Here is a 96279-nt window from a genome sequence, read left to right as displayed (position 1 = left end):
GATCAACGTGCTCTTCGCGATGCTCCGCGACGGCACCTTCTACGAACCCAGAACCCCACACCTCGCTTGACGAAACACATAGAGGCACCCCCCGGCGACCGACCCCCCCCGCCGACCGGTCCCCAGTGACCGGCGCCCCGCCGCGACGACGAAGGCCCGCTCCGAATCGGAGCGGGCCTTTCCGGTCGTACCGGAGCGTCAGCGAACCGGCGCGCCCTGCGGCTGCTGCGGCGAGATGCCCAGCGCCGTCGTGTACTTCGCCAGGGCCAGCTTGCCGATGGCCGGGTACGGGCCGAGCGACTCGGAGGCGGAGCACTCCGCCTCCTTCGCGGCCTCCTCGACCAGCCCCGGCTCGATCTCCGGGCCGATCAGGTACGGCGCGAGGGCCAGCTGCTGCGAGCCCGAGGAGCGCAGTTGCTCGGCGACGGAAGCGATGGAGCCCTCCTGGTCCAGGGCGGCCGCCATCACCGGCACGGCGAGGCGCGCGGCGAGCAGCATGCCGGTGATCCCGGCCGCCTGCACGGCCTCGTCACCGCCCACGGAGGCCAGGATGATGCCGTCGGCGGCGGTCGCCACCGTGAACAGCCGGGCACGGTCCGCGCGGGCCAGACCGGCCTCGGACAGCCGCACGTGCAGCGCCTCGGCGAGCAGCGGGTGCGGGCCGAGGACGTCCGTCAGCTCGGCGGCGACACGGCTCTCCATGAGAGCCTGGCGGACCTGGCGCAGCAGCGCGCTGTCCGGCCCGGCGAGCAGCGGCACGACGACGGCGACGGGGCCGTCGGGCTGCTTGACGTCCATACCGGCGGCGCGGGCCTGCTCGTAACGCGCCGTGCGCTCCTCGGCGGTGTGCACGAGCACGGTCTGCAGCGTGGGGAACTCGGCGTCGTCGCCGTCGAGGTACCCGATCCGGGCGTCGAGGCCGGGGAGCTCGGAGCGGGCGATGCTCACGACCTCCTCGGCGAGGCTGCGCGTGGCGCTACTGGGCGTCCCCGGCACGGCGAGGACGAGCGCGGGCGCACCCTCGGGAGCGACCAGCGGCTCGGGACGGCGGTGCCGTCCGGGCTGGCGGGGGCGCGGCATTCGTACGGGCAGGCCATCCGCGGGCCCAGTGGGGGAACTCATGGCGCCGAATGTTACTGGTTTCCTGGGCTCCCCTGTTCGGGGAGGGTGCAGGTGAGCGGTATCCGTCCCGTTTTGTCGGATGAGTTCCGCACGGTTCGGACGGGATCGGATCAATCACCCGATCCATCACCCGACAGGGTCGTCACGGTCAGCATCGCCGCGTCACCCGGCAGGGTGAGCGGGCCGGTGCTCAGCTCGGCGGCCATGCGCACCGCTCCGTCCAGCGGATCGCCCGCCGCCGGCACGCGCCGCGCCCCCGGGAGCCGCTTCGCCAACTCCTCGTCCAGCGGGCCGAGGAGCGGCTCACCCATCCTGAACAGGCCGCCGGTGACGGCCAGCCGCGCCGCACCGCCCGCCGGGCACACGGCCGCCGCCGACTCGGCGATGTGCCGGGCGGCCTCGCGCAGGATGCCGGCCGCGACCGGATCCCCGTCCGCGCAGGCCGCCGCGACCTGGGGCGCGAACGAGGCGAGCACGGCGGGCCGGTCGGGCCGCGGATACAGCGCCCCGGGCAGCCCGGTGACCGTTCCGAACTGCTCCTCGGCATCCTCGAGGAGCCGGTCCGAGCCGCCCGCCCGCCCGTCATGGGCGCGCAGCGCGGCCTCCAGACCGGCCCGCCCGATCCAGGCGCCGCCGCCGCAGTCGCCCAGCAGATGCCCCCAGCCGTCCGCACGGCGCCAGCCGGTCAGGTCCGTGCCGATCGCGATCAGCCCCGTGCCACCGGCGACCACCGCGCCCGGCCGGGGTCCGAGGGCCCCCACGTACGCGGTCACTGCGTCGGCCGCCAGCGCGACGGTCCGCACGCCCAGCTCTCCGGCCAGGGCGCCCGGCAGTTCGGCGCGCAGCGCGTCACCGAGGGTCGCGAGCCCGGCCGCGCCGACGACGGCCGCCGACAGCCGCACCGGGCCGGTCTCGGCGGTCAGGGCCCGCACCAGCGGCAGCAGTTGCGCCATGAAGTGACCGGGGTCGATGCCCCGCTCACCCGTGCGCACCGGCTCCCCGGAGGCGCACCGGGCCAGCGGGCCGCGCTCGGCGGTCCCGACGACCACCCGCAGACCGGACCCGCCGGAGTCCACCGCGAGGAACCCGGGAGTCTCCGGCGCCCCCGTCACGGCAGGCGCCAGTCCACCGGTTGGCCGCCCTGGCGGATCAGCAGGTCGTTGGCCCGGCTGAACGGACGGGAGCCGAAGAAACCCCGGTCGGCGGACATGGGCGAGGGGTGGGCGGACTCCACCGAGGGCAGATCACCGAGGAGCGGGCGCAGATTGCGCGCGTCACGCCCCCACAGGATGGACACCAGCGGCTTGCCACGCCCGGCCAGCGCCCGGATCGCCTGCTCGGTGACCTCCTCCCAGCCCTTGCCCCGATGCGCGCCGGGCTTGCGCGGGGCGGTGGTCAGGGCCCTGTTGAGCAGCAGCACCCCCTGTCGCGTCCACGGCGTGAGGTCACCGCTGGACGGCGGGGGCACGCCCAGGTCGGAGTGCAGTTCCCGGAAGATGTTGACGAGGCTGCCGGGCAGCGGCCGCACCTCGGGGGCGACCGAGAACGACAGTCCCACGGCGTGCCCCGGGGTGGGATACGGGTCCTGACCGACGATCAGGACCCGTACGTCGTCGAAGGGCTGCTGGAAGGCCCGCAGGACGTTCGGCCCGGCCGGGAGGTAGGTGCGTCCCGCGGCGATCTCCGCGCGGAGGAAGTCCCCCATCGCGGCGACGCGTTCGGTCACCGGTTCCAGGGCCTTCGCCCAGCCCGCTTCGACGATTTCATGCAAGGGTCGTGGTGCCACGGGCGTCACCCTACTGCCGTAAGGGCAGCGGCGATCAACCGGTGGCCGGCGCCTGCGCGTAACCGCGTCCCCCCGCCTCACGGACGCCTCACCCGAGACGCCTCACCCGACGACCGCCGCCCGGACGCACAGCACGTCCGGCAGATGCGAGGCGAGCTGCTGCCAGCTGTCGCCGTCGTCCGCCGAAGCGAACACCTCGCCGTTGCGGTTGCCGAAGTAGACGCCCGCCGGGTCGGCGTCGTCCGTGCACATCGCGTCGCGCAGCACCGTGCCGTAGTGGTCCTCCTGGGGCAGGCCCGCCGAGAGGGGCTCCCAGCTCTTGCCGGCGTCGGCCGTGCGGTAGACCCGGCAGCGGTGGTCGGCCGGGACGCGGTCGGCGTCGGCGTTGATCGGGAAGACGTACGCCGTGTCGCCCCGGTGCGGATGCGCGGCCGCGGCGAAGCCGAACGTGGACGGCAGGCCCTCGCCGATGTCCGTCCAGGTCGCGCCCGCATCGTCGCTGCGGTACACCCCCCAGTGGTTCTGCAGATACAGCCGGTCCGGGTCGGCGCCGTCCCGCGTGACCTTGTGCACGCACTGGCCGAACTCCGGGTTCGGGTCGGGCAGGAACACCGCCGAGACGCCCGAGTTGGAGGGCGTCCAGCTCGCGCCCCCGTCCAGCGTCCGGAACACGCCGGCCGTCGACACCGCGACCGTCACCGCACGCGGGTCGCGCGCGTCGGTCAGCACCGTGTGCAGCCCCTCACCGCCGCCGCCCGGCACCCACTTCGACCGCGTCGGGTGCTCCCACAGGGGCCGGACGAGCGCGAACGTCTCCCCGCGGTCCTCCGAGCGGTACAGCGCGGCCGGTTCCGTGCCCGCGTACACCACGTCCGGTTCGGCCGCGGCCGGGTGCAGCTGCCACACCCGCTCCAGGGACGCCCCGGTGTCCTTGGGGAACTTGACGGCCGGTTCTGCCGGTTCGGTCCAGGTCCGGCCGAGGTCGTCGGAGTGGAACACCGACGGGCCCCAGTGCGAGCTGTCGCCGCCGGCCAGCAGCCGCGGGGTCGCGGTGCGGGTGTCGATGGCGACCGAGTACACGGCCTGTGCGTTGAAGTAGGGACTCTCGTCGAACTCCCAGGCGCCACCGCCTCGCCGGCGCCCGATGAACAGGCCTTTGCGCGTACCCACGGCGAGCAGTACCTCGGTCATGCCGATCACCTCCGCGGCGTCACCTTTGACGCCTTCTCCTCGGACACCGGCCAGTCTGCACCCCACCACTGACAGTCACCTCCGCACCGCGCTGCGATGCAGGTCAGGGCGGTGTCGCCGGCCTTCGCGGCGGGCCCGGGCGAGGGCGCGCGGCCCGCCGCGGGGGCGGTGTGGTGAGCATCCGGGGGACCGCTTGCGTATGGGTAGAGCGGCGATGGTCGCGCACGCGAGGAGGAACCCTTCGATGGCGTTACGTGGTCCGCAGGTGTGGCTGTGGCGCTGGCGGCCCAACCCGCTCAAGCGCCGCGCCGACCGGATCGAGGCCTGGGTGCTGCTGGGGGTATGGGCACTCGCCGTGCTCATCGGGGTGTCGGTCGGCACGGCGGTGAGCCGGACGGTCGAGGACGCGCTGGCCCGCGAGCGCGCCGCGTGGCGCCCCCTGGTGGGACTGCTCGCCGAGCGGGCACCCGGCACGCCCGCCGAGGGCGGCGCCACGTCCCGCACCGACCGGGTGTGGGCGAGGGCCACCTGGACCGCCGCGGACGGAACCTCCCACTCCGGGCAGCTCCGGGTCCCGGCCGGCAGCCCCGCCGGAACCCCGGTCACCGTGTGGACGGACCCCGAGGGAGGCCAGGTGACCCGGCCCATGACCCCCTCCCAGGCCCACGTACGGGCCGGCCTCCTTGGCGGCGCGGCGGGCCTCGCGGCCGCCGCCGTCCCCCTCGCCGCCGGCCGCGCCCTCCGCAACCGCCTGGAGCGCCACCGCATCGACCAGTGGGCCACCGAATGGTCCCGCTTCGGCCCCATGTGGGGGCGAACAACGGGCTGAGCCACAACACCGTGGCCGCCCCCACCCCCGCCACACGCATGCCGAACCGCACGGGACGGGCAGTTTCACCGATGCCGAGACGGTTCGTCCGGTGGCGCGGGCCACCGTGCGGCCGTGCACGGTGCCCATGACCGTGCGGCCGCGAAGGCGAGCGGTCCGGGCAGTCTGAGCGCCGCGTTCGGGAGTGGTCCTCCGGCTGCCCGGGGGGTGATGCGGTGGGCGGTGCCCGGGCGGGGGCTCTACGGCACGAGGCCCTCCCTGTTCGGTGTCGCTCCGGCCAGGGCCTCCCGGCACACCCGTAGCAGCGCCAGGTCCGCCTGGATGCCCTGTCCGCCCGCGTCGGTCCGGTGGCGTCGTGGGGCGGCGAGTTCGGTGCGCAGCAGGTCGTGCAGAGGGGTGCCCGCCGGGCCCAGGGCCGCCACGCACCCGGCGATCGCCGCCCTCGTGCGGGGCTGCTCCGCCCAGGCCGACCGGAGGACCGGGGAGACCCGCTCACCGTCGCCCGCCACCCGCCACACCGCGCACGCGGCCGACACCCGCTCCCCGGGCTCCGCGGAGCCGGTCAGGCGGAGCAGCTCGGGCAGGGCCGGGGCGGCCGCCGGGCCCAGCCGTGCGAGGGCGTTCGCCGCCGCCGCGCGGTGGTGCCGGCCGCTCCCGGTGTCCGTCAACACCCGCAGCAGCGCGGGCAGTACGGCGTCCGGCTCGCCCGTGACGGACCACAGCGCCTCCGCGGCGGTGACGGCGCAGTCGGTGTCCAGCAGCCCGCGCAGCTCCGGTATCGCCTCCCGCGCGGCCGTGCCGAACGCGGCCAGGGCACGGACCGCCGCCTCCACGACGGGCCGGTCCGGCCTGCCGGGCGTGTCCCGCAGCAGCCGCACCACCGACGGCACGGACGCGGTGTCCCCGAGGGCCGAGAGGGCCGTCAGCAGGGGCGCGGCCCGGACCCGGTCGCCGGGGCCGTCGCGCAGCACCCGCGCGAGGCGCCGCCGCAGCGCCGGGCCCAGCGGGGCGGCGGCCTGCCCCAGGCGGGGTATCACCAGCCCCAGGTCGTCCGGCACGACCGGCCCCGCCAGCACCTCGGCCAGCACCGGGACGGCCCGCGCGTCCCCCGTCCCGGCCAGTGCCCGCAGAGGACCGCCCAGGGCCGGCGTCCCCCGCCGCCCGTAGTGGACGCGCAGCTCGGGCCGCTGGATCACCAGGGCGTGCAGCGGCCCGGCGGCGGGCGCGGCCAGCTCGGTCAGCTCCAGCAGGACGGCGACCGCCGCGTCGTGCAAGCGGCCCTCCTCCGCGCCCACTTGCGCCCCGATCAGGACGACCGGCTCCGGGTGGGCGCCCCGCCACTCGCGGAACAGCCCGGCCGCCATCCACACGGCGTTGCACCGGTCGAGGGGGTCAGGGCTGGTCAACTGCCCGCACAGCAGGCCGACCCGGTCGGCCACCCGGTCGCCCAGCCCGTGGTGCAGGGTCCGCAGCAGCCGGGAGCCCTCCTCGTCCGAGGGCCGCAGCCGCCGCAGCCGCACGGCGAGGGTGTCCGTGCCGGAACAGCCGTGGGCGCGGCCGGCGCGGGTGCGCTGCGTGGACCTGTCCCGGAGCAGCCGGACGACGGTCGGCACGAGATCCTCGGGCAGCTCCCGCGGCGCGCAGGCGGCGAGCTGTCCCACCGCGGCGAGCCGCAGCCCGGGACCGTACGGCGGCCGGCTCAGCTCGGTCAGCACCCGCACCGCCCCGGCGGCACGCGGGTCGCCTGCGGCGCCGTACCACCGCGCGAACAGGCCGAGGGCCTCGGCCAGGCCGACCAGGACCCCGTCGTCCCGCTCCACCGCGATCCGCTCCCGCAGCAGGGCGAGCGCACGGGTCGGCGGGACCACGTACCGCACGAGCGCGGGCAGGACCGCCCGGCGCACCCCCGCGTCCGCGTCACCGGCCAGCCGGACGAACACCTCGGCGCGTGCCCGCAGCGCGGCGCGGACCCGGGCGGCGAGACCGGGGGAGGCGCCGTCGGCACCGCCGATGCTGACCAGCAGCTCCACGACCCCCGCCCGGTCCCGCACCTCCTCGCGGACGGCGAGCGCCAGAAGGAATGGCACACAGGCGAGCGTCGCGTCGTACACGTCCCCCCGGTGGTGCACGGCGCCGTACATCCCGTCGAGGGCCGTCTCCCGCTCGGCCGGGTCGGCGGAGGCCAGCCCCCGCAGTAAGCCGGGCACGTCCTCCGCACTGCCGTCCGCATGGCGCAGCGAGGCCCAGTCGACCTCGTCGATCCCCCTGAACACGTTGTCCTCCCCAGGCGAAGTGCCACTGACGGGGAGTCTGCACCACGGCACCGACAACGAAGCGGAATCGGGCGATGACGGTGCGCGAACCGTACGGGGGTTGGCCGATCGCCGCTCAGTCCCGGCCGGGCAGCGACCGTCGCACGATCGCGTCCAGGTCCGCCGCCTCCGGCAGCGTCCCGAACGCGTGGCCCCAGTCACCCCCGAGCCGGGTCGCGCAGAACGCGTCGGCGACCGCGGGCGGGGCGTGCCGCACGAGGAGCGACGCCTGGAGCGTCAGCGCCATGTCCTCCACGAGACGCCGGGCCGTCGTCTGCGAAGCGCCGGACAGCCGGTCCTTCAGCCGTGCCACGGCCGCGTCCAGCCGCGCGTCGGCGCCCCGGGCCAGCGCGAACTCGCTGAACAGCGCCTCGGCCGTACCGGGTTCGCGGCCGAGCGCCCGCAGCACGTCGAGCGCGTTGACGTTCCCGGAGCCCTCCCAGATCGACAGCAGGGGAGCCTCGCGGTAGTGCCGGGGCATGCCCGAGTCCTCGACGTAGCCGTTGCCGCCGAGGCACTCCAGGGCCTCCGCGGTGAAGGCCGGGCCGCGCTTGGTCACCCAGTACTTGCCGACGGCGGTGGCGATCCGGCGGAACGCGGCCTCGCCCTCGTCACCGCGGATCGCCCGGTCCGCCGCCCCGGCCAGCCGCAGCGTGAGCGTCGTGGCGGCCTCGGACTCCAGCGCGAGATCGGCCAGAACGTTGCGCATCAGCGGCTGGTCCACGAGCCGCGCACCGAACGCGCTGCGGTGCCGCGCGTGGTGCCCGGCCTCGACGAGGGACTTGCGCATCAGCGCGGCCGACATCATCACGCAGTCCAGCCGCGTGCAGTTGACCATCTCGATGATGGTCTTCACGCCCTGCCCCTCGGGGCCGACCAGCCAGGCGACGGTCCCGTCGAACTCCGGCTCGGAGGAGGCGTTGGACCGGTTGCCGAGCTTGTCCTTCAGCCGCTGGATGCGGAAGGTGTTGCGGGTGCCGTCGGGCAGCACGCGCGGCACCAGGAAGCACGACAGCCCGCCCGGGGCCTGCGCCAGCACGAGGAACACGTCGCACATCGGCGCCGAGGTGAACCACTTGTGCCCGCGCAGCGTGTACACACCCGGCTCGGCCGTGGGCGTGGCGGCCGTGGTGTTCGTGCGGACGTCGGATCCGCCCTGCTTCTCGGTCATCCCCATGCCCGCCAGCAGCCCGCGCTTGTCCGTCGGCACGCGCAGGCCCGGGTCGTACTCCCGGCTCGTCAGCAGCGGTTCGTAGACCTTCGCCAGCTCCGGCTGCCGGCGCAGCGCGGGGACGGCCGCGTACGTCATGGACGTCGGGCAGCCGTGCCCGGCCTCGGTGTGCCCCCACACGAGTCCGCCGGCGGTGCGCGCGACATGGGCGCCGGGCCGTGCGTCACCCCAGGGCGACGCCGCCAGCCCCTCGGTGATCGCCGTGCGCATCAGGTGGTGCCAGCTCGGGTGGAACTCGACCTCGTCGACCCGGTTGCCGTACCGGTCGTGCGTGCGCAGCTCCGGCTCGTACCGGTTGGCCAGGTCGGCCCACTCCTGGGCCTGGGCGCTGCCGGCCTGCCGGCCGAGCCGCCGCAGCTCCTCCTCGGCCCAGCCGGCGCCCTCCCGCCTCAGCCCTTCCAGCAGGACGGTGTCGGCGGACGCGTCGTACGGGGTGAGGGGCGGGGCCTGGTTGGTGACGTCGTGGGTGGCGGCTCCGCCGTACGGCCGCTGTTCGTCGGGTGTCGGGACCATGCCCCGAGTGTTGCACTCTCGCTGCGACCGCAGCAATAGTGCAACACATGCGGGAGAGCGGCCGCGTACAGTACGTGACCATGCCGATGAACGACCCGGCGCGGCCCGGCGCGCTCGATCTGCGTCCGCTGTCCGCGCGGTCGGTGGTGCTGAGCCTGCTGCTCGGCACTCATCCCCCCGAACTGCCGGTGAGGGAGCTCGTGCGGCTGGTGGAGGGCTTCGACGTCGGCGCCTCCACGCTCCGGGCGGCGCTCAGCCGGATGGTGGCGGCCGGGGACCTGCGGCGCACGGACGCCGGCTACCGCCTCAGCGACCGGCTGCTGGCACGCCAGCGGCGTCAGGACGACGCCGTGCACCCGCGCACGCGCGCGTGGGACGGCGACTGGGAGATGGTCGTCATCACCGCGACCGGGCGCGGCCCCGCCGAGCGCGCCGAGTTGCGCACCCGGCTGACCGGCCTGCGGCTCGCCGAACTCCGCGAGGGCGTCTGGCTCCGGCCGGCCAATCTCACCCGCGCGCTCCCCGGCGACCTGGACCGGATCGCCGAGCGCTGCACGGCCCGCCCCGGCCGCCCCGCGCCCGAACTGGCCGCTTCCCTGTGGCCGCTGGACGACTGGTCCGCCACGGCCCGGGCGCTGCTCGCGCACATCGCCCGGGCACCCCGCCCGGCCGACCGGCTCACCGCCTACGCGGCCGTCGTGCGGCACCTCCTGGCCGACCCCGTCCTGCCGGAGGCCCTGCTGCCGGCCGACTGGCCCGGACCCGGGCTGCGCGCCGCCTACACCGCCTACCAGGCGGAGCTGGTCGGGGAGGCGCACGCGCGCGTGCGCGGCGCATGACGCGGACGGCCGTGCGCGGCGCCCGCCGGGACGCCGCGCACGGCCGCCTTCACCGTGGGGGGACGTGCGGGACTGCCTGTTCCGGACTACCTGTAGGTGATGTCCGAGGTGGAGTACAGGCAGTTGGTGCTGTCGGGACCCGTCCCGACGGCGGTGTTGTTGTTGTACTTCTGGCAGGGGACGACCTTGCGGCTCGCGTCGTTGCGGATGGTGATGCCGCGCAGCGTCGCCACGTCGTTGCGGTTGACGTTGATGCCGACGAGCCGCGCGGTGCTGCCCGTGCCGGTCACGTCGATGGTGTTGAGGTTGACCTTGCGGGTGTACTGCGTGGAGCAGTCGCCGCAGGAGCGGTACAGCGTCTTGAACTCCTGCACCGCGAAGTTCGAGATGTTGAGCGTGCCGCCGCCGTTGTGCTGGAAGACCTTGTCCGCCGCCTTCTTCGCGCCGCCGCCGATCACGTGGTAGGTGGCGCCGGTGCCGCCGCGGAAGGTGGCGGCGTCCTCGCCGACGTCCTCCCACCAGACGTTCTGCAGCGTGCAGCTGCCCTCGCAGTGGATGCCGTCGGCCGCCGGGGCGCCGAGGATGACGTTCTTCAGCACCGCGCCGTCCGAGAGCCGGAAGATCGGGTCCTGGCCCTCCTCCTGGCCGTCACCGGCCAGGTCGCCGGTGCCGTAGTACCGCTTCATCCCGTAGTCCTTCGTGCCGGACACCGAGATGGTGGCGGAGGTTCCCTGGCTGCCGTTCGGCGTGGGCCAGGTGGCGGCGCTCGCTGTGGGTGCGTTGGTGGTCATGAGCATGCCAACCGACAGGCCGAGAGTGGCCAGCGTGCCGGTCAGCGCGCGCCTGCGGGCGCGCGGACGTGTCGCAGAAGTCATGTCCCGATTCCTTCTGTCCGTTCGAGCGATGGGGGGAAGTCGGTGCTTTCCCGTGCTCGCCCCTCGACGGCTCCGAGGGGCGAACATGGTCATACACATGAACGACGTTCACGTAATTGCTCGTCGCAGGTGAAGATGGTGCCTCTGGGTCACGCTGCTGAACGGAAGGTAGAGGGCAAGCGCTTTCTAGTCAACGCCTCGCGCAGCGCACATTCGATCGGTCCTGGTCGCGGGGGTGAAGGCGTGGGAGCGCATCCATGACAGGGGCGCCGCGTGCGCTCCCACGGAGCTGTCGGGGGTGCCGGATCAGACCGAGCGGTGGTACTGGTCCGGCACGTGCACCTCGCCGCCCAGTTCCCGCGCCGCGTGCCGGGCCCACGAGGGGTTGCGCAGCAGCTCGCGGCCCAGCAGCACCGCGTCCGCCTCGCCGTTGGCCAGGATCTTCTCGGCCTGCTCGGCGTCGGTGATGAGCCCCACCGCGGCGACCGCCAGGTCCGTCTCGTTCTTCACCCGGGCCGCGAAGGGCACCTGGTAGCCCGGCCCGGTCGGGATGCGGACGCCGGAGGCGTTGCCGCCGGTGGAGACGTCCAGCAGGTCCACGCCGTGGGCCCGCAGTTCGCCCGCGAAACGCACGGTGTCGTCGGGGGTCCAGCCGCCCTCGTCGAGCCAGTCGGTCGCGGAGATGCGGAAGAACAGCGGCTTGTCGTCCGGCCACACCTCCCGCACGGCGTCGACGACCTCCAGCGCGAACCGGGTGCGGTTCTCGTGCGAGCCGCCGTAGGCGTCGGTGCGGTGGTTGGAGTGCGGGGAGAGGAACTCGTTGATCAGGTAGCCGTGCGCGCCGTGGATCTCGGCGATATCGAAACCGGCGGCGAGCGCGCGTCGGGCCGCGGCCGCGAACTGGTCCACGATGTCCTTGATCGCCTCCACGCTCAGCTCGGCCGGCGCCGGGTGCTTGTCGTCGAACGCGATCGGGCTCGGCGCGACGGGGTCCCAGCCGTGGGCGTCGGGACCGACCGGCCCGCCGCCCTTCCAGGGGCGGTCCGTCGAGGCCTTGCGCCCGGCGTGGGCCAGCTGGACGGCGGGGACCGTGCCCTGCTCCCGGAGGAAGCTGGTGATCCGGCGGAACGCCTCGACCTGCGTGTCGGTCCAGATGCCCAGGTCGTAGGGGGAGATGCGGCCCTCGGGAGACACCGCGGTCGCCTCGACGACGATCAGCCCCGTGCCGCCGGTCGCGCGGGCGGCGTAGTGGGCGAAGTGCCAGTCCGTGGGGGCGCCGGCCGCCGGACCCTCCGGTGCCGCCGAGTACTGGCACATCGGGGGCATCCACACGCGGTTCGGGATCGTCACATCGCGCAGGGTGTAGGGCTCGAAGAGCGCGGTCACGGCGGACTCCATTCGTCACGGGGCCGATGTCGACTCGTACGATAGGCATCGTAGTACGGGAGATGTCAAACTACGAGGGTTCTCGTACTATGGGGGTCCCGAAGGAAGTGGAGCCCGCCGTGACGTCGCCCGTCGTCAGTAGTCGTGATCTGCCGCATCCCGTGCGGGACGAGATTCGCCTGGAGGGGGTGCTGCACGCGCTCAGTGATCCGATGCGGCTGCGGATCGTGCGGGAACTCGCCGTCGGTAGTGGCGAGTTGTCCTGCTCCGACTTCGAGCTGCCGGTCACCAAGTCGACCACCACGCACCACTTCCGGGTGCTGCGCGAGAGCGGGGTGATCCGGCAGGTGTACCGCGGGACGGCCAAGATGAACGGGCTGCGGCGGGACGATCTGGACGAGCTGTTCCCGGGGTTGCTGGACGCGCTCCTCGACGCGGCGGCGCGGCAGGCCGTCCGGGCGGGTGGCTGAACCGGCCCGGGTCATGACCGGTCGCGGGGCGTCACACGCCTCGCGCACCCCACGCCTCGCGCACCCGCGGCTTCGGCGTCGTGCGGTTCGCGTACTCCGCGGCTTCTCAGGGCCGCGCGGCGTTCAACAGGGACTGCCAGTCGGGGAGTTTGACGACTCCGCGGCCCAGGGACACGCCCAGCTCCGCCTCCGCACGCTCGATCGACTGCCAGCCCGCCCACTCCACCGGGTCGACGCCCTCGGCGCGCAGGGCGGGAAGGGGGTCGCCGGGGACCGTCCGCGTGACGAGGGCGGGGGCGTCCTCCAGGAGGGACGCCGCGGTCTCCTTCGCGCAGGGGCGGTTGGTGCCGATGACCCCGGTGGGACCGCGTTTGATCCACCCCGCCACGTACTCGCCGGGAGTCACCACACCCGCGCGCAGGACGCGCCCGGACAGGTTCGGGACCGTGCCGGTGGCGGCGTCGAAGGGCAGTCCCTCCAGGGGCACGCCCCGGTAGCCCACCGAGCGCAGGACCAGCTGTGCCTCGATGTCCTCGAAGCGGCCCGTGCCCGTGACGCCGCCGCTGCCGTCCGGGGCCGTGCGCTCGAACCGCACCGCGCCCACGTGACCGCCGTCGGCAAGCAGTTCGACCGGGCGGAGGAAGAAGCGCGGGCGGATCCGGCGCGGGGCGTCCTCGGGCGGTGCCTCGGCCCAGCCGCGCAGCACCTCGACGTTGCGGCGCTGCGGGGCGGGCAGCCCGGACGGGTCCCGGTACCCCGGGTCCAGTGCCAGCTCCGCCGGATCGACGGCCACGCCGGTGTCCGGCAGCGTGCCCAGCTCGCGCAGTTCCTTCGTGGTGAAACGGGCCTGCGAGGGGCCGCGCCGGCCGACCATGTGGATCTCGGTCACGCGGCTCGCCGCCAGTGTGGCCAGAGCCGCCTGCGGCATGTCGGTCGGGCTCAGCTCGGCCAGGCCCCGGGCCAGCATCCGCGTGACGTCCACGGCGACGTTCCCCACGCCGATCACCACCGCCGACCGGGCGTCCCGCAGGAACCCGTCGTCCGCGGCGTCCGGGTGGGCGCTGTACCAGGACACGAACCGCGTTGCCGACCAGCTGCCCGGCAGATCCTCGCCGGGGATGCCCAGCCGGCGGTCCGTCGCGGCGCCCACGCAGTACACCACCGCGTGGTACAGCTCCCGCAGCCGGGCGACCGGTACGCCGCCGGGGCCGGCCTGGACGCCGCCGAGGAACCGGACCCGGTCGTGTTCCAGGATCGTGCGCAAGGTGTTCTGCAGGGACTTGATCTTCTCGTGGTCCGGCGCCACGCCGTACCGCACCAGCCCGTACGGGCACGGCAGCCGGTCCAGGACGTCGATGTGCACCTCGGAGTCCTGCTGGACGAGGCTCTGGGCGGTGTAGCACCCGCTCGGTCCGGAGCCTACGACGGCGACTCGCAGCACGGCGGAACTCCTTACCCGGTGGATCCCGAGGGATGGCAGGAGAGCGCTGACGCCTCCAGCATCGCACCGGGCGGGCTCCGCTGACAGGGTGCTGTGCTCCGCCCGGGCGCGTGTCCGATCTGTATGGAATGTGATCATGCGGTTTCGTTCCCTATGTGCTGGAAGCATCCTTTCTTCGTCTTTCTGATCGCTCTCCGGTGGACGGTGCGGTGTCCGTGCGGCCCGCGTGGGAAGTGCGGGAGAACGAGGACGCCACACGGTGGTTCGAGTTCCGGGTGGCCTTCCCGGACGGCGCCCGCGTCGACGCGCTGGCCGTCCTGGCCGGCGGACGCGTCGGCGTGGAGGAGGTGCGCGCTCAGCCCGCGCTCTCCCTCGACGACCTGAGCGTGCTCGCCGACTGGATCGAGGAGGCACTGGCCGAGGCGTGCGGTGCCGGGCCGGCGCCGGAAGGGTGCGTTGGCCGGGGGCGGCGGGCCCGGCCGGCGTGGCCGCGGGGCGCGGAGGGGCGCTTCCGGGTGGCGCAGGAGTACCGCGCTGCCCAGCGGGACGGCGCCGACCCGGTCCTCGCGGTGATGTCCGCGACCGGTCACAGCCGCCGCACCTCCCTGAGGCTGATCGGCCAGGCCCGCGAGGCAGGCCTGCTGATGTCACGCCGGGGCCGGGGGTGAGGGGGCGCGCAGGGCGGGTGCAGGGGTGAGGTGCACTACGTGCCGGGTGGCTGCAGGGGTGACATGCACTACGTGCCGGGTGGTTGCAGGGGGGGCGATACCCGCCGGTCCTCAAGGGCGGGCTTCGGGCTCCCGGCCCGGGGCGGCGGTGTCCTCCGCGCCCGCTCCCGTCGCGAAGAAGCGTGACAGGTCCGAGTCGTCCGTCCCGCTCGGCGTCGCGGTGTCCGGCGGGACGCCCATCTCCCAGGCCAGGCGGTAGCGCTTGAACAGCTCGGCCCGCAGGACCGGCACCGGCATCGGCACCCCCGGCACCAGAGCCGCGTACACCGCGCCCATCAGCAGGGCGCGCAGCATCGGGTAGTCGCTGTCGACGTCCCGCGACCCGTGCCGGGCGACGGTGTCCCGCAGCAGTTCGGCCAGGCGGCGCTGCTCCGGGCAGGGGACGAAGCCCTCGGCCTGCAGCAGCCCGGCCATGTGCTGACGCATCAGCACGGGCCGGTCCCGGGCCAGGCCCAGGATCGCGTCGATGGCCCGGGCCATCCGCTCCCCGCCGTCGTCGGTGCGCGGCTCGCGCTCCAGCGCCTCCTCCAGCGTGCGGTGCATCAGCCGGTGCACGGCGGACTGCACGAGCTGGCGCTTGCCCGGGAAGTAGTAGGAGACCAGACCGCGCGCCGACCCAGCACGGTCGGCGATGTCGCCGAGTGTCGTCGCCTCGAAGCCGCGCTCGCCGACCAGCTCGACCGCCGCCTGCAGAAGCCGCTCCTTCGAACGCCTCCGCAACTCTTCATTGACCGAGGCGCTGCGCGGGCACATGCTGTAACTCCTGCGTTGACTGGCTGCCAGCCAACTATACTCAGGACGTCCGGTCCGGCCCGCGGTGGCCGCTGCCGGTGATGCCGTCTGCCTCGGGCGACGCGGGGGATCGTCCGAGGCGGGCGAGCAGACGATCAGGTGGTCGCCTCGGGCTACTGCCCGCAGCGCGAGCCGGGCCCGAGGGAAGCCGGACACGACGGCGTCCGGACGGCGGCTCTACGACGCCCCCTCGCCGGGCCGGTCGCGCGGCAGCCGGCGCTCGTGCACCCACACCGCAAGGGCCACCACCAGCGCGCCCAGCAGCCAGCCGCCCACCACGTCCGACGGCCAGTGCACGCCCAGCCACACGCGGGTCAGCCCGACGCCGACCACGGAGACGACCGCCACGGCCACGGCCGTACGCCACACGGCGGGGCTGACACCGTGCCGGTGCAGCAGCCACAGCAGGAGGCCGCACACGACCGTGGCGGTCATGGCATGGCCCGACGGGAACGCCGAGTAGTGGGCCGTGTCCACCGGGTCGGGCCACACCGGCCGCGGACGGTCCACCGCCGCCTTGAGGCCCTGCTGCAGCAGTGAGCCCAGGGCGACGGCCAGACCGAGCCACAGGGCCGTCCAGCGCGCCGCGAGCCGCACCACCAGCCACACCACGACGACCGCGCAGAGCAGGCGCATCGTCCAGGGGTCCCACACCCAGTCCGTCAGGATGCGGCACGCCTGGGTGAGACCGGGTTCGTCGACCGCCCAGCGGTGAGTGGTTCTGGAGATGTCCCCGTCCGCGCCGATCAAGGGGTTCCATCTGGCCGCGACGAGGGTCAGCAGCAGGACCGAGCACGCGGCCAGGGCGCCGGCGAGACCGGCGGCGGCGCGATGCTCCGGACGGGACGGGGGTGCGACGGACGGGGAGTGCATAGGGCGATCCTTGCCGAACCGGGGGTAGGGATCCAGTACGGGGCGATCTCCGGCCCGGCCCCCACGGATCCGCCCCCGTCATCCCAGTGCCCGCAGCCCCGGAACGAATGCCACCAGCACCGGCACCACGGGCACCAGCGCGGCCGCCGCCGTCAGCCGCAGCCGCCGGGCCGCGGTCAGCCGGTCCGGGGGAGTGAGCAACCGGTGCACCCGTGCCGGAACATGCGCCTGCGGCGTCGGGCAGGGCCCGAACACGCCCCGGTGCTCGTTGAGTTCCACCAGCGCCAGGGCCGTCGTCAGCCGGCCGAAGCGGCGGGAGGCGGTGTCGTCGGCGGCGAGTTCGACCAGCCGGTGCATCTCGTCGCGGAACGCGGCGAACACCGGCACCTGCGGGAATCCGCCCGCGAGAGCGGAGGAGCAGTTGAGCAGCCAGTCGTGGCGGGCGCGCGCGTGACCCTGCTCGTGCGCCAGTACGGCGTCCAGCTGCCGGCCCTTCAATCGGCGCAACGCGCCGGTGGTCACGACCAGTTGCGGCGGGGTGCCGGGCAGCCACCAGGCGTCGGGCCGCTCGCTCTCCAGGACGACGAGCCGGCCGGACACGGCCACCTCGCCCGGCAGCAGCGGCGCCCGCACCAGCAGGTCGGCGCGCCGGCTGCGGCGCCGGGCGCGGGCCCGCCCGATCTCGCGCACCAGCATCGCCGCGCTCCACAGCGCGCCGCAGGCCAGCGCCACCGCGGTGGTCGCCGCCCAGGGGCCCGCCGTGCCCAGCGCATAGGCCTCGACGACCGCGTTCGGTGCCGTCGCGAAGACGTGCCCGCCGACCGCGTGCCAGGCCGCCGCCGCGCTGAGCGTCATCGACAGGGCGCAGCACACGAGGACGGCGGCCACCACGCACTGCCACATCCACAGCGCCACGACCGGCTCCCGGTCCGGCCAGTCCGCCCGGGCGAGCAGCCGGGGCCCGGCCACCGCGGTCAGGGCGCCGAGCAGCAGCAGCGCGGCGGGGAGCATCATGGGAGGCAGCCTATGAGCGCGGCCCCGCCCACGGATACGTCTCGCGGTGGCAAAGTGACGCAGGCAACGGATTGCGCACCACGTGCCGCACGGCGTCGCTCACAGCGTCAGCAGCATCGCCACCATCGCGATCCCCATGGCCAGCCGGCAGGCCCGCGCCAGCTCCGGACGGTCGCCCCAGCCCGGGGCGTCACCGCCGGTGCGCCCGCCCCCGGCCAGCGCGCCCACCGGCACCAGCCGGACCCCGCTCAGCAGCACGTACCCGGCGAAGTAGAGCAGCAGCGCCCCGGTCAGCAGCGGGATCCCCGAGGCGTCCCGCCCGTGGGCGTGGGCGGGGGAGCCGGCCATGACGACCGACATGTAGACCATCGCGGCGGCGCCCACCAGATGATGCAGATGGTGGGCGCCGGACCGGGCCGCCCACAGCGCGTGCACACCCGCCGCGCCGAACACGGCCGCGTAGACGGGCCAGGCCCACGACGGCGGAGTGAACACCGCCGCGGGCACCGCCATCACGGCCATGCCGAAGCCCATAAGCGCCTCGCCGCCCGCACCGCGCCGCTGCTCCCCGCCACCGCTGCGCATCCGCACCAGGCAGTAGACGCCGGTCACCGCGCAGAGCGCCACCAGCAGCCAGCCGGACGAAGCCGGTCCGTGCACGCGCACCTCCCCGTTCGACAGTCGGTCATTCGATGCCCGGGCCGTGCGGCGCGCACGCGAGCGCAAGGGTGTACACGGGGAGCATCCGGAGGAGCACGCCAGGTGCCGAGGGGAGTTCCGGGATGTGTTTTACGAGTAAAACACCTGTTAAAGTTGTCCGTCATGAGCAGTGTGCACCCCACCCCCGCCTCACCGCCGGCCCGGCGCCTCCCGTTCGCCGGCGTGCTGCGCCTCGGCCGGCCCTCGGACATCTGGTTCAAGCCCGCGCTGAGCGTCGTCGCGGCGATCGCCCCGCCCAACCTCACCCTGCTCGCGCTCGGCCGGCTGGACCTCGCGATGTACGCCATGGCCGGGTCCCTGTGCGCGCTGTACACCCACAACCGGCCCTACGCCGCCCGTGCCGCGGCCCTGCTGTGGGTGGTGCTCGGCATGCTCGGCGGGCTCGCCGTCGCCCTCGTCGCGGCCTCGCTGACCGGCAGCGCCGTCGTCCTGGTCACCGTCGGCGCCCTGCTCGCCGCCGCCCAGAAGGTGCTGTGCGACGCCACCCGGGTCGGCCCGCCCGGGAACGTGGTCCTCACCTTCGTCAGCTCGGCCTCGCTGTTCGTGCCGCAGACCCTCGACCGCGTCCCCGGCCATCTGGCCCTCGCGGCCGCCACCGGCGCCTGGGCCTGGCTGGTCTGCATGGCGCCCGCGCTCCTGCGCCCGCACGGTCCGGAGCGCCGCGCCACCGCGAGTGCCCTGCGGGCCGCCGCCGCGTACGCCGAGACGGGCGGGGCCGGGGAGGGGCACGCGCGGGCCCGGGCCGCGGGCTACGCCGCCGTGCAGGCCGCCTGGCAGTCGCTGCTGTCGACCCGTGCGCCGTCCCGGACCCGGCGCGCCCTCGAACGGCTCGTGGTGCGGGCCGAGGTCGCCCTCGCCGCACCGGCGGACGCCGACGCCGGCCGACTGCGTGCCTGGGCCCGCTCGCTGCGCTCCACCGGGCCCGTCCCGTCGGCCGGGCTGCCGCCGGCGGCGGCGGACGAACTGCTCGGCGTGGAGTCGGCCCGCCCCCTGTGGGCCCGGCTCGGACCGCTGACCCCGCTCGCGGCGCGCACCGCGCTGGGCTGCGCGCTCGCCGGGTACGCCTCCCTCGCGCTCGGCATCGGCCGCCCGTACTGGGCCCTGGTCACGGCCGCCTCGCTCTACCAGGCCAACATCGCCCTGACGTGGAGCCGGGCCGTCCAGCGGGTCGTGGGCAACGTCGTCGGGGTGCTCGTCTTCGCGGCCGTCGTGCCGCTCGCCCACCTGGGCCAGGCCGCCCTCGTGCTGTGCTGCGTGGCGTTCAGTTTCGGCGCGGAGGCGCTGATCAGCCGCAACTACTGGCTAGGCAGCGTGTGCGTGACGCCCATGGCCCTGCTCATCACGGAGTTCGCCGGGCCGCAAGAGCCCGGCGCGCTCATCACCGAGCGGGTCGTGGACACCGTCGTCGGGGCGCTGGTCGGCTTCGCCGCCGCCGTGGTGGTCACCAACCGGCGGGCGGGCGACCGGGTGGAACACGCCCTGACGGCCGCCGACCGGGCCCGCGAGCACGCGGCCCGGCTGCTGGCCGGGCCGCATCCCGGGGCGGCGGCCCTGGAAGCCGCACGCCGGGCACTCGCCGTCGCCCTGGCCGATCTGCGCGCCACCGCCGACGCCGCGGCCGGGGAATGGTGGCAGCGCGCGCTGCCCCAGGAGCGGGTCGTGCTCGCCGAGCAGTCCGGACACCGTACGCTCGCCGCTACGGCACGACGCCAGGGGCTGCTTCCGGACCGCGGTCCGGACACGGAGACGGAGGACGCACGGCCATGACGCCGACGGAAGGACCATCGCCCACGGGTCCCGGCCCGCGCTCGGCGACGGAAGCCGCCCGGGCAGGGCAGGACCGGCGCACGGCCGCGCCGGAAACGGGCCGCCCGGACGAACGGCCGTCCGGCGGACCGCACCCGACGGAAGGCCCCCGCACGCCCCGGACGGGGCCTGGCGAGGCCCCCGCGGCCGGAGGGAACGGCGACGAGGCGCTCTCGGCCGGTGGGGACGGCGGCGAGGCTCCCCTGACCGGAGGGGACCTCGGCGAGACCGGAGGGGACCCCGGCAAGATCCCCCTGGCCGGAGGGGACCCCGGCGAGACCTCCCTGGCCGGAGGGGACGCCGCCGACGCCCCGCTGCCTCCAGGCGACCCCGGCCAGGCCCCGCCGGCCGCAGAACAGAGCCCCGGCTTCGAAGCCGGCCTGTCCGGGGCTCGGCGGGCCGACACCGTTTCCGCTGTCGTACGGCAGTGGCGGGCCGTGCACCCCGGTCTGGACACCGGGCCGATGGAGATCATCGGGCGGATCAACCGCTGTGCCGCCCTGCTGCAGCAGGCCGAGGACGCCCCCCTGCGCCGGGCCGGACTGAGCCGCCCCGAGTTCGATCTGCTCGGCGCGCTGCGCCGTACGGGGCACGAGCTGACACCCGGGGAGCTGGCCCGGGAGACCTTCTCCTCGGGTGCCGCCGTCACCAAGCGGCTCAAGCAGCTGACCGAGCGCGGCCTGGTCGAACGCCGCGGCGACGCGCGGGACCGCAGGGTCGCCCACCTGCGCCTCACCGACGCGGGCCGCGACCTCGTCGACGGCATCCTGCCCGCTCAGCTCGCCTACGAGACCGCCGTCCTGTCCGGTCTGGACGGCCCCGAGCAGGGTGAACTGTCCGCGCTCCTGGGCGAGTTGCTCGCCCAGCTGGAGGGCAGGCTGGGCGCGCTGCGGGCCTGAGCCGCCGGAGCGCCGGCGGATCGGGCGCCCCGCCGGATCAGAACCCGTCCCCGCTGCGGTACACCCCGAACATCGCGCCCTGCGGGTCCCGCAGCACCGCGATGCGGGGCCCGTCGGGCACGGACGTCGGCACCATCAGCACGGTCCCGTGCCGCTGCACGACGGCGGTCGTCGCGTCCACGTCCGCCACGGCGAAGTACGGCAGCCAGTGCGCCGGCACCTCCGGCGGGAACTTGTCGTCCATCGTCACCATGCCGCCGAAGTCCGCCCCGCCGATGCCCCACTGCGTGTAGCGCTCCCCGGCGGCCACGGTCCACCCGAACACCCGCGTGTAGAAGGCCACGGCCTGCTCCGGCTCCCGCGTGAACAGCTCCACCCAGCCCAGCGCGCCCGGCGCGTTGAACAGCCCCGCGCCCGGGAAGGTCCCCGCCTGCCACAGCTGGAACACGGCACCGCCCGGGTCGGCGGCCACCACGAAACGGCCCACGTCGAACACGTCCATGGGGCCGAGCAGCACCGCCCCGCCCGCGTCCGTCACCGCACGGGCGGCGGCGTCCGCGTCGGTCACCGCGAACGACACGTTCCAGGCGACCGGCTGCGACGGCTGGTACAGCGGGGCCAATGCGGCCACCGCGTCCTCACCGAGGTGGGCGACGGTGTACCCGCCCGCCTCCTGACGCGGGTCCGTCTCCGGCCGCCAGCCGAACAGCCGCGTGTAGAACCGCCGCGCGGCCTCCAGGTCGCTGGTGCCCAGTTCCGTCCAGCAGGGCCCGCCGGTCACCGGTGCGTCGAGCTTCATGGCGTTCCTTCCGCAGGGAACCCCCCGAAGCACGCTAAGCCGCCGCGGACGCCCCCTGCCATCCGGGAAAACCCGGTGGGGTGCCGCGACGGCCGGGCGCCGGGCAGTGGGGAGGAGCCGGTCTCAGATGCCCGGGCGGTAACGGATCGGGTGGTCGGCCGGGACCTCCACCAGCACGATCGGCGTGCCGTCGGGGTCCGCGATCCACATCTCGACCAGCCCCCACGGCTCGCGCACCGGCGGCCGCACGATCTCCACGCCCCTGGCCCGCAGTTCGTCCCGCGCCGCCGTCACGTCGTCGACCTGCAGCCACAGCCGCACCGCGGGCGCGGGCGGGGTGTCGGACCGCCCCGAGACCTCCAGGAAGCCGCCGCCCAGGAAGTAGACGGTGCCGCGCTCGGGCCCGGTACCGAACTCCCGGTAGACGGCGAGCCCGAGCCGCTCACCGTAGAAGGCGCGTGACGCTTCGGGGTCGGTGGGGCGGAGCAGGATCCGGCTGCTCAGTACATGCACCATGCAGCGGAGCCTAGTGGCAGGGTTACGCTCGTCCCTGCCCGAGCCGCGCCCGACCAGGGAGACGTACGCCCATGGACACCCTCGCCACCGGACTGACCTTCCGCGACGCCACCGACGCCGACGTGGTGGAGCTGGTCGCCCTGATCGAGTCGGCGTACCGGGGCGAGGCCAGCCGGGCCGGGTGGACCACGGAGGCGGACATCCTGGAGGGGCAGCGGACGGACCCGGAGGGGGTGCGGGCCGTCATCAAGTCGGCGGACAGCCGGCTGCTGACCGTGGAGCGTGAGGGGCGGATCGTCGCCTGCTGCCAGCTGGAGCACCGCGGTGACCACGCCTACTTCGGGATGTTCTCGGTCAGCCCCGCGCTCCAGGGCGCGGGCCTCGGCAAGGTGATCATCGCCGAGGCGGAGCGGCAGGCCCGCGCGGCCTGGGGCGTGACGGAGATGCACATGACCGTGATCTCCGTCCGCGACGACCTCATCGCCTGGTACGAGCGGCGCGGCTACCGCCGTACGGGCCGGATGACCCCCTTCCCGTACGGCGACGAGCGTTTCGGCATCCCGCTCCGCGACGACCTGCAGTTCGAGCTGCTGGTCAAGGAGCTCGGCTAGCCGTCAGGCCGTGAAGCGGCCCGTGCGCTTGATGTCCGGGTGGTCGGTGGTGGCGCCGTCGAGGCCGAACGCCCGGACGAGCCGCAGGTGATCCTGCGTGTTCACCACCCAGCCGATGATCCTCAGATCGGCCTCGCGGGCGCGTTCCACGATCTCCAGGGTGAGCCGGCGGATGTTCAGGCAGACGGTCTCGGCACCGGCCGCGACGGCGCGGTCCACGACGTCCGTGCCGTAGCGGCTGGCGATCAGCGCGGTGCGCACGCCCGGCACCAGGGGCTTGATCTCGGCGATCGCCTCGTCGTGGAACGAGGACACCTCCACCCGCTCGGCCAGCCCTCGCTCGTTCATCACCCGGGCCAGCGCCCGGGCCGCCTGTGCGTCCTTGATCTCGGCCTGGAGGGGTGAACGGACGGCCTCCAGGACCTCCTCGAAGACCGGCACCCGCTCGCCCCGCCCCGCGTCCAGGGCCCGCAGCTCCGCGAGGGTCTTCTCGGCGATCGGCCCGGTGCCGTCGGTCGTGCGGTCCACATCCGTGTCGTGCATGACGACGAGCGCGCCGTCCTTGCTGAGGTGCAGATCGAGTTCGATGGCGTCGAGGCCCGCCTCCTGGGCGGCGACGAAGGACCTGAGGGTGTTCTCGGGCTCCACACCCATGACTCCGCGGTGACCGATGGTGAGGAAGTTCAAAGCGCGACTCTCTTCCGTCGACAGGCGGCAGTGAGGGCCCGCAGGGCCCACCCGACGGTATCGCCTGCACCCACCCCTTGCAGAGAGTGAGGGCATGGTCCGCGCGCGTACGGGCATAAGCGTGACCGACAGGAAAAAGTGCGGTGAAGGCCGGGGTGCGGCAGGATAATTTCCCGAGGTGGCCCTTGCTGGGAGGAACCTCGTGTGTATACGGTCTGCATACGTGAGATTCTCCCGTGGAGGATGGGACATGACGGAAATTCTTGTGCAGGTGGGTTCGGAGGACGGGGTTCCTCCCGTGGCCAGGGTGGTGGAGCACCCGGCATGGCCCGTGCTCAAGGATGCCGTGGAGCGGATCCGGCCATGGCAGTCCAAGGACGGGTCGATCGACTTCGACGCCGAGGGCGCGCCCGACCCGGCCGACGCCGAGCTCGCCGTCCGGCAGGTCGCCGACGCGGTCCTGGAGCTCTCCCCGCTGCTCCCGCACGACCAGGCGTACCACGAGGCGCTGGCCAAGGACCTGACCCGCTGGGCCGACAGCGGCTTCCAGGTGCCCGACTTCCTGGACTCGCTGCTCGCCTTCCAGCCGGCCCGCGACCGCAGGGACGGTCTCGAGCACCTGGTCGTCTTCCCGATGTACACGCAGAACGGCAACCCCGACCGCAACCTCGAAGCGGTCGTGCTGCGCATGGTCTGGCCGGACTGGCTGGCCGAACTGGAGCGCACCCGCTACGACAACCCGCTGTTCTGCGGCATCAAGTTCGAGGACTTCACGTCCGGCTACGACACGAACTCGGCCGTGCTGTTCCCGGAGACCATCGCCGTGCGCGAGGCACCGGAGCGGTTCACCTGGGGCGGCATCTTCTGCGACCGCGAGGCCGCCCGCTTCCGCCGCGTGACCGACGCCGCCGTCGACATCCTGGGCCTGGAGCTGCCCGAGGACGTCGCCGCGATGGTCCACGACCAGAAGCGCTGCGAGGAGGCGTTCGTCCTGTGGGACATGGTCCACGACCGCACCCACAGCCACGGCGACCTGCCCTTCGACCCCTTCATGATCAAGCAGCGCCAGCCGTTCTGGATGTACGGCCTGGAGGAGCTGCGCTGCGACCTCACCGCCTTCAAGGAGGCCGTGAAGCTCGCGGGCGAGGGCATGCCGCAGGCCCGTGACGTCCAGGTCGCGGTCCTGTTCGACCGCATGTTCCGCTTCCCGGTCACCGGCGAGCGCGTGCGCAACTACGACGGTCTCGGCGGCCAGCTCCTCTTCGCCTACCTGCACAAGCACGACGTCGTCCGCTGGACGGACAACCGGCTCTCCATCGACTGGGAGCGCGCCCCGCAGGTCACCAACCAGCTGTGCGGCGAGATCGAGCAGCTGTACCGCGACGGCATCGACCGGCCCAAGCTCGTCCACTGGTTCGCCGGGTACGAGCTCGTCTCCACCTACCTCTCCCCGCATCCCGGCTCCAAGTGGGCCAAGGGCCCCGACGCCCTGGACCTGACGCAGCCGCCGCGCAAGCTCGTCGATGACGTGCTTCCGGACGAGTTTCCGCTGAGCATGTTCTATGAGGCACTGTCCAAGAAGCTGAAGCATGTGATCGCCTCCACCAAGGGCATCACGGCGGACGGCGCCGAGCGGATCGCCGCGTGAGCGATCGGCGTACCGAGAACACTGCTCAGGAGGCGAAGAACATGGCGGGGAACGGGGCGCTCAGCGGTGCGGTGATCGCGGTGGCCGGTGCGGGCGGGCCCGCGGGCCGGGCGGCGCTGCTCAGGCTGGCCGAGGCGGGAGCGACCGTCATCGGCTCGGACAACGACCCGGAGCGGCTGGCGGAGGCGGTGGACGCGGCGAGCTACGCGACCGGCGGCGCCACCGTCACCGGCGACACGGTCGACCTGCTCGATCTGCAGGCCACCCGCGACTGGGCCACCCGCATCGAGAAGGACTTCGGCCGGGTCGACGGCCTGGTCCACCTCGTCGGCGGCTGGCGCGGCAGCGAGACCTTCACCAGGACCAGCCTGGACGACTGGGACTTCCTGGAGATGCTGCTGGTGCGCACCGTGCAGCACACCTCCCTCGCCTTCCACGAGGCGTTGCAGCGCAGCGACCGCGGCCGGTACGTGCTGATCAGCGCGGCCGGTGCCAGCAAGCCCACCGCGGGCAACGCCGCGTACGCCGCCGGCAAGGCGGCCGCCGAGGCGTGGACGCTGGCCATGGCCGACTACTTCCGCAAGGCCGGGGGCCCCGAGGGCGCCACCTCGGCGGCTGCGATCCTGGTGGTGAAGGCACTGGTGCACGACGCGATGCGCGCCGAGCGCCCCAACGCGAAGTTCGCGGGCTTCACCGACGTCAAGGACCTGGCCGAGGCCATCACCGAAGTCTGGGAGAAGCCCGCCGCCGAAGTGAACGGAAAACGTCTGTGGCTCACCGAGAAGCCGTGAACCCGCCGAAGACCGACGCCCGCCGCCACCACGACCCCGACGTCCGCGGTTTCGCCAGCGACAACTACGCCGGCGCCCACCCGGAGGTGCTCGCCGCCCTGGCCCTGGCCAACGGCGGGCACCAGGTCGCCTACGGCGAGGACGCCTACACCGAGAACCTGCAGCACGTCGTCCGCAGCCACTTCGGGGCCACGGCCGAGGCGTTCCCGGTCTTCAACGGCACCGGCGCCAACGTCGTCGCGCTCCAGGCGGTCACCGACCGCTGGGGTGCGGTGATCTGTGCCGAGACCGCGCACATCAACGTCGACGAGTGCGGCGCGCCCGAGCGGGTCGGCGGGCTGAAGCTGCTCACCGTCCCGGCCCCCGACGGCAAGCTCACCCCGGAGCTGATCGACCGGCAGGCCTACGGCTGGGACGACGAGCACCGGGCGATGCCGCAGGTCGTCTCCATCGCCCAGGCCACCGAACTGGGCACGGTCTACACGCCGGACGAGATACGCGCCCTGTGCGAGCACGCCCACGCGCACGGCATGAAGGTGCACCTGGACGGCTCCCGGCTGGCCAACGCCGCCGCCACCCTGAACGTCCCGATGCGCACGCTCACGGACGTCGCCGGCGTCGACATCCTGTCCCTGGGCGGCACGAAGAACGGCGCCCTCTTCGGCGAGGCCGTCGTCGTCCTCAACCAGGACGCCGTCAGCCACATGAAGCATCTGCGCAAGCTGTCCATGCAGCTCGCCTCCAAGATGCGGTTCGTGTCGGTGCAGCTGGAGGCCCTGCTCGCCCGGGACCTGTGGCTGCGCAACGCCCGGCACGCCAACGAGATGGCCCAGCGCCTCGCCGAGGGCGTGCGGTCCGTGCACGGGGTGGAGATCCTCTACCCGGTGCAGGCCAACGCGGTCTTCGCCCGCCTGCCCCACGACGTGAGCGAGCGCCTGCAGAAGCGCTTCCGCTTCTACTTCTGGGACGAGGCCGCGGGCGACGTCCGCTGGATGTGCGCCTACGACACCACCGAGGAGGACGTGGACGCCTTCCTCGCGGCGCTGAAGGAGGAGATGGCCCGCTGAGGCCATCTCCCCTGCGGGCACCGTCAGTTGACGACGATCCGCGCGATGTTGTTGCGCAGGTTCGGGTCGAACTTCCGGATGCTCAGCTCCGAGTCGTCGTTGAGAGTCGCCACGGTGGTGTGCGCCCCGCGCACCACCCGGTCGATCCGCAGCGGGATCTCGAAGGTGTAGGACGCCTTGTCGTGCAGGTGGATCGGCGTCCGGCAGTAGTGGGTGGCGGGGGACGTGCCGTCGTCCTCCGCCGTCCAGCACCGGCCCTCCGGCAGGGTGCCGACCGTGGTCCCCTCCGGCGCCTGGAACCGCACGGTGGCCACGGAGGCCCCCGCGCCCAGTGACGCCACCCAGGCCGGGCCGCGGTTGTGCACGGTGACCTCGGCGGTCACGGTGTCGCCCACGGCTCCGCGCACCCTGCTGCCGGTGAGCTTCAGGTCGGCGGTGTTCCGTGCGTCGAGGATGACGGCCTGGTAGTTGTCCTGCGGGTCGATGTCGGGCTCCGGCGCCGCCGTCGTGCGCGTGGTCACCGGCCGCAGATCCAGCTCGGGGCCCGTGCCCCGGGTCCAGGTCCAGTCACCGCGGGCCTCCGCCAGCGCCTGGTCCGAGTACGGCTCGACGGACTGGTCGAACCGCTCGTACATCGCCTCGCGCCCGACGCCGAGGCGGGTCGCCATCGCGTAGCGCTGTCCGGGCGCCACCGCCTCGTCCAGCACGCACAGGGCTCCCGTACCGGTGGTGTGGTCCCGGTACTCGCAGTTGGCGTGCCGCTCCTTGAAGCGCAGCCCGTACGAGGCACTGATCCACATCAGGGTGCGCTCGGCGGTGCGGTTGCCGCTGTTGGACACCGTCGCCGGCACGCTCGTCTCGGTGCCCGGCCTCAGATCCCGCTGGTAGGGAGCCTGGCTGAGTCCCAGGTCCGGCCCGTTGCCCAGGCCGACCCGGGTCTCGGCGGTGTGGGCGGTGAGCTCACCGGCGGTGGCCGAGTAGCGCACGTACCCGGAGGCGCCGAGATCCGCGCCGGGCAGCGCCCGCAGCCCGATCGTGGCGGCCCGTACGGTGTCCGTCCCGTCCGGCATCCCGGGGAAGGCGCAGACCGCCCTGACCTCCGACTCGGGCGCGCACTGGTCCGGCCAGGACACCCGGGCGAAGGCGGCGACCTCGCTCACGTCGACGGTCAGTTGCCCCGCCGGCACCGGGCCGTGCGCCACATCGCGGCTGACCGTCACCTCCAGGCTCCGCTCGCGGGCGCTGCCGTCCGCCTCCGCGCCGGGCAGCACCGTCTCGTACGGTGCGCCGATCCACAGCTGGTTCTCCACGGCGTGCGCGGGCGTGGCCCCGATGCCCGCGGCCGCGAGGGCGCCGCAGGCGACCGCGGCCCCCACCAGACGTCTTAGCTGCTTCATGTCCCCCTCCTCGTCACCGTTCCGTGGATCCCGAGACCGGCGAGACCGGGGAAGGGTTGCGGCGGGACGGAGGGTTGCGGCGGTGTTCGGCCGTTCTCTGATGGCGTGCATGAGTATGCGTAAGACCGTAAATCGATTGACCGTCCTCCGGTCGCTCCCTACGCTCTGCCCGCATGCAGCTGATCCAGGAAAACCCGGACCTCTCCGCCTACTTGGCCGCTGACGAGGTCATCGACCACCATCACCCGCGGGTACGCGACACGGCCGCGACGCTCGCCCGGGAAGTGGCGGACTCGTATGAATATGCGCGCGCGGCCTTCGAGTTCGTGCGGGACTCCATCGCGCACTCGCAGGACTCGGGTCATCTCCGCGTCACCTGGCGGGCCTCCGACGTCCTGGAACAGCGCACCGGCATCTGTTACGCCAAGGCGCACGCGCTGGCCGCGCTGCTGCGCGCCGAGGACATCCCGACCGCGCTCTGCTACCAGAAGTTCGACGAGGTCCACGGGCTGGTCGCCGTGCGGTTCAACGGCGCCTGGCACCGGCAGGACCCCCGGGGCAACAAGCCGGGCGTCGACGCGCAGTTCTCCCTGGACGGCGAGCGGCTCGCCTTCGTGCCCGACCTCGCGTCCAATGAACTGGACTATTCGGTCCTGTATGCTGCACCGCACCCGGCCGTGCTCGACGCTCTCCGAGCGGCACCCGACCGGCCGCACCTCTGGCAGACACTCCCCACCGCACTCTGAGGCCCGACCATGACGCTCACGCTCACCGTGTCCGACGACGTCCGCGCCCTCGCGCCCGGTTTCACCCATGTCGCGATCGAGGCGCACGGTCTGGTCAACGGGCCGAGCACCGACGCCAGTGCGGAACTGCTGGACGACGCCGCCCGCCGGCTCGCGGCCCGGCTGGACGGACGCGCCCCGCACGAGGACCCGCACATGGCGGCCTGGCGCGCGGCCTACACGGCCTTCGGCTCGAAGCCGTCCCGCACCCGCAACTCCGCGGAGGCCCTGGCCAGACGAGCCCTCACGGACGCCGGGCTGCCCCGCATCAACCTGCTCGTCGACCTCTACAACGCGATCAGCGTCGCCCATCTGATCCCGGTCGGCGGCGAGGACCTCGACCGCATCCAGGGCGGCATGCGCCTGCTGCGGGCCACGGGCACGGAGGACTTCGTCACCGTCGCCGGGGGAGAGGAGACCGTCGAGCACCCCGACGCGGGCGAAGTGGTGTGGTGCGACGACGCGGGCGTGACCTGCCGCCGCTGGAACTGGCGCCAGGGGCCGCGCACCCGGCTCACCGAGCGGACGACCTCGGGCATCTTCCTGCTGGAGAGCATGGCCCCGATGCCGGTCGCCGAGGTGGAGGCGGCCGCCGCGGAACTCGCAGAACTGCTGCGGAAGTTCAGTCCGGGCGCGGAGATCGACGTCCGCGCCCCGTGGTCCGCCGCCTGAGCCGCGGGCGTCCGGGGCGTCAGAGCGCCTCGGCCGCCCGCACCTGCTCCGGCGTCGGCGCCGTACCACCGAGGTGGGCCGGCATCCACCAGGTGTCGTCCGGGCCCTTGGGGCGTACGGGGTAGGCGCGCTGGGCGGCCTCCAGGAGCTCCTGGACGCGCTCGCGCAGCTGACGCGTGATCGCGCCCGCGTACTTGTCACGGGAGGCCTCGATCGCCTCGCCGACCCGGATCGTGATGGGGGTGTGGCTGCGCTTGAAGTTGCGCGGGTGGCCCTTGGTCCACAGTCGCTGCGTGCCCCACACCGCCATCGGGATCAGCGGGACGCCGGCCTCCTGCGCCAGGCGCGCGGCGCCCGACTTGAAGCTCTTGAGCGTGAACGACTGCGAGATCGTGGCCTCCGGGAAGACCCCGACGATCTCGCCCGACCGCAGCGAGTCCAGGGCGTGCGCGTAGGCCGCCTCGCCCTGCTTGCGGTCCACGGGGATGTGCTTCATGCCGCGCATCAGCGGACCGGAGATCCGGTGCCGGAAGACGGACTCCTTCGCCATGAACCGCACGAGACGTTTCTGCGGCAGGGCCGCCAGGCCGTTGAAGACGAAGTCCAGGTAACTGATGTGATTGCTCACCAGCACGGCGCCGCCCGAGCGCGGGATGTTCTCCGAACCCTGACAGTCGATCTTGAGGTCCCACACCTTGAACAGCGTGCGGGCGAAGCCGACGACGGGACGGTAGACGAGCTCTGCCATGGGCGGTTCGGACCCTTCCTGCTCTGCCTGGGAAGGGATTCCCAGCGGACAAGTTACGCAGCCGTAGGTTTACGGCTTGTCGCAGATGGTGCCCCAAGAACGGCCGGGTAGCCAGTCCTCGTGCCCGCGGGGGAGGAGATTCTCGTCACGTCGTCACCGGACTCCCACCTCGTGCTTTTACGTCCGCATTACTCCGCGCGCACCGTCGCGCGCCGCACGAGCAGGTACAACTCGCAGCCCAGGCAGTACCCGAATGCCACGTTCAGGAACGCCGCCGCGAGCGCCGCGCCGGTCGCCGCGAGCCCGAGCCACTCGGGCCCGAGGGTGAAGCCGACGAGTCCGAGCCCCGCGAAGAGCAGGCCCACCGCCTGGGCGAAGCGCGGTGGTTCGGGCGCCTCGAACGCCCTCGGCGGCCCGAGCCGCGGCCGGACGACCCGGGCGAACAGCCACCCGTACGGCGACCGGCGCACCCCGCCCGCCGCGCCCAGCAGGAACGCCAGCGTCTGCCAGGCCAGCAGCCACGCGCTCCCCGTGACCAGCACGACCGCCAGCACGACGGTCGTGACGGCCGCGCCGAACCGCGGCCCTCTCACATCGATGTCCATGGGAACCAAGCATTCCGCAGCCCGGTGCCGTTGCGGGGCCGGGAATCTTTGCGGTCTCGTGAACGCTTGCAGCAGGTGATGACCGGACTGGTGGTGTGCGTGGCGGTGCTCGCGGCGGCGAGCGTCTTCGGAGTGCTGCACAAGCGGCGGAGCGGGAGAGTGCGGGTGCGCGGGCGGGACGACGGCATACGGCTCGGTACGGCGGAACTGGGCGCGGAGCTCGGCGGGCGGGCCACGCTCGTGCAGTTCTCCAGCGCGTTCTGCGCGCCCTGCCGGGCGACCCGGCGGGTGCTCGGGGAGGTCGCCGGCCTGGTCCCGGGCGTGGCCCACGTCGAGATCGACGCCGAGGCGCACCTGGACCTCGTCCGGCGCCTGGACATCCTCAAGACTCCGACCGTGCTGGTCCTGGACGCCGAGGGCCGGGTGGTGCGGCGGGCCGTCGGGCAGCCCCGCAAGGCCGACGTCATCGCCGCGCTGGGGGAGGCGGTGTGAGGGACGCGACCCCGTCAGTGAGTCATCTCCCACATCACGGAACGAACTTGACTGCGACGACCCGTTATCGTCAGCCTGACCGCATGCCTGCGGACCTCCTCACCACGACCGACCTCCTGCGCTCGGTCTTCCGGCGGCACGCGGCGGGCGTCGCGGTCGTCACCGCCCGTGGCGACGCCGGTCCGGTGGGCTTCACCGCCACGTCCCTCACCTCCGTCTCCGCCGAGCCGCCGCTGCTCTCCTTCGGAATCGGCACGGGTGCCTCCAGCTGGCCCGCGATAGCCGAGGCCGACCACGTCGGCGTCCACGTCCTGGGCGAGCACCAGCAGGAGCTGGCCGCCACCTTCGCCCGCAGCGGAGCCGACCGCTTCGGCGCGCCCACCGCCTGGCGGGAGGGTCCCGAGGGCGTCCCCGTGCTGGACGGCGTGCTCGCCTGGCTGGTCGGCCGGGTCGTCGCCCGCGTGCCGGCCGGGGACCACCGCATCGTCATCGCCGAGGTCGTGCACGGCGACCCCACGGGCACCGGCCGTCCCCTCCTCTACCACCAGGGGCGTTTCCAGCGCCTGGGCGACTGAGCCCGCTGTCCCCCCGGGCTGCGGGACCGTCGAGTTCCGGTTACGCTGCGTTGCGAAGGTCACAGTTCAAAGCGCTTGCTTAGCGGGAACGAACTCTGTGTACTGGCGAGTAATATTTCGCTCGGAGCGTGGGTCGCCCCGACCGGGATCGGCCGCTTGAGGCGCCTATGCTGCCTGCAAGAGGCAGCCGAGAAATGACGATGCAGTAGGAGAGCCGGCGTGAGCTTGAGGATCGTTGTCACTGTGAAGTACGTGCCCGACGCCACTGGCGACCGGCACTTCGCCGATGACCTGACCGTCGACCGGGACGACGTGGACGGTCTGCTCTCCGAGCTCGACGAGTACGCGGTCGAGCAGGCGCTGCAGATCTCCGAGAACTCCGACGACGACGTGGAGATCACCGTCCTGACGGTGGGCCCCGAGGACGCCAAGGACGCCCTGCGCAAGGCGCTGTCCATGGGCGCCGACAAGGCCATCCACGTCGAGGACGACGACATCCACGGCACCGACGCCATCGGCACCTCCCTGATCCTGGCCAAGGCGATCGAGAAGGCCGGCTACGACCTGGTCATCTCCGGCATGGCCTCCACCGACGGCACCATGGGCGTCGTCCCCGCGCTGCTCGCCGAGCGCCTGGGCGTCCCGCAGGTCACCCTGCTCTCCGAGGTCTCGGTCGAGGACGGCACGGTCAAGGGCCGCCGCGACGGCGACGCCGCCTCCGAGAACCTTGAGGCCTCCCTGCCGGCGGTCGTCTCCGTGACCGACCAGTCGGGCGAGGCGCGCTACCCGTCCTTCAAGGGCATCATGGCGGCCAAGAAGAAGCCGGTGGAGTCCTGGGACCTGTCCGACCTCGACATCGAGGCGGAGGAGGTCGGCCTGGAGGGCGCCTACACGGTCGTCGACGGCGCGGCCGAGCGCCCGGCCCGCACCGCGGGCACGATCGTCAAGGACGAGGGCGAGGGCGGCAAGCAGCTCGCTGAGTTCCTCGCGGGCCAGAAGTTCATCTGAGCCCGACCGCCGACCGTCCCTCATCTTTCGCAAGCAGGAGAGAAGAAGTCCCATGGCTGAAGTTCTCGTCTACGTCGACCACGTGGACGGTGCCGTCCGCAAGCCCACCCTGGAGCTGCTGACCCTGGCCCGCCGCATCGGCGAGCCGGTCGCCGTCGCGCTGGGCAACGGCGCCGGCGACACCGCCGCCACGCTCGCCGAGCACGGCGCGGTCAAGGTCCTCACGCACGAGGCCGCCGAGTACGCCGACTACCTGGTCGTGCCGAAGGTCGACGCCCTCCAGGCCGCACACGAGGCCGTCTCCCCGGCCGCCGTGCTGGTCCCCTCCTCCGCCGAGGGCAAGGAGATCGCCGCCCGTCTGGCGCTGCGCCTGGGCTCCGGCATCATCACCGACGCCGTCGACCTGGAGGCCGGCGACGAGGGCCCGGTGGCCACCCAGTCGGTGTTCGCCGCGTCCTTCACCACCAAGTCCCGTGTCTCCAAGGGCACCCCGGTCATCACGGTCAAGCCCAACAGCGCCGCCGTGGAGGCCGCCCCGGCCGCGGGCAGCGTCGAGGCGCTGAACGTGTCCTTCTCCGCCCAGGCCACCGGCACCAAGGTCACCGGCCGCACGCCGCGTGAGTCCACGGGCCGCCCGGAGCTGACCGAGGCCGCGATCGTGGTCTCCGGCGGCCGTGGCGTCAACGGCGCGGAGAACTTCGCGATCATCGAGGCGCTCGCCGACTCGCTCGGCGCCGCTGTCGGTGCCTCGCGCGCCGCGGTGGACGCCGGCTGGTACCCGCACACCAACCAGGTCGGCCAGACCGGCAAGTCCGTCTCGCCGCAGCTGTACATCGCCTCCGGCATCTCCGGCGCGATCCAGCACCGCGCCGGCATGCAGACCTCGAAGACGATCGTGGCGATCAACAAGGACGCCGAGGCCCCGATCTTCGACCTCGTCGACTACGGCGTGGTCGGCGACCTCTTCGACGTCGTCCCCGCCCTGACCGAGGAGATCAAGACCCGCAAGGGCTGATCGAACCCGGCCGCAGAAGGCCCCCGTGACCGTGCGAACGGCCGCGGGGGCCTCGCGTCATCCCAGGGTCATCGAGGCCTGCACCGGCAGATGGTCGCTAGGGTACGTCCCGTCCAGGCTGAAGGTGTTCATCCGGGCCCAGTGCGTGGTCATCCCGGGGGTGGTGAGGATCCAGTCGATGCGCCGCCCGCCGGGCCGGGGCTGCCGGTAAGCGTGGTGCGTCCCGTAGGCCGGACCCCGCGAGGCCGCCGCGTCCCAGGCGTCCACCAGCCCGATGTCCAGCATGAGGTCGTACACCCGGTTGTCGTGGGCGGCCGCGTTGAAGTCGCCGGTGACGATCACCGGCAACGACCTGTCCCACCCCCTGATCGTCGCGCCGATGAGCTCCGCCGAGCGTTCCCTGGCGTACTGGCTGACACTGTCCAAGTGGGTGTTGAGAACGTAGAACTCCCGGCCCCCCTGGGCGAGATCGGCGAAACGCACCCAGGTCACCATGCGCAGCCAGTCCGCGCCCCAGGTGTTCGAGGCGATCACGTACGGGGTGTCGGACAGCCAGAAGTGATCGAACTCGATCGGGGCGAGTCTGCGCGTGTCGTAGAAGACCGCCATGAACTCGTCCTTGCTGCCGCCCGCGCGTCCGACACCGATCCAGTCGTAGTGCTCGCCCAGATCCGCCTGGATCGCGCGCACCTGCCGGTAGAGCCCTTCCTGGGTGCCGATGAGGTGCGGTCGCTCGCGGCGCAGCAGTTCCCGCATCACCGGCCGGCGCACGGACCAGCGCGGTGTGTCGTCGACGACGGTCCCGAAGCGCACGTTGAACGTCATGACGTCCAGGGCGCCCGCGTGCTCGGCGGCGGTGGCGGGCCGGCCGGGGCCCGCGGTGGTGAGCAGCGGCCCCGCGACGGCGGCGGCCGCGGCCGCCTTGAGTCCGTGGCGGCGCGTCACTGCGACCTCGTTCGGCACATGATCTCCCTCCCTCTGCACGGCAGGATGAAGCCTGCCTGGTGAATACGGAAGAGGAGGCGGAGTCTGCAGGGACCCTGGCGCAAGGATGGGCAATCCACGGCACGACGGTGTTGACCAGGTCGAAGGTCGACGGATAACTTCGCTCTACGGATTGTTGATTCCGTACAGCGGAAAACAGGAGGGTCTCGGAATGGGTCACGGCCAGCAGGAGAAGGTGGCGACGAGCCTCGCGGGCGCCGTCAGCGAGGAGATCAGCGCCTCCCTCGCCCCGGTCGACGCCGAACTGGAGCGCCGCTACCCCGGAGACCCCGGCACCCGCCAGCCCGTCCACACCGTCTACGTGCCCGGCGACGTCTTCGCCGCCGACACCATCCGCTCCTGGGGCGACCGGGCCCTCGCCGCCCTGGACGAACACGCCCCGGACGCCGGCTCATTCGCCGCCGTCCTCGGCCTCCCCGAGGAGCTCGCCGGGCCCGTCCACGCGCGCGTGCGGGCCAAGCTGGAGCGCGAACCGATCGAGGACCTGCGCGTCGACTTCGAGGACGGCTACGGCAACCGCCCCGACGCCGAGGAGGACGAGGCCGCCGCCCGCGCCGCCCGGATCATCGCCGAGGCCTGCGCGGAGGGCACCGCCGCCCCCTACACGGGCATCCGCATGAAGTGCATGGAAGCGCCCGTCCGCGCCCGGGGCATCCGCACCCTCGACATCTTCCTCACCGGCCTGATGGAGGCCGGCGGCCTGCCCGCGGGGCTGGTCCTCACCCTGCCCAAGGTGACCTACGCCGAGCAGGTCACCGCCATGGCACGGCTGCTGGACGCCTTCGAGAAGGCCCACGGCCTGGAGCCCGGCCGGATCGGCTTCGAGATCCAGATCGAGACCAGCCAGTCCATCCTCGCAGCCGACGGCACCGCCACCGTCGCCCGTATGATCCAGGCCGCCGAGGGCCGCGCCACCGGCCTGCACTACGGCACCTTCGACTACAGCGCCTGCCTCGGCGTCTCCGCCGCCCACCAGGCCAGTGACCACCCCGCGGCCGACCACGCCAAGGCCGTCATGCAGGTCGCCGCGGCCGGCACGGGCGTACGCGTCTCCGACGGCTCCACCAACGTCCTGCCCGTCGGCCCCACCGAGAAGGTCCACGCCGCCTGGCGCCTGCACTACGGCCTGACCCGCCGCGCCCTGGCCCGCGCCTACTACCAGGGCTGGGACATGCACCCCGGCCACATCCCCACCCGCTACGCGGCCGTCTTCGCCTTCTACCGCGAGGGCTTCGAGCAGGCCGCCGCCCGCCTGTCCCGTTACGCCAACCGCACCGCCGGCGACGTCATGGACGAACCCGCCACCGCCAAGGCCCTCGCCGGCTACCTGCTGCGCGGCCTGGACTGCGGAGCCCTCGACATCGGCGAGGTCGCCCGGCTCACCGGCCTGACCCGGGCCGACCTGGAGAGCTTCGCGGCGCCCCGGCGCGGGGACCTGACGGCGTCCGCCTGAGACCCCGCGAGGCGGCGGGTACCGGCCTTGTCACAGCCCTCACCAGGGGCTGTCGCCGTCACCGCCGCCCCGTAGTCTGTCTGCCACGTACGGACGTGTCGGTGGATCCGGTGGGGTCACGGGGAACGGGGCAGCGGTGTCAACGGGGGAGTACGGGCAGGCGGACGGGACCGGCCGGCTGCTGGCGGGCCGGTACCGCGTCACCGCCCGGCTGGGGCGCGGCGGCATGGGCGTCGTCTGGAAGGCCGTCGACGAGGTCCTCGGCCGCGAGGTCGCCGTCAAGGAACTGCGCACCTACACCGACGTGGCCGGACCCGAACTGGCCGGGCTGCACCTGCGGATGCAGCGCGAGGCGCGCGCGGCGGCCCGGGTCCGCCACCCCGGCGTCATCGCCGTGCACGACATCGCCGAGGTCGACGGCCGTCCCCTCATCGTCATGGAGCTGGTCGACGGGCCGTCCCTGGACGACGTCCTGCGCGACCGCGGCACGCTCGACCCGCACGAGGCCGCCCGGATCGGCGCCGAGGTCATGGAGGCGCTGGCCGCCGCGCACCGCGTGGGCGTCCTGCACCGGGACGTGAAGCCCGGCAACATCCTGCTCGACCGCTCCGGCCGGGTCGTCCTCACGGACTTCGGCATCGCCACCATGGACGACCCGGGCGACGGCTCGGCCACACACCTCACCCGCAGCGGCGAACTCGTCGGCTCCCTCGACTACCTGGCCCCCGAGCGGGCCCAGGGTGCCGACCCGGGCCCCGCCTCCGACATCTGGGCCCTGGGCGCCACGCTGTACGCGGCCGTCGAGGGCTCCTCGCCCTTCCGCCGCACCTCCACGTTCTCCACGCTCACCGCTATCGTCACCGAGCCGCTGCCCGAACCCCGCCGCGCCGGTCCGCTCGGCCCGGTCCTGCAACGTCTGATGGACAAGCGCCCCGAGGCCCGCCCCGAAGCGGGCCAGGCCCGCGAACTGCTGCTGGCGGTGGCGGAGTCGGGCGGCACGGACACGCCCACGTCGACCCTGCGCGGCCCTACGGGTCCGGCCCCGCGGGCGGAGACGGAGCGCAGCGTGCCGTCGGTGCCGCCGGGCTTCGGACCGCCGGAGCGGCCCGTGCCCTCGCAGGACGCCGCCGGACGGCACGAACCCCGGGGCGGCGGCGCACCCGGATTCGGCCCGGCCGCGGCCCTCGGAGCGGCCGCCGGCGCGGGCGCGACGGGGCAGGGCGGCGGACCGGCCGCCGGAGTCCCGACGGGGCCGATGACCCCACAGCCCGCCTCCCGCCCCAAGAAGACCCGTGCCCTCCTCGCCGCCGCGGCCGTCACCGTCGTCCTCGCCGCCGCGGGCACCACGGTCGCCCTGCTCGGCAACGACGACGGCTCGGCACCGGACGCACGGACCGATGCCGGCGCGGTGGCCTCCGCACCCGGGCGCACCGACGACGGCTCGAACGCCCCGAGGCCCACGCGGCCAGGGGACGGGAAGGACGACGGCAAGGACGAGAACCCGTCCGCGAAGCCCGGGGACGAGAAGGAGCCCGAGCCCTCCGGCCGGCCCTCCACCTCGGCCCCCGCCAAGTCCTCCGCGGGCGGCACGACCGGCGGCACCGACGGCGGCACGTCCACGGGCACCTCGGGCGGCGGCACCGACGGCGGTACGACGAGCGGCGGTACGACCGGCGGCGGCACGAGCACCCCGGCCCCGGCCTGCCACGCCATCGGCGGCGGCAAGTACAACTGCCAGGTGTGGAAGACCGCCGACTCCTACACGGCCTCCTTCACCAAGGTGGGCATCCTCAACGCGGGCACCAACTACTTCTACTGCCAGCAGAACCTGGGCCGTCGCGAGACGTCCGGCCAGTGGACCAACGTGTGGTGGGCGAAGACCGACGACGACAGCGGCAACAGGGACGTCTGGGTCAGCGTCGTCTACGTCAAGGGCGGTGACAACGACGGGCCCGTCCCGGGGCTCCCGCTCTGCTGACGGCGTGCCGAGGCCGCCGCGTACCGCTCGAGACCGGAGGCCGTCACCAGCTTCTCCTCGACGAACAGCCGCGTGCCCCGCTCGCACAGCCGCCGGTCGGCCCGGGCCCGGGCGCAGAACTCCTCGGGCACGACACCGAACAGCTCCCGCAGACGCGGCAGCGCGACGAGCAGCTCGGTGAGCAGCGCGCGCTGGCCCGGGTGGGTGCGCGGCGCGCCCGTGCCGTCGTGCAGGACGCCGTGCCGGTTGACGTAGGCGTACGCGCCGGGCAGCCGCGTGCCGTCCGCGAGGTCGATCCGTACGTCCGGCGCGGGCAGCCAGGCCCGGTCGAAGTTGCCGCCCGGCACCGGCACGCCCTCGCTCGCGTCGATCACCGCGAGCTGCTCGGCGTCCAGCCAGAGCACGAACAGCGCGCGCACGGTGTCCGGGGCGCCGACCGGAGAGGCCGACACGTACCCCATGCGGCTCACATGCGCGGAGACACCGGCGTCGACACCGGTCACCCGGGCCTTCACCATCGGCAGGGGCGCGCTGATCCCGAACTCGCGCATCTTGTGCCGCAACTGGCCCGGCGAGCCGTTGGAGCCGATGGCGAGGACGGGCGTGCGGTCGGGGTACACCAGCCGCTCGGGCGGCAGGAAGCGGTCCCCGTCGAGGATCCCCGAGTCGGCGGGCCACGCGCCCGGATACAGCAGGGGGTGCTCGCGCGGCGCCTCGGCGAGGCCGAGGGCTCGCAGCGTCCGTTCCACGGAGTGGGTCATGGGCCGCTCAGTCCGCCGGGGGGATCTCGCCCGAGCCGCGGGTGATCAGCCGGGTCGGCAGCTCGATGCGCTCGGGAGTGGCAGGACCGCCGTCCAACTGCCGGAAGAGACGTTCCGCCGCGGTGCGGCCGAGGTCCGCCGCGTCCTGGGCGACGACGGTGACGCCCGGCTGCAGCAGGTCGGCCAGCTCGATGTCGTCGAAACCGACGAGGGCGACGCGCCGCGTCTGCTCGGCGAGCACCCGGATCACGGTGACGGTCACCCGGTTGTTGCCCGTGAAGATCGCGGTGACCGGGTCCGGGCCCGACAGCATCTCCTCGGCGGCCCTGCGCACCCGCTCGGGGTCGGTGACACCGAGGGACATCCAGGAGTCCGCCACCGGTATGCCCGCGTCCTCCATCGCGGCCCGGTAGCCGCGCAGCCGCTCGGCGGCGGTGTGGATGCGGGGCATGTCGCCGATGAAGCCGATCCGGCGGTGCCCGTGCGCGATGAGGTGGGCCACGCCGTCGCGGGCGCCGCCGAAGTTGTCCGACAGCACCACGTCGGCGTCGATGTGCCCGGCCGGCCGGTCCACGAACACCGTGGCGACGCCCGCCTTGAGCTCCGGCTCCAGATACCGGTGGTCGTCCCCGGCCGGGATCACCACCAGACCGTCCACCCGCCGTGCGCACAGGGCCAGCACCAGTTCCTGCTCGCGCTCCGGGTCCTCCGCGCTGGAGCCGTTGATCAGCAGGGCGCCGTGCGCGCGGGCCACCTCCTCGACCGACCGGCTCAGCGGCCCGTAGAACGGGTCCGCGAGGTCCTCCAGGACCAGGCCGATGCTCGCCGTGCGGCCCTTGCGCAGCACCCGCGCGCTGTCGTTGCGGCGGAAACCCAGCGCGTCGATCGCCTCCTGGACCCGCCGCTCCGTCTCCGGCGTGACCCCCGGCTCGCCGTTCACGACCCGGGAGACCGTCTTGAGGCCGACCCCGGCGCGGGCCGCGACGTCCTTCATCGTCGGACGGTTGCCGTAGCGCGTGGCGGATCGGAGGTGGGGCTGGGGCACGGTGCGGTGTCCTGTCCTGTCGTCCACGGGGATGCGTCGGTCCTGGGTTTGTATGAGGATGTGGCGTCGAGCATAGAGCCTGGACAACGTTGTCAGGCTCGGGGGAGACTGTCCACCGCGAACTCCGGACCGGCGCACCTTCGCGGGACCGGTCCGCGGTTTGTCCTGCGCGATGGCTTTTCACGGCGTTTTTCACATGGTTGACGGGGAGATCCGACACTGATGCACACCGACCTCGTGGCCGCGCTCGACATCGGCGGCACCAAGATCGCCGGCGCCCTGGTGGACGGCCGGGGCCGGATCCTGGCCCGCGCCCAGCGGCCGACGCCCGCCCGGGAGGACGGCGACACCGTGATGCGGGCGGTGGAGCAGGTGCTCGGCGAGCTCACCGCCTCGCCGCTGTGGCAGCGCGTCACGGCCGTCGGCATCGGCAGCGCCGGACCCGTGGACGCCTCGGCCGGGACGGTCAGCCCGGTCAACGTGCCCGGCTGGCGCGACTACCCGCTCGTCGCCCGGGTCCGGGCCGCGGCCGGGAACCTGCCCGTGGAGCTCATCGGCGACGGAGTGGCGATCACGGCGGCCGAACACTGGCAGGGCGCCGCCCGGGGCCACGACAACGCCCTGTGCATGGTGGTCTCCACCGGGGTCGGCGGCGGCCTGGTGCTCGGCGGACGGTTGCACCCCGGCCCCACCGGCAACGCCGGGCACATCGGCCACATCAGCGTCGACCTCGACGGCGACCTGTGCCCCTGCGGCTCGCACGGCTGCGTGGAGCGCATCGCCAGCGGCCCCAACATCGCCCGGCGCGCGCTGGAGAACGGCTGGCGGCCCGGCCCGGACGGCGACACCAGTGCCGCCGCGGTGGCCGCGGCGGCCCGGTCCGGCGACCCGGTCGCCGTGGCCTCCTTCGAGCGGGCCGCCCAGGCCCTGGCCGCCGGGATCGCCGCCACCGCGACCCTCGTGGAGATCGACATCGTCGTCATCGGCGGGGGAGTGGGCAAGGCGGGCGACATCCTCTTCACGCCCCTGCGCACGGCCCTGCGCACCTACGCGACCCTGTCCTTCGTCCAGCACCTCACGGTGGCACCGGCCCAGATGGGCACGGACGCGGGGCTGGTGGGGGCCGCGGCGGCGGCCCTGACCCGGCGGACGGACGCGGCGGCCGCGGGGGTCTGAGACCGGGCAGACCGAGCAGGAACGTTCAGGCAGCGGCGGGGTGGGCCCGGTCCGGTGAAGGTCGGCCCGTCCGGAGCGGTCGGGTCGAGCGGGGGTGGGTTCTGTCCGGAGCGGGTGGGGTCCGGCGGGGGTGGTCTCTCTGGAGCGGGTGGGGTCCGGCGGGGGTGGTCTCTCCGGAGCGGGTGGCGTCCGGCGAGGGTGGGCTCTGTCCCGGAAATCGACCGCATGTCCGTCTGATGTGACACGATCGCGCGTGTGAGCAGCAGCAGACCCGCCTCGGCGCAGCGGCTGAGCGATCTCGCCCGGCTGCGCCGGGTCAAGGACCGGATCGACCGGGAGTACGCACAGCCGCTGGACGTGGAGGCGCTGGCACGGGGGGTGCACATGTCGGCCGGACATCTCAGCCGCGCGTTCCGTCAGGCGTACGGCGAGTCGCCGTACAGCTACCTGATGACGCGCCGCATCGAACGCGCGATGGCGCTGCTGCGCCGCGGCGACCTCAGCGTCACCGAGGTGTGCTTCGAGGTCGGATGCTCGTCGCTGGGCACCTTCAGCACCCGCTTCACCGAGCTCGTCGGCATGCCCCCCAGCGCCTACCGGCGGGAGGCGGCGCGCGCGACGGCCGGGATCCCGTCGTGCGTCGCCAAGCAGGTCACCAGACCGGTCAGGAATCGAGAAGCGCCCGCCGCCGGCCGAAACTAGCGTGAGGGCCATGGACCTCACCATTCACGCCAGCTTCCTGCCGCACGACGACCCGGACGCCGCCCTGGCGTTCTACCGCGACACCCTCGGCTTCGAAGCCCGCAACGACGTCGGCTACGAGGGCATGCGCTGGATCACGGTCGGCCCCGCCGGCCAGCCCGGCACCAACATCGTGCTGCACCCGCCGGCCGCCGACCCGGGCGTCACCGACGACGAGCGCCGCACCATCACCGAGATGATGGCCAAGGGCACCTACGCCAGCATCGTCCTGGCGACCACCGACGTCGACGCCGTCTTCGACCGGCTGCAGGCGGGCGACGCCGAAGTGGTGCAGGAGCCGGTGGACCAGCCCTACGGCGTCCGCGACTGCGCCTTCCGCGACCCCGCGGGCAACATGGTCCGCATCCAGCAGCTCAAGGGCCAGTAGACCCACTAGTGCCCACATCCCCCGCGCCGCACCCGAGAGGGTCCGGCGCGGGGACGAGAACCTCCGAGCGCGGCAGCCCCGCCCGACAGATGGAGCCAGCATGAGCAAGGCCACGACGACGGACAGACGGTCGCCCGGGCCGCACCTCGCCGACAGCCATGACGTGATCCGCGTGCACGGCGCGCGCGAGAACAACCTCAAGGACGTCAGCATCGAGATCCCCAAGCGCCGGCTGACGGTCTTCACCGGTGTCTCCGGCTCGGGCAAGAGCTCCCTGGTGTTCGACACGATCGCGGCGGAGTCGCAGCGGCTGATCAACGAGACCTACAGCGCCTTCCTCCAGGGCTTCATGCCCAACCGGGCCCGGCCCGAGGTCGACGTGCTGGACGGCCTGACCACCGCGATCGCCGTCGACCAGCAGCGCATGGGCCGTGATCCCCGCTCCACGGTCGGCACCGCCACCGACGCCAACGCCATGCTGCGCATCCTCTTCAGCCGGCTCGCCGAGCCGCACATCGGCCCGCCCAGCGCGTACTCCTTCAACACCGCCTCCGTCAGCGCGTCCGGCGGCATCCGGGTCGACCGCGGCGCCGAGAAGACCAAGACGGTCAAGGCGACCTTCTCCCGCACCGGCGGCATGTGCACCCGCTGCGAGGGCCGAGGCAAGGTCTCCGACATCGACCTCACCCAGCTCTACGACGACTCCAAGTCGATCGCCGAGGGCGCCTTCACCATCCCCGGCTGGAAGTCCGACAACGTCTGGACCGTCGGCCTCTACGCCCAGTCCGGCTTCCTCGACCCGAACAAGCCGATCCGCCGGTTCACCAAGAAGGAGATGCAGGACTTCCTGTACGGCGAACCGACCAAGGTCAAGGTCAACGGCGTCAACCTCACGTACGAGGGCCTGATCCCCAAGATCCAGAAGTCGTTCCTGTCCAAGGACAAGGAGGCGATGCAGCCGCACATCCGGGCGTTCGTGGAGCGGGCGGTCACCTTCACCACCTGCCCCGAGTGCGACGGCACCCGGCTGGCCGAGGCGGCGCGCACGTCCAGGATCGGCAAGGTCAGCATCGCCGATGCCTGCGCCATGGAGATCAGGGACCTCGCCGAATGGGTGCGGAGCCTGGACGAGCCGTCGGTGGCGCCCCTGCTCACCGCGCTGCAGGGCACCCTAGACTCGTTCGTGGAGATCGGCCTGGGCTACCTCTCCCTGGACCGGCCGGCGGGCACGCTCTCCGGTGGCGAGGCGCAGCGCGTGAAGATGATCCGCCACCTCGGCTCCTCCCTCACGGACGTCACCTACGTCTTCGACGAGCCCACCATCGGCCTGCACCCGCACGACATCCAGCGGATGAACGACCTGCTGCTGCGGCTGCGGGACAAGGGCAACACCGTCCTGGTCGTGGAGCACAAGCCGGAGGCGATCGCGATCGCCGACCACGTCGTCGACCTGGGCCCCGGCGCCGGGACGGCCGGCGGCACCGTCTGCTTCGAGGGCACGGTCGAGGGGCTGCGGGCCGCCGACACCGTCACCGGCCGGCACCTCGACGACCGGGCGAGGCTCAAGGAGACGGTCCGCGAGGCGACCGGCGTGCTGGAGATCCGGGGCGCCTCGGCCAACAACCTGCGCGACGTCGACGTCGACATCCCCCTCGGGGTGCTCACCGTGGTCACCGGCGTGGCCGGCTCGGGCAAGAGCTCGCTCCTGCACGGCTCGATCCCGTCCGACGCGGGCGTGATCTCCGTGGACCAGAGCCCCATCAAGGGCTCGCGGCGCAGCAACCCGGCTACGTACACCGGGCTCCTCGACCCGATCCGCAAGGCCTTCGCCAAGGTCAACGGCGTGAAGCCGGCCCTGTTCAGTGCCAACTCCGAGGGCGCCTGCCCCACCTGCAACGGCGCCGGGGTCATCTACGTGGACCTGGGCATGATGGCCGGCGTCGACACGCCCTGCGAGGACTGCGAGGGCAAGCGGTTCCAGGCCTCCGTGCTGGAGTACCACCTCGGCGGCCGCGACATCAGCGAGGTGCTCGCGATGTCGGTGACCGAGGCCGAGGAGTTCTTCGGCGCCGGCGAGGCCCGTACGCCGGCCGCGCACCGGATCCTGGAGCGGCTCGCCGACGTCGGCCTCGGCTACCTCACCCTCGGCCAGCCGCTCACCACGCTGTCCGGCGGCGAGCGGCAGCGGCTGAAGCTGGCCACGCACATGGCCGACAAGGGCGGCGTCTACGTCCTCGACGAGCCGACGACCGGCCTGCACCTCGCGGACGTGGAGCAGCTGCTCGGTCTGCTCGACCGGCTCGTCGACTCCGGCAAGTCCGTGATCGTGATCGAGCACCACCAGGCGGTCATGGCGCACGCCGACTGGATCATCGACCTCGGCCCCGGAGCCGGCCACGACGGCGGCCGAGTCGTCTTCGAGGGCACCCCGACCGACCTGGTCGCGACCCGCTCAACGCTGACGGGACAGCACCTGGCGACTTACGTGGGCGCCTGACGGGGCGACTACGGCGGCTGCTTCAGGGGGGCGGGGCCGGGGGCGTCCCGCCGGGAGCATCCCGCGGGGGGCATCCGCCGGGGAGCATCCTGCAGGGGGCACCCCGGGGGGATACGCCGCGGGCATCCCGCGGGGGTGTCCCGCCGGGCCGTTCGAAGCCCCGGTCCGGCCGCCCGGACCCCGACTGCCGGGCTCCCGGCCGTCCGGCTCCCGGCCCGGCCATCCGGCTCCCGGCCATCCGGCCGCCCGGCTCTGGGCCACCCGGCCGCCAAGCATCGGGCCACCCGGCCACCCGGCCGCCAAGCCCCGGGCCGCCCGGCCGCCCGACCCTCGACCGCCCGGCCCTGGGCCATCCCGCCACCCGGCCACCCAGCCACCTGGCCCCCGGCCCTGGGCGGCCGTCGTGGCGCGGGTGGCCCGGGGCGTCGGGTCGGTCGAAGGCCGGGAGCGTCGGGTCGGCCGAACGGACGTCTTCGGGGGGCGGCTCGGGTCGCTCACGTTCAGGCTGGTGGCATGGCGTCCGTGAAACCCGTCGTGGTCTACCCGCCCGCCGCGGACGGCGGCCGGCGGGTCCGTGTGGACGACCAGTTCCTCGGCATCGCCTACGGGCTGCTGGACGTCGCCGAGTTCCTGCGGCGCGCGGGGATCGAGGACGCCGACGAGGCGTACGTGGCGGCCTCGGGGCTGATCGAGTGGCGCGGCGGCGGCCCGGACAGCTGGGGCGACGACTCTACGGGCGACCTCGCGTGAACGCGTCGTTCGCCCGGTCGTACGCGCCCGCGTGACCCCGGAGCGGGTCCGGCCGTTGTGCCCGGCATGAAGAAGCGCAGCATGCTCGCCATCGCCTCCCTCGCCACCGGCTTCGTCGTCGCGGCGGTCACCCCGTCCCACGCCCTCACGGAGAACCTGGGCACCCTCAGCGTGGACGACACCCTCAAGACGCTCGACGAGACCGTCGCCAAGGACAGCCTGTCCCTGGACCGGGAGGACGGCAGCGAGAAGAACGAGAAGGGCTGACGAACGGCCCGGCCAGGGCCCACGGCGCCGGCGCTCCCGCACCCGGGGGCGCCGGCGCCGTCGTCATGCGCCCTCAACTGGGGCTGGTTTCCGTGGCAGGGTGGAGCGGGCAAGCCTCAGGGGGCCAACAGAAGAGGGGGACCTGTGACCGTCGTCTGGATCAACGGCGCGTTCGGTGCGGGGAAGACCACCACCGCACAGGAACTGATCGAACTGATCCCGAACAGCACGCTCTTCGACCCCGAGGTCATCGGCGGAGCGCTCCGGCACCTGCTGCCGCCGAAACACCTCGCCGAGGTCGGCGACTTCCAGGACCTGCCGATCTGGCGCCGGCTCGTGATCGACACCGCCGCCGCGATGCTCGCCGAGCTCGGCGGGACCCTCGTGGTCCCCATGACCCTGCTGCGCCAGGAGTACCGCGACGAGATCTTCGGCGGACTGGCCGCGCGCAGGATCGCCGTCAGCCACATCCTGCTGGCTCCGGCCGAAACGATCCTGCGGGAGCGCATAGCGGGCCGTGAGGTGCCGCCCGACCTGCCCGACGGCGAGATGCGAATACGCCGGTGGTCCTTCGACCACATCGAGCCCTACCGCGCCGCCCTCGCCTCCTGGCTCACCGCCGACGCCCACCCCGTAGACACCAGCCACCTCACGCCGTACCAGGCCGCCGCCTGCATCGCCGAGGCCCTGAACAACGGCTCCGTGCCCGTCTGCGACATCGTCCAGACGCCCGAGCCCACCGCCGAGACACTCGCCGCCGGTGTGCTCCTCTTCGACGAACAGGACCGCGTGCTCCTCGTCGACCCCACCTACAAGGCCGGCTGGGAATTCCCCGGCGGCGTGGTCGAGCCCGGTGAGGCACCCGCCCGCGCCGGGATGCGCGAGGTCGCCGAGGAGACCGGCATCCGCCTCGACGAGGTGCCCGCCCTGCTCGTCGTCGACTGGGAACGCCCCGTGCCCCCCGCCTTCGGCGGACTGCGCCTGCTCTTCGACGGCGGCCGGCTCGACTCCGCCGAGGCCGGAGAGCTGCTGCTGCCCGGCCCGGAGCTGCGCGGCTGGCGGTTCGTCACCGAGGAGGAGGCCGCCGACCTGCTGCCGCCCGTGCGCTACGAGCGGCTGCGCTGGGCCCTGCGGGCACGCGAACGCGGAGCGGCTTTCTACCTGGAGGCCGGAGTCCCGGTCGGCTGACCCTCGTGTCCCGCGCCCTTTACCCGGCCCGGGGGATTCCGAGGGAAAAGCAAGAGAAAACGCCGCAGGAGCCACTCCTAAGCAATTCCCAAGGAATTCCCCGTACTTCCTCACGCGACGGGTAATCACCGTCCCCGCTCACGCCAACACTCCTCCAGGACCGCAAACAATCCCTTTTCCGGCCCCTGCGCGGCTTGACCGGACTCGCGCCGCATTGCGAAAGTCCGCAGAGTCTCACGGCGGAAGTTTCCACCGCCACCCCAATTTCCTTGCCCCAGGGGCAGATCCGGGATGTCCGTACGATGACCACGCAACACCAGCCGGTCGACAGCGGTGGCACCACCGCGCTGCCGACCGCGCCGTCGACGCCAGACCCCAGAGCCGGCGGCCCGCTCGTCGCCGGCCGCTCACCGGCCCGGATGGCCTGGCAGCGCATCAGGCGGGACAAGGCCACGCTGACCGCCCTGGCGGCCACGCTCCTGTTCATCGCCGTCGCCCTGCTCGCGCCGGTCCTCACCGCGGTGTCCGGCTGGGGACCGATCACCCCCGACAACAGGGCCATCAACCCGGACACGGGCAACTTCCCCTACGGCTCCCTGGGCGGCATCAGCGCCCGGCACCTGCTCGGCGTCGAACCGGGCACGGGCTACGACCTGTTCGCCCGGGTCGTCTACGGCCTGCGCACCTCGCTGTACGTGGGACTCGCCTCCGCCGTGCTGTCCACCGCCGTGGGAGTCGTGGCCGGTCTCGCGGCTGGCTACTTCGGCGGCTGGGTCGACTCGCTGCTGTCGCGGGTCATGGACGTCATGCTGGCGTTCCCGCAGCTGCTGTTCATCATCGCCCTCACCCCGGTGATCCAGAACGCCCTGCAGACCGACAGCCACGGCGGTACCGACGAGAACCTCCGCCTGCTCGTGCTGGTCCTCAACATCGCCGTCTTCGCCTGGGCGTACACCGCCCGTCTGGTGCGCGGACAGGTACTGTCCCTGCGCGAGCGGGAGTTCGTCGACGCGGCCCGGCTGATGAGCGCGGGGCGGCGGCACATCCTGTTCCGGCAGCTGCTGCCCAACCTGTGGGCGCCGATCCTGATCTCCTTCGCGCTCGCCGTCCCGCAGAACATCACCACCGAGGCGGCCCTGTCGTACCTGGGCGTCGGCGTCATCCCGCCTCACCCCGACTGGGGATCCCTGCTGTCGGACGCCTCCCAGTTCTTCCTCCAGGACCCGATGTACCTCTTCGTGCCCGGCGTCCTGCTCCTGCTGCTGGTCCTGGCGCTCAACCTCCTCGGGGACGGCGTCCGGGACGCCCTGGATCCCCGCGCCCGGCGCGGCTGACAAGCCACCCCCTGCGTTTCGGCCCGGCGGTCCCACCCACAGTCGCCGGCCTGTACCGAGAACGGAGTTTCCTCAATGACGCGCACCCCGCGCACCCCGCGCAGATCGCGTACGGCCGCTCTCACGGCCTCCGCCGTGCTGATCGCCCTGGGAGCCACCGCATGCGGAGGCTCCTCCGGCACCGGTGGCAGTGGCGGCACCGGCGCCCCCGGCAAGGGCGGCACCCTGACCGTCCTGGACAAGGCGGACTTCGACCACCTCGACCCCCAGCGCGTCTACACGACCGAGGGTTCCAGCATGGACGAGGAGATCGTCCGCACCCTCACCGGCTGGGACGAGACGGGCTCCGCCCCGAAGCTGGTCGGCGACCTCGCCACCGACACCGGAACACCCTCCCGGGGCGCCACCGTCTGGACCTTCCACCTCCGGCACGGCGTCAAGTACCAGGACGGCACCGAGGTCACCGCACCCGACGTCAAGTACGGCGTCGAGCGGTTCTTCTCCTCCGACATCAACGGCGGCCCGCCCTACGCCGCCCAGTGGCTCGTCGGCGGCGCCGGCTACAAGGGCCCGTACCAGGGCAAGGAGCTCGGCTCCATCGCGACGCCGGACAAGTACACGATCGTCTTCCACCTGAACCAGCCGGTGGCCGACTTCAACGAGACGACCGCAATGCCGGGCTGGTCCGCCGTGCCCAAGGCCCACGACACCGGGTCCACGTACGACACCAAGGTCTGGTCCGACGGGCCGTACATGATCAAGTCGTACGCCAAGAACAAGGAACTCGTCCTCACCCGCAACACCCACTGGTCGCAGTCGACCGACCCGATCCGGCAGCAGAACGTCGACGAGATGGACGTGAGGTTCGGCCAGGACGAGTCGGCCATCGACCAGCAGATCAAGGCCGACGTCGGCACCGCCCGGACGTCGGTCCAGCAGTGGCCGATCGCGGGCTCCGACCTGGCTCAGCTCGCCAACGACCCGGCCCTGAAAAGCCGTTACTACAAGATCCCCGCGCCCGGCATCAACTACCTCGCCATCAACACCACCCGCGTGAAGGACCTGAAGGTCCGCCAGGCGATCGAGTACGCCATCGACAAGACCACGGTCCGCGGCGCCTTCGGCGGCTCGGCCTACGGCGACTACGCCACGACGATGCTGAGCCCCGGCATCGGCGGCTACCGCAGGTTCAACCTGTACAGCGCCAACCCGGCCGGCAACCTCGCCCGGGCCAGGGCCCTGATTAAGCAGGCCGGAAACCCCCGGCCGACCCTGTCCATCGCCGTGGAGAACACCCCCACCCAGGAGCACTTCGCCGACGCCGTGAAGACCTCGCTGGAGCGCATCGGCATCCACGTCAACATCTCCCCGATCGACGCGGCCAACTACTTCAGCACCGTCGACAACACCAAGAACCAGTACGACCTGACCTGGGGCGACTGGATCGCCGACTGGCCGAACGCCTCCACGGTGCTGCCCACCCTCTTCGACGGGCGGCTCATCAAGCACAACCCCCAGGCCAACCAGGACCTGTCCTACCTGAACGACCCCAAGGTCGACGCGCTGATCGACCAGGCCGCCAGGATGACCGACGTCGAGCAGCGCAACGCCGCCTACGGGCGGATGGACCAGCAGATCCTCAAGGACGCCGCGGTGGTCCCGCTGATGTACATGAACTTCAGCGACATGTCCGGCTCCGGGGTCGGCGGCATCATCCCCGACACGATCCTTGCCGAGCCGAGTCTGGTCCACGTCTACGTCAAGCACTGACGGACGCCCCTCCTTCGCCTCCCTCCTTCGCTCCCCTCATGGGCCCCTCTTGGCCCCTCTTGGCCCCCCTTGGCCCCCCTTGGCCCCCCGCCGGCGGCCCCGGCCGCCGGCGGGCCTGCCCCTCACGTCAGGTCCCGGCACCCCATGTTTCGTTACCTCGTCAGACGCCTCCTGGCAGTGGCCCTGATCATGCTGGTGATCACCACGATCACCTTCTTCATCTTCTTCGCGCTGCCGTCCGACCCCGCACTCCTGGCCTGCGGCAAGACCTGCTCCCCGTCCCGCCTCGCGGAGATCAAGCACTCGCTGGGCCTGGACCAGAGCTACTCGACGCAGTACTGGGAGTTCCTCAAGGGGCTGCTCGCCGGCCGCGACTTCGGCGACCAGAGCGTCCGCATCCACTGCGGGGCACCCTGCCTCGGCGTCTCCTTCCAGACCGACACCCCCGTCCTGACCACCCTGCTGTCCGACTTCCCCGCCGACCTCTCCCTCGGTCTCGGCGCCGCCGTGGCCTTCCTGGTCCTCGGCGTCGGCCTCGGCACCGTCGCGGCGGTGCGCCGGGGCAGGGCGGCGGACAAGGCGGCGGTCGGACTGGCCCTGTTCGGCGTGTCGGTGCAGATCTACTTCATCGGCCTGCTCCTGCTGTACCTCTTCGTCGACAAATTCCAGATACTGCCGGCCTCCGGCTACACCCCGATCACCGAGGACCCGGCCGGCTGGTTCCAGGGGCTGATCCTGCCGTGGACCACCCTGGTCATCGTCTACCTCGCCATGTACACCCGGCTCACCCGCTCCTCCATGCTGGAGGTCCTCGCCGAGGACTACCTGCGCACCGCCCGCGCCAAGGGCCTGCCCGCCACCACCGTGGTCCTCAAACACGGCCTGCGCGCCGCCATCACGCCCGTCATCACCATCTTCGGCATGGACGTCGGCTCCCTGATCGGCGGCTCCGCCGTCATCACCGAGTCGGTGTTCGGCATCAACGGCATCGGCAAGCTCGCGGTCGACTCCGTACAGAACTCCGACCTGCCCGTCATCCTCGGCACCACGCTCTTCGCCGCGACGTTCGTCGTCCTCGCCAACGTCGTCGTCGACCTGGTGTACGGCCTCGTCGACCCGCGTGTGCGCCTCGCCTGAGCCCTTCCCTCGTCCTTAGGAACACCCGTGTCCGTTCAGACCCCACCGCATCCCGCCGGCCTCGCGCCCGCGCCGGCGCCCTTCCTCGACGTACGCGACCTGCGGGTGCACTTCCCGACCGAGGACGGCCTCGTCAGGTCCGTCGACGGTGTCTCCTTCACCCTGGAGAAGGGCCGCACCCTCGGCATCGTCGGCGAGTCCGGCTCCGGCAAGTCGGTGACGTCGCTGGCCCTGCTCGGACTGCACAAGGGCACCCGCGCCCAGGTCAGCGGCGAGATCCGGCTGGAGGGCAGGGACCTCGTCGCCCTGCCCGAGGCCGAGATGCGCGCACTGCGCGGCCGCACCGTCTCCATGATCTTCCAGGACCCGCTGTCCGCGCTGCACCCCTTCTTCACCGTCGGCTCCCAGATCGCCGAGGCCTACCGGGTGCACCACAAGGTCTCCAAGAAGGAGGCCCGGGACCGCGCGGTGGAGATGCTGAAGCGGGTCGGCATCCCGCAGCCCGAGCGCCGGGCCGGCGACTACCCCCACCAGTTCTCCGGGGGCATGCGCCAGCGCGCCATGATCGCCATGTCCCTGGTCTGCGACCCCGCCCTGCTCATCGCCGACGAACCCACCACCGCCCTGGACGTCACCGTCCAGGCGCAGATCCTCGATCTCATCGGCGATCTGCAGGAGGAGTTCGGCTCCGCCGTCGTCATCATCACCCACGACCTCGGTGTCGTCTCCGACGTCGCCGACGACATCCTGGTGATGTACGGCGGCCGCCGCATCGAGTACGGCAGCACCCGCGACGTCCTCAAGAACCCCCAGCACCCGTACACCTGGGGCCTGTTGCGGTCGATGCCGCACCTCACCGGCGACGTCGGCGAACGGCTCGACCCGATCCCCGGCAGCCCGCCCAGCCTGATCCACCTGCCCGGCGGCTGCGCCTTCCACCCGCGCTGCGCCTACAAGGGCTGGGTCCCGGACGGGCGCTGCACCCGGGAGCGGCCCGAACTGCGCCTCCTCTCCGGCAGCGCACGGCACCTCGCCGCCTGCCATCTCACCGACGAGGCCAAACAGGAGATCCGCGGCGGCACCGGCCCGGACGACCACGCCGCGACCGCACGGACCGCGCGGTGACGGCGCCGGACGAAGCGGTGACGGCGCCGAACGCAGCGGTGACGGCGCCGGACGAAAGTGAGCAAGCCGTGAGCACGACCCAGCCCGCGACCGGGCGCCCCACCGACCGCACGACCGACCGCACCACCGACCGCCCCGCCGGGGAGAGCCTCCTCCAAGTGCGCGGCCTGCAGAAGCACTTCGCCCTGCGGCAGGGCATCGTCTTCCAGCGTCGGATCGGGGCCGTCCGCGCCGTCGACGGCATCGACTTCTCCGTCGGTCCCGGCGAGTCCCTCGGCCTGGTCGGCGAGTCCGGATGCGGCAAGTCCACCACCGGCCGCCTCATCACCCGCCTGCTCGAACCCACCGGCGGCTCCGTCGTGTTCGACGGCGAGGACATCACGCACCGGCCGCCCGCACGCATGCGGGAAGCCCGCCGCAACCTCCAGATGATCTTCCAGGACCCCTACTCCTCGCTGAACCCCCGGCACACCGTCGGCACCATCATCGAGACGCCGATGCGGCTCAACGGCATCAACCCGCCCCAGGGGCACAGGAAACGCGTCCAGGAACTGCTGGAGACGGTCGGCCTCAGCCCCGAGCACTACAACCGCTATCCCGACGAATTCTCCGGCGGCCAGCGCCAGCGCATCGGCATCGCCCGGGCCCTGGCGCTGCGGCCCAAGCTGATCGTCGCCGACGAACCCGTCTCCGCGCTGGACGTCTCCATCCAGGCCCAGGTCGTCAACCTGCTCCAGGACCTGCAGCGGGAGTTCGGCATCGCCTTCGTCTTCATCGCCCACGACCTCGCCGTCGTACGGCACTTCTCCGAACGCGTCGCCGTGATGTACCTCGGCAAGATCGTCGAGATCGCCGGCCGGGAGTCCCTCTACACCCGCCCCCGGCACCCCTACACCCACGCCCTGCTGTCCGCCGTCCCCGAGGCCGACCCGGACGCCACCGAGCGGCGCGAGCGCATCCGGCTGGCCGGGGACGTGCCCTCGCCCATCGACCCGCCCTCCGGCTGCCGTTTCCGTACCCGCTGCTGGAAGGCCAAGGACCGGTGCGCCACCGAGGAGCCGCCGCTCGCCCGCGTGGCGGGCAGCCCCGCCGGGCACCTCACCGCCTGCCACTTCCCCGAGGAGCCGACGGTCGCGGCGCGCGGCGAGGACATCGTCCTGGATCCGGCACTCGGCTAGCCCACCTGTCCCGGGGCCAACTGTCCCGGGGCCGCCCGTCCCGGGGCCGCGCCCGCGTTCATGGGACGACGTGGAGAAGGCCCCCGTCCGTGGACGAGGGCCTTCCGCCGGGAGCGGAGCCGTCAGCTCGCCGCGTAGTTGCGCAGGAACAGCGCCTCGGCCACCGACAGCCGCTCCAGCTCCTCGGGCGACACGCTCTCGTTCACCGCGTGGATCTGCGCCTCCGGCTCGCTCAGCCCGATGAGCAGGATCTCCGCCTGCGGGTAGAGGGCCGCCAGGGTGTTGCACAGCGGAATGGAGCCGCCCTGACCGGCGTACTGCATCTCCTGACCCGGGTACGCCACCGCCATCGCGTCGGCCATCGCCTGGTACGCCGGGCTGGTGGTGTCGGCGCGGAAGGCCTGGCCCTGGCCGATCTGCTCGGTGCTCACCCGGGCGCCCCACGGCGTGTGCGCCTCCAGGTGAGCCTGGAGCAGCTTGGTCGCCTCGGCAGCGTCCACGCCCGGCGGCACCCGCAGGCTGACCAGCGCGCGGGCGCTCGCCTGCACCGACGGGGTGGCGCCGACCACGGGCGGGCAGTCGATGCCGAGCACCGTCACGGCCGGCCGCGCCCAGATGCGGTCGGCGACCGTACCCGACCCGATCAGCTCCACGCCGTCCAGCACCTTGGCGTCCTGCCGGAACTGCTCCTCGTCGTACTGCAGCCCGTCCCACGACGCGTCCGACGTCAGTCCGTCGACGGTCGTAGAGCCGTCCTCGGCGCGCAGTGAGTCCAGCGCGCGGATCAGCGCGCCCAGCGCGTCGGGCGCGGCCCCGCCGAACTGCCCCGAGTGCAGATTGCCCGCGAGGGTGTCCACGCTCACCCGCACCAGCGTCATGCCCCGCAGGGTGGAGGTGACGGTCGGCAGGCCGACCCGGAAGTTGCCCGCGTCACCGATGACGATCGTGTCGGCCTCCAGCAGCTCCGGGTGCTCCTCGGCGTACCGCTCCAGGCCGCCCGTGCCCATCTCCTCCGAGCCCTCGGCGATCACCTTCACATGCACCGGGACGCCGCCGTTCGCCTTCAGCGCGCGCAGCGCCAGCAGGTGCATGATCACACCGCCCTTGCAGTCGGCGGCCCCCCGCCCGTACCAGCGGCCGTCCCGCTCGGTCAGTTCGAACGGCGGGGTCGTCCAGCCGGCCTCGTCCAGCGGCGGCTGCACGTCGTAGTGCGCGTAGAGCAGCACGGTCCGCGCTCCGGCCGGGCCGGGCAGGTAGCCGTAGACCGACTGCGTGCCGTCCGGGGTGTCGAGCAGCGCCACGTCCTCGAAGCCCTCGGCGGTGAGCGCGTCCGCGATCCAGCGCGCGGCGCCCTCGCTCTCGCTGCGCGGGAACTGGTCGAAGTCCGCCACCGACCGGAAGGCCACCAGTTCGGCGAGCTCCTCCTTCGCCCGGGGCATCAGCGAGGCGACGGTCCCGGCGACCGGATGCGACGACATGGGCACGCTCCTTGTGGGTGCGACGTTGTAGCGATGAGTGCTGTAGATCCTCCCACAGCGGTCTGTGACCAGGTCCGCCGTAGGATGCGGGAGACAGCAGCAGCGGGCGGCTTGATCGGGAGCAGTAGACCATCGTGAGCAGCGAGAACTCTTCGGCGGACGACGTGCGGCAGGTGTGGGACGTCGTCGTGGTGGGCGCGGGACCCGCGGGCGCATCGGCCGCGTACGCGGCGGCGGTCGCCGGGAGACGCGTGCTGTTGCTGGAGAAGGCCGAGCTGCCGCGGTACAAGACGTGCGGCGGCGGCATCATCGGCCCCTCGCGCGACGCGCTGCCGCCCGGCTTCGAGCTGCCGCTCAAGGACCGGGTGCACGCGGTGACGTTCTCGAACAACGGCCGCTTCACGCGCACACGGCGGTCCCGGCAGATGCTGTTCGGGCTGATCAACCGGCCCGAGTTCGACCAGCAGCTCGTCGAGCACGCGCAGAAGGCCGGCGCCGAGCTGCGTACGGGGGTCACGGTCCAGCGGGTCGAGCAGCACGGCTCGGCCGTGCCGGACCGGCGCACGGTCGCGGTCGTCCTCCAGGGCGGCGAGGTCGTCCTGGCGCGGGCCGTGGTCGGGGCCGACGGCAGCGCCAGCCGCATAGGGGCCCACGTCGGGGTCAAGGTCGACCAGGTGGATCTCGGCCTGGAGGCGGAGATCCCGGTACCGGACACGGTCGCCGAGGACTGGAAGGGACGGGTGCTGATCGACTGGGGCCCGATGCCCGGCAGTTACGGCTGGGTCTTCCCCAAGGGCGACACGCTGACGGTCGGGGTGATCTCGGCGCGCGGCGAAGGAGCCGCGACCAAGCGGTACTTGGAGGAGTTCATCGGACGGCTCGGCCTCGCCGGCTTCGAACCGAGCATCTCCTCCGGACACTTGACCCGCTGCCGGGCCGAGGATTCGCCGCTCTCCCGCGGACGGGTGCTGGTGTGCGGTGACGCGGCGGGGCTGCTGGAGCCGTGGACCCGCGAGGGCATCTCCTTCGCGCTGCGCTCCGGACGCCTGGCGGGGGAGTGGGCGGTGCGCATCGCCGAGGCGCACGACGCCGTGGACACGCGCCGGCAGGCCTTGAACTACGCCTTCGCGGTCAAGGCCGGGCTCGGCGTCGAGATGAGCGTCGGCAAGCGGATGCTGACGGTGTTCGAGCGTCGTCCCGGGCTGTTCCACGCCGTCCTGACGGGTTTCCGCCCGGCCTGGAAGGCGTTCAAGGAGATCACCCAGGGGTCGACGTCCCTGGGCGAGCTGATCCGCACGCATCCGCTGGCGCAGCGGGCCCTGACCGCGATGGACCGCCGTCCGGCGGCGGCCGGCGAGGTCAGCGCGCCGGAGTGATCTCGAAGACCGGGTGGTCGGGGGCGATCCGGCGCAGCTCGGTCTCCGGAGAGTCGGGGCCGACGCCGTTGAAGAACACCCCGACCTCGGCCTTCCAGCGCTTGAGGTAGGCGCGCAGGATCGGCGCCTTGTCGGCGTCGGGCACCTCGGTCGCGGTGAACGGGTCCACGCTCTTGCCGAGGTGCAGTTCGCCGCCGCCCGCGGCGCGCATGTTGTGCGTCCACTGGACGTGTCCGCGGGGCGCGACGAGGTACCGCCGGCCGTCCAGGGTCAGCACGTTGACCGGGGTGGTGCGCCACTGGCCGCTCTTACGGCCGCGGACGGCGAGGACCCGGGAGCCCCAGACGCTGATGCCGCGGCGGGTGAGCCAGGCGACCAGGCGGTTGAAGACGTTGACCGTGAACCAGCCGGGCTTCTTCACGTGTGCGGACATCGGGTCCCCCTGGGTGTGATGGGAGCGGTGATCTCTTTTGGGAGCACTGCTCTCGATCGGTTGGTGCCAGTCTGCATGAGGCGGCCGCCGCAAAGCAAGAGCAGTGCTCTCGCTTCCGAGCGCTGCTCTCATTTGCAAGCGCTGCTCTCGTCTGCGAGTGCCGATCTGGGGTGCGTGCACTGCTCTCGTACGTGTGTGCTGCTCTTGTCTGTGTGCACCGCTCTTGTCTGTGTGCGCCGCTCTCCCATCACTGGCACACTGCCCCGCATGACCACCGCACACGGCGCCCGGGCCCGGGCCAGGATCGAAGTCACCGCGGCCATCAAGGACGAGGCCCGCAGACAGCTCGCGGCGGAGGGCGCCGCCCGGCTCTCCCTGCGGGCCGTGGCCCGCGAGCTGGGCATGGTGTCCTCCGCGCTGTACCGCTACTTCCCGAGCCGTGACGACCTGCTGACCGCCCTCATCATCGACGCCTACGACTCCCTCGGCGGGAGCGCGGAGGCGGCCCACGCGGAGGCGGCCGGCGCCGGCCCCGCCCAGCGGTGGACCGCCGTGTGCGAGGCGGTGCGGGAGTGGGCGCTCGCGCACCCGCACGAGTACGCGCTCATCTACGGCTCGCCCGTCCCCGGCTACACCGCACCCCAGGCCACCGTCCCGGCGGCCTCCCGCGTCGGCCTGTTGCTCATCGGCATCGCCCGTGACGCCTACCGGGGGCTCGGCCTGGCCCGTCCCACCCTCCCCGGCGAGCTGCGCCCGGAGGCCGAGCGCATGGCCGCCGACCTCGCCCCGGACCTGCCGCCGGAGACCGTGACGGCCCTCGTCGCGGCCTGGGCCCAGTTGTTCGGGCTCGTGGGCTTCGAGGTGTTCGGCCAGTTCAACCGGCTGGTGGAGGACCGGGCGGCGTTCTTCCGGCACGCGGCGGGGCAACTCGCCCAGGGGGTGGGACTGGTGTACCCGCAGCGGGGTCCGGCCGCGTAACGACCGTCCCTGTGGGGCCCGGCACCCGGTCGGCCCTGTACTTCCCGGGGAGTACCCGTGATCACCCCGCGCGGGGGACGCCGCCCCCGACAGCGGCGTCTAGCGTGGCCGGTATGGACGAGCAGCGTGCGCGGGGCGGTCCGCCGCGGTGGTGGTGGCACGGGCCTCCCCGATGGGACCGTCCGGATCGGTGGGGCCGGTGGGGCCGGTGGGGCCGGTGGGACCACTGGGCCGACGGGGAGCGTCCGCCCCGGTGGCCCTGGCGGTCCACCGCCGCTGTCCTCGCCTTCGTGCTGGCCGGTTCCGCCTTCGCGGCGCACGGGCAGGAGGGCGAGCGGGCCGCCCTGGACCCCTTCGCGCGGGTGCTGCTGGTGGTGGCCGCTGGCCTGTTGCTGTGGCGGAAGCGGTATCCGGTCGCCGTGGTGTTCGGTACGGCCGGCGCCGTCATGGTCTACCTCGGGGCCGGGTATCCCTACGGGCCGGTGCTGCTCACCGTCGCGCTGGCCTGCTTCAGCGCCATCGTCGCCGGGCACCGCCGGGCGGCCTGGGCGGCGATGGGGACGCTGTGGGCCGGGCACGTGCTCGTGGCGCACTGGCTGTACCAGTGGCTGCCGCCGTCGGGGGACTCCCCGGCTCCGTGGAGCGCGGAGCTCGTCGTCGCCACGTGGGTGGTCGCGATCACGGCGGTGGCGGAGCTGTTCCGGGTGCGGCGCGAGCAGTGGGCGCGTGAACGGGCCGAGCGCGCCGAGGCCGCGCGACGGCGGGCCGACGAGGAGCGGCTGCGGATCGCCCGGGAGCTGCACGACGTGCTGGCCCACAGCATCTCCGTCATCAACGTGCAGGCGGGCGTCGGGCTCGCGCTGCTGGACAGCGACCCGGAGCAGGCCCGTTCGGCGCTCACCACGATCAAGGCCAAGAGCAAGGAGGCGCTCGGCGAGGTGCGGCAGGTGCTGGACACCCTGCGCGCGCCCGGTGCCGCGCCGCGCACTCCCGCCCCCGGCCTCGACCGGCTGCCCGAGCTGGTGGAGCAGGCGGCGAGCGCGGGGCTGACCGTCACCGTCGAAGGGCGGCCGCCGGACCTCGCGCCCGGCACCGACCTCGCCGCGTTCCGCATCCTCCAGGAGGCCCTGACGAACGTCGTACGGCACTCCGGTTCCCGCCACGCGCGCGTGCACCTCGCGCACGACGCGGACGTGCTGCGCCTGCGCGTGGACGACGACGGGCCCTCGACCGGCGCCGAGGCCGGCGGCAGCGGCAACGGGCTGGCCGGCATGCGCGAGCGGGCCGCCGCGCTGGGCGGCACCATCGCGGCGGGACCCCGCCCGGACGGCGGGTTCCGGGTGCTCGCGGTACTGCCGCTCAAGGCGTCCACCGGACCCCGGCCCGCCCCCGGGACCACGTCAGGAGGGCGACGGTGATCCGCGTCGCCCCGGGACCACGTCAGGAGGGCGACGGTGATCCGCGTCGCCCCGGGACCACGTCAGGAGGACGACGGTGATCCGCGTCGCCCCCGGAGCCACGTCATGAGGGCGACGGTGATCCGCGTCGCCCCCGGGAGCACTCAGGAGGGCGACGGTGATCCGCGTCGCCCCCGGAACCACGTCAGGAGGAGCACAGTGATCCGCGTACTGCTCGCCGACGACCAGTCACTGGTCAGGGCCGGGTTCCGGGCGCTGCTCGACGCGCAGCCGGACATCGAGGTCGCCGCGGAGGCGGCCGACGGCGAGGAGGCCGTACGGCGGATCCGCGAACTGCGCCCGGACGTCGTCCTGATGGACATCCGCATGCCCGGGCTCGACGGTCTGGCCGCGACCCGGCGGGTCACCGGGGACCCGGCCCTGCCGGGCGTGAAGGTCGTCATGCTGACCACCTTCGAACTGGACGAGTACGTCTTCGAGGCGATCCGCTCGGGCGCCTCCGGCTTCCTGGTCAAGGACACCGAGCCGGACGAACTCCTGCGTGCGGTCAGGGCGGTGGTCGCGGGCGACGCGCTGCTCTCGCCGGGGGTGACGCGCCGGCTGATCGCCGAGTTCGCGGCCCGCTCCAAGGAACCCGCGGCGGCCGGCGCCCTGGACTGGCTGACCGAGCGGGAGCGGGAGGTGATGGCCCTGGTCGGGATCGGTCTGTCCAACGAGGAGATCGCCCGCCGCCTGGTGGTCAGTCCGCTCACCGCGAAGACCCACGTCAGCCGCACCATGGTGAAGCTCGGCGCGCGCGACCGGGCCCAACTGGTCGTGCTGGCCTACGAGTCGGGGTTGGTGCGGCCGGGCTGGCTGGGCTGACCCGCCGCCCGGAAGGGCAGCAGCACACTGGCGACCCGGGCGACGAACAGCACGGGCGCCAGCACCAGCCCGGCGCGCACCAGCAGCAGCTCCGCCGTGTCGGGGAGGTCGAACAGGAGCGCGGGCCCGGCCACGGCCCCGAAGACGACCGCCGCGGCGAAGGCGGCACTGCACAGCGCGTATCCGATCTCGACGGTGATCGCATCGCGCTCGGCCTGCGTGCGCCGTCCCCCATGAGCGGTCATACGGGCGAGTCAAACAGGCGTGTGCCCGGCGGGCAAGGCAGCCCGCCGGGCACACGGGGAGGCGGTCCCCCGCAGGGCCTGGCCGATCGACCGGCCCTAGTCGCGCACGGCGACGCGCTCCGCCTCCTTCGGGGTGGACACGGCGACCACGACGGACGGCCGCTCGCGGCGGGTCCGCAGGCCGGTGAGGGTGATCAGCAGGCCGGCGAGGGCGATGAGTGTGACGACCACCAGGCCGGGCCGGTAGCTGTCGAGTACGGCCTGCGGGGAGGCGCCTTCGCCCGCGGGGGAGTTCGCCGTCACCACCGCCGTGACCGCGGCCAGGAAGATCGCGCCGCCCACCTGCACCGAGGTGTTGAGCAGTCCGGAGACCATGCCCTGCTCGTGGTCGTCGACGCCGTTGGTGGCCTGGATGTTGAGCGAGGGGAAGACCAGGGCGCAGGCCGCGCCGATCAGCAGCATGCTCGGCAGGATCACAGCGGCGTACACCGGGTCGAGGTCGACGCGCAGGAACAGCGCGTATCCGACGACCATGAGCGCGAAGCCGGCCGCGATCAGCCGCGGGGTGCCGAACCGGTCCACGATCGCGCCCACCTTCGTCGAGGACGCCGCCACCAGTGCGCCAGCGGGCAGGAAGGCGAGCGCGGTGTGCAGCGCCGACCAGCCCAGCAGGGACTGCATGTAGAGCGTCGCGAGGAACTGGAAGCCCACGTAGGAGCCGAAGAAGGTCATCGCGCCGAGCTGGGCGCGGATCTGGCTGCCGGAGCGCAGCACGCCGAGCCGGATCAGCGGACCGGGCGAGCGCCTTTCGACCAGGACGAACGCGGTCAGCAGCGCGGCCACGGCGAGGAAGGACAGCAGGGTGCGGGCCGAAGCCCAGCCGGCCTCCGGTGCCTGGACGACGGTGAAGACCAGCAGCAGCATCGACGCGGTGCCGAGGACGGCGCCGGGGATGTCGTAGCCGTTGTGGTCCTTCTCCCGTTCGCTGCGCGGCAGCAGCTTCAGGCCGGCGACGAGCGCGATCAGCGCGATGGGCGCGGGCAGCAGCATCGTCAGACGCCAACTGGCCTCGGTGAGCAGGCCGGACAGGACCAGGCCCATGGAGAAGCCGGTGGCCGCGCAGGTGGTGTAGATGGCCAGCGCCCGGTTGCGCAGCGGGCCCTCGGGGAACGTCGTGGTGATGATGGACAGGCCGGCGGGGGCCGTGAAGGCCGCGCTCAGGCCCTTGATGAAGCGGCTGGCGATGACCAGCGGGCCGGAGTCGACGAGACCGCCGAGCAGCGAGGCCAGCGCGAAGACGCCCAGGGCCACCAGGAAGACCTGGCGCCGGCCCAGCAGGTCGGCGGTGCGTCCGCCGAGGAGCAGCAGACCGCCGTAGCCGAGGATGTAGCCGCTGACGATCCATTGCAGCGCGGAGGTCGACAGGCCGAGGTCGGCGCCGATGGACGGCAGCGCGACGCCGACCATCGACACGTCCAGGGCGTCCAGGAACATCGCGGCGCAGAGCACCAGCAGGGTGCCCCACAGCCGGGGGGTCCAACGCCCGTCGGACGTCGGGGTGGTGAGCGGAGAGGTCATGCCCGAGACATTACATGCGCATGCATGGAATGCAAATGCATTTAATTCAGGTGCAACAAATCGGGTCTTCTGTTACGGTGCCGCGCATGGCGGTGAAGCAGGCCGAACAGGCGCTCGTCGAACGGTGGCGCGACATCCTGGCGCTGCACGCGCGCACCCAGTGCGAACTGGACCGCGCGCTGCACGGCCACGGCCTGTGCGCCAGTGACTTCGAGGTGCTGGACGTCCTCGCCCGCCGCCGGACGCCGAAGGGCGGGCCGGCCTACCGCGTGCAGGAGATCGCCGAGCGGGTGCACCTGAGCCAGAGCGCGCTCTCGCGGCTGATCGCCCGGCTGGCGAAGGAAGGGCTCGTCGAGCGCTGCATGTGCCCCGAGGACCGGCGGGGCGTCCGGGTCTCCCTCACGGCCGAGGGGCGCGCGCTGCACGGCGAGGTACTGCCGGTGCAGCGCGCGGTACTGGCGCGGATGCTCGCGGACGGCTGAGCCCGAAACGGCTGACTCCGGACGGCTGAGCCCAGACGCTTGAACCCCGATGGCGGGGCGGACCGGCCGGGCCCGGCCGGGCGCGGCACCGGACAGCCGGGCCGGTCAGATCGCCGACGTCTCCCGCCACAGTTCGGCGAGCGCCGGGTCGCCCGTGACCGACGGCAGGGGAGCGCGGTTCCACAGGGCCAGGTACAACTGGGCGGCCGGGCCGGACAGTTCGCACTCTGCCTCCCCGGACGCGCCCCGCTCGGTCACGGGCGGCTCGGGGGACAGCCGTACGGTCCACACCGCGTCGGTGTCGTCCGTGCGCACGCGCAGCACGCGCGGCTCCGGAGTGCGCACCCGGCTGCGGGTCCGGGCGTGGAAGCCGCGCAGCAGCTCGTCGATGCCGTCGGTCGCGAACCGCGGGGTGACGGCGGTCGGTTCGCCGCCACGGGCCGACTCCGCGTCGAAGCGGTGCACGGCCGTCTCGTGCGCCTGCCGTCGGGTCCAGAAGGCCAGCGGGGACGGCGCGGGCAGGAAGGCCCAGCAGTCCAGGTCGGACGGGGCGCCGGCCAGGGCGTCGACGAGGAGGCGGTGGCTGTCGCGGTACCAGGCGATCAGCTCCGCCCCGTCGAGGCCGGCGGGTTCGGTCAGGGGGCGGCGCTCGGTGTGCCGCTCGATGAGGTACGAAGCGGCCCAGCGATGCACCGCCCCCGTGTGCCGCAGCAGATCGCGCACCTGCCACCGCGGGCAGGCCGGCACCTTGGCGTCCGTCCCGGCCTGTTCGGCGGCCGAGGCCAGCAGTGTGCCCTCGGCCCGAAGCGCTTGCAGCAACTCGGCGGTCTCCATGGCGCCGAGTCTGCCGTACGGGGCGCGTGCCCCGCGCCGGGTTTTACGGCAGCGGGGTGCCGCCCGTGGCGTTGACGATCTCGGCCGTGATGTACGAGGCCTCCTGCGAGGCCAGGAACACGTACGCCGGTGCCATCTCGGCGGGCTGCGCGGGCCGTCCGATGGGCGCCTGCTTGCCGAAGGACTGCGTGTCCGGCAGCGTCGCCGGGATCAGCGGCGTCCACACCGGGCCCGGCGCCACGGCGTTGACGCGCACGCCCCGGTCGATCACCATCTGCGCGAGGCCCTGGGTGAACGTGACGATGGCGCCCTTGGTCATCGCGTAGTCCAGCAGGTGCGGACTGGGCTTGTAAGCCTGCACCGACGTGGAGTTGATGATGCTGCCGCCCTCCGGGATGTGCGGCAGGGCCATCTTGCACAGCCAGAACATGCCGTAGAGGTTCGTGCGCAGCACGCGGTCGAACTGCTCGGTGGAGATCGCCTCGATGCCGTCGGGCTGCGACATCTGGTAGGCCGCGTTGTTCACCAGGATGTCGATCCGGCCGAACTCCTCCACGGCGCGGCCGATCAGCGCCCGGCAGTTGTCCTCCTCGCGGATGTCGCAGGCGACGGGCACGGCACGCCGTCCGGCCTCCTGGACCAGCCGGGCGGTCTCGGCGGCGTCGTCCTTCTCGTCGTCGAGGTGGGTGAAGAGCACGTCGGCACCCTCGCGGGCGAACGCCAGGGCGACCGCGCGGCCGATCCCGGAGTCCCCGCCGGTGATCACTGCCTTGCGGCCGTCGAGCCGGCCGCTGCCGCGGTACGACTCCTCACCGTGGTCCGGGGGCGGGTCCATGGGGCCCGTCCAGCCCGGGTGCGGCTGGTCCTGGGAGGGAAACTCCGGGGTCGGGTGCTGCTCGCCGGGGTGCTGCTGTTCGGTCACGGGTCTTCCTCCTGGTGATGACGTACGGCCCGGTGATCACATCGGGCGTGGCCACGGGTACCCAGGATCGCGACGGTGCCGATCTCCTTGCGGGAGGAAGTCCGAGCCGGGCCGCCGTTCACCCGGACGGCGGTACGCGGGTCATCCGCCGGCCCGGCCTGCGGGCCGGGCCACCAGCGCCCCGACCACCGCCGCCACCGCGGCCAGCAGCGCCACGCTGGTCAGCGCGGCGGGCAGCGTGAACCAGTCCGCCATGAAGCCGATCGCGGGCGGGCCGAGCAGCATGCCCCCGTAGCCCAGCGTGGAGGCCGTGGCCACGCCGCTCGGCCCGGCCAGGGCGCCGGCCCGCTCGACGGCCACCGGGAAGAGGTTCGCGAGGCCGAGGCCCGTGACCGCGTAGCCGAGCAGGGCCGCCCACAGGGACGGCGCGAGGGAGCCGAGGAGCATGCCGGCCGCCGCGGTGGTGCCGCCGGCGACGACGGTCCGGGTCCGCCCCAGGCGTTCCAGCAGGGTGGTGCCGGTCAGCCGGCCCACCGTCATGGCGAGCGCGAAGCAGGAGTAGCCGGCGGCCGCGGCACCGGCGGAGGCGTCCAGGTCCTGTTCCAGGTGCAGGGCGCCCCAGTCGGCCAGCGCCCCCTCGCCGTACGCGGTGCATCCGGCGATCAGCCCGAAGACGAGCACCAGGACCCGCGTGCGGCCGTCCAGGCGGCGCGGGGCGGTGTCCCCCGGGCGCTCCCGCTCCGGGGGCGCCGGCGGTTCGTGCCGCAGCAGCGTGGGGCCCGCCGCCGCGGTCACCACCAGCCCGACGGCCGTGAGCAGCAGCAGGTGGCGGGTGGGGGAGAGGGATCCCGCGACCAGCCCGCCCAGCCCCGCGCCGATCATGCCGCCCAGGCTGAACGCGGCGTGGAAGCTCGGCATGATCGGCCGTCGCAGCGCGGCGACGAGTTCGACGGCGGCGCTGTTGAAGGCGACGTTGATCCCGCCGTACGCGGCGCCGAACAGCAGCAGGACGAGACCGAGCGCGAGGGCCGAACGGGTGAGCGGGGGCAGGGCGACGCTGAGCGAGAGCAGGACCGCGCAGACGACGGTGACCCGGTGGTTGCCGTAGCGGCGGCACAGCCGCCCGGTGAGGGTCATGGTGACGACGGCGCCCGCGGAGACGCCCAGCAGGGCGAGCCCGAGGGCGCTGGCGGAGGCGTTCGTCTGTTCCTTGATCGCCGGGATCCGGACGACCCAGCCGGCGAAGACGAAGCCGTCCAGGGCGAAGAAGACGGTGAGGACGGCTCGGAGTCGGGTGAGGGAGTCGCCGTTGCCCGGCACGGCACTGTGCGTTCGGGATTTGTTTATTTGCGGCACAAAGTCAGGCTAGGTGGGTGCGGGCCCGGGGACAAGGTGCGAGGCTTGGACGGTACGCATCCGCCGAAGGAGCTCCGGAGGGCACGATGGGACGTGACGTGCCGGCCCTCGTGTTCACACGAGAGGACCGCCGCCGGTACCGGGAGAAGATGCACACCGACCTCGAGGTGCTGGCGCAGATGCTGCGCGAGTCCGGCTTCGAGAGCGAGCGTCCCCGGGTCGGGCTGGAGATCGAGCTCAACCTCGTGGACGACCACGGCCTGCCGGCGATGCGGAACACCGACGTGCTGCAGGCCATCGCCGACCCGGCCTGGTCCAGCGAGCTGGGCCGCTTCAACCTGGAGATCAACATCCCGCCCCGGGAGCTGACGACCGGCGGACCGGGCGACTGGGAGCAGGCGATCCGCGACGCCCTCAACCACGCCGAGGACCGCGCCTCCGCCGTCGGCGCCCACCTGATCATGGTGGGCATCCTGCCGACGCTGGGGGAGTCGGACGTGAGCGGAGCCGCCCTCTCCGGGGACCCCCGCTACCGGCTGCTCAACGAGCAGATCTTCGCGGCGCGCGGCGAAGACCTGCGGATCACGGTCGACGGCGTGGAGCGCCTGTCGACGTACGCCGACACCATCACGCCCGAGGCGGCCTGCACCAGCACCCAGTTCCACCTCCAGGTCGCCCCCCGGGAGTTCCCGCAGTACTGGAACGCCGCCCAGGCCATCGCGGGCGTGCAGATCGCCCTCGCGGCGAACTCGCCCTTCCTGTTCGGCAAGGAGCTGTGGCGCGAGACCCGCATCCCCCTGTTCGAGCAGGCCACCGACACCCGGCCCGAGGAGATCAAGGCCCAGGGTGTGCGGCCCCGGGTGTGGTTCGGGGAGCGCTGGATCACCAGCGTCTTCGACCTCTTCGAGGAGAACGTCCGCTACTTCCCGGCCCTGCTGCCGCTGTGCGAGGACGAGGACCCGCAGCGGGAGCTCGACAGCGGCCGGGTCCCGCAGCTGGGCGAACTCACCCTCCACAACGGCACGATCTACCGCTGGAACCGCCCCATCTACGCGGTCACCGACAGCGGCCCGCACCTGCGCATCGAGAACCGGGTCCTGCCCGCCGGGCCCACGGTGGCCGACATCATCGCCAACGGCGCCTTCTACTACGGCCTGACCCGCGCCCTGGTCGACGAGGACCGGCCGGTGTGGACACGGATGTCCTTCTCGGTCGCCGAGGAGAACCTGCACACCGCCGCCCGCGACGGCATCGACGCCCGCCTGTACTGGCCCGGCGTGGGCGAAGTGCCCGTCACGGAACTGGTGTTGCGCCGCCTGCTGCCCCTGGCCCACCGGGGCCTGGAGCTGGCCGGCATGGACGCCGAGTGGCGCGAACCGCTGCTGGGCATCATCGAGCAGCGCTGCGTCACCGCCCGCAACGGCGCGCTGTGGCAGGCGGAGACGGTGCACCACCTGGAGAAAGCCGGCCTCTCCGACCGGCGTGAGGCCCTGCGGCAGATGACCAGGACGTACATGGACTACATGCACATGAACGCGCCCGCGCACACCTGGCCGGTGGACTGACGGAGTCACACGGAGCCGACCGCGGACCGGCCCCGCCAGTCGGCGGCCGCCGTCAGCGGCACGGGCGCTGGCACCGCCGCCGACGTCGTCAGCTCCACGCGCCGCCCCTGCGCCGCGGAACGGAGCAGGGCGGTCATCGTCTCCAGGACGTGCAGGGCGACCTCGCCGTTCGCCCGCCGCCCGTCGCAGGACAGGAAGTCCAGCAGGCCGATGCCACGTGCCCCGTCCTGGTAACCGGCCGTCACGGGCAGGGCGCGCCACCGGGTGTCGCCCAGGGCGTGGAGCCGCACCTCGCCGTCGAAGCGGTTCGGGTCGGGCACCGAGAGGCTGCCCTTCTCGCCGTGCACCTCGATCGGGGCGGCCGTGGTGGCGACCCCGTCGAAGCTCGTCGTCAAGGTCGTCAGCGTCCCGTTCACATGCTCCAGGACACCCGAGACATGGCTGTCCACCTCCACCGGTATCCGCTCGCCCGCGCGCGGGCCGGAACCGATGACCCGCTCCGTACGCAGCCGGCCGGCCGCGCCGGTCACGGCACGCACCGGGCCCAGCAGATGGATGAGGGACGTGAGGTAGTACGGGCCCATGTCCAGCAGCGGGCCGCCGCCGGCCGTGTAGTAGAAGTCCGGGTGGGGGTGCCAGCGTTCGTGGCCCGGGGTGACCATCACGGCCGAGGCGGACAGGGGGCGGCCGATGGTGCCCGCCTCCACGGCCGCGCGGGCCGTCTGCACTCCCGTCCCCAGCACGGTGTCCGGCGCACACCCCACCCGGACACCGGCGCCCGCGGCGGCCGCCAGCACGGCCCGGGCCTCCTCCAGGCCCGCCGCCAGGGGCTTCTCCCCGTAGACGTGCTTGCCGTGGGCGATCGCCCCGAGGGCGATCCCGGCGTGGGCCGCCGGTGTGGTGAGGTTCAGGACCGTGTCGACGTCCGGGCTGCCCAGCAACTCCTCTACGGTCAGCGCCCGGGCGTCCGGCAGCGCGGCGGCCGCAGCCGCCGACCGGGCGGCGTCGAGGTCGGCGACCGCGGTGACGCGTACGGCGGGATGGCCGGCGAGCGTGTCCAGATAGGCCCCCGAGATGACCCCGAGCCCTACGACGCCGACGCGGTGCGCGTCGCCCACAGCATGCCCCTTTCGATGATGGTGCGGACCTGGGGGTGCTCCAGCACGTCGAGGCTGTGCCCGGGGGTCGTCACCACGATCCGCCCGGCGCCCCAGTGGCGCGTCCAGACCGCAGGCGAGGTGACCGGCCGGTGCCAGGGCTCCCACGCCCGGACCGGGTGCGTGGTGGTCGCCAGGACGTCGACGAGGTCGTCGTGCAGCACCCAGTACTGCTCGGTGTGCAGTTCGAAGTCCTCGACGCCCGCCGTGACCGGGTGCGCCCGGCCGGCCTCGGTGACGGCGATGGTGTGCGGCAGGAAGTTGTCCGCCGCCTCGCCCCGCCGCTCGCACGGTTCCCTGCCGGGGTGCGTGGCGAACTGACCGCCCACCAGGTGCAGATACTCGGCCGACGCACGGAAGGAGTCGGCGATACCGCCGTGCCAGCCGGTGAAGCCGGTGCCGGCGACGACCGCCGAGCTCAGTCCCGCCAGCTCCTCGGGCGTGATCTGAGACATCGTCACGCACTGCACCACGAGGTCGGTGCGGGCCATCTCGGCGGTGTCGGCGTAGACGTCGGTCGACTCCTCGACCCGGACGGCGTATCCGTTGTCCCGGAGGAAGGGCAGGAACAGCTCCGTCGCCTTGACCGGCTCGTGGCCTTCCCAACCGCCTCGGACAACCAGCGCTCTCTTCTGCGTCATCGTGATCTCACTATGCGCACGGCGCCCGCCTTTCGAAAAGAGGGCAGAGTGTTACGAAAGTTTCGCGGGTACGGCCTGCGCGGAGACCGCCCAACAGGCCGCCGTGAAACGGACGTCCGGCCCCTGCACGAAGGGCTCGAACGCGGGACGGACCGCGTCGACGATGCGCGCGCGGGTCGCCTCGTCCGCCCCGGGCAGCACCAGGCCGAGGGGACCGAGCCGGGTGAAGTAGCGGACGAGTTCCTTCTCGGGCAGCGTGCAGACCGCGTCGACCGGCCTGAGATCGATCCCGGCCCATCCGCTCTCCGCGAGGATCCGGTGGACCCGCTCCGGATCCGCGAAGGAGAACTGCCCCGGCTGGTCGGGCCGGCGCGGTGGAAGGTCCGGCACGAAGGGGGCCGCGGCGCGCTCCGCCGTCGTCATGAACGGGTTCTCCTCGGGACCGCGCCACACCACGAGCCGCAGCGCCCCACCGTCCTTGACGGCACCGCGCAGGTTCGTGAACGCCCGCACCGGATCGGCGAAGAACATGACACCGAAGCGCGAGACGACGGCGTCGAAACCGGCCGGTTCGAACGCGTACTCCTGGGCGTCGCCCCGGACGAAGGACGCCGGCACGCCCTCCCGTTCCGCGTATGCGCGGGCGGCGCCGATCATCGGCTCGGACAGGTCGATGCCGACGCAGTGACCGGCCCGTCGGGCGACGGCCCGCGTGACAGCACCCGTACCGCACCCGACATCCAGCACGCTGCCCGCGTGCTGAGTGGCCACGGCCTCGACGAGCAGTTCCTCGAAAGGCCGGAACATGCCGTCCAGCACCTCGTGGAGGTCCACCCAGGCGTGTCCGGCGGGCCCGTTCCAGCGGGCCGACTGGTCGTCGTCGCTCCTGCGCGGGGCGTTCATCGTCGTCTCTCCTCCTGCTTGCCTTCGTCCGGTGGGGATGACAGCGTTCTACTTCAAGCCGACTTGAGGTCAAGGGAATGACGGAGCTGGACATCGCCGAAGTGGCGCAGCGCGCCGGGCTGCCCGCCTCGACCCTGCGCTTCTACGAGGAGAAGGGGCTGATCGCCTCGACCGGCCGGCGGGGCCTGCGCCGCCAGTACGACCCCGGCGTGCTGGAGCGGCTGGCGCTGATCGCGCTGGGCCGCACGGCCGGCTTCTCGCTCGACGAGATCGCCCGCATGTTCGCCCCCGACGGCCGGCCGCGCATCGACCGGCGGATGCTCACGGACAAGGCCGACGAGCTGGACCGCAGGATCCGCGAACTGGGCGCGCTGCGCGACTCCCTGCGGCACGCCGCCGCGTGCCCGGCGCCCAGCCACCTGGAATGCCCCACCTTCCGCCGCCTCCTGGCCGAGGCGACGGCGCCCGGACGGCGCGTGCCAGGCCGCTGACCGACTCCGGACCGACTGCTGACCGAACCCAGACCGACTGCGGGCCGGCTGCGGGCCGGCCGCGGACCGGTAAAAACGTTCCACGTTATACTTGTGCCGCCCGGAAGGCCACCGTCGTGCCTGGTCGCACGGCCGCAACAGCGAGGGGGTGGACGCCATTCCGGCTCGCCCCGCCCGCATCCAGGACGTCGCTGCCGCCGCAGGCGTCTCGGTGTCCACGGTGTCCAACGTGCTCAACCGGCCCGAGCGCGTCAACGCGCGCACCGCCGAGCGCGTCCGCGTCGCCGTCGCCGAACTCGACTACGTCCCGCACCCCGCAGCCGCCGGACTGCGCACCGGACGGACCGGCGCGATCGGGCTGGTGCTGCCCGACGTCACCAACTCCTTCTACGCGCGCATCGCCCGCGGCGCGGCGGACGCCGCCTACGACCACGGCCATGCGCTCGTGCTGTGCCACAGCGGCGACGACCCCGAGCGCGAGCAGGGCTACTTCGGCATGCTCGCCGGGCAACGGGCCGTCGGCGTGGTCGTCGTGCCGCTCGGCGCCGACCCGGGCCGGCTGGCCCGGCTGCGCGAACGGGGCATCCCGCTGGTCCTCGCCGACCGCGCCATGCCCGACCGGGACGGCTGCTCGGCCTCCGTCGACGACATCGCCGGCGGCCGCATCGCCGTACAGCACCTCCTCGACAGCGGGGCACGGGACATCCTCGTCGTCAACGGCGAGCGCGGCATCCGTCAGTGCGCCGACCGCTACCAGGGCGCCCGGCAGGCCGTGCGCAGTCGGCGCGAGGCCCGGCTGGACCAGGTCGTCGCCGAGCGGATGACCGTCGCGTACGGCACGGACATCGCCCGCGGCCTGAAGGACCTGCCCGACGGAGTCTTCTGCACCAACGACTTCCTCGCCGCCGGCCTGTGCCGGGGGCTGGCCGAACGGGGCGTGCGCGTCCCGGAGGACGTCCAGGTCGTCGGCTACGGCGACCTCGACATCGCCGACTTCGGCGCGACGACCCTGACGACGGTCCGGCAGCCGGTCGAGGACCTCGGCCGGGCGGCCGTGGAGATGCTGCTCGACGAGATCGAGGCTCGCGCCGACCACGTCCACGAGACCCGCGTGTTCGCCCCGGGCCTGGTCCTGCGCGACTCGACCCGCCCGCCCGGCGACCGGCCCTAAGACGGGATCCGCAGCGTCACGGGCCCGAACAGACCCGTCGCCCGCTGGGAGTCGAAGGCCCACTGCGTCGGGGTGGCCTCGGCGAGATACGGCGCCAGCGTCCCCCGCACGGTCACCTCCAGCCGTACGGTCCGCCCCGCCGCCCCGCGCAGCGGGAACCGGTACGGCGCGCAGAACGCCTCCCCGGCGAACTCCCCGTCCAGTGCCACCTCCACGCTGCCCCGCACCCGCCCCAGGTCGAGCACCGGATCGGCCCCCGGAGGCACCCGGACCTCCCGCGCATAGGTCACGCCTCCGCTCCAACCGCCCAGCCCCAGCTCCTGCCAGTCGCCCAGCGGCAGTGGCGCCGGCACGGTCCGCACCCGCACCGGTCCCAGCCAGGCGGAGCCGCCGCGCCGGAACGCCGTGGGCTCCGTGACGACCTGGACCCGGGTCGGCGCGGCCAGTGGCTGATCCAGCGTCAGGAGGTCGCCCTCCAAGGGGATTTCCGGCCCGTCCCCGACCCGGACGCGCGCGGGCAGCGCCGACGGCAGCCGAAGCGACACCGTTCCCGGGGGCACGGTGAACCGGAAGCGCTGGGGCGAGGCCCGGACGTCGTCCGTGGCCCGGCACGGCCACACGGCCCCGCCGAGCACGGGCCGGCCCGTCAGCCAGGAGGTGTCCGGCAGCGGGTGCGGCCGTTCCGCTGCGTGGCAGTGCCGCAACTCGCCGCGCCTGCGCTCGTCCTCGACGGTCCGGCCCCGCCACTCACCCGTCACGGCCTCCCAGCCGGCGCCGCTGACCAGGGCCGCCACGTCGGCGCCCGTCCCCGCCACCAGGTCGACGAACACCGCGTCCCCGGAGCCGGCGACGACCTCCAGCATGTGCTCGCCCGCTCCGAGTACCGGCGCGTGCCGGAAGTACATCGGCACGGCGCCCCAGTCCGCCTCGTAGTACTCCACCTTCTCCTGCCGGGCCACCACATCGCCGTCGAGCAGCACGGTGACCGCCGACGCGGCCCCCACGACCAGCACCGCCGAGGCGTCGCCGGCCGGGGTCCGCAGCCGTGCTCGGTAGGTCACCGGGCCGTCCGGCCGCACTCCGTCGGGCAGGCGCATGAACCGCGGCCGGGACCCGAGCCCGCCCGGCTCGGACAGGCAGAAGAAGCTGCCGAGCGGCGTGCCGCCGGTGGCGGAGATCGTCGTCGGCCGGTCCTCGGCGTCGGACAGTTCGTACTCCAGAACGTTGCGTCCGCGCACCACGGTCGCCGGCGCGGAGGCCACGTACCCGCGTTCCCGCCGCACCAGCGGCTCGCCGTTCCACCACACCCGCTTGACCGCCTCCGCGCCCACGTGCAGCTCGGCGCGACCCCGCCGCTCGGTCTCCACGATCGCCCGGACCCGGGCGGCCGCCCCGCCGGCCGGCACGGGAACCCGGACGAACTCCTCGTTCACCAGCCCCTTGGTGCCCAGCAGCCCGCCCTGGTCCGGCAGGCCGCGGCTGGACGAGTACACCGCGAGGTCCCAGCCCGACTCCGGCGGCACGAGCGGACGTTCACCCGCCAGGACCTCTTCCGCGCCCGTGGCGTCCAGCGGCTCGGGGGCCTCGGCGGCCGGGACCGGGGGCAGGACCCGGACGCGGTTGCCGTAGGTGGCCCGGGCCGGTTCCCACCGCTCGGTCAGGCCCGTGCCCTCGGTCCACTCCATGGTCCAGATCTGCGGTTCGTCCACGGGCGAGCCCGGGGGCAGGGCGAAGTCGCCCCAGGTGTTGTCCAGGGTGGGGACCAGCCGGCCCTGCCAGCCGGACGAGAGGCCGACGACCCGCGCGCCCGGCCGGCTCTCGTCCGGCCGGCTCTGGTCTGGCCTGCTGTCGTCCGGTCGGTCTTCGCCGGGTCGGTTTTGGCCCGGCCGGTCTTCGCCCGGTCGGTCCCGTTGGTCCTTGCCGGGCCGGTCCTCGTCCGGCCGGGCCTCGCGCCAGACGACCAGTACCGCGGGCGCGCCCTCCAGCGGCACCTCGACCTCCGAGACGGTGCCGTCGCCGGAGACCGTCACGCGCGCCGGGCGGCGGGAGCCGTTCGCCGGGTTCCACACCTCGGCCTCGGCGATCCGCGCCCGCACGGTCACCGTCGACGTGTGGGCGGCGGCCGGGACGGCGCCGGGCCGCAGCGGGTGCGGGCCGATCTCCGGGAAGGCCGCCGTCACCAGCGCCACCCCCTCGCCGTCCCGCCGCCTGACGAGCAGCGGCACCTCACCCGTCGCGTATCCGGCCAGGCCGGCCAGCACGGCCGCCGCGGCCTCCGGGTCGGGCACGCGCTCCAGTCGTGGGTGGGCGGTCAGGGACGCCACGGCGGAGTCGTCGCCGCAGCGTCCCGCCGCCGTCGCGGGCGGCCGCCCGACGGCCACCACCCGGCCGCCCGCGTCGAGCAGTTCGGCCAGCCGGCGCGCCGTCCCCTCCTCCAGCACGCTCGCCGACGGCAGCAGCACCGCGCGGTACGCCAGGTCCCTGATCCGCAGGGCGCCATCGGCGGCCCCGGCGCGCTGCACCGAGTCGTCGTCGATCACGTCGAACGAGATCCTGTGCCGGTCGAGGGAACCGGCGTGCGGGGCCAGCCAGTTGTTCGTGCCGCACAGGTCCAGGTAGTGCCGCTGTGTCTCGTCGGCGGCGGCGTGGCCCGCGCCCAGCCGGCCGTCGCCGAAGTGCCGCACGGGCGCGTCCAGCGGCAGCAGCGCCTGCATGGTGGCGGTGGGGTGCAGCACGGCCACGTCGGCCGCGTAGCCGCCCCACGACATGATCGAGCAGATCCGCGCCACGGCCCGGGCGAACGCCGGGTACTGCTTCCAGTACGGCTGGCGCCAGTCGGTGGACGGCGGCGCCCACTCGAACCAGCCGCCCGCGGTGCCGAAGTAACTGGCGTGCGGGTTGTACAAGTTGGCGCCGCTGCGCAGGAACGGCAGCAGCCAGGCGTAGGTCTCCTCCAGGGTGCCGCCCCAGCCGGAGGAGTGGAACGCCTCGATCCACACCCGCTCGTGGCCGTAGAGGTGCGCCATGGAGGAGTGCACCTTGGCGTCGCCGTGGTGGTCGCTGCCCGCCGCGCCGTACCAGCGGTGGGTGCGGAAGTAGTCCGTGTAGATCTGCGTGGCCTGGGCCGGGTGGCCGGCGCGGGCCGGGTGGCTCTGGTCGCTGCCCAGCAGCAGGCCCCGCTCCCGGTGCCACGCGGCGAGCGGCCGGAACAGCGCCTCCTCGGTGAGCTCCGCCCGGACGGCGTAGTAGTCGGCGCGGACCTTCCCCTCCGCCACCCCGGCGTCCGTGCCGAACAAGGCCGGCAGATGGTCGAGCAGGTCGTAACCGCGCCGCGTGCGGAACTCCTCGGCGAAGCGGTGGCTCCAGGCGTTCGTGCCGGGCAGCTCGTCCTGGAAGCTGCCGGCGACGACCGTGCCCAGGTGCTCGGGCACACGGCGGTCGTACTCGTGGTGGACCGCGTCCATCAACAGGCCGACGGCATGCGGGTCCAGGTAGTCGAACGCGGTGGGGACGGCCGTGACCAGCCGCACCTCCGTTCCGTCGAAGGCCCCCACCGCCCCGTTCGCGTCGAGGTCCAGGCGCCGGCCTCGCGCACCGTAGGCGGCCAGGGGCGTCTCGGCCTCCCGCAGGCCGACCCCGCCCCGGACGACCCGTGCCACACGGCAGCGCAGCGCGAGCCCGGCCGCCTCCGGGTGACGCCGCGTCACCTGCCCCTGCACATTGGCGCCCGAGAAGCCGATCTGGTCGTAGAACCACAGCCGCGTGCCCAGTTCGGCGGCGATCTCGCAGGCGTCGGTGAAGCGCGCCCACCACTCCTCGCCGAACCAGACGGGGTCGTCGGCCCGGGCGCCGAAGGCCGGACCGGCCGGGGCCAGGTTGATCACCACGAGGTTGTGCACGCCGCCCCGCGCGAACGCCCTCAGCTGCCAGGCGAGTCGGTCGCGGGTGACCTTCGCGCCCGACCACCACCACAGGGGGGTGGGGCCGAACGCCCGGGGCGGGTCGTCGAACAGCTGCCGGAGCGTGGGGGAGAGCACGGAGACGGTCCTTCCCCTGAAACGTTTTCCGTCCGTTCTCGGTCCGTTGTCGATCCGTCCTCACCGTAGGCGAGCTGCGGAAGTCACGCCAGAGCGCGGAGGCGGGAGGGCGGGTGCGGCGTCATCCCACGCATCCGTGCGCGACACCTTGTTGCAACGTTTTTACCGCCCTATATTCGCTGCGACCAGGCCCCCGCAACCGCGCTGTCACCAGACGACGGAGTCGCATCATGGCCGGTACCCGCCCCATCCCGAAACCGCTCTGGAAGGCCGCCGCCCTGTCGGGCATGGCCTCCTACCTCGACGCCGGGCTGATCGTGAGCATCTCCGTCAACCTGGCCATCTACCGCGACCATTACGACATGGGCGTCTGGACGGCCGGGGCGGTCAGCGCGCTGGTCACCGGCTGCATCGCCGTCGGATCCCTCGTCGGGGGACGGCTGGCCGACCTGTTCGGCCGCCGCCGCGTCTACAACTGGGACATCTTCTGCTTCGCGCTCGGCGCCATCGTCATCACGCTGGCACCGGACGACGTCACCCTGCTCGTCGGCGTGTTCGTCGCCGGGCTCGCGGCGGGCGCCGACCTGCCGACCTCCCTGGCGGTGGTCTCGGACGCCGCGCCGTCCTGGGCCCGGGGCAGGCTCGTGGCGTTCACCCAGGTCATGTGGATGCTGGGCATCACCGTCGCCGTCTTCCTCGGCTTCGTGCTGTCCACCACCGGGATGACCGGCGCCCGGCTCATCACCGGACAACTGGCCGTCGCCGCGCTCGTCACCTGGGCCCTGCGGTCCCGGCTGAAACTGCCGGGCGCGCACGGCCCGGACGCCGCGGAGCCGCGGGACGCCCCGCAGGGCATCTCGCTGCGGAACGTGTGGACCCGCGCCGCCCTGCTGCCGATGACCGCGACGTTCGTCTTCTACGTCACGTGGGGCCTCGGCGCCAACACCTTCGGCCAGTTCGGCACCTACCTCCTCGTCACCGTGAGCGACGCCTCCCAGAGCCTGGCCACCGGCGTCAACCTGGCCTTCATCCCCATCGGCGTGTTGCTGACCCTCGCCTTCGTCCGGGTCGCCGACACCCCCTGGCGCGACCGGCTCTTCCACGTGGCCGCGGTCGTGCAGATCCTGGCCTTCGTCATCGCCTCCCTCACCGCGGGCGCCCTCGCCGGCATGCTCGTGTTCTTCGTGCTCTACCAGCTCTCCAACCCCTTCGCCGGCGAGGCCAACTACAAGGTGTGGTCGCAGCTCACCCTGCCCGCCGACACCCGCGGCACCACCCAGGGCCTCACCTACGCCCTGTCCCGCGGGGTGTTCGCCATCGCCGCGTTCTTCACGCCCGCCCTCGCCGACCAGAGCCCGGCCGTCCTGCTCTGGACGATCACCGCCTGTATGACGGCCGCGGCGTTCGCGGGCGTGTTCATCATCCGCGTCCTGGTCCCGCGTGCCCCCGGCGCGGTGCCCGGCAGAGCGGACCTGCGCGTCCCGAGCCCCTGAGCCGCAGCAGACCGACCGAGAAGGAGCACCGACCATGGCAACGACCGCGGACGGCACGGCCGTACGGGCCACCGCCCTGCACGAGCTGCTGCCGCCGGTCACCCGGCGCCGCACCCGCATCGGACTGGTCGCCGGCGGACTGGGCACCTACTGGCCGCAGTTCCCCGGTCTCCTCCCGCAACTGCGGGAGTCCGCCGCCTATGTCGCCGATCGCCTGCGGGCCATGGACGCGGAGGTGACCGACGCCGGGTTCGTCTCCGACGCGCAGGAAGGAGCCCGCGCCGCCGAGCAGTTGCGCCGCGCCGACTGCGACCTGATCGTGCTGTTCCTGACCACGTACCTCACCTCCTCGATGGTGCTGCCGATCGCCCAGCGCTCGCACACGCCCGTGCTGGTCGTCGACCTCCAGCCGACCGAGCGGATGGACCACGCCTCCTTCGACACCGGCGCCTGGCTGGCCTACTGCGGGCAGTGCCCCGTCCCCGAGGTCGGCAACGTCTTCCGGCGTGCCGGCATCCCCTTCCGGTCGGTGTCGGGCTGGCTGCGGCAGGAGTCCGCCTGGCGGCGCATCGAGCGGTGGATCCGGGCCGCGCACGTCCGCGCGGCGCTCCGGCACGCCCGGCACGGCCTCATGGGGCACGTGTATCCCGGCATGCTGGACGTGCAGACCGACCCCACCCTGCTGTCCGCGACGTTCGGCTCGCACGTGGAGGTGCTGGAGTTCGACGACCTGCGCCACCGCGTGGAGCGGGTCACCGAGGCCGAGACACGGGAGCGGATGGCGCTCGCCCGGCAGGTCTTCACCCTCGACGACAGTGTCGACGAGGAGGACTTCGCCTGGGGCGCGACCGTCTCGGTCGCCCTTGACCGGCTCGTGGCGGACTTCGCCCTCGACAGCCTCGCCTACTACCACCGCGGTCTCGACGGCGAACTGCACGAGCGGCTCGGCGCCGGCATGATCCTCGGCGCCTCCCTGCTCACCGCCCGGGGCGTGCCCGCCGCCGGCGAGTACGAACTGCGCACCTCCGTCGCCCAGCTGGCCTCCCAGAGCGCCGGCACCGGAGGGTCCTTCACGGAGATCCAGGCCCTGAACTTCGAGGACGGCGTGGTGGAGATGGGCCACGACGGACCCGCCCACCTCGCCGTCGCCTCCCGCGACCCGCTGCTGCGCGGCCTCGGCGTCTACCACGGCAAACGCGGCTGGGGCGTGAGCGTCGAGTTCGACGTCCGGCACGGGCCCGTCACCCTGCTCGGACTGGGCCAGGACGCGGATGGCAGCCTGTCCTTCGTCACCTCCGAGGGCACCGTCGTACCCGGACCGCTGCTGGAGATCGGCAACACCACCAGCCGGGTCGACTTCGGCCGCGATCCCGGCGAATGGGTCGACGCGTGGAGCGCCACGGGCGTGGGCCACCACTGGTCCCTCGCGCTCGGGCACCATGCCGCGGACTTCTCGGCGGCGGCCGGTCTGCTGGGCATCGGACACCGGCACGTGTGACGGGACGACAGGACCGGATGGGTGTCGTCCCCGCTCGAATATGGGTGCGAGCACCGATGGTGGCGCCACCGGCATCCGTGTGAGGCTGGCAGCGTCGCCCGAGCCGACCGCGCACGGTCGACCGCGCACGAGCTGACTGTGGGTACGACACGTGTGCCGACGCACATGTGTCGATGGCACATCGGTCGCTCGCGCACGTGTCGTTCGCGCACGTGGTGGCTGTGCACGTGGCGACTGCCCATGTGGCGACCGCGTACGTCGTTACCGCGCACGTGGTGACCGCGCACGTGTCGTTCGTGCACGTGGCCATTACGCACGTCGTGGCCGCCGAGCGGGTCGTTCGCGCCCAGGCCGATCGCGTCCGAGTCGCGCGGCGCAGGACGCCGCCCGTCGGACCGCCCCACCAAGGAGGAGCCCTTATCCGTCCCCGCACGATGAAACGATCCGCCCGCCGCGCACCCACGAAGGCGGTGACCCGTGGGACACGCTGACAGCCTGCTCGCCATGGGCGGTGCATTCCTCGCCGCCGCCCTCCTCGCCCGCCTCGGCGGCAGGATCGGACTTCCGACGATCCCGCTGTTCATGCTCGCCGGCATCCTGCTCGGACCGCACACCCCGGGCCTGGTCATCGTCCAGGACGCGCACGACTTCGAGATGCTCTCCGCGCTCGGACTGGTGCTGCTGCTGTTCTACCTGGGTCTGGAGTTCCACCTCGACGACCTCAAGAGCGGCGGCCGGCGCCTGCTGACCGCCGGCGGCATCTACCTGCTGCTCAACGTCGGCGCCGGCCTGGCCTTCGGCTTCGCCCTGGGCTGGGGCGTCCGGGAGGCCCTCGTCCTGGCCGGCGTCCTCGGCATCTCCTCGTCCGCCATCGTCACCAAGATCCTCATCGACCTGGGCCGCATCGGCCGCCCCGAGACGCGGCTCATCCTCGGCGTCATCGTCGTGGAGGACATCTTCCTCGCCCTGTACCTCGCCGCGCTCCAGCCGGTCATCGGCGGCGCGCAGGGTCTCGGCGACATGGTCCTGCAGGGCGCCAAGGCCTTCGGTTTCCTGCTGGTGCTGGCCGCCGCGGCCCGCTACGGCACCCGGCTGGTCGGGCGGCTGATCGCGACCCGCGACAACGAACTGCTCGTGATCAGCTTCCTCGGCGCGGCCGTCCTGGTGGCCGGTGTGTCCGAGGTCCTGGGAGTCGCGGACGCCATCGGCGCGTTCATGGTCGGCCTGATCCTGGCCGGCACGCCCTCCGGCCCCCGCATCCGCGACCTGGTCCATCCGCTGCGTGACGCCTTCGCGGCCATCTTCTTCTTCGCGTTCGGTCTGTCCATCGACCCCGGTGACATCCTGTCCGTCGCCGGCCCCGTCGCCGCGGCGGCCGCGCTGACCGTCGTCATGAACGTCGTCGCGGGCCTCCTGGTCGCCAGGGTGTACCGCTACGGCACCGAGACCGCCGCCGAGATCGCCACGACCCTGGTCGCCCGGGGGGAGTTCGCGCTGATCCTGGCCGCGATGGCCGCCACCGCCGGACTCGACGCCCGCCTGGCGCCGTTCATCGCCGGGTACGTCCTCGTCCTCGCGATCCTCGGGCCCATCGCCGCCGGCCGTGCGCACCTGCTCGCCCGCGCGCTGCGGGCCGGCCAGGACCTCCTGCCCGGCCGCACGGCACACGACCGACACGCCCCGGCCCCGACGAACGGCCCCCCGGCAGGCGGCCCGCCTCCCGTCCCCGAGCCCGCCGAGGCCGAGCGCTAGCGCGACCCCGGCAAACCCGGCCCGCGGGCCCCGGCAGTCCCGCGGGCCCGGACCGGCCCCAGGGCCGGTCGGCCTGCGGTGCCCGTCGGTTCGCGGGGCCCGGTCGGTCCTGGACGCCCGTCGGCCCGCGGGGCTCGATCGGCCCGCAGTCCCGCACCGGCCTCAGCGCCCGTTCGGCCCGCAGGCCCGGCCCGGCCTCAGCGCCCGTTCGGCCCGCGGGGCTCGTCGGCCCGTGGCCCCCGTCGCCCCCAGGGACCGGCCGCCCCGCCGGGCCGGACCCCCGCCGCCTCCTCCGAACCGAGTCCTCCCCGTCCAGCGTGCCCGCCGTCCGGTGCTCGCCGCCATCCGTGGGACCACCCACTTCCGGAGCGAACACCCGCCCCACCACCCCGTGTTCGTGGGGTGCGGCCGACGGGAAGGATGGGGTCAGGGCCTGATGGCGGACGCCTCGGGAGGGGGGAGACGCTGAAGCCCCGGTGGGACAGCGGCGGCAGGCTGTCTCCCGCCACAGGGCCCGACCTCCCAGGACGTGTCATGGCCTTGGCCGTGCCCTGCCCCCCCAGCGCTGCCGGGTTCCGGAAGGAGACGCCGTGCCCCCGTCCGAAGACGAACGTCTGGTCGCTCGCGCAGCGCGCCTGGAGCGTAAGGACCCCCGGTTCGCCCGTGCCCTGCGGTCCGGCCGCCCGGTCCGGCCTCGGGAGTACCGGCGTACCGGTGCCTGGTGGGGCCTCGCCCTCGGCGTGGCCGTCCTCGGGTCGGGCATCGCCCTGTCCCAGGGCCTGCTCATCGCGTGCGGACTGGTGCTCGTCGGCCTGGCGGCGCAGCTGGTCGACCCGGACCAGGCTCGCCCGGGCCACCGGGGGCCCGGATAGCGGGGAGCAGCGGCTACACGCCGGCCCACTTGCGCAGCAGCGCCTCGCGCTCCTCACGCGCGGGGGTGCCCTCCGCCGCGTGTTCCCGGCCCCATGCGAGGAGGTCCGCGACGTCGGCCTCTCCCTCGGCCAGCCGCCGGAGGAGAGCGGTGGACAGTTCGTACTCCGAGGGCAGGTAGATCCCGCCGGTGACGGCCAGGTGCGCGTCGGCCAGGACCGTCTCCCCGGCCGTCGCCACCTCCACGGTGAACGCCGGAGGCTGCTCGCCGTCGCCGGTGACCGCGACGAGCGCCGCGTCGAACGCCATGGAGGCCAGCCGGCGCACTCCCGACCGCACCGGCACGTCGTGCGTCTCGATGCGGACCACCTCGTCCCAGGTCCAGAACCTGCCCCCGTCGACGCCGACCACCGTGACGCCGTCCTCGGTCAGCCGCACCCCGGAGGCCGCCCCCGCGGGCTCGGCCCCCACGTGCACCGAGTCCTCGCCGATCCAGAACAGGCCGACCATGGCCATGAGCGCCTCCCGCTTCGGTCCGGGGGCCTGCGGATTCGCCCCACGTGTCGCCGTAGGAGACGGTGGGCGCGGGCGAGAGGTTGCGCATCCCGGGAAGCGGCCCGGCGAGGACCGGGGTGCCGCCGTCAGGGTGGGGTCGTAACCCGTGTGAACGCCCTGGATGGTGGGACCGTCCGGCATGACTGACGGTGGTGCACGTCGAGACCGGGTCTCGTGAGCTGGCGCGGCGTCAGCTCCCCGGTCGGCGACGGAAGGACTCACCGATGCGCTCTGCCCGCATGCTGCTCGCGACGGCCACGGCCACGGCCGCCCTCGCGATCGCCGCTCCCACCGCCAGCGCCGAGGCGATGGGTGACTGGGACCACGACACGACTTCGCACAGCAAGGAGCACCACAAGGACGGGAAGCACCACGAGCCGCGCGGCGGGATGCACACGGGCGGCGGCGCGCTGACCGGGCTGACCGCGGACGACGACTGGAGCCACGACGAGGACGGCTACGGCGACCACCGTGACGACGAGGGCAAGCACGACGACCACGGCAAGGACGAGCACGGCAAGGACGAGCACGGCAAGGACGACCACGGCAAGGACTGGAACGGCAAGCACGACCGGCACGACGAGCACGGCAAGCACCACAAGCCGCGCGGCGGGGTGCACACCGGCGGCGGTGCCCTGGCCGTGGTCAACGCGGACGACTGGGACAGCTCCGACGGCGGCGACGACGCCTGGGTCGACAAGCAGGAAGAGGACGCCTACGGCGACAAGGACGAGAACGGCAAGCACGACGAGAACGGCAAGCACGAGGAGAACGGGAAGCACGACGAGAACGGCAAGCACGAGGAGGGCAAGCACGACGAGGACGGCCGGCACGACGAGCACGGCAAGGACGACCACGACAAGGGCTCCTGGCACGACAAGGGCGACAAGCACGACAAGCCGCACGGTGGCATGCACACCGGTGGCGGCGGGCTGGCCGGCACGCCGGGCGTGACCGCGGGCGGTCTCGCCGTCCTGGCGGTGGCCGGCACCGGCGTGTACGCGCTGCGCCGCCAGCGTGCGTCGCAGGGCGCCGCATGACGGATGCCTGACGCGTAAGCCGCCGTGGCCGCCGCACGCCTCTCGCGTCGCGGCGGCCCGGCTCGTCCTCCCGCGGGTCGCGCCCGCTGCCGCGCCCGACCCGCCGCCGTGCCCGAATGAGGTGGTACCCGCATGGCAGCCAGCCCTCCCTCCACGGCCCTGCCGGCCCCCGCACCGAAGAGACGGCGCCTGCGCACCGTCGTGACGGTGATCTGGCTCGCGGCCGCGCTCCTGCTCACCGCGCACCTGGTCGCGGACCGCGGCACCGTGCCGGACGCCGGCGGTCCGCCGCACGCCCCGCCGGCCGTCGCGGCCACCGCCTCCGCCGTGCCCGACGCGCCCCGGACCCCGGCGGCGCGGCCGTCCGCCGCGAACCGGGCCGCCGGCCTGCCGCGCTCCGAGCCGGTCCGTCTGCTCATCCCGAAGATCGCCGTCGACGCGCCCTTCACCGACCTGGCCATCGGCCGGACGGGTCAGCTCGATCCGCCCCCGCCCGACGACACCAACCTCGTCGGCTGGTACGCCAAGGGCCACTCGCCCGGCGAGACCGGCACCGCGATCATCGCAGGTCACGTGGACACCACGACCGCACCGGCGGTGTTCGCCCGGCTCGGGGAGCTGAAGAAGGGCGACCGGTTCCACGTGCAGCGGGCCGACGGCAGCAGGGCGACCTTCGCCGTCGACCACAAGGAGTCGTTCCGCAAGGACGCCTTCCCCAGCGAGCGCGTCTACGGCGACACCCCTGACGCCCAGGTGCGCCTGATCACCTGCGCCGGCGCCTACGACCGCCGGGCCCGGGACTACACCGAGAACCTCGTGGTCTTCGCCCGCCTCGTCTGACTTCCGGTCCTCCGGCCTGACTTGGTGTTTTACAGTGACTGCCACCAGTTCAGGCGACTGTGCGACCTGTGAGGTATTCGCGAACCATGACGACCGAAACGTTTGAGTTCCAGGTAGAGGCCCGTCAGCTGCTGCAGCTGATGATCCACTCGGTCTACTCGAACAAGGATGTCTTCCTGCGCGAGCTCGTCTCCAACGCCTCCGACGCGCTCGACAAGCTGCGTCTGGAGAAGCTGCGGGACGACGCGCTCGACGCCGACGTGTCGGATCTGCACATCGAGATCGACGTCGACCGTCAGGCCCGCACGCTCACCGTGCGGGACAACGGCATCGGCATGTCCTACGAGGAGGTCGGGCAGCTCATCGGCACCATCGCCAAGTCGGGCACGGCGACCCTGCTGAAGGAGCTGCGCGAGGCCCAGGACGCGGCCGGGGCGGAGGGGCTGATCGGCCAGTTCGGCGTCGGGTTCTACTCCGGCTTCATGGTGGCGGACGAGGTCACGCTGGTCACCCGCCGGGCCGGAGAGGGCCAGGGCACCCGCTGGAGCTCGCGCGGCGAGGCCACGTACACCCTTGAGCGTGTCGACGACGCCCCGCAGGGCACCTCCGTCACCCTCCACCTCAAGCCCGCCGACCCCGAGAACCAGCTCCACGACTACACCTCCGAGTGGAAGATCCGGGAGATCGTCAAGCGGTACTCGGACTTCATCACCTGGCCCATCCGGATGGTCCCGGAGACGGGTGACGGGGAGGACGCGCCCGAGCCGCAGACGCTGAACTCGATGAAGGCCCTGTGGGCCCGCTCGCGCGAGGAGGTGTCCGACGACGAGTACCACGAGCTGTACAAGCACATCAGCCACGACTGGCGCGAGCCGCTGGAGACGATCCGGCTCCAGGCGGAGGGCACCTTCGAGTACCAGGCGCTGCTCTTCATCCCCTCGCACGCGCCGCACGACCTGTTCACCCGGGACTTCAAGCGGGGCGTCCAGCTGTATGTGAAGCGCGTCTTCATCATGGACGACTGCGAGGCGCTGCTGCCGCCCTACCTCCGCTTCGTCAAGGGCGTCGTGGACGCGCAGGACCTCTCGCTGAACGTCTCGCGGGAGATCCTCCAGCAGGACCGCCACATCCGGATGATGCAGCGCCGGCTGACGAAGAAGGTGCTGTCCACGGTCAAGGAGATCATGACCAAGGACGCCGAGCGCTACGCCACCCTCTGGCGCGAGTTCGGCACGGTCCTGAAGGAGGGCCTGGTCACCGACTCCGACAACCGCGACGCCCTGCTGGCGGTCGCGTCGTTCGCGACCACGCACGGCGAGGAGCCGACCACGCTCGCCCAGTACGTGGAGCGGATGAAGGACGGCCAGGAGGACATCTACTACCTCACCGGCGAGTCCCGGCAGAGCATCGAGAACTCCCCGCACATGGAGGCGTTCCGCGCCAAGGGCATCGAGGTCCTGCTGCTCACCGACGCCGTCGACGAGGTGTGGGTCGACGCGGTCGGCGAGTACGAGGGCAAGAAGCTGCGGTCGGTGGCCAAGGGCGAGATCGACCTGGACGCCGAAGGCACGGAGAAGGCCGGCGAGGAGCGGGAGAAGCAGACCGAGGAGTACTCCGGTCTGCTCGGCTGGATGCGCGAGCAGCTGGACGAGGAGATCAAGGAGGTGCGCCTGTCGACGCGGCTCACCGTCTCCCCGGCCTGCGTCGTCTCCGACGCGCACGACCTGACCCCGGCCCTGGAGAACATGTACCGGGCCATGGGCCAGGAGGTGCCGCGCACCAAGCGGATCCTGGAGCTCAACCCGGGCCATCCGCTGGTGAAGGGCCTGAACCAGGCCTACCAGGAGCGGGCGGACCGCACGGAGCTGGCCGAGTCCGCGGAACTGCTGCACACCCTCGCGGTGCTCGCCGAGGGCGGCCAGCCGAAGGACCCGGCGAAGTTCGTGAAGCTGGTGGCGGACCGCCTGGAGCGCACGCTGTAGCCGCCGCCGCGGGGCCTGGCGTCACGGCGTCCGGCCGTGACGCCGTGCCGCTGTCCCGCCGTGCCGCCGTCCCGCCACGCCGTTGCCCGGCCGTCACGCCGTCACGGGACGGATCAGCGCTGGTCCGGGGCGTCCGTCGGCCGCGCGCCGGGCGGGGGCGTGCCGGTGCCCGGCGGGACGACCTCGCCCTGGACCACCCGGGGCGCGGGGGCCGTCCCGGCCTCCTCGTCCTTCGCGGCCCGGGCCTCTGCCTTGAGGATGCGGGCCGCCTTGCCGGCCGAGCGCGTCAGCTCGGGGAGCTTCTTGATCCCGATGACGGCTATGACCACGATGAGGATGATCGCGAGCTCGCTCAGTCCGAACATGGTGTCGTGTCCTTTCTCGCCCGGGCCGGGCACGGCGTGAGCGTATCGGCCGGGAAGCGCGGTGTGATCGCCGCCTCGGCAGACGAGGCGAGCAGGTGGCGCAGGTGCGGCAGCACGCCGTCGTCGACCAGCGCCCGGCGCCAGACCCGGCGGGCGTGCTCCACCTGGTCCGGGGCCGGGGGGACCACGTCACGGCGCAGGGCCGTGCGCAGCAGGGCGGCCAGGGCGACGAGCCCGGACAGCGCCGCAACGAGCGCCAGGGTCCAGCCGGCCGCGGCGAGGGAGCCGGGCAGCGGGCCGGGCGTACGGGCCGCCCGCAGGACACCGCCGACCAGGAGCAGCGCCGCCGCGGAGGTGCCCGACACGAGCGGGGTCAGCACCGCGAGGGCGGGCAGCAGACCGCCTCCGCCGCCCGGCGGCGTCTCCCGCCGGGCCGCCCCGCGCAGGGAGAGATAGACGCGGTACGGCTCGGCGGCGGCCGCCGCGAGGGTGTCGGCCCGGGCGAGGGCGTCGGCACGCAGGTGCGCGGCGCTGTGGCCGTCCGGATCCGCCGCCAGGGCGTCGCGGATGTCCGCGGTGCCGAGCGCCAGGTCCACCGCCGCTGCGAAGTCCGCGCGGTCCTCCGGACGGAGGCGGGGCGGGTGGGTCACAGGGTCTCCTGGTCCGTCGTCGGGCGGGGCACGCGGGGTGCCCGGGCCCCGGAACGCGCCGGGGTGTGGCGGCGGCCTCCGGGATCAGACACCGACGCCGAAGTCGGCGGCGATCCCGGCCAGCCCGGAGGCGTAGCCCTGGCCGACGGCGCGGAACTTCCACTCGGCGCCGTGCCGGTAGAGCTCGCCGAAGACCATGGCGGTCTCGGTGGAGGCGTCCTCGGACAGGTCGTAGCGGGCGATCTCCTGACCGCCCGCCTGGTTGACCACCCGGATGAAGGCGTTGCGGACCTGCCCGAAGCTGTGTCCGCGGTTCTCGGCGTCGTGGATGGACACCGGGAACACGATCCGGTCGATGCCGGCCGGTACGGCGGCGAGGTCCACCTTGACGCTCTCGTCGTCGCCCTCGCCCTCGCCGGTGAGGTTGTCGCCGGTGTGCTCGACCGAGCCGTCCGGGCTCCTGAGGTTGTTGTAGAAGACGAAGTGCTGGTCCGAGGGGACCTTGCCGGAGGCGTCCAGGAGCAGTGCGGAGGCGTCGAGGTCGTAGTCGGTTCCGGTGGTCGTGCGCACGTCCCAGCCCAGGCCGACCAGGACGGCGGTGAGGCCGGGCGCCTCCTTGCTGAGCGAGACGTTGCCGCCCTTGGACAGGGAAACTCCCACGGGATACTCCTTGTTGGCGTGTCGGCGGTGTGCACCGGGTGGTGGACACCGAGCGCTGTGCACTCTGAAATCTACAGCACTGTAGAAGATGGCAGGGCCGGTCCCGTGGATCTATACGATGTCGGCACGGGCAACGCAGGGCGGCGGAAGGGAGGCAGGGCGGTGACGGATCCCCGGCAGCGTCCCCGGCGGGGGCAGGGCGAGCTGGAGGCGCTGGTGCTGTCGGCGCTGCGGGAGGCGGACAGTCCGGCGACGGCCGGCTGGGTGCAGGAACGCCTCGGCGGCGACCTCGCGTACACGACGGTGATCACCATCCTGACCCGGCTGCTCGGCAAGGGCGCGGTCACCCGGGAGCGGGCGGGCCGGTCCTTCGTCTGGACGCCCGCCGCCGACCAGGCGGGTCTGGCCGCGCGGAAGATGCGCAAGGTCCTGGACGCCGAGAGCGACCGCGAGGCCGTGCTGGCCAGCTTCCTCACCGGCCTCGGACCGGACGACGAGCGGCTGCTGCGCGAGCTGCTGGAGCAGGCCCACGGCGAGGGGGAAGACTGAAGCCTCATGGGGGTCTTCGTCTTTCTGCCGCTGGTCCTGCCGCTCACGGCCTGGCCGGTCGCGCGCCTCGCCGAACAGCATCTGCATCCGCGCACCGCGACCCGGCTGCTGACCGCGCTCGCCGTGGTGCTCGCCCTGTGCAGCACGGTGTGCCTCGGTCTGGTGATGGTGGTGGGCACCGCCCAGCTGCCCGGCAACCCGCTGCCCGACGGCTGGTCCGACCCCGAGGTGCGGGCGGCGGTGCCGTACGACGAGATCGTCGGCAGGGCCGCCATTCCCGCGCTGTGCGCCGTCCTGGTGGCCTGCGCCCGGACGCTGGGGCGGCACGCCCGGGTGCGCCGCCGGGCCCACCGCGCGCTGGCCGGGCTGCCGGACACGGAGGTGGCCGTCCTGCCCGACGCCGCCCCTTATGCGTACGCGCTGCCCGGCCGCCGGGCCCGCGGGGCGCGGGCCGGTCGCGTCGTGGTGACCACGGCCCTGCTGGACCGGCTGGCGCCGGGCGAGCGCCGGGCCCTGTTCGCCCACGAGCGGGCCCATCTGGCCGGCCGGCACGACCGCTTCCTGCTCGCCGTGCGGCTCGCCGCCCGGGCCAACCCCTTTCTGCGGCCGCTGGGCACCGCCGTGGCGTACACGGCGGAGCGGTGGGCCGACGAGGAGGCGGCCCGGGTGATCGGCAGCCGCCGCACGGTGGCCCGCGCCATCGGCACCGCCGCGCTCCTCTCCCGGGGCACCCCGGCACCCACGCTCGCGGGGCTCGCCGCGCCCGGCCCGGTGCCGCGCCGGGTCGCCGCGCTGCTCGGCCCGGCACCGGCGGCGCGCAACTGGCCCCCGGCCTTCACCTCGGTCGGGCTGGCGGCGTGGGGCGCGGCGGCCGGGACGGCGGTGTCCGCCATGTCGTCCGCGAACTCGGCGGTGACGATGGTGTTCATCCTGCACGCGGCGACCCCGCTCTGAGCGTGCCCCGGGGATCAGCCCTCCTCTTCCTCCTCCTCGCCCTCGAAGAAGTCCCCGATCTCGTCCACGACTTCGCCCGCCACCATGCCGCCGGCGACCCCGACCGCGAGGCCGGCCGCGCCCGCGGCGACGGCGGTGCCCATGCCCGGGCCCGAGCGGCGGCCGTGGTGGTGCTCCTCGAAGCCGTGGCCGTGGCCGCCCGGGCCGAACGCGGTGGGGGAGCCGTACGGCGCCCGCTGTTCGACCAGCTGCCGGATCCAGCCGTCCACGAGCGCGGGCCAGTCCTGGTGCCCGACCTGGTCGTGGGAGACGGTGAAGCGGGTCAGCGCGTCGTGGCCGGGGGACAGGAGGCCGCCGCGCTTGTCCGCCTCCAGCACCACCTCCATGCCGGCGGGATCGGCCAGGAAGGTCAGCTCGATCTCGTCGACCTGGTCGGCGTACCGGGGCGACGGGACGAGTTCGATCTCCTGGTAGAAGGGCAGCCGCTGGCCCGTGCCGCCGATGCGGCCGTACTCCAGGTCGGCCGAGCGGAAGCCGAACCCGAGCCCGCCGAGGGCTTCCAGGACCGCCTCCTGCGCGGGCAGCGGGGCGACGTTCAGCGGGTCCAGGTCGCCCTTGTCCTTCGCGCCCGCCACCGACAGCTCGGTGCGCACGCCCAGGACGACGCCCAGGTGCTGGCCGTGCAGTTCGGTGACCGGCGTCTCCCACGGCACCGTCACGCCGAACGGCACCTCGCGCTCCTCGCCCTCGGCCAGCCGGAAGCCGCCGCCGACGGTGAAGCGGTCGAAGGCGACGACGCCCTCGCTCTCCCCGCCCTCGTGCTCCGCCTCGACGCGGGCCACCAGCTCCAGGGTGATGTGCTCGATCTCGAAGCCGGCGGTGCCGCCCTTGAGCAGGACCCGGCCGGTGAGTGTGCCGCCGGGGCGGACGGGTGCCGGGTCGAGAACCGTGTCGACCGTGGGGCCGCCCACACCGAGCGCGCCGAGCAGTCGTTTGAACACCATGGTGGCGTCCACTCCTTCACAGGGGAGAGCTGTCACGAAGAGAACCTGCCTGACTTCTACAGGCCTGTAGAAGTCTAACCCTCCCCGTGCCCCCGCGACGCGGGGACCAGCCCACGACGCGGCCCGGTTCGAGCCGGTCGAGGTCCGGCGCCCAGGCGCTCGCGTTGCCGAACCGCACCCGGTCGGCTCCCTTCACCACATCGGTCGCCCAGCTGCAGTCCACCGGCGACCAGCAAGTCCCGCCGCGCTACGCGCCCATCGCGGCCTGGACCCTCTGCCGCTCGGCCTGCCCGGCTGGACGGACGCATGGCCGGCCCTCGGCATGCGCGGACCCGGCGACCGGGCGGCGTACCTGTCGGTGTGGCGGCGCGGCGGACCGTCCCGGCTGCGCCTGCCGGTCCGGCATCTGGCGGGCAGGGCGGTCCGGGCAGACGTCCTGCACCCGCCCCGTGCCGAGCCGTCCCGAGACGGCGGCGCGCTCACGGTGGACGTGCCGCGCACGCCCGGCGCGCTGCTGATCCGGTTCGCGCCGGGGCAATCGAGCCGGCCCGCCCGGTGGCCGGACCGGAGGAGCCGGTCCCGAGGGGCGGGTGAGGGGTGGGCTCAGCGGCGGGAGGCTCGTAGATTGGTGGGAGCGGGCGTCGCGCTCGCGGACCCCAGAGAGCGCCCTCCATGGCAGCGGACATCGACTTCACGGCGTTCTTCGACGCCACCCCGAGCCCGTACCTGGTGCTGGACACGGACCTGGTGATCCGCTATGCCAACCACGCCTACCTGGAGGCCACCAACCGCTCCAGACCGCATCTGGTGGGCAAGTACTTCTTCGACGCGCTGCCGGCCAACCCGGGCACCGACGGCGACGCGGAACGGAACCTGGAGGAGTCCCTGCGCCGGGTGCTCGCCACCGGAGCCCCGGACATCCTGGTCCTGCAGCGGTACGACATCTCCGCCCCCGGACGGCCCGGCGGCTTCGAGGAGCGCTGGTGGTCCAACACCCACACCCCGATCCCCGCCGCCGACGGCAAGGTCGCGTGGATCGTCCAGCGGTCCGAGGACGTCACCGCGTTCGTCCACTCCAGCCGGGTGCGCCGGCTCACGGAGGAGTTCTCCGAACGGGAGAAGGGCATGGCGGCCGAGCTCTACGTACGGGCCCGTGAGCTGCACCGGCTCAACGAGGTACTCCGCGAGGCCCACGAACGGGAACGCCAGGTCGCCGTCGCCCTCCAGGAGGCGATGCTCCAGGACCACGACCTGACCCGGCACGACGACAACATCGCCGTGCGCTACCTGCCCGCGACCCGGTCGCTCAACGTCTGCGGCGACTGGTACGACGTGGTCGACCTGCCCCCCGACCGCTATGCCGCCGCGGTCGGTGACGTCGTAGGCCACGGTCTGGAGGCCGCGGCCGTGATGGGGATGCTCCGCAGCGCGCTGAGCGCGGCCATCCGGGCCATCCCGAGTCCCGCCCAGGCCCTGGAGGTGCTCGGCCTGTACGCCCGCTCCGTCGACGGGGCGATGGCGGCCACCGCGGTCAAGGTGCTCGTCGACACCCGCAGCCGGCTGATCGTCTACAGCAACGCGGGACACGTGCCGCCGGTCCTGCTCCACCCCGACGGGACCCGCGAGCTGCTGGACCAGGCCACCGACCCGCCGCTCGGCGCCCGCCCGTACCACGTCCCCCGACCGCAGGCCGGCCTGCCCTACACGCCGGGCGACACCCTGGTGCTCTACACCGACGGGCTTGTCGAGCGCCGCGGCGAGGACATCGACACCGGCCTGGACCGCCTGGCCACGGCGCTCGCCCACAACGTCGACCTGGCTCCCGGCCTGCTGGCGGACGCCGTGCTCGCCCACCTCGGCGTCGCCGGCGGAGCACCCGACGACATCGCCCTCGTGGTCATCCGGCTGTGACGCCGCCCGTCCCGCGCCCGCGCGCCTCCGGGCGGAACGCCCACGTCATCCGGGGCTCCACCACCCAGCGGAACAGGCGCGGCACCGGCCGGGTGCACAGCGCCGTCACGAGGACCGCGGCGGCGGCCGTCACGACGACCGCGCCCAGCGGCCGGTGCACCCACGCCGGGTCGTACCAGCCCCAGAACTTCGATCCCTGGGCCACGAAGCCATGCAGCAGATAGCCGTACAGCGTGCCCGCGCCCAGCGCGGTGAACCACGCGCGGCGCCCCGGCACCCACGCCAGGAAGCAGGCCACCAGCACCAGTGAGCAGCCGAAGGTCACCAGGGTCATGACCGGCCCGTACCAGGCGGGCGCGGCCAGTTCCGCCGCGCTGTCCCGGTGGTAGAACCAGGCGCCGCTCATCCGTGGGACCGCCCAGTACGCCACGGCGGCCGCGCAGACGAACACCGGCACGGCGAGGATCCGCACCCTGCGGCGGCGAACCCACTGGAAGTGCTCGGGCTTCAGCAGCAGGCCGAGGACGAAGTACGGCAGGAACTGCAGGGTGCGCTGCAGATCGAGGTCGTCGCCGATCGACGGCGAGAGAGTCGCGAGCATCGCGACGGCCAGCGCGAGCGGCAGCGGCCACCGCACCCGCTGCCACAGCGGCGTGGTCAGCCGCCAGATGAACAGCGCCGCCAGGAACCAGGTCAGATACAGGGGATCCAGCAGGCTGACCGGCCGGTCCGGCTCCTGGTCGGTCCACCGCGTGAACAGGGTGTACGCCGTCTCGAACACGACGTACGGCACCGCGAGGCCGGTGACCAGCCGCCTGAGGCGTCCCGGGGCCGCGTCGAAGGAGCGCGAGAAGTAGCCGGAGACGACGATGAACGCCGGCATGTGGAAGGCGTACACGAACAGGTAGAGGGCGCTGACCGTCCGGCTGCCGTCGCGCAGCGGCTCCCAGGCGTGCCCCACGGCCACCAGCACGATGGCCAGGTACTTGGCGTTGTCGAAGAACGCGTCCCGCTGCCCGTCCGGCCGTGCCGCGGGCCCTTCCTCGCGTGCGGTTCCGCCGGCCGGGACCGCGCGGACGCGCAGGCGCAGGGTGTCCTCGCTCACCGGGGCCTCCGCGGGGCGTGCGGGGGTCCCGGAGGGGCGCATACGCGTGGTGCCGGGGGGACGGCCAGGGGATGCCGGTGTGACATCCCCGCCGCCTGACCAGTGCGCGACGGCGTAAACCGCCGGCCCCGCGGGTGTGGCGCGCTTCACACCGGTGGGGGCGGTGCCGCCGGACCCGGGCGACCTGGGCCGCGGCGGCACCGCCGCTCGGAGCGCGGTCAGCTCACGGAGCAGGCCGCGCCGTTCAGGGTGAACGCCGCCGGGCTGGGGTTCGAGGCGCCCCGGGTGCCCGTGAAGCCCAGGGTGACCGTACCGCCGGCGGGGACGGTCGCCGTGTACGGAGCGGCCGTGACGGCGACCTCGGAGCCGCTCTGCGTCGCCGTGCCGCCCCAGAGGCTGGTGATCCGCTGGCCGTCCGGGAAGGTCCAGCGCAGCGTCCAGCCGTCGACCGACTGCGTGCCGGTGTTGCGCAGGGTGATCTCACCCTGGAAGCCGCCGGGCCAGCTGCCCGTCACCCGGTAGCCGACCCCGCACCCCGACGAGGTGCCGCCCGGCGAGGTCGTCACCGTCACCGTGCCCGAGCGGGGCGAGCGGTTGCCGGCGGCGTCACGGGCGTAGACGGCGAAGGTGTGGGAGGTCGAGGGGGCCAGGCCGGTCAGGGTCGCGGAGGTGCCGGCCGTGCTGGTCGCGACCGTCTCCGTGCCGCCGCCGATCCGGACCACGTCGTAGCCGGTGACACCCGACGCGTCGGTGGCGGCGCCCCACGCCAGGGTCACGGAGGAGGACGTCACCCCCGAGGCGGTCGGGGTGCCGGGGGCCGTCGGGGGAGTGGTGTCGCCACCGCCAGAGGAGTAGATCGCGGCCTCCTCGGCGGTGGCGGCGATGCCGTTCGCGCCGTCGAACAGGCGCCGGCCCCAGCCGGTGAGCTGGTCCGGGTCGAAGTCCGTGACCAGGTCCAGGTACTCGACGCCACCGCCGTTGCCGCTCCAGGACCAGCCGAGGTAGCCGAGGCGGAGCTGCTGGGCCACGGCCAGGATCGTGTCCTCGTCCGGGTTGCCGTCCGAGTGGTCGTGGCCGAACTCGCCCACCACGACGGGGAGTTTGGCGGCGACGAAGCGGTTCAGGTAGTCGGTGATCCCGTCGGCGGTGTCGAAGACGCCGTACATGTGGATCGAGAAGACGGTGTTGGCGTCCGGGTCGGCGGCGAGGACCGAGGCGGCGTTGTCGCGCATGGTGAACGCCCAGTCCTGGCCCCAGTTGGGCGCGTCGACCATGATCGTGTGGCCGAACCCGGCGTCGCGCAGCTTCCGGATCGCCGCCTTGGTGTCGGCCGTCCACGCCGAGTAACCGGTGTTGCCGTACGGCTCGTTGCCGATGTTGACGATGACGTGGTCCTCCTGGCCGGTCAGCGCGCTCCGCACGCCGATCCAGTAGTCGGCGGCGCGGGAGAGCGTGACGGCTCCGCTCTGTTCGCCGTAGCCGGTGGTGTCGTGCACCTCCAGGACACAGATCAGCCGGTTCCGCTTGCACTGTGCGACCACGTTCGCCACGTCGGCGGTGTCGTTGCGGGTCCAGCGGTCACCGCTGGAGAGGACCACGCGGACGGTGTTGGCGCCCTTGGCCTTGATGTGGGCGAGGGAGCCGATCCGGTCCGGGTACCAGGTGTGCGCGTGGTTGACGCCGCGCATCACGAAGTCGTTCCCGGAAGCCTCCAGGAGCCGGCCGTTCTCGACACGGAAGCCGGTGGGGGCGGCGTGGGCCGGGGAGGTGAGCGCGAGGCAGGACAGGAACATGCCGAGCAGGACGGCGGCGACGGTGACCGGCCGGGTGAGGGAGGAGGGTGGTGCCTGGGCTCTCATGGCGGCTCCGGGTGTGGGGTCGGATGGGGCCTGGTGCGGGTGTCGGCCGGGTGTGGGGTCGGATGGGGCCTGGTGCGGGTGTCGGCCGGGTGTGTTGGGCCGGCCTGTTCGCGTGCGGTGGGGCCGTGCGGGGCGGGACGGTGGCGTCCAGATGGGGCCGGGCCCGGCCGCGCTTCAGGAGGTCGTCGTCCGCAGGGTGCATGTGACGGTCGCCGCCGGGGCGCCGGCGGTTGCCGGGGCGGTGGCCGTGAAACCGAACGTGGCACTCGCGCCCGGCGGAGGGGTGGGAGCGCTCCCATGTCATCAAGCCACCGCTGTCCGTGACGCGTCAAGGGGTGTGCCGCGGCACCCGCGCCCAGTGGGAACGACCGGCGCGGTGACGAACGGCCCGGAACGAACGGCGACCCGTACGCGCGGTGTTCAGGTCCGTGCGTACGGGTCGCCCCTGCCGAGGGGGAGGCGGTGCCGGCTCGGTCAGGCCGCGGCGCGGCCCCGGGTCACCGCCTTGCGCAGCAGCGGCCACGCCAGCAGCACCAGGATCACCGCGTACACGGTCACCGCGAACGGCGTGTTCACCAGCCCGGTGACGCTGCCGTCGCTGATCTGCAGGGCGCGGCGCAGCTGTTGCTCGGCGTTCGGGCCGAGGATCACGCCGATGACGGCGGGCAGCACGGGTAGCCCGTAACGGCGCATGCCGAAGCCGATCAGACCGATGATCAGCAGGATCACCAGGTCGATCACCTCGCCGCCGACCGCGTACGCGCCGACCGCCGCGAAGAACAGGATCCCCGCGTACAGGTACGGCCGCGGGATGCGCAGCAGCTTCGCCCACACCGGCGCCAGCGGCAGGTTGAGCGCGAGCAGCAGCACCATGCCGACGAAGAGCGAGGCGATCAGGCCCCAGACCAGGTCGGGTTCGCGCTCGAAGAGGAGCGGACCGGGCTGGATGCCGTACTGCTGGAACGCGGCCAGCATCACGGCCGCGACCGCCGTGGTCGGCAGGCCCAGGGTCAGCATCGCCACCAGGGTGCCCGCCGCCGAGGCCGACGCCGCCGACTCGGGGCCCGCGACACCCTCGATGGCGCCCTTGCCCCACTCGTCCTTGTGCTTCGACAGGCGCTTCTCCGTGACGTACGACAGGAAGGTCGGGATCTCCGCGCCGCCCGCCGGGATCGCGCCGAACGGGAAGCCGATGAAGGGGCCGCGCAGCCACGACTTCCAGGTCCG

At 73.2% G+C, this 96279-nt stretch carries 89 protein-coding genes (1 of these 89 only partly in view); 48 read left to right on the top strand and 41 right to left on the bottom strand.

Annotated elements, in window-relative coordinates; translation table 11 throughout:
• Positions 1–198: 198 nt before the first annotated feature.
• The 4 genes from CHR28_RS04555 to CHR28_RS04540 all read right to left on the bottom strand — a co-directional run bounded on the left by CHR28_RS04555 (position 199) and on the right by CHR28_RS04540 (position 4168).
• Complete coding sequence (locus CHR28_RS04555) at positions 199–1122, bottom strand: sirohydrochlorin chelatase (protein ID WP_094052116.1); 924 nt, start codon at positions 1120–1122, stop codon at positions 199–201.
• A 110-nt stretch (positions 1123–1232) separates the two neighbouring features.
• Entirely contained in the window at positions 1233–2234 is a 1002-nt protein-coding gene (locus tag CHR28_RS04550; RefSeq protein ID WP_094052115.1) for an N-acetylglucosamine kinase, read from the bottom strand.
• The gene (locus CHR28_RS04545) at positions 2231–2908 is read right to left on the bottom strand and encodes a uracil-DNA glycosylase (protein ID WP_094052114.1); all 678 of its coding nucleotides are present in this window, start codon (positions 2906–2908) and stop codon (positions 2231–2233) included. Before CHR28_RS04545 ends, CHR28_RS04550 begins: the two co-directional genes overlap by 4 nt.
• Before the next feature lie 102 nt (positions 2909–3010).
• The gene (locus CHR28_RS04540; protein WP_094052113.1) at positions 3011–4168 is read right to left on the bottom strand and encodes a WD40/YVTN/BNR-like repeat-containing protein; all 1158 of its coding nucleotides are present in this window, start codon (positions 4166–4168) and stop codon (positions 3011–3013) included.
• Positions 4169–4343: 175 nt separating this feature from the next.
• Between CHR28_RS04540 and CHR28_RS04535 the strand changes: the two genes are divergently transcribed.
• Positions 4344–4928, top strand: coding sequence for an Rv1733c family protein (locus tag CHR28_RS04535; RefSeq protein ID WP_094052112.1), 585 nt, complete (start codon positions 4344–4346; stop codon positions 4926–4928).
• A gap of 239 nt (positions 4929–5167) precedes the next feature.
• Here CHR28_RS04535 and CHR28_RS04530 read toward each other — a convergent pair whose 3' ends face one another.
• Together CHR28_RS04530 and CHR28_RS04525 are read right to left on the bottom strand one after the other, a co-directional pair.
• A complete protein-coding gene (locus CHR28_RS04530) occupies positions 5168–7201 on the bottom strand; it encodes a PBS lyase (RefSeq protein ID WP_094052111.1) in 2034 nt (677 codons plus the stop codon).
• 115 nt (positions 7202–7316) lie between these two features.
• Entirely contained in the window at positions 7317–8984 is a 1668-nt protein-coding gene (locus tag CHR28_RS04525) for a DNA alkylation response protein (protein ID WP_094052110.1), read from the bottom strand.
• Positions 8985–9064: 80 nt separating this feature from the next.
• Here CHR28_RS04525 and CHR28_RS04520 point away from each other — a divergent pair, with 80 nt between their 5' ends.
• Positions 9065–9823, top strand: coding sequence for a PaaX family transcriptional regulator C-terminal domain-containing protein (locus CHR28_RS04520; protein WP_094052157.1), 759 nt, complete (start codon positions 9065–9067; stop codon positions 9821–9823).
• Positions 9824–9909: 86 nt separating this feature from the next.
• On the opposite strand, the gene CHR28_RS04515 is transcribed toward CHR28_RS04520, so the two are convergent.
• Together CHR28_RS04515 and CHR28_RS04510 are read right to left on the bottom strand one after the other, a co-directional pair.
• On the bottom strand, positions 9910–10698 hold the full coding sequence (locus tag CHR28_RS04515; RefSeq protein ID WP_094052109.1) for a pectate lyase: 789 nt from the start codon (positions 10696–10698) through the stop codon (positions 9910–9912).
• 306 nt (positions 10699–11004) lie between these two features.
• Positions 11005–12084, bottom strand: coding sequence for an NADH:flavin oxidoreductase/NADH oxidase (locus CHR28_RS04510; protein ID WP_094052156.1), 1080 nt, complete (start codon positions 12082–12084; stop codon positions 11005–11007).
• A 119-nt stretch (positions 12085–12203) separates the two neighbouring features.
• Between CHR28_RS04510 and CHR28_RS04505 the strand changes: the two genes are divergently transcribed.
• A complete protein-coding gene (locus tag CHR28_RS04505) occupies positions 12204–12554 on the top strand; it encodes an ArsR/SmtB family transcription factor (protein WP_094052155.1) in 351 nt (116 codons plus the stop codon).
• Positions 12555–12660: 106 nt separating this feature from the next.
• On the opposite strand, the gene CHR28_RS04500 is transcribed toward CHR28_RS04505, so the two are convergent.
• Positions 12661–13995: an FAD-dependent oxidoreductase gene (locus CHR28_RS04500; RefSeq protein ID WP_094052108.1), complete on the bottom strand. Its 1335-nt coding sequence runs from the start codon at positions 13993–13995 to the stop codon at positions 12661–12663.
• A 209-nt stretch (positions 13996–14204) separates the two neighbouring features.
• On the opposite strand from CHR28_RS04500, the gene CHR28_RS04495 reads away from it, so the two are divergent.
• A complete protein-coding gene (locus tag CHR28_RS04495; protein ID WP_094052154.1) occupies positions 14205–14663 on the top strand; it encodes a DUF6214 family protein in 459 nt (152 codons plus the stop codon).
• Between the two features lie 111 nt (positions 14664–14774).
• Here the strand turns inward: CHR28_RS04495 and CHR28_RS04490 are convergent, their stop codons facing one another.
• The 4 genes from CHR28_RS04490 to CHR28_RS04475 all read right to left on the bottom strand — a co-directional run bounded on the left by CHR28_RS04490 (position 14775) and on the right by CHR28_RS04475 (position 18062).
• Entirely contained in the window at positions 14775–15476 is a 702-nt protein-coding gene (locus CHR28_RS04490; RefSeq protein WP_094052107.1) for a TetR/AcrR family transcriptional regulator, read from the bottom strand.
• A 216-nt stretch (positions 15477–15692) separates the two neighbouring features.
• Positions 15693–16388 carry a phosphatase PAP2 family protein gene (locus tag CHR28_RS04485; protein WP_094052106.1) on the bottom strand — a complete coding sequence of 232 codons (696 nt, stop codon included), beginning with the start codon at positions 16386–16388 and terminating at the stop codon, positions 15693–15695.
• Positions 16389–16466: 78 nt separating this feature from the next.
• The gene (locus tag CHR28_RS04480) at positions 16467–17402 is read right to left on the bottom strand and encodes a M56 family metallopeptidase (RefSeq protein ID WP_094052105.1); all 936 of its coding nucleotides are present in this window, start codon (positions 17400–17402) and stop codon (positions 16467–16469) included.
• A 99-nt stretch (positions 17403–17501) separates the two neighbouring features.
• Positions 17502–18062, bottom strand: coding sequence for a DUF5134 domain-containing protein (locus CHR28_RS04475; protein WP_094052153.1), 561 nt, complete (start codon positions 18060–18062; stop codon positions 17502–17504).
• A 162-nt stretch (positions 18063–18224) separates the two neighbouring features.
• On the opposite strand from CHR28_RS04475, the gene CHR28_RS04470 reads away from it, so the two are divergent.
• Both CHR28_RS04470 and CHR28_RS04465 read left to right on the top strand, forming a co-directional pair.
• Positions 18225–19889, top strand: a complete 1665-nt coding sequence (locus CHR28_RS04470) for an FUSC family protein (protein ID WP_094052104.1) — start codon at positions 18225–18227, stop codon at positions 19887–19889.
• Between the two features lie 419 nt (positions 19890–20308).
• Positions 20309–20827, top strand: coding sequence for a MarR family winged helix-turn-helix transcriptional regulator (locus CHR28_RS04465; protein WP_094052152.1), 519 nt, complete (start codon positions 20309–20311; stop codon positions 20825–20827).
• Positions 20828–20864: 37 nt separating this feature from the next.
• Here CHR28_RS04465 and CHR28_RS04460 read toward each other — a convergent pair whose 3' ends face one another.
• A complete protein-coding gene (locus CHR28_RS04460) occupies positions 20865–21626 on the bottom strand; it encodes a VOC family protein (protein ID WP_094052103.1) in 762 nt (253 codons plus the stop codon).
• Between the two features lie 123 nt (positions 21627–21749).
• Positions 21750–22142, bottom strand: coding sequence for a VOC family protein (locus CHR28_RS04455; protein WP_094052102.1), 393 nt, complete (start codon positions 22140–22142; stop codon positions 21750–21752).
• A gap of 71 nt (positions 22143–22213) precedes the next feature.
• Between CHR28_RS04455 and CHR28_RS04450 the strand changes: the two genes are divergently transcribed.
• The gene (locus CHR28_RS04450; protein WP_094052101.1) at positions 22214–22753 is read left to right on the top strand and encodes a GNAT family N-acetyltransferase; all 540 of its coding nucleotides are present in this window, start codon (positions 22214–22216) and stop codon (positions 22751–22753) included.
• Between the two features lie 3 nt (positions 22754–22756).
• Here the strand turns inward: CHR28_RS04450 and CHR28_RS04445 are convergent, their stop codons facing one another.
• Positions 22757–23440 (bottom strand): glycerophosphodiester phosphodiesterase, encoded by a 684-nt coding sequence (locus tag CHR28_RS04445; RefSeq protein ID WP_094052100.1) that lies wholly within the window; start codon positions 23438–23440, stop codon positions 22757–22759.
• A gap of 250 nt (positions 23441–23690) precedes the next feature.
• On the opposite strand from CHR28_RS04445, the gene CHR28_RS04440 reads away from it, so the two are divergent.
• The 3 genes from CHR28_RS04440 to CHR28_RS04430 are packed head-to-tail and all read left to right on the top strand — an operon-like array spanning position 23691 to position 26946.
• Positions 23691–25088, top strand: coding sequence for a DUF6421 family protein (locus tag CHR28_RS04440; protein WP_094052099.1), 1398 nt, complete (start codon positions 23691–23693; stop codon positions 25086–25088).
• Positions 25089–25129: 41 nt separating this feature from the next.
• On the top strand, positions 25130–25879 hold the full coding sequence (locus tag CHR28_RS04435; protein ID WP_094052098.1) for an SDR family oxidoreductase: 750 nt from the start codon (positions 25130–25132) through the stop codon (positions 25877–25879).
• Positions 25876–26946: a threonine aldolase family protein gene (locus tag CHR28_RS04430; protein ID WP_094052097.1), complete on the top strand. Its 1071-nt coding sequence runs from the start codon at positions 25876–25878 to the stop codon at positions 26944–26946. Before CHR28_RS04435 ends, CHR28_RS04430 begins: the two co-directional genes overlap by 4 nt.
• Before the next feature lie 23 nt (positions 26947–26969).
• Here CHR28_RS04430 and CHR28_RS04425 read toward each other — a convergent pair whose 3' ends face one another.
• Entirely contained in the window at positions 26970–28343 is a 1374-nt protein-coding gene (locus CHR28_RS04425; RefSeq protein WP_094052096.1) for a hypothetical protein, read from the bottom strand.
• Positions 28344–28516: 173 nt separating this feature from the next.
• On the opposite strand from CHR28_RS04425, the gene CHR28_RS04420 reads away from it, so the two are divergent.
• Entirely contained in the window at positions 28517–29089 is a 573-nt protein-coding gene (locus CHR28_RS04420; RefSeq protein WP_094052095.1) for a transglutaminase-like domain-containing protein, read from the top strand.
• Between the two features lie 9 nt (positions 29090–29098).
• The gene (locus CHR28_RS04415; protein WP_094052094.1) at positions 29099–29800 is read left to right on the top strand and encodes a B3/B4 domain-containing protein; all 702 of its coding nucleotides are present in this window, start codon (positions 29099–29101) and stop codon (positions 29798–29800) included.
• Positions 29801–29819: 19 nt separating this feature from the next.
• Here CHR28_RS04415 and CHR28_RS04410 read toward each other — a convergent pair whose 3' ends face one another.
• Together CHR28_RS04410 and CHR28_RS04405 are read right to left on the bottom strand one after the other, a co-directional pair.
• Positions 29820–30548: a lysophospholipid acyltransferase family protein gene (locus tag CHR28_RS04410; RefSeq protein ID WP_094052093.1), complete on the bottom strand. Its 729-nt coding sequence runs from the start codon at positions 30546–30548 to the stop codon at positions 29820–29822.
• Between the two features lie 188 nt (positions 30549–30736).
• On the bottom strand, positions 30737–31153 hold the full coding sequence (locus tag CHR28_RS04405) for a DUF4395 domain-containing protein (RefSeq protein ID WP_094052092.1): 417 nt from the start codon (positions 31151–31153) through the stop codon (positions 30737–30739).
• A 78-nt stretch (positions 31154–31231) separates the two neighbouring features.
• Between CHR28_RS04405 and CHR28_RS04400 the strand changes: the two genes are divergently transcribed.
• The 4 genes from CHR28_RS04400 (at position 31232) to CHR28_RS04385 (ending at position 34243) form a co-directional block, all read left to right on the top strand.
• Positions 31232–31645 (top strand): TlpA family protein disulfide reductase, encoded by a 414-nt coding sequence (locus CHR28_RS04400; protein ID WP_094052091.1) that lies wholly within the window; start codon positions 31232–31234, stop codon positions 31643–31645.
• Positions 31646–31728: 83 nt separating this feature from the next.
• Positions 31729–32220, top strand: a complete 492-nt coding sequence (locus CHR28_RS04395) for a flavin reductase family protein (RefSeq protein ID WP_094052090.1) — start codon at positions 31729–31731, stop codon at positions 32218–32220.
• 219 nt (positions 32221–32439) lie between these two features.
• On the top strand, positions 32440–33228 hold the full coding sequence (locus tag CHR28_RS04390) for an electron transfer flavoprotein subunit beta/FixA family protein (RefSeq protein ID WP_031120553.1): 789 nt from the start codon (positions 32440–32442) through the stop codon (positions 33226–33228).
• A gap of 52 nt (positions 33229–33280) precedes the next feature.
• Entirely contained in the window at positions 33281–34243 is a 963-nt protein-coding gene (locus tag CHR28_RS04385; protein ID WP_094052089.1) for an electron transfer flavoprotein subunit alpha/FixB family protein, read from the top strand.
• Between the two features lie 57 nt (positions 34244–34300).
• Here CHR28_RS04385 and CHR28_RS04380 read toward each other — a convergent pair whose 3' ends face one another.
• A complete protein-coding gene (locus CHR28_RS04380; protein ID WP_094052088.1) occupies positions 34301–35206 on the bottom strand; it encodes an endonuclease/exonuclease/phosphatase family protein in 906 nt (301 codons plus the stop codon).
• 193 nt (positions 35207–35399) lie between these two features.
• Here CHR28_RS04380 and CHR28_RS04375 point away from each other — a divergent pair, with 193 nt between their 5' ends.
• Together CHR28_RS04375 and CHR28_RS04370 are read left to right on the top strand one after the other, a co-directional pair.
• Complete coding sequence (locus CHR28_RS04375) at positions 35400–36701, top strand: DUF6986 family protein (protein WP_094052087.1); 1302 nt, start codon at positions 35400–35402, stop codon at positions 36699–36701.
• A gap of 136 nt (positions 36702–36837) precedes the next feature.
• Positions 36838–38679, top strand: a complete 1842-nt coding sequence (locus CHR28_RS04370; protein ID WP_094052086.1) for a serine/threonine-protein kinase — start codon at positions 36838–36840, stop codon at positions 38677–38679.
• Here the strand turns inward: CHR28_RS04370 and CHR28_RS04365 are convergent.
• Positions 38625–39440: a hypothetical protein gene (locus CHR28_RS04365; RefSeq protein WP_094052085.1), complete on the bottom strand. Its 816-nt coding sequence runs from the start codon at positions 39438–39440 to the stop codon at positions 38625–38627. The genes CHR28_RS04370 and CHR28_RS04365 overlap by 55 nt on opposite strands.
• A gap of 7 nt (positions 39441–39447) precedes the next feature.
• Positions 39448–40512: a LacI family DNA-binding transcriptional regulator gene (locus CHR28_RS04360; RefSeq protein WP_094052084.1), complete on the bottom strand. Its 1065-nt coding sequence runs from the start codon at positions 40510–40512 to the stop codon at positions 39448–39450.
• Positions 40513–40707: 195 nt separating this feature from the next.
• On the opposite strand from CHR28_RS04360, the gene CHR28_RS04355 reads away from it, so the two are divergent.
• From CHR28_RS04355 to CHR28_RS04300, 12 genes are all read left to right on the top strand, one after another.
• Complete coding sequence (locus tag CHR28_RS04355) at positions 40708–41661, top strand: ROK family protein (RefSeq protein ID WP_094052083.1); 954 nt, start codon at positions 40708–40710, stop codon at positions 41659–41661.
• 255 nt (positions 41662–41916) lie between these two features.
• Entirely contained in the window at positions 41917–42363 is a 447-nt protein-coding gene (locus tag CHR28_RS04350; protein ID WP_094052082.1) for a helix-turn-helix transcriptional regulator, read from the top strand.
• 10 nt (positions 42364–42373) lie between these two features.
• Positions 42374–42790 (top strand): VOC family protein, encoded by a 417-nt coding sequence (locus tag CHR28_RS04345; RefSeq protein WP_094052151.1) that lies wholly within the window; start codon positions 42374–42376, stop codon positions 42788–42790.
• 100 nt (positions 42791–42890) lie between these two features.
• Positions 42891–45287 carry an ATP-binding cassette domain-containing protein gene (locus CHR28_RS04340; RefSeq protein WP_094052081.1) on the top strand — a complete coding sequence of 799 codons (2397 nt, stop codon included), beginning with the start codon at positions 42891–42893 and terminating at the stop codon, positions 45285–45287.
• 513 nt (positions 45288–45800) lie between these two features.
• On the top strand, positions 45801–46037 hold the full coding sequence (locus CHR28_RS04335) for a hypothetical protein (RefSeq protein ID WP_094052080.1): 237 nt from the start codon (positions 45801–45803) through the stop codon (positions 46035–46037).
• A 66-nt stretch (positions 46038–46103) separates the two neighbouring features.
• Complete coding sequence (locus CHR28_RS04330) at positions 46104–46304, top strand: hypothetical protein (RefSeq protein WP_094052079.1); 201 nt, start codon at positions 46104–46106, stop codon at positions 46302–46304.
• Positions 46305–46448: 144 nt separating this feature from the next.
• Complete coding sequence (locus tag CHR28_RS04325; RefSeq protein ID WP_094052078.1) at positions 46449–47492, top strand: NUDIX hydrolase; 1044 nt, start codon at positions 46449–46451, stop codon at positions 47490–47492.
• 302 nt (positions 47493–47794) lie between these two features.
• Positions 47795–48826: an ABC transporter permease gene (locus CHR28_RS04320; protein WP_094052077.1), complete on the top strand. Its 1032-nt coding sequence runs from the start codon at positions 47795–47797 to the stop codon at positions 48824–48826.
• 75 nt (positions 48827–48901) lie between these two features.
• Positions 48902–50596 carry an ABC transporter substrate-binding protein gene (locus CHR28_RS04315; protein ID WP_094052076.1) on the top strand — a complete coding sequence of 565 codons (1695 nt, stop codon included), beginning with the start codon at positions 48902–48904 and terminating at the stop codon, positions 50594–50596.
• Between the two features lie 144 nt (positions 50597–50740).
• Positions 50741–51733: an ABC transporter permease gene (locus tag CHR28_RS04310; RefSeq protein ID WP_094052075.1), complete on the top strand. Its 993-nt coding sequence runs from the start codon at positions 50741–50743 to the stop codon at positions 51731–51733.
• Positions 51734–51760: 27 nt separating this feature from the next.
• On the top strand, positions 51761–52858 hold the full coding sequence (locus tag CHR28_RS04305; protein WP_094052074.1) for an ABC transporter ATP-binding protein: 1098 nt from the start codon (positions 51761–51763) through the stop codon (positions 52856–52858).
• Between the two features lie 68 nt (positions 52859–52926).
• Positions 52927–54036, top strand: coding sequence for an ABC transporter ATP-binding protein (locus tag CHR28_RS04300; protein ID WP_373453321.1), 1110 nt, complete (start codon positions 52927–52929; stop codon positions 54034–54036).
• A gap of 122 nt (positions 54037–54158) precedes the next feature.
• Here CHR28_RS04300 and CHR28_RS04295 read toward each other — a convergent pair whose 3' ends face one another.
• The gene (locus CHR28_RS04295) at positions 54159–55514 is read right to left on the bottom strand and encodes a dipeptidase (RefSeq protein ID WP_094052073.1); all 1356 of its coding nucleotides are present in this window, start codon (positions 55512–55514) and stop codon (positions 54159–54161) included.
• A gap of 134 nt (positions 55515–55648) precedes the next feature.
• On the opposite strand from CHR28_RS04295, the gene CHR28_RS04290 reads away from it, so the two are divergent.
• Positions 55649–56890 (top strand): geranylgeranyl reductase family protein, encoded by a 1242-nt coding sequence (locus CHR28_RS04290; RefSeq protein WP_094052072.1) that lies wholly within the window; start codon positions 55649–55651, stop codon positions 56888–56890.
• Here CHR28_RS04290 and CHR28_RS04285 read toward each other — a convergent pair.
• On the bottom strand, positions 56874–57323 hold the full coding sequence (locus CHR28_RS04285; RefSeq protein WP_094052071.1) for a nitroreductase family deazaflavin-dependent oxidoreductase: 450 nt from the start codon (positions 57321–57323) through the stop codon (positions 56874–56876). The genes CHR28_RS04290 and CHR28_RS04285 overlap by 17 nt on opposite strands.
• Before the next feature lie 267 nt (positions 57324–57590).
• Here CHR28_RS04285 and CHR28_RS04280 point away from each other — a divergent pair, with 267 nt between their 5' ends.
• From CHR28_RS04280 to CHR28_RS04270, 3 genes are all read left to right on the top strand, one after another.
• Positions 57591–58301, top strand: coding sequence for a TetR/AcrR family transcriptional regulator (locus CHR28_RS04280; protein ID WP_094052070.1), 711 nt, complete (start codon positions 57591–57593; stop codon positions 58299–58301).
• Between the two features lie 113 nt (positions 58302–58414).
• The gene (locus tag CHR28_RS04275; protein ID WP_094052069.1) at positions 58415–59719 is read left to right on the top strand and encodes a sensor histidine kinase; all 1305 of its coding nucleotides are present in this window, start codon (positions 58415–58417) and stop codon (positions 59717–59719) included.
• Positions 59720–59917: 198 nt separating this feature from the next.
• Positions 59918–60583: a response regulator transcription factor gene (locus CHR28_RS04270; RefSeq protein WP_094052068.1), complete on the top strand. Its 666-nt coding sequence runs from the start codon at positions 59918–59920 to the stop codon at positions 60581–60583.
• On the opposite strand, the gene CHR28_RS04265 is transcribed toward CHR28_RS04270, so the two are convergent.
• Together CHR28_RS04265 and CHR28_RS04260 are read right to left on the bottom strand one after the other, a co-directional pair.
• Entirely contained in the window at positions 60544–60828 is a 285-nt protein-coding gene (locus CHR28_RS04265) for a DUF6332 family protein (protein WP_094052067.1), read from the bottom strand. The genes CHR28_RS04270 and CHR28_RS04265 overlap by 40 nt on opposite strands.
• Before the next feature lie 96 nt (positions 60829–60924).
• The gene (locus tag CHR28_RS04260; RefSeq protein WP_094052066.1) at positions 60925–62406 is read right to left on the bottom strand and encodes an MFS transporter; all 1482 of its coding nucleotides are present in this window, start codon (positions 62404–62406) and stop codon (positions 60925–60927) included.
• An 86-nt stretch (positions 62407–62492) separates the two neighbouring features.
• Here CHR28_RS04260 and CHR28_RS04255 point away from each other — a divergent pair, with 86 nt between their 5' ends.
• Entirely contained in the window at positions 62493–62888 is a 396-nt protein-coding gene (locus CHR28_RS04255; RefSeq protein WP_094052065.1) for a MarR family winged helix-turn-helix transcriptional regulator, read from the top strand.
• Between the two features lie 105 nt (positions 62889–62993).
• Here the strand turns inward: CHR28_RS04255 and CHR28_RS04250 are convergent, their stop codons facing one another.
• The 3 genes from CHR28_RS04250 to CHR28_RS04240 form a co-directional block, all read right to left on the bottom strand.
• Positions 62994–63722 carry a maleylpyruvate isomerase family mycothiol-dependent enzyme gene (locus CHR28_RS04250; protein WP_094052064.1) on the bottom strand — a complete coding sequence of 243 codons (729 nt, stop codon included), beginning with the start codon at positions 63720–63722 and terminating at the stop codon, positions 62994–62996.
• A 43-nt stretch (positions 63723–63765) separates the two neighbouring features.
• The gene (locus CHR28_RS04245; RefSeq protein WP_094052063.1) at positions 63766–64644 is read right to left on the bottom strand and encodes an SDR family oxidoreductase; all 879 of its coding nucleotides are present in this window, start codon (positions 64642–64644) and stop codon (positions 63766–63768) included.
• A gap of 141 nt (positions 64645–64785) precedes the next feature.
• The gene (locus CHR28_RS04240) at positions 64786–65964 is read right to left on the bottom strand and encodes an MFS transporter (protein ID WP_094052062.1); all 1179 of its coding nucleotides are present in this window, start codon (positions 65962–65964) and stop codon (positions 64786–64788) included.
• A 122-nt stretch (positions 65965–66086) separates the two neighbouring features.
• On the opposite strand from CHR28_RS04240, the gene CHR28_RS04235 reads away from it, so the two are divergent.
• Positions 66087–67565, top strand: coding sequence for a glutamate--cysteine ligase (locus CHR28_RS04235; RefSeq protein ID WP_094052061.1), 1479 nt, complete (start codon positions 66087–66089; stop codon positions 67563–67565).
• Between the two features lie 5 nt (positions 67566–67570).
• Here CHR28_RS04235 and CHR28_RS04230 read toward each other — a convergent pair whose 3' ends face one another.
• From CHR28_RS04230 to CHR28_RS04220, 3 genes are read right to left on the bottom strand one after another with little or no spacing between them, the layout of a single operon-like run.
• A complete protein-coding gene (locus CHR28_RS04230) occupies positions 67571–68683 on the bottom strand; it encodes a Gfo/Idh/MocA family protein (RefSeq protein WP_094052060.1) in 1113 nt (370 codons plus the stop codon).
• Complete coding sequence (locus CHR28_RS04225) at positions 68653–69363, bottom strand: ThuA domain-containing protein (RefSeq protein WP_094052059.1); 711 nt, start codon at positions 69361–69363, stop codon at positions 68653–68655. Before CHR28_RS04225 ends, CHR28_RS04230 begins: the two co-directional genes overlap by 31 nt.
• A 51-nt stretch (positions 69364–69414) precedes the next feature.
• Complete coding sequence (locus CHR28_RS04220; protein ID WP_094052058.1) at positions 69415–70266, bottom strand: class I SAM-dependent methyltransferase; 852 nt, start codon at positions 70264–70266, stop codon at positions 69415–69417.
• 77 nt (positions 70267–70343) lie between these two features.
• Between CHR28_RS04220 and CHR28_RS04215 the strand changes: the two genes are divergently transcribed.
• Together CHR28_RS04215 and CHR28_RS04210 are read left to right on the top strand one after the other, a co-directional pair.
• The gene (locus CHR28_RS04215; RefSeq protein WP_094052057.1) at positions 70344–70757 is read left to right on the top strand and encodes a helix-turn-helix domain-containing protein; all 414 of its coding nucleotides are present in this window, start codon (positions 70344–70346) and stop codon (positions 70755–70757) included.
• A gap of 148 nt (positions 70758–70905) precedes the next feature.
• Positions 70906–71928: a LacI family DNA-binding transcriptional regulator gene (locus CHR28_RS04210; RefSeq protein WP_094052056.1), complete on the top strand. Its 1023-nt coding sequence runs from the start codon at positions 70906–70908 to the stop codon at positions 71926–71928.
• On the opposite strand, the gene CHR28_RS04205 is transcribed toward CHR28_RS04210, so the two are convergent.
• Complete coding sequence (locus CHR28_RS04205; protein ID WP_094052055.1) at positions 71925–75965, bottom strand: glycosyl hydrolase; 4041 nt, start codon at positions 75963–75965, stop codon at positions 71925–71927. The genes CHR28_RS04210 and CHR28_RS04205 overlap by 4 nt on opposite strands.
• Before the next feature lie 230 nt (positions 75966–76195).
• On the opposite strand from CHR28_RS04205, the gene CHR28_RS04200 reads away from it, so the two are divergent.
• The 4 genes from CHR28_RS04200 (at position 76196) to CHR28_RS04185 (ending at position 81580) form a co-directional block, all read left to right on the top strand.
• Positions 76196–77458, top strand: coding sequence for an MFS transporter (locus tag CHR28_RS04200; RefSeq protein WP_094052054.1), 1263 nt, complete (start codon positions 76196–76198; stop codon positions 77456–77458).
• 34 nt (positions 77459–77492) lie between these two features.
• Complete coding sequence (locus CHR28_RS04195) at positions 77493–78956, top strand: L-fucose/L-arabinose isomerase family protein (RefSeq protein WP_094052053.1); 1464 nt, start codon at positions 77493–77495, stop codon at positions 78954–78956.
• A 477-nt stretch (positions 78957–79433) separates the two neighbouring features.
• Positions 79434–80708: a cation:proton antiporter gene (locus CHR28_RS04190; protein WP_256984112.1), complete on the top strand. Its 1275-nt coding sequence runs from the start codon at positions 79434–79436 to the stop codon at positions 80706–80708.
• 590 nt (positions 80709–81298) lie between these two features.
• A complete protein-coding gene (locus CHR28_RS04185; RefSeq protein ID WP_094052052.1) occupies positions 81299–81580 on the top strand; it encodes a DUF3040 domain-containing protein in 282 nt (93 codons plus the stop codon).
• Positions 81581–81593: 13 nt separating this feature from the next.
• Here the strand turns inward: CHR28_RS04185 and CHR28_RS04180 are convergent, their stop codons facing one another.
• Positions 81594–82094, bottom strand: coding sequence for a hypothetical protein (locus CHR28_RS04180; RefSeq protein ID WP_094052051.1), 501 nt, complete (start codon positions 82092–82094; stop codon positions 81594–81596).
• Positions 82095–82357: 263 nt separating this feature from the next.
• On the opposite strand from CHR28_RS04180, the gene CHR28_RS04175 reads away from it, so the two are divergent.
• The 3 genes from CHR28_RS04175 to htpG all read left to right on the top strand — a co-directional run bounded on the left by CHR28_RS04175 (position 82358) and on the right by htpG (position 85995).
• Positions 82358–83173: a hypothetical protein gene (locus CHR28_RS04175; protein ID WP_094052050.1), complete on the top strand. Its 816-nt coding sequence runs from the start codon at positions 82358–82360 to the stop codon at positions 83171–83173.
• A gap of 132 nt (positions 83174–83305) precedes the next feature.
• A complete protein-coding gene (locus CHR28_RS04170; protein ID WP_094052049.1) occupies positions 83306–84013 on the top strand; it encodes a class F sortase in 708 nt (235 codons plus the stop codon).
• 86 nt (positions 84014–84099) lie between these two features.
• Positions 84100–85995 (top strand): molecular chaperone HtpG, encoded by a 1896-nt coding sequence (gene htpG, locus CHR28_RS04165; protein ID WP_094052048.1) that lies wholly within the window; start codon positions 84100–84102, stop codon positions 85993–85995.
• Between the two features lie 113 nt (positions 85996–86108).
• On the opposite strand, the gene CHR28_RS04160 is transcribed toward htpG, so the two are convergent.
• From CHR28_RS04160 to CHR28_RS04150, 3 genes are all read right to left on the bottom strand, one after another.
• Entirely contained in the window at positions 86109–86360 is a 252-nt protein-coding gene (locus CHR28_RS04160; RefSeq protein ID WP_094052047.1) for a twin-arginine translocase TatA/TatE family subunit, read from the bottom strand.
• Complete coding sequence (locus tag CHR28_RS04155; RefSeq protein WP_094052046.1) at positions 86348–87010, bottom strand: hypothetical protein; 663 nt, start codon at positions 87008–87010, stop codon at positions 86348–86350. Before CHR28_RS04155 ends, CHR28_RS04160 begins: the two co-directional genes overlap by 13 nt.
• Before the next feature lie 84 nt (positions 87011–87094).
• Positions 87095–87670 carry a TerD family protein gene (locus CHR28_RS04150; protein WP_094052045.1) on the bottom strand — a complete coding sequence of 192 codons (576 nt, stop codon included), beginning with the start codon at positions 87668–87670 and terminating at the stop codon, positions 87095–87097.
• Between the two features lie 162 nt (positions 87671–87832).
• Between CHR28_RS04150 and CHR28_RS04145 the strand changes: the two genes are divergently transcribed.
• Both CHR28_RS04145 and CHR28_RS04140 read left to right on the top strand, forming a co-directional pair.
• Positions 87833–88219 (top strand): BlaI/MecI/CopY family transcriptional regulator, encoded by a 387-nt coding sequence (locus CHR28_RS04145; RefSeq protein ID WP_094052044.1) that lies wholly within the window; start codon positions 87833–87835, stop codon positions 88217–88219.
• 6 nt (positions 88220–88225) lie between these two features.
• The gene (locus tag CHR28_RS04140) at positions 88226–89173 is read left to right on the top strand and encodes a M56 family metallopeptidase (protein ID WP_094052043.1); all 948 of its coding nucleotides are present in this window, start codon (positions 88226–88228) and stop codon (positions 89171–89173) included.
• Between the two features lie 14 nt (positions 89174–89187).
• Here CHR28_RS04140 and CHR28_RS04135 read toward each other — a convergent pair whose 3' ends face one another.
• Positions 89188–90177, bottom strand: coding sequence for a sporulation protein (locus CHR28_RS04135; RefSeq protein ID WP_094052042.1), 990 nt, complete (start codon positions 90175–90177; stop codon positions 89188–89190).
• A 672-nt stretch (positions 90178–90849) separates the two neighbouring features.
• On the opposite strand from CHR28_RS04135, the gene CHR28_RS04125 reads away from it, so the two are divergent.
• On the top strand, positions 90850–92088 hold the full coding sequence (locus CHR28_RS04125) for a PP2C family protein-serine/threonine phosphatase (protein ID WP_094052041.1): 1239 nt from the start codon (positions 90850–90852) through the stop codon (positions 92086–92088).
• Here the strand turns inward: CHR28_RS04125 and CHR28_RS04120 are convergent.
• The 3 genes from CHR28_RS04120 to CHR28_RS04110 form a co-directional block, all read right to left on the bottom strand.
• Positions 92075–93235, bottom strand: a complete 1161-nt coding sequence (locus tag CHR28_RS04120) for an acyltransferase family protein (RefSeq protein ID WP_094052040.1) — start codon at positions 93233–93235, stop codon at positions 92075–92077. The two genes, CHR28_RS04125 and CHR28_RS04120, sit on opposite strands and share 14 nt — an antisense overlap.
• Before the next feature lie 176 nt (positions 93236–93411).
• The gene (locus CHR28_RS04115) at positions 93412–95052 is read right to left on the bottom strand and encodes a cellulase family glycosylhydrolase (RefSeq protein WP_094052039.1); all 1641 of its coding nucleotides are present in this window, start codon (positions 95050–95052) and stop codon (positions 93412–93414) included.
• A gap of 474 nt (positions 95053–95526) precedes the next feature.
• Positions 95527–96279: the 3' portion of a tripartite tricarboxylate transporter permease gene (locus CHR28_RS04110; RefSeq protein ID WP_094052038.1), read on the bottom strand. It continues 741 nt past the right edge of the window; only the last 753 of its 1494 coding nucleotides appear in the window; its start codon lies beyond the right edge, outside the window; it ends in the stop codon at positions 95527–95529.

This window comes from Streptomyces sp. XY006, assembly GCF_002237655.1.
GTDB classification, from domain to species: Bacteria; Actinomycetota; Actinomycetes; order Streptomycetales; family Streptomycetaceae; genus Streptomyces; species Streptomyces levis.
The sequence above is the reverse complement of the archived record's forward strand: the minus strand, read 5'-3'. Positions and strand labels throughout refer to the sequence as shown.

Bases quoted from the DNA above. Each gene is read 5' to 3' on its own strand.
- CHR28_RS04555 (WP_094052116.1), bottom strand. From the start codon at position 1,122: ATGAGTTCCCCCACTGGGCCCGCGGATGGCCTGCCCGTACGAATGCCG.
- CHR28_RS04535 (WP_094052112.1), top strand. From the start codon at position 4,344: ATGGCGTTACGTGGTCCGCAGGTGTGGCTGTGGCGCTGGCGGCCCAAC.
- CHR28_RS04525 (WP_094052110.1), bottom strand. From the start codon at position 8,984: ATGGTCCCGACACCCGACGAACAGCGGCCGTACGGCGGAGCCGCCACC.
- CHR28_RS04520 (WP_094052157.1), top strand. From the start codon at position 9,065: ATGCCGATGAACGACCCGGCGCGGCCCGGCGCGCTCGATCTGCGTCCG.
- CHR28_RS04515 (WP_094052109.1), bottom strand. From the start codon at position 10,698: ATGACTTCTGCGACACGTCCGCGCGCCCGCAGGCGCGCGCTGACCGGC.
- CHR28_RS04490 (WP_094052107.1), bottom strand. From the start codon at position 15,476: ATGTGCCCGCGCAGCGCCTCGGTCAATGAAGAGTTGCGGAGGCGTTCG.
- CHR28_RS04485 (WP_094052106.1), bottom strand. From the start codon at position 16,388: ATGCACTCCCCGTCCGTCGCACCCCCGTCCCGTCCGGAGCATCGCGCC.
- CHR28_RS04480 (WP_094052105.1), bottom strand. From the start codon at position 17,402: ATGATGCTCCCCGCCGCGCTGCTGCTGCTCGGCGCCCTGACCGCGGTG.
- CHR28_RS04470 (WP_094052104.1), top strand. From the start codon at position 18,225: ATGAGCAGTGTGCACCCCACCCCCGCCTCACCGCCGGCCCGGCGCCTC.
- CHR28_RS04460 (WP_094052103.1), bottom strand. From the start codon at position 21,626: ATGAAGCTCGACGCACCGGTGACCGGCGGGCCCTGCTGGACGGAACTG.
- CHR28_RS04455 (WP_094052102.1), bottom strand. From the start codon at position 22,142: ATGGTGCATGTACTGAGCAGCCGGATCCTGCTCCGCCCCACCGACCCC.
- CHR28_RS04450 (WP_094052101.1), top strand. From the start codon at position 22,214: ATGGACACCCTCGCCACCGGACTGACCTTCCGCGACGCCACCGACGCC.
- CHR28_RS04440 (WP_094052099.1), top strand. From the start codon at position 23,691: ATGACGGAAATTCTTGTGCAGGTGGGTTCGGAGGACGGGGTTCCTCCC.
- CHR28_RS04435 (WP_094052098.1), top strand. From the start codon at position 25,130: ATGGCGGGGAACGGGGCGCTCAGCGGTGCGGTGATCGCGGTGGCCGGT.
- CHR28_RS04425 (WP_094052096.1), bottom strand. From the start codon at position 28,343: ATGAAGCAGCTAAGACGTCTGGTGGGGGCCGCGGTCGCCTGCGGCGCC.
- CHR28_RS04420 (WP_094052095.1), top strand. From the start codon at position 28,517: ATGCAGCTGATCCAGGAAAACCCGGACCTCTCCGCCTACTTGGCCGCT.
- CHR28_RS04415 (WP_094052094.1), top strand. From the start codon at position 29,099: ATGACGCTCACGCTCACCGTGTCCGACGACGTCCGCGCCCTCGCGCCC.
- CHR28_RS04410 (WP_094052093.1), bottom strand. From the start codon at position 30,548: ATGGCAGAGCTCGTCTACCGTCCCGTCGTCGGCTTCGCCCGCACGCTG.
- CHR28_RS04405 (WP_094052092.1), bottom strand. From the start codon at position 31,153: ATGGACATCGATGTGAGAGGGCCGCGGTTCGGCGCGGCCGTCACGACC.
- CHR28_RS04400 (WP_094052091.1), top strand. From the start codon at position 31,232: ATGACCGGACTGGTGGTGTGCGTGGCGGTGCTCGCGGCGGCGAGCGTC.
- CHR28_RS04395 (WP_094052090.1), top strand. From the start codon at position 31,729: ATGCCTGCGGACCTCCTCACCACGACCGACCTCCTGCGCTCGGTCTTC.
- CHR28_RS04385 (WP_094052089.1), top strand. From the start codon at position 33,281: ATGGCTGAAGTTCTCGTCTACGTCGACCACGTGGACGGTGCCGTCCGC.
- CHR28_RS04375 (WP_094052087.1), top strand. From the start codon at position 35,400: ATGGGTCACGGCCAGCAGGAGAAGGTGGCGACGAGCCTCGCGGGCGCC.
- CHR28_RS04365 (WP_094052085.1), bottom strand. From the start codon at position 39,440: ATGACCCACTCCGTGGAACGGACGCTGCGAGCCCTCGGCCTCGCCGAG.
- CHR28_RS04355 (WP_094052083.1), top strand. From the start codon at position 40,708: ATGCACACCGACCTCGTGGCCGCGCTCGACATCGGCGGCACCAAGATC.
- CHR28_RS04345 (WP_094052151.1), top strand. From the start codon at position 42,374: ATGGACCTCACCATTCACGCCAGCTTCCTGCCGCACGACGACCCGGAC.
- CHR28_RS04340 (WP_094052081.1), top strand. From the start codon at position 42,891: ATGAGCAAGGCCACGACGACGGACAGACGGTCGCCCGGGCCGCACCTC.
- CHR28_RS04335 (WP_094052080.1), top strand. From the start codon at position 45,801: ATGGCGTCCGTGAAACCCGTCGTGGTCTACCCGCCCGCCGCGGACGGC.
- CHR28_RS04330 (WP_094052079.1), top strand. From the start codon at position 46,104: ATGAAGAAGCGCAGCATGCTCGCCATCGCCTCCCTCGCCACCGGCTTC.
- CHR28_RS04320 (WP_094052077.1), top strand. From the start codon at position 47,795: ATGACCACGCAACACCAGCCGGTCGACAGCGGTGGCACCACCGCGCTG.
- CHR28_RS04315 (WP_094052076.1), top strand. From the start codon at position 48,902: ATGACGCGCACCCCGCGCACCCCGCGCAGATCGCGTACGGCCGCTCTC.
- CHR28_RS04310 (WP_094052075.1), top strand. From the start codon at position 50,741: ATGTTTCGTTACCTCGTCAGACGCCTCCTGGCAGTGGCCCTGATCATG.
- CHR28_RS04295 (WP_094052073.1), bottom strand. From the start codon at position 55,514: ATGTCGTCGCATCCGGTCGCCGGGACCGTCGCCTCGCTGATGCCCCGG.
- CHR28_RS04285 (WP_094052071.1), bottom strand. From the start codon at position 57,323: ATGTCCGCACACGTGAAGAAGCCCGGCTGGTTCACGGTCAACGTCTTC.
- CHR28_RS04280 (WP_094052070.1), top strand. From the start codon at position 57,591: ATGACCACCGCACACGGCGCCCGGGCCCGGGCCAGGATCGAAGTCACC.
- CHR28_RS04275 (WP_094052069.1), top strand. From the start codon at position 58,415: ATGGACGAGCAGCGTGCGCGGGGCGGTCCGCCGCGGTGGTGGTGGCAC.
- CHR28_RS04265 (WP_094052067.1), bottom strand. From the start codon at position 60,828: ATGACCGCTCATGGGGGACGGCGCACGCAGGCCGAGCGCGATGCGATC.
- CHR28_RS04260 (WP_094052066.1), bottom strand. From the start codon at position 62,406: ATGACCTCTCCGCTCACCACCCCGACGTCCGACGGGCGTTGGACCCCC.
- CHR28_RS04255 (WP_094052065.1), top strand. From the start codon at position 62,493: ATGGCGGTGAAGCAGGCCGAACAGGCGCTCGTCGAACGGTGGCGCGAC.
- CHR28_RS04250 (WP_094052064.1), bottom strand. From the start codon at position 63,722: ATGGAGACCGCCGAGTTGCTGCAAGCGCTTCGGGCCGAGGGCACACTG.
- CHR28_RS04235 (WP_094052061.1), top strand. From the start codon at position 66,087: ATGGGACGTGACGTGCCGGCCCTCGTGTTCACACGAGAGGACCGCCGC.
- CHR28_RS04225 (WP_094052059.1), bottom strand. From the start codon at position 69,363: ATGACGCAGAAGAGAGCGCTGGTTGTCCGAGGCGGTTGGGAAGGCCAC.
- CHR28_RS04220 (WP_094052058.1), bottom strand. From the start codon at position 70,266: ATGAACGCCCCGCGCAGGAGCGACGACGACCAGTCGGCCCGCTGGAAC.
- CHR28_RS04215 (WP_094052057.1), top strand. From the start codon at position 70,344: ATGACGGAGCTGGACATCGCCGAAGTGGCGCAGCGCGCCGGGCTGCCC.
- CHR28_RS04200 (WP_094052054.1), top strand. From the start codon at position 76,196: ATGGCCGGTACCCGCCCCATCCCGAAACCGCTCTGGAAGGCCGCCGCC.
- CHR28_RS04195 (WP_094052053.1), top strand. From the start codon at position 77,493: ATGGCAACGACCGCGGACGGCACGGCCGTACGGGCCACCGCCCTGCAC.
- CHR28_RS04180 (WP_094052051.1), bottom strand. From the start codon at position 82,094: ATGGCCATGGTCGGCCTGTTCTGGATCGGCGAGGACTCGGTGCACGTG.
- CHR28_RS04175 (WP_094052050.1), top strand. From the start codon at position 82,358: ATGCGCTCTGCCCGCATGCTGCTCGCGACGGCCACGGCCACGGCCGCC.
- CHR28_RS04170 (WP_094052049.1), top strand. From the start codon at position 83,306: ATGGCAGCCAGCCCTCCCTCCACGGCCCTGCCGGCCCCCGCACCGAAG.
- htpG (WP_094052048.1), top strand. From the start codon at position 84,100: ATGACGACCGAAACGTTTGAGTTCCAGGTAGAGGCCCGTCAGCTGCTG.
- CHR28_RS04160 (WP_094052047.1), bottom strand. From the start codon at position 86,360: ATGTTCGGACTGAGCGAGCTCGCGATCATCCTCATCGTGGTCATAGCC.
- CHR28_RS04140 (WP_094052043.1), top strand. From the start codon at position 88,226: ATGGGGGTCTTCGTCTTTCTGCCGCTGGTCCTGCCGCTCACGGCCTGG.
- CHR28_RS04135 (WP_094052042.1), bottom strand. From the start codon at position 90,177: ATGGTGTTCAAACGACTGCTCGGCGCGCTCGGTGTGGGCGGCCCCACG.
- CHR28_RS04125 (WP_094052041.1), top strand. From the start codon at position 90,850: ATGGCAGCGGACATCGACTTCACGGCGTTCTTCGACGCCACCCCGAGC.
- CHR28_RS04120 (WP_094052040.1), bottom strand. From the start codon at position 93,235: ATGCGCCCCTCCGGGACCCCCGCACGCCCCGCGGAGGCCCCGGTGAGC.
- CHR28_RS04115 (WP_094052039.1), bottom strand. From the start codon at position 95,052: ATGAGAGCCCAGGCACCACCCTCCTCCCTCACCCGGCCGGTCACCGTC.